Here is a 115,343-nt window from a genome sequence, read left to right on the forward strand (position 1 = left end):
GTGCGTGTACCGGCGGGCGTTGTCGACGGCGACCGCCGCCCTGGCGGCGATCTCCTGGGCGAGGAGCAGATCCTCGTCGTCGAAGAGGTCGGGGGTGCGGTGGCGGATGAACTGCGCGACGCCCAGGGTGCGGCCCCTGGCGCGCAGCGGCACCACCAGGGTCGAGTGGATCCGGTCGGTGTCGGCGGTGCGGCCCCCATTCGGGGGCGCAGCCGAACCGCCGTCGAAGTGGTGCCGGGAGGGCTGACCGGTGAGCAGTGCGAGAGCCGGCGGGGAACCGCCGGGAAAGGTGTGGAGCTGCTGCGGCCGGATCGCCGTTTCCGAGTCGTCGTCCACCGCTGACCGCCGGGCGGCCCGCCGAAGGACGAGAGGACCGTCCACCGAGGAGCCGTCGACCGCGGTGCCGTCCGCCTGGGCGCTGTCCAGCGGGGCGCCCTCTACCGAGGAGTCGTCGACGGGCGTGCCGTCCCCCGGGGCGCCCTCGCCGCGGAGCGCCGAGTCGAGCAGGTCGACGGTGACGAGGTCGGCGAAGTGCGCGGCGGCGAGGTCCGCCAGCTCCTGGGTGGTGCGGGCGATGTCCAGCGTGGTGCCGATGCGCATGCTCGCCTCGTTCACGATCGACAGCCGCCACTGCAGCCGCCGGTCCCGCTCCTTCTGGTAGGCCACCAAGCCGTGCTCCGACATGCTGTCGACGTACCCGGCAGCCGTCGCGGTCAGCTCGCGCGCGGCCACGCTGATCAGTTCGGCATCGCTGGTCAGCCGGGGCATCTCCTGGAGCACCCGGTCGACGATGACCCCCTGCGCGATCCGGAAGGCCCGCAGCATCACGCTGACGGGCGTCCCGTGCCGAGCGAGCCGACGCGCGCGCTCCAGGGCGGCGGCCGGCGTCTCGACCCGGCTCGGCTCGATGCCGCGTTCGAGTCCGGCCAGGGCGGCGAGCACATGCTCGGCGATGTTCTCCGCTGTCATGCGGGTGATGTCCGAGTCTTCCCCCACTGCGGGGACCCCACGCCGCAGGGACTGCTGCACGTCATGGATCAGCTGATCAGCTCGCAGGCTGACCTCACGCGCGGCACGGGACACCAGACTCTCCGCAGTGAAGTCCACAAGGACGACGTTACGCCGCGCCGGCGCGAGCGCATCGCCGGAACGCGCGCAGGCCGACGCACTGGGGACACCTCCTTCGGCGCGGATCCAGGGGCGGTCCCGGCCTCGTCAATCGAGGTCGGGCAGCGGGCGCCGGGCGACCTCGCGGGCATCGTCCGGTGGAACGCCCAGCATGCGCAGGACCATCTCGGCCAGGTTCGCCGCCGCCTCGTCGCCGTCCAGGTCGGGGCGGGCGAACCTCAGCTCCACCAAGGACAGCAGCGCCCCGCCGAGCGCCGACAGGGCCACGGTCCGGTCGATCGGAGCGAAGCGGCCGGAGGCGACGCCGACGTCCAGATCGCGCCGTGCCCGGGGAGCGAGGCCCCGGTCGGCGTGGATGTGGCCGAGTCCGCGGTGGCGCAGTACCTGCATGAGTTCCGGATGGGAGTCCGCCATCCGGGCGCTCAGCCGGAAGCCTGCCGCCAAGAGTTCCGCCGGGTCGTCGATCCCGCCGAGGAGCGTGTCGAAGGCCTGGCCGAACTCCTCCAGCGCGTCCGTCACCGCCGCGTCGAACAGCTCCGTCTTCGACTCGAAGTGGTTGTAGAAGGAGCCGAAGCCGACGTCCGCGCGCTCCGCGATGGCTTGGATGCTGGCGCTGGTGTCCCCCGTCTCGGCGAGGATCTGCCGGGCCGCGCGGACGAGCGCCTGGCGGGTCTCGGCGCGACGCCGCTCGAACCGGTTGCTGGGCGGGGCTGACGTAGGCATGCGAAGAGTCTAGACGCGGGGACGACGCGGATCGCAGTTCTGATGATTCCATCAATTAGCCCGGGGAGCCCTTGACCGTGCGGCCATCAAAGTTGATGATTTCGTCATTGACGGCACTGTCGCTCGGAGGGCACATGTCTGAAACCCGCGACGGTATCGCCGTCGCCACGCCTCACCAGGACCTTCACAGTGACCAGGGCGCCCTGCGCGGTGAGCACCCGGGCCGGTCGCGGAATCCCGTGATCAAGGTGGCGGACCTGGCCTGGCTGGAGTTCGAGAAACCAGATCTGGCCCGGGCCGAGGTCTTCGCCCGCGACTTCGGGTTCGGAATCGTCTCCCGCACCGAGCGGGAGCTGTGGCTGCGAGGCACCTTCGCCGGCTCGCCCTGCATGGTGATCCGCAGGGGGCGTACGTCCCGCTTCGTCGGCCCTGCGTTCCGCGCGGCCGAGCGGGCCGACCTCGACCGCCTGGCACGCTCCACCGGCACGTCCGTACGCGACGCCGACGTCCCCGGCGGGGGCCGTGTGATCGACCTGCTCGACCCCTCGGGCTTTCCGGTCCGGGTCGTGCACTGCGGTGAACCGCTGCCGGCGCTGCCGGAACAGCAGCCGCTGGTGCTGAACTCCGGCACGGATCACCGTCGTACGAACGCCGTGCAGCGCCCGCCGCGCGAGCCGTCCCGCATCCAGCGCCTGGGACATGTGGTGCTGGAGACCCGGGTCTTCGCCCGCGCCCTGGACTGGTACCTCGACACGCTCGGCATGATCGTGTCCGACTTCCTGTTCCTGGACGGGCAGCGCGAGCGCGGCCCGACGATGGCGTTCATCCGCTGCGACCAGGGCGCCTCGGCCGTCGACCACCACACCCTGGCCATGCACCTGGGGCCGGGCACCGGCTACGTCCACTCCGCCTACCAGGTCACCGATCTCGACGCGATCGCCGCCGGCGGCGCGTACCTGGGCGAGCGGGGCTACGAGCGCAGCTGGGGGATCGGCCGGCACCTCCAGGGCAGCCAGCTCTTCGACTACTGGCGTGACACGGACCGCTTCATGCTGGAGCACTTCGCGGACGGCGACCTCTTCTCCAGCGACGTCGAGCCGGGCTGGGCGCCGATGTCGGCGAGCGGCCTGGCCCAGTGGGGGCCGCCGGTCACCCGCGACTTCCTCGGCGCCCGTCCGTCCCCCGCCAAGGTCCGCGAGGTCGTGAAGGCCCTGCGCGGCGAGAACGAACTCGATCCCGCCCGACTGCTGGGCCTGATGAAAGCGATGAACTCATGAGCACCAATGTCCTGCGCACCGCGGACGGCTGGTGGGTGGTGCGCGAGGAGCGCGCCGTACCCGTCGACACCAAGGCCGTCACCACCGCCGGCCTTCTCACCGACCGGGGCGCCGTGCGGGAGGCCGCCGTCTCCACGCAGACGGGTACGCCCGTCGCCGATCTGGTCGCGCTCTCCCCGGTGACCACGCCCTGCCGGGTGGTGGCGCAGATGGTCAACTACCGTAGTCACGCCCGCGATTCCGGCTTCACCGGTGACATCCCGCCCGCCTTCTTCCGCAAGGCGTCCGGCTCGGTCACCGGAGCGGCCGACTTCCTCGTCCGTCCGCCCCACGTGAAGTTCCTGGACTACGAGATCGAACTCGGCCTGGTCATGGGCGCGTCGCTGCCCGTCGGCACCGTCGTCGGGGAGCAGGACCTGCCCTCGTACGTCGCCGGGCTCGTCATCACCAATGACGTCAGCGCCCGCGACATCCAGCTGACCAGGACGCAGTTCTACGAGAGCAAGTCCTACCCGACCTTCACGCCGACCGGGCCCTACCTGGCCCTGCTGGAGCCGGAGGACTTCGTCCATTTCCTCGACCTGCGGCTGACGTTGTCGGTCAACGGGGAGCTGCGCCAGGACCGCACGGTGGCCGACATGATCGTCCGACCGGCTCAGGCGCTGACCCTGCTCGCCCGGTTCCAGCGGCTCGACGCGGGTGACCTGCTGCTGACCGGCACCCCCGGCGGCACGGCCCTGAAGGCCCCGCCCAAGCCGGTCGAGAAGATCGCCGGACTGCTCCCGCCCGCCGTGAAGTGGAGGGCGTTCTTCAAGAGCCAGGCCAAGAACCCGCACTACCTCCACGAGGGCGATGTCGTGACCGCGACCATCGCCACGCCGGACGGACGGATCGACCTGGGCCGCCAGCGCACGCCCGTCTCCGGCCCCGAACCGATCCGAGAGGTGGGCCGCCCGTGACCACGGCACCACGGAACACTGCGTCCGAGTCCGCGCAGCGGGTACCCGTCGTGATCATCGGAGCCGGACCCGTCGGGGTCGCCGCCGCCCTCCTCCTCGCCCGCCGCGGAGTCCGTACCGTCGTCCTCGAACGCCACCGGGACGTGTACCCCCTGCCGCGTGCCGTCGCCATGGACGACGAGGCGCGCCGGATCCTCCAAGCCGCGGGAGTCCACGAGGAGTTCGCCGCGGTCACCCGAGCCGCCAAGGGCCTGCGGCTGCTCGACGCCCGGCATCGCGTGTTCGCCGAATTCCAGCGCTCCCCGCAGGGACACCACGGCTTCCCCGAGACCAGCATGTTCGACCAACCCGAGCTGGAGCGGCTGCTTCGCGCTGCTCTGGCCCGGCGTCCTGAGTGCGAGCTGCGGGGCGGGGTCGAAGTGACCGGCGTCGAGCAGGACGCCGGCGGCCCCGCCCGTGTGACCTACCGCGACGACGACGGTGAGCACGTGCTGTCGGCTGACGCGGTCCTCGGCTGCGACGGCGCGGGCAGCCGCACCCGCGATGCCATCGGCGCCATGTGGGAGGACCTGCGCTTCGAGGAGCACTGGACCGTCGTCGACGTGCGCACCAGCGCGCCGGTCCGTTGCTGGGAGGGCGTCGACCAGGTCTGCGATCCGTACCGGCCGGCCACCTTCATGCGCATCGGCGAGGACCGCTACCGCTGGGAGTTCCGGCTGCGGGAGACGGAGGAGCTCGATGACGAGCGACTGCGTGAACTGGTCGCCCCTTGGGTGGACACCTCACACGGCGACTTCCACGTGATCCGGCAGGCCAGGTACACGTTCCGGGCCCGTGTCGCCGACCGCTGGCGCCGGGGCCGGATCTTCCTGCTCGGCGACGCCGCGCACCTCACCCCGCCGTTCGTGGGGCAGGGGCTCTGCTCAGGTCTGCGCGACGCCTACAACCTGACCTGGAAGCTGGCCCGCGTCCTCCAACAGGGCGCCAATGAGGGCCTGTTGGACAACTACGAGAGCGAACGCAAGCCGCACGCACGTCAGGTGATCCGCCTCGCGGTCGCGACCGGCTGGGCCATGACCGGTGGCCAGGACGGCGCCGCCGCACTGCGCCGCACGGCCGTGGGCGCGGCCTGCCGGATACCCGGCGTGACGCGTCTGGCGGGCCGCGACCTCAGCCGTGCGCTGTCCCCCGGCCCACTGGTACGGCGCAGTCGCCTGGGAGGCACGCTCTGTCCGCAGCCCTGGGTCACAGCGGGCGGGAGACGGGTCCGTCTGGACGACATCCTCGGCGATTCCTTCGCCGTCCTGACCGCCGTACCCCTCACGCCTTCGCTGCGCGCGCTCGCAGCGGGACTCGGAGCCCGGGTGGTGGATGTGCGGGAGGTCGGCGACGACGGCACTCTCGCCGCCTGGTTGCGCCGAGGCCGTGCGGACGCGGCGCTGCTGCGCCCCGACCGCGTCGTCGTGGACGTCCTTCCCACGGGGGGCGGCGACTTCGAGGGCACCGCTGCCTGGGCGCCCCTGCTGTGCACGACCCGCCGTCCCGCGGCCGCCCCGCCGACGGGCCGGACCACGTCCCCCCGTTGACGAGGCCACACGAGCCCTCCCGGGGCCTCGGTTCCGGAGGGTGTTCCCCGCGGGGGGAGGCTGACCGCGGGGCAGTACTCCGATGCCCGCACGCGCTCGCGTCACGGCCCGATTCGCTCGACCTCGTTCGGATCGATGCGCAGGGCTGATCCGCTTTCGAAGGGCGTATCGGATGCCAGTAGGCCGACGACGACCTCCGCCACTCGGTCGGGCGAGGTGACCTGTCGGCTCGGACAGATCATCTCGGCGAGTGCTGTCTTGGGGGCGCCTGCCATCTGCGAGATACGGTCGATCATGGGGGTGTCGACAACGGCCGGACAGATGGCGAAGACCGAGATCCCCTGCTCGGCAAGTTCGGCGGCCGCCGAACGGGCGAGGCTCACCAGGGCAGCCTTGCTGGCCGCGTAGGGTGCGGCGCCAGGCATGGGAATCATCCCGAGCCAGGAGCTGCTGTTCACGATCACCGACCCGGACGCCATGCGTGGCGCGGCGTGTTTCATACACAGGAACGCGCCTTTGACGTTCACGTCCAGCACCGCATCGACGACGTCGGCGGACCAGGCGGCCATCGGCCCCGCAGTGCCCTCGATCCCGGCGTTGTTGAAGAGGAAGTCCAGACGCCCGAAGCGTTGGACGGTGGCCTCGACGACCGCCTCGACCGAGGGCTCCTCGGTCACGTCCATGTGGTGGAACGCGGCTCGCGCGCCGCCGAGACCGGCAACGACGTCCTCGCCCCGTTCCCGGTTTCTGGACGCCATCATGACGCTGCAGCCCTCGGCCAGCAGCCGCCGAACCGTGGCGAGCCCGATGCCGGTGGCGCCGCCGGTCACCAGGGCGACCTTCGATTGGAGCCTGTTGTCCATCTCAGCCCTCACAGTCCGGTGCCGGTGCCGGTGCCGGTGCCGGCAGGAGTGACGCTCGGCCGCACCGTCCGCTCGTCGGCTCAGGTCCGTTAGCGGGCCCCATCCGGGCTCGGATCGGCGGAGCGCACGCCGCAGGCTGCTCACGACTCACTATTGAGCCGCGCCACGGCTCCCGCGACCCGGGAGCCCGCGCCCGGCAGCCATCCGGAGTAGGCAGGTCAACAGACCGTGCGGTACGGGTCCGGCTGGATGGTGAGGAGCATCCGAGTCGAACGGTCGTCCACCGCGCTCCTGCGTGCGCCTCCGGCGGCCGGTGCGGCCGCCGGATCTCGTTACTGGCCCACCCGTCCGTCGATGCACTCGCGCAACAGGTCGGCGTGCCCGCAGTGACGGGCGTACTCCTCGATCCTGTGCACCATCAACTCCCGCACCGCGATCCCCTCCTTGCCCAGGCGCTCGCTCAGATCCGGGTGCTCGGCCAGCGCGGCGTCGGTCGCGGCCTGCTCGCGCGCCAGAGCGGAGTACGCGGCGTCGACCACGGCCTGGTCGGCGACAGCTCCTTCGAAGTCCCCGTCATTCTCGCCGTACAGCTTCGGTAGCGGATCACCGTCACTGATCCAGTTCTGCCAGTCCCGCTCCACTTCGACGAGGTGCCGAAGCAGGCCGAGCAGCGACATCGTCGACGGCGGAACCGACCGACGGGCCAGTTGCTCCGCGTCCAGGCCCTCGCACTTCATCCGCAGGGTCATGCGGTAGTCCGTCAGGAAGTCCAGCAGCGTCGCCAGCTCGCCGTCCGGACTGTTTCCTCCGCTGTTGCGGGGGTCGTCGTCCGGGTCGGCCCACATGTCGGGGTAGACGCTTGCCTGGGTCCATCGTGCGGGTTGGTCGCTCATGGGTCGCATGGTCGTCCGTGAGGGCCCGAACCTGCCAGCGATTTTCCATCCGTTGAGCAGGTCAGGCGCGATTACTCGTCCTGGTGAACCAGCTCGTGCAACTGCCTACCGGTCGCCACATCCCATACCCGAGCCCTTCCGTCGTCCCCCGCGCTCGCGGCGGTCTTCCCGTCGGGGCTGAACGCCACGGCTTGGACATCGTCCGTGTGACGACCGAGTACGCGCAGCTGTTTGCCGGATCGGGGATCCCACAGCCGCACCGTGTGGTCGTGGCCGCCGCTGAGCAGAAGGCCGTCCTTGCTGAAACCTACGGTGTTCACCCAGGTGGTGTGCCCCACCAGTTTGCGGTACGGCTTGAGGGTGCCCGTTTCCCACAGCCGAATCTCGTTGCCAATGCTGGCGATGGCGAGAAGCTTCCCATCCGGACTGAAAGTCACCTGGAGCGGAAACATGACCTTCAGGTTGTAGGCCGCTCTTCCCGTGGTCAGGTCGGAGACCTGGACGATGTCCTTCTCGTCCCCTCCCGCGCTCGCGAACAGCTTTCCGTTCGGACTGAACGCCACGCTCATGACCTCGCCGACATGGCCCTTGAGGTTGGTCAGGTGCTGCCGGGTTTCCGCGTTCCACAGCTGCACTGTGCCGTTGTCGCCACCTGTGGCGAGCCTCTTGGAATCAAGGCTCAGCGCCGCGGCGTTGACGTTCTCGTCGCTGATGTGCGGAAGATCGCTGCCCATAGTGCCTTTCAGCACGTCTCCGAATTGCACGCCGGAGTCGTCGAGTCCGATGACGGCCCTTCCACCGGGGCCGAACGCCAGGCACTCAGAGGGACATTCCGAGCTGGACTCGGGCTTGGTGTTCGAGCCCGCGCGGGAAAGGTTCCATCGCCATACTTTGCCGTATGTGCTGGTGAACAGGGTCTTCCCATCGGCGCTGAAGGCCACGAGCCTCACCGAGGGGTACTCGGGTTCGGACGCCGGCTCGACCTTTGCCGCGCCCACCGGGGGGCCACTTCCCGCCGCGGTCAGGAGTAAGGGCAGGAGCACGGCGGCAAGCCGGGCGCGGGGACCCCGGCGCAGGCGCCTTCGGAGAGACACCAGGTGCCGGAGCTGAGGCCGGCGCAGACGCCGACGCGCGGGCACGGGGGCAGGAGCGGGGGCGGTAGCCAGGTCCGTGCCGGGACCGCTGTCACTCCCGTCGGGACCGCCGTCACCCCCGTCGGGATGGGCCAGGAGGAGGGCACGCGCGGCCTGGGCCACCGCGGGGGTGTCCTCATCGGCGACTTGCGCGAGCGTCTTCCGGGCGGTGACGGCGCGGGACGGATCTCCGCCCGCCAGCCACTCACCCAGGGCAGCCACCGCGCCCTTCCGGATGGCCGGGTACGGGCTGTCCAGGCCGATGCGCACCGATTCCGGCAGGGGTGCCGGGACGACGGGCGCCGGCGTGAAGGCGGCGTTGCGTGCGAAGGCCATCCGGCCCACGCGATTGCGGTCCAGGGACTGCGGCTCGGGCCGCCCCCGGCTCATCAGCAGACCGTGCAGGCGCTGGTAGACGGTGTCCAGATCCAGCAGCTCGGCCGCGTCGGCGACACCCGTGCGCAGGACGTCCGTGAGTGCCGTGGTGAAGGCGGTGAGCGGATCCCCCGGAGGGGCGAGGGCCACCGCGGTCTCGGCGGCGGCAGCGATGACGAATGTGCCGTCGACTTCCGCGAGATCGACGACCTTGCCCGACTGAGGGCCGAAGGCGCGGGCGCTGTAGCAGCAGTCGAGGATCACGATCCTTCGGCCGGCCGGGCTGTCCCGCACCGCACGCCTGATCCACTCGTACGGGACGGCCGTGTCGTACACGGATGCCGGATCGCTGTCCGGTACCGCCACGTAGAGGCTTCCACGGGGACCGAGCAGCCCGTGTCCGGCGTAGTACACCAGCAGGGTGTCGGTGGCGGCCGCCGCGGACTCGCGCACCAGCTTGGAAGCGGCTCCTGGGGTGGCGGGGTTCAGTAGCTCCTTGCAGTTCTCCCGCGGCATGCCCCATTGGGACGCGAGCAGTCCGGCGAGGGCGCTCATGTTGCCGTTCACGGCGGGGAGATCTTCGAGGGAGGTGAACCGACTGGCGCCGATGAGTACGGCGCGGGAACGTGACGGGTCCGGAAGCCTGTCCAGGGCCATAGGCGACTTCTTCAGGACTCGGGGTCGATCAGCCGCCGCAGCAGCCGCTGTGCCTGTTCCGGATCGGTTCCGGAGATGGTCACCTTCGTACCGTCGGGGCGTTCGACGGTGACGGCCGGCCGCCGCGGGCCCGTCGCCCGCCAGGTGGCCAGGCTCACTCCGAGGGACGCCGTGCTGAAGCCGCTGCTCAGCACGAGGGAGACGATGTCGACGACCGCGGACTGCTGGCCGGCGGCCGGGGTCTTCCTCGAGGCGAGTTGCGGGAGCGCCGTCCGCCGGATCGACCTGTCGGCGGTCAACCAGGCGTGCAGGGAGCGGAGTTCTTCCTCGTCCGGCTCGTCTCCCACACTCATTGTCAAGCGCATGCGTCCCCCTGGGTGTTCGTGGTGACTGGCACCAAGAAGTCCCCCAGCGTAGAGGCTTGGCCATGGCCGAAGGTAGCGGTTCGTCGCAACGGGTAGTGGCGAACTGGTGTGTCGCCGCGGCCCGTTCGGGGTGTGACGGCCGTCCGCCCGTCATGGGGCCGCCGCCTTGGTTCTCGCCGGCCGCGTCGGCCGTGGATGCTGTGGTCGGAGCCCGTCCCGGGCGGGACGGGGCTCCGACCGAAGAGCCGCGAGGGCTCGTCCCGTGACCCGCTACGCGGGCTTCCGGCGTCGCGCGCCGAGGAACCGCCGACGGCGCCCTGGCTGGTCGGGGAGCCAGCCGAAGGCCAGCGAGCTGCCCACGAGCCCGAGGAGCATCCCGACGAAGAACCCGCCGAGGTTCGAGGTGACCCAGCTCGCGAGTGAGGCCAGTACGGCGATGATCGAGTAGAACAGCCGCTGGCGTGGGTTGAGGACGATGAGTCCCCCGCACACGATCATGACCACCGGCAGGACATAGCCCACCAGACTGTCGGCCCCCGCCGTCAGGATCACGGAGACGCTCGCCCGCTGTGTGAGGAGGATCTCCGCGCCGCCGAGGATGATTACGAGACCGGCACCGAACGGGCGGCGGTGACGCCATCGGCGGAACGCTCTCCCGGAGCGCCGGCCGCCGGAGGGTGACTGGACGGCTTCCGCCCGTTCGGCAGGCCCGTCGGGTCGGCTCGTCCGGCCTTCCGCCCCGCCCGCGCCGACCGCCTCGCCCGTCCCGGAGGCCATGGTCAGCAGCCCTCGGAGCTGAAGCTCATGTGCAGGTCGGGCAGCGTGAACCGGGTGGCGGTGGTGGCGTAGTTGGTCTGACGTACGTTCTTGATGGTGACGGTGTCGGCCTGCTGGCCGAAGACGCCGAGCGGACCCTTGACGGGAGGTTTCTCGAAGGTACTGGCGTCTCCGCCGATCTCGATGTTGTCGAACGCGGCCAGCTTGCCGGAGATCTCGGTGGAGTCGGTGGTCAGGCCCGACGCCTTGACCGATGTGCCCTTGTTGCCCGCGGTGATGTGCAGGAAGGTGCCGCCGAGCTCCACGCTCTGGCACAGGTTGGTCAGCTTCGCCTCTCGGATCGCGGTGACGATGACCAGGACCTGCCCGCCGGTGTCACCGGCGTTCGGGCTGCCCTCGGCCATGTTGTCGAGCGCTCCGAACTGGCCGAAGCCCCGCCCCTCCAGGGTGTCGGCGGTCACGGTGAACGGCATTCCGGAGATGGCGAACTGGGCGGCGAGAGCCCCCTGGGCGGTGAGGACGACGAGTGTCGCGGCGAGGGCGAAGGCGGGCGCGCCCATCAGGGCGGCGCGACGGTAGCGGACTCGTCCTCTGCGCCCGGCATCGTCGTCCGCGGCTGAGGAAGAGGTGGTGCCTGCGGGTCCTTCGGACAGGGCCATGAGGTGCTCCTGACATAAGTGAGGAAACAGACCTGTGGCGGCGATGTCCTGGCGCGGACGGTTCCCCAAGCTGCCTGGGTCTTCCTCGACTCACGCCGAGGCGGCCGTGCCGCAGGGAACTCCCTGGAACGTACGCCCGTCGTTACTGCCCGGTCAACTACCGTGCGGTAGAAGGATGTTGCGGCACGGTAAGCACTGGTCACGGCCGTGAGAACGGCGATACCACGATGTGCACCAGGACACCCAGCAGCTGAGGAAGCTCCCGAGTTCGGCCTTCGTCGACCGCGCGGTGCACCGCCGCGTGTACGGCCCCGACGACGGTGTCCACCAGTTCCCCCTTCGGCACCCCGGGCGGTGCGGGCGGGGCATCGGCGAAGAAGCGGCGGAATCTGGCCAGAAGTGCGGCGCGGGCCCGGCGCCCGGCGGGACCCATCGACTCGATCTCGACGACCAGGGTCGCGAACGCGGGAGTCTCCGACAGCAGCGCGAGCATCACCCGCAGCCCTGCCCGCACGGCCGCCGGCCAGGCCGTGGCGCCGCCGGCCGTGTCGTACGCCTGCTGCATGGCCCGGACGACCACCTGGGTGCCGCCGTGATAGGCGGCCAGTACCGCGTCCTCCTTGCCGGTGAACAGCGTGTAGAACACCGGCCGGGTCACCCCCGCGGCACGGCAGATGTCGCTGATCCGGGCTCCGCCGTAGCCATTGGCCGCGACGGTGCGGGCCACGCCGTCCAGCAGCCGGTCCCGCTGCCGGGATGCCACCTGTTCGGGCGTCAGCCGACGCGGCCCCGGACGCAGTGAGCGTTCCGGCTCGCGGCCCGTGCGGGCGCCCGGCAGGATCTGCCTCTCCTCGGCCGGGTGAGCACCCTTCATCGGCCACATCCTCCCAGGGCTGTTGACGTCACATACTCGACAGGTTTACAACCCTGATGGGTTTTCCTCTCACGTGTTCGATGGTGCGGCTCCCAGGGACGGGGCCCGAACCACCGCGCACGGCACCGAGTATCACGCTCATCAGTGTCCCGCGACACCGCTACCGCTGATCCGTGGCGCCGGATCGGCCCCTCGGCGGTTGCGCACTGCCTCGACCCTCGCGCGAGCCGTTCCCCGTTGTCATCACCCCACGCCCGTCGGCCTCCAGCGGCGGACGTCGCTGGGCGCTGCCCGGGCGATGCGTCCCACATCACCCGGGCCGAGTCGACTTCTCCCCACCCTCACCGCCGGACGAAAGGAACCCCCACCATGAACAAGCGTGCCCTCTTAGCCACTGCCGGTGCCGCGCTCGCCGCCGTACTGGCGACCACGTCCTCGGCCACTGCCGCCGGCAGCGTCCTCACCACCGGCAGCGCGGGTGGCACGGCCGTCGGTGTCGGCGACGTGCTGACCGCCTCCCTGACCTCGGGCAGTACGGCCAAGATCGCCACCACCTCCGGTGGAAGCACCGGCATCACCTGCAACTCCTCGGCGTTCTCGGCCACCGTCACCGCCAACCCGGCGGCGCCCGGCACCGCCACGGAGACGCTCACGTCCCACACGCTGACCAACTGCACCACCAACATCTTCGGGGCGACCGGGGTGCAGAGCATCACGGTCAACAACCTCCCGTACGCCACGGCCGTCAGCTCCGGAGGCAGCCTCACGGTGACGGCTGGCAGCGCCGGACCCATCCAGACCACGCTGAAGATCAACACCATCCTGGGCGTGACGACCTGCGTGTACCGGGCCGGCAGCCTGACCGCTTCCGCGTCCAACGCGGACAACTCGGTCGCCTTCGCCAACCAGCTGTTCACCAAGGCCAGCGGCCCGGGCACCTGTCCGGCCAACGGCTACTTCACGGCGAAGTACGCCCCCGTGAAGGACTCGACGCAGGCCGGCCGGCCGGTCTTCGTCAACTGAGCGAACTCCACGGCACGCGCTTCCCGGACCGGTCCCGGCACCGAGGAGCGCGTGCGGTGGATGCTTCCACCTCGACGCTCCTCGCGCCATCGGACTTACTCGCCTCGACGCTCCATCCCGGCGCGGCGTCGCTCACTCGCCGGACCCCTCGGAAGGGCGCCCTCCGGAACCCCCGCCCCGTGTCAGGAACCGATCTCGCACGTTGGCACTCATGATCCATGGGTCCGGGGGACGGCACGCAAGGGCGGCCGAGCCTTCCGGGGAGTCCTCACGGCTCAGCACAGACCGTGCGCCGTGTCGAACCACTCGAGGAAGAAGTCGAGGAATCAACGTGTCCCTGTCGTCACACCGACGCCTGGCCGTGAGCGCGCTGTTGGTCGCCGCACTCGCCAGCGGTGTCGCCCCCGCCACCAGCGCGTTCGCCGCAACGGCCGGCCCCTCCGCCCCCTCCGCTCCTGTCGCCGCTTCCGCTCCCGCCCCGGACATGGAGGGCGTGACCGCCGCGCTGAACGCCGCCATGGCCAACGGCGCACCGGGCGCCATGGCCCGGTACTACGGCCCCGGTGGCGTGCGGACGCGGGCCGTCGGAGTCCGCGACCGCGTCTCGGGAGCGGCGATGGACACCCGGGCGCGCTTCCGGATCGGCAGCGTCAGCAAGACCTTCTCCACCGTGGTGCTCCTTCAGCTCGTGCAGGAGGGCAAGGTGGAGCTCGACGCTCCGGTGAACCGCTACCTGCCCGGTCTGCTGCCCGACGAGCGCATCACGGTGCGCCATCTGCTCACCCACCGCAGCGGGTTGGCGGACTACACCGACGCCATGTTCGCCCAGACGGTGCCCGGCTTCGAGGCCGTACGGAACCGCGTGTTCAGCTATCAGGAGCTGGTGAAGCTCTCCCTGAGCGAGCCGCGTACGACCGAGCCCGGCGTGGCCTACAAGTACTCGAACGCCAACTTCGTGGTGGTCGGGATGCTCATCGAGAAGACCACCGGCAGGCCGGTGGCCAAGGAGTACCAGCGCCGCATCTTCAAGCCGCTGGGGCTGCGGAACACGTCGTACGTGCATCCCGACACCCGGATCAAGGGACTGCACGTACGCGGCTATCTGCACCCCGACGAGGAGGGCGCGCCGCTCGTGGACTCCACCGAGCAGACCGTGTCCTGGGCGCAGTCCGCCGGGGCCGTCATCTCCAGTCAGGCCGATCTGAACAAGTTCATGACCGCGTTGATGAAGGGGAAGCTGCTGTCGCCGGCGATGCTCGACGCCATGACCACGGTCACCCCGACGGACGCCACCAACACCCGCTTCTACGGGCTCGGCCTGCGCCGCTACAACTTGTCCTGCGGCACGCAGGTATACGGTCACACCGGCACCGTGCAGGGGTTCTACACCTACGCCTTCTCGACCCGGGACGGCCGGCGTAGCCTCTCCGCGATGGCGAACACCTCGAACCACGGTGCCGCCAACACGGCGCTCGGCGGAACGCTGGAGGCCGCGTTCTGCGGCAAGAAGCCCGCCGTGGCACCGTCGTCGCCCGCGGCGCGCGGGTTCTCGGCTCTGCCGGCGGAGGCCGACCTGCCCGAGCGCCGCTGACGAGTCCCGCGTAACGAGACCTGGGTGGGGCTCGCCGCCACGAGCCTCACCCCCTCCCACGCGGTCCAACTGACCGTGCCCTCAGCGGGTACACGGGCGCCATGAGTGGGACTGGCGCGATGGGCGAGATTCGGATCGGTACGTGTTCCTGGACCGACAAGGCACTTGTGGGCAGCGGGTGGTACCCGCCGGAGCGGCGCGACGCCGAGGGACGCCTGCGGTACTACGCCGAGCGGTTCTCCGTCGTGGAGGTCGACGCGACCTACTACGCGCTCCCCAGCCTGCGGAACAGCTCGCTGTGGGTGGAACGCACCCCGCCCGGCTTCCGCTTCGACGTCAAGGCGTTCTCCGCGCTGACGGGCCACCCCACGCGGGCGGCCGCCCTGCCCGCCGACCTCCGGGGTCACGGCAGCGGCGATCCGGGCTTCCTCGACGAGGTCTGGCACCGTTTCAGCGGCGCCCTGCGGCCGTTGCGGGAGGGGGACCGGTTGGGCACCCTGCTGTTCCAGTTCCCTCCGTGGTTCGCCCCCGGCGCCCGGGCGGAAACTTTCCTCCACCGCACCAGGAAACGCGCCGCAGAGTGGCCCGTGGCCGTGGAGTTCAGGCACCCGGACTGGTGGCGGGCGGACCAGCGGGACCGTACGACCGCCCTGGTGAAGGACCTGGACGCCACCGCCGTGGCCGTTGACATGACCCAGACGCTGCCGACCTCCATACCCCCGGTCACGCCGGTCGCCTCCGAAGAGCTCGCGGTGGTGCGCTTCCACGGCCGCAGCATCGCCTGGGGGACCGGAAGCAAGGAGGACCGCTTCCGTCACACGTACACCGAGGAGGAGTTGAAGGAATGGCTGCCTCGTCTGGGCTCCCTGGCGGAACAGGTCGACCAGCTGCACGTCCTGTTCAACAACTGCTGTGCCGATGCCGCCGTACGCGCCGCCGGGACCCTGCGGCACCTGATGGCTCCTGACGGGCATCGGCGGGGCGTGGCGTGAGCGGGCCCGCAGGCTGATCGGCCGCCCGCGCGGGCGCCGGTGGAGGTGCCGGAAGCCGTGCCACGCCGGGGAAGGGACTCACACGCCGGATCGAGCCGCTCGCCAGCGTGTGTAGGCGGGGCTTGCGGCGCATGTGTCCCGGTGTCCCTCCGCGACGCGGCGCAGGATCTCGCGACTGTGGGCCGCCAGAGGCCCGTCCCGGTGCCAGGCCAGGATGTGGCGGTACCACAGGGGGTTTCCGGCCAGCGGGCGGACCGCGACGCCGGGGACCTCGATGAAGGTGGCCTGGCAGAGGCTGACCGCCAGGCCGGCCCGCACGATTTCGATCAGGGGGCGCCCCTCCGCTTCGTAGGGAGCGCACGGGCGGCGGTCCGCCAGGCTGTCACAGGCGGATGACCAGTATTCGCGGGTGCGGTCGGTGTCGGGCCGGGGGACCGCCCAGTCCTCGTCCAGGAGTTGCGCCAGGGACACCTCCTCCTGGGCGGCGAGCGGGTGCGTGGCGGGCAGCAGGGCGAACACCGGTTCCGTGGCGACCGGGTGAAGCACCAGCCCCTTGGGTGGCGGCAGTTCCTGGTCCGGGTGGTCGCCCAGCACCGCCGCCTCCAGCCGGCCGGCCGCGAGGTCCTCGAGCAGGGTGGCGGGGGAGTACTGGCAGCGTGAGGTCACTTCGGCACCGGCCAGCGACTCCTTCACGGCCAGGAGGAGATGACCGAGCAGAGGGGCGCCGACCGAGCCGATCCGGATGTGGTCGGCGGCCGATGTCCGGCGGGCGGCCCGGGCAGTGTCGGCGAGCAGCTCGTCGATGCCCGGCAGGATCGCGCGGGCCCGGGCGAGGACCAGCTCACCGAAGGGAGTGGGCAGGGCGCCGGCCTGCCTGCGGTCGAACAGGACCCCGCCCAGCATGGTCTCGATGCGGCGCAGTTGCGTGCTGAGCCCCGGTTGGGTCATGCCGAGCGAGGCGGCGGCGCGCGTGAGGCTGCCCGTCTCGGCGACCGCGCACACCACCCGCAGATGCCGTACCTCCAGGTCCATGCGCGGATGTTATGGACCGGTGACAGCTTTCGGCCAGAGCCCGGTGTCCCCGATCTTATGTGAAATGTCACACGCCACACAGAGAGAGGACATACGTCCGTGCTACCGCATCCCCCTTCGCGGCCCATCCGTCGCACGCTCCTGGTGCCACCCCTGCTCACCGCCCTGCTCCTGCTCCTGCTCGGCGCGCCGGCCGCCCGGGCGGCGGACGCCCCCTCCGCCTGCGCCCTGCGCGGCACCACCGGCTGGACGGACGAGGGACACGACACGGACTACTCCGTGTTCAAACGGCCCCTCGGAACCGTCAAGGTCGGCATGATCTTCGTGGACTTCCCCGACGCGCCCGCCACGGAGACCCCGGCCGCCGACGCCGCGCAGATCACGCCCGGCGCGGACTGGCTCTGGCACGCCTCGTACGGCAAGACCTGGCTCGCCATCAGCCAGCACCAGCAGTGGGTGCGCATGCCCCACCGGTCCACGGACTACGGCTTCGCCCGGGGCCTGACGCACGAGACGCACGAGGCGTACCTCGAGGACGCCGTCGCGGCGGCCGATCCGTACGTGGACTTCTCGCGGTACGACATGGTGTACGTCGTCGCGACAAGGAACGCGCCGGCGATCTCCTTCACACCCACCTATGTGTACGAGCCCGGAACGGCGGGCGTCGTCGCCGACGGCAGCCGGGTCAAGTGGGCCGTGACCTTCGGCCAGGACATGTGGCACTGGGGGCCCAAGCTGGTGGCCCATGAGACCGGGCACACCTTCGGTCTGCCCGACCTCTACGCGTTCGACACGGGAACCGACACCCACCGCTTCGTCGGCGGCTGGGACGTGATGGGCCTGATCGGCGGCGCCGGACCGCAGTACTTCGCCTGGCAGTCCTGGAAGCTCGGCTGGACGAGCGACAGCCAGGTCGTCTGCCGGGCCTCGAAGGGCAGCGACACCGTGTACCTGACCGCCGTCGAGTACGGCAGCGGCACCAAGATGGCGGTGGTACGCACCGGACCCACGACCGCCTACGTGGTCGAATCGAGACGGGCGGTCCAGGGGGACACGGGTCTCTGCTCGACCGGAGCGCTGATCTACCGGATCGACACGTCCGTGGCGACCGGCCAGGGACCCGTGCGGGTGATGGACGCCAAGCCCTCCGCCGCACCGGCCGGCGGATGCCGCCCGCTGGACGACGCTCCGTACTGGGCCGGTGAGTCGTTCACCGACCCGGCGGCCGGTGTGCGGATCGACGTGCTCCGGGCCGACGGATACGGAGAGACCGTGCGGATCACCAAGTCATGACCCCGGCCGACGGTTGCGCCCCGGATCCCGCCGCGGATCCGGGGCGCGACCCCGTTCAGTCGCCCTCGGGAAAGTGGCAGGCCACCTGCCGCGTCTCGCCCGGGGCGGCGATCCGCAGCAGTGGCGCCTCGGTGCGGCAGACCAGCTGTGCCTTGGGGCAGCGCGGGTGGAAGGTGCAGCCGGACGGCGGAGCCGCCGGGCTCGGCGGCTCGCCGAGCAGGGTGATCCGCTCCCGGGCTCGTTCCGCGGCCGGGTCGGGCAGCGGGACGGCCGACAGGAGCGCCCGTGTGTAGGGGTGGGCGGGCGCCGCGTAGACCCGTTCCTTGGGGCCCATCTCGACGATCCGGCCCAGGTACATCACGGCGACGCGGTCGCACACCCGCTTGACCACCGACAGGTCGTGGGCGATGAAGAGGTAGGCGAGGCCGAGTTCCCTCTGGAGACGCTCCATCAGATTGACGATCTGGGCCTGTACGGAGACGTCGAGCGCGGAGACCGGTTCGTCGGCGACGACGAGACGCGGGCCGGTGGCCAGCGAGCGGGCGATGCCGATGCGCTGGGCCTGTCCGCCGGAGAACTCGTGCGGGTAGCGGTCGATGTGCTCCGGGATCAGCCCGACCAGATCCATGAGTTCGGCCGCCCGCTCGCGCGCCTCGGCCGCGGAACTCCCGCGCACCATCAGCGGGTCGGAGATGATCCGCGCCACCGTCTGGCGGGGGTTGAGGGAGGAGTGCGGATCCTGGAAGACCATGTGCAGGTCCTTGCGCAGCGGCTTCAGCTCCCGCTGCGACAGATGGCTGATGTCACGCCCGTCGAAGGTGACGGAACCGCCGGTGGGTTCCAGCAGGCGGACGATCGTGCGGCCGGTGGTGGACTTGCCGCAACCGGACTCTCCGACGAGACCCAGGGTCTCGCCCGCCGCCACGTCGAAGCTGATGCCGTCGACGGCCCGCACGGGTGGCGCGGCGCGGCGTCGCCCGGGAAAGGTCATGGTCAGGTCGCGTACGGACAGCAAAGGTGCGGTGGTCGTCATGAGGCGAGGCCTTCGCGCGCGGGGAAGTGGCAGGCGGCCGGGTGCCCGGCAGGCCCGCTGAGCAGGGGACGCTCCGTCCGGCAGCGGGACCGCTCCTGGGCCGCCGGACCGGTGGACAGCATGGGGCAGCGTGGTGCGAACGCGCAGCCGGGAGCGGGCGTGAGCAGGGACGGAGGGCTGCCGGGAATCACCCGCAGCGGTTCGTCGTCACAGTCGTCGAGCCGGGGCAGGGAGTCGAGCAGGGCCCGGGTGTAGGGGTGCGCCGGGGACGCGAACAAGGCGTCCACCGGCGCCTGTTCGGCGGCTCGGCCGCCGTACATCACCAGGACGTCGTGGGCGACGCGGGCGACCACTCCCAGATCATGCGTGATCATGATGACGGCGAGGCCGCGCTCCTGCTGGAGACGGGCGATCAGCTCCAGGATCTGGGCCTGGACGGTGACGTCCAGGGCCGTGGTCGGCTCGTCCGCGATGAGCAGGTCGGGTTCACAGGCCAGCGCCATGGCGATCATGACGCGCTGGCGCATGCCGCCGGAGAACTGGTGCGGGTACTCGCCCGCCCGGCGGCGGGGCTCGGGGATGCCGACCTCGCCGAGCGCCTCGACGGCCCGTTCCCGGGCGGCCCTTCGGCCGCTGCCGATGTGGACCCGGTGGTGCTCGGCTATCTGCTCACCGACGGTGTAGTAGGGGTGGAGGCTGGAGAGCGGGTCCTGGAAGATCATCGCCATCTTCCGGCCGCGCAGCCCGTTCAGCTCGCGCTCGGGCATCGCGACCAGTTCCCGTCCGTCGAGGGCGATTGATCCGGTGACCTCGGCGCTCGTGTGCAGACCCATCACGGCCATGGAGGTGACGGACTTGCCGGAGCCCGACTCGCCCACGATGCCGAGGGTCCGCCCCTGCCGCACCTCGAAGGCAAGGGAGTCCACGGCCCGCACGGGACCGTGCCGGGTCGGGAAGGTCACGGTCAGATCCCGTACGGACAGCAGGGGCTGGGGGCCGGCCATCAGTACCTCACCCTCGGGTCGACGACGGCGTACAGAAGGTCGACCACCAGGTTGGCGACGACGATGAAGGCGGCGGCGAGCAGGGTGACACCGAGGATGACCGGCTGGTCGCCGGTGGCGAGGGCACCGTAGAAGAGCCGTCCGACGCCCGGGAGCCCGAAGATGGACTCGGTGATCACCGCGCCCGCGAGCAGTCCGCCCAGGTCCATCCCGAAGATCGTGAGGATCGGTGTCATGCCCGCGCGCAGCCCGTGTTTGACGACGACCGTGCGACGGGGCAGGCCCTTCGCGCGGGCGGTGCGGATGTACGGCTCCGCCATGGTCTCGATCATCGAACTCCGGCTCTGCCGGGCGTACATGGCGGCGTACAGAACGGCCAGGGCGAGCCAGGGCAGCAACAGGTTCGAGGCCCACTCGACGGGGTTCGTCCCGAACGCCACGTACTGCGGATACGGCAGCAGACCGGTCACCCGGATCAGACCGTAGATCAGCATCACCGAGGTGAAGTAGACGGGCAGGGACGCGCCGGCGACCGCGCCGACCATCAGGGCCCGGTCGGTGAGGGTGTCCTTGCGCAGCGCGGCCGCGACTCCCGTGGAGAGCCCGAGCGCCAGCCAGATCACCGCGGCGCCCAGCGCCAGGGAGGCGGAGACGGGCAATCGGTCCAGCAGCAGGTCCCAGACGGCGTTGCTGTTCTCGTAGGAGTACCCAAGGCACGGGAAGTCGCAGTGCAGCGCGTACGGGCCGCTGCCCATGGTGCGGCCGGTGAAGACGCCGGTGACGAAGTCCGCGAACTGCCGCCACACCGGCTGGTCCAGGCCCATGTGCGCGCGGATCGCCTCCAGCCGTTCGGCGCTGCACGACTTGCCGCAGGCCGCGGCGGCCGGGTCGGAGGGAAGGACGTAGAAGATGGTGAAGGTGACGGCGGCGATGGCGAGGAGGACGCCGGCGACGCCGAGCAGCCGGCGGCCGAGGTGGAGCATCATGTGCGGCTGCCTCTCGGGTCGAGGACGTCGCGGAGGGCGTCGCCGAGAAGGGTGAAGGCGAGCACCGTGAGAAAGAGACAGAGGCTCGGGATGAGGAAGTACATGGGGTCCGTGTCGTAGAAGGCGACGCTCTCGGCGATCATCTGGCCCCAGGACGGGGTGGGCGGGCGGACGCCGACGCCCAGATAGCTGAGTGCCGCCTCGGTGGCGATCATCCCGGGGATGATCAGGGTGGTGTACGCGATGACGGGGCCGGCGACGCCCGGGAGGATGTCGCGGGTGAGGATGCGCCAGGGCCCGGCGCCGCCCACCCGCGCGGCCTCGACGTACTCGCGGTGTTTGAGCGAGAGGGTCTGGCCGCGCACGACGCGGGCGATGCCGGGCCAGCCGAACAGCCCGATGACGGCCGTCATCAACACGATCCGGTTGACGTCCCGGGCCACCGACATCATCGCGATCATGAAGATGAGCGAGGGGAAGGACATGGTGAGGTCCATCAGGCGGGAGAGCACCGTGTCGGTTCGGCCGCCGAAGTAACCGGCCGCGACGCCCGCCGCCGTCCCGGCGGCGACGACGATCGCCGTCGCGGCGAAGGCGATGAGCAGGGACACCTGGGCGCCGTGCACGACCCGGGCGAACAGGTCCCGGCCCGTGACGGGTTCGACGCCGAGCCAGTGGTCCGCGCCGACGCCGCCGAGCGGGCCGATGGGCAGTCCGCCCAGGTAGGGGTCGACGGCGGACTTGTCGAACTCGTCGGGTCCCCAGCCGCCCAGGGCGCCGAGCAGCGGAGCGGCCGCCGCCATGACCGCGAAGAGCGCGACGACGACGAGGGAGATCCTCACGGACGGACGACGGCGAAGTTCCGCGCGGGCGAGCTGCCACGGGCCGCTGCCGGAGGGACCGGGTGTGGTGGTGGACATGAGGTGACGTTCCCTCAGCTTCCGCTCTTCGCAGGGTCCTTGAGGCCGATGGTCGCGTAGTCGATCTGTCCGCCGAAGGACGTGTGCCCGAAGGCGCCCGCGATGTTGCCACCGAGCAGCAACGGCATGCGCTCGACGACGGCGGGGGCCGTCGGGGCCTTGGCGAGGATCTGGCCGTCCAGCTCCCGCCATGCCGTGTTCGCCCGGCCTGCGTCGGTCATCGCCGCGATCTCGTCCATCCGCTTCATGGTCGCCTCGTCGCGGAAGAGCGAGTGGTTGCCCGAGTTGCCCTTCTCCTTGATGTAACGGCCGTCGAAGACGAACGGCAGGAAGGTGGAACCGGAGGGATAGTCCGGGCACCAGCCGGTGTAGACGAGATCCGTACGGTTCTTGGTGTCGCCGATGGTGTCGTAGAAGGCCGACGGGTCGACGGTCTCGATGGTGACCTTGATCCCGGCCCGGCCGAGGGACTGCTGGACGGCCTCGCCGACTCCCTTGTCACCGTTGGAAACGGTGATGCTGGTGGAGAAGCCGGCCGCCTTCCCGGCCTCCTTGAGCAGCTGCTTCGCCTTCTCCACATCACCCGTGGCCGGGATCCTCAGCGTGTCGGGCTGCTTGCCGCCGAAGAGCGGACCGGGCATGAGGGCCGTGGCCACGTCGTTGAGGGCGGGACCGCCGGAGGCGGTCAGGATCGCCTCCCGGTCGAGCGCGTACTGCACGGCCTGGCGGACCTTGACGTTGTCGAACGGAGCACGGCCCGTGTGCATCTGCACCATCTCCGTGCAGTTGGAGGACTCGGCGAGCAGTCGGGACTTCACGTCGGTCCTGGTGAGCACCTTGGGAGTGCTCTCCGGGCGCAGCTTGCCCCAGGACACCGACGACGCGTCCCGGCCGGACCCGGCGATGAGCCGGTCGTCGATCTGGTTGGCCTTGAGGCCCATCGTCACGACCACCTTGTCGGGGTACGCCTTGCGGACACTGTCGGTCCGCGCGTCCCAGTGGCTGTTGCGGACCAGCACCAGCTGCTTGTCCCGGGCGTAGGACTCGATCTTGTACGGCCCCGAGGAGAACGGCCGGTTGTCGTACTGGGGCCCTTTGTCCCGGGCCTTGGGAACCGGGGCGAAGGTGGGCAGGACGGTCGCGTAGGGGAACTCCGCGAAGGGCTTGCGGAGTTCGAAGACGATCGTGCGGGCGTCGGGTGTCCTGACGGAGTCGAGGTGCTTGCCATGGGCCGGGCCCTGGTAGCCCTCGGCGCCGGCCAGATAGCGGGCCGCGTAGTCGGGGCCGCCCGGCAGGTCGGGCGAGAAGGACCGCTCGACGTTGTACTTGACGTCCTGGGCGGTGATGGGCGAGCCGTCCTCGAACTTCAGCCCCTTCTTGAGCGTGAAGGTCCAGGTCCGGGCTCCGTTGGAGGAGGTGCCGAGGTTCTCGGCGAGGTCGGGGACCAGCTCCCCGCCCTTGGTGCCGGGTTCCGCCCGGTAGGTCACAAGGGTGCGGTAGAGCAGTCGCGTCCCGAAGTCCATGTCGCCCATCACCCAGTTGCGGGCGGGGTCGAGGTGGGTGAAGTCCTGGTTGGACAGGACGGTGAGGGTGCCGCCCCGCTGCGGCGTGCCGCCGACCACCGTTCCGTTGGTGGCCGCCACCGGGTTCTTCCCTCCCCGGTCGTTGCTCGCCTGCTTCCCGCCGGAACAGCCGGTCACGCCAAGGGTCAGGGCGGCCGCGAGGGTGGCGGCGAGGGCGAGGGTGGTGCGCTTGTTCATCAGGGGTCACTCCGAGAGCGTCGGGCAGCCGGTGAGCTGACTGGAATGTGACCCGTAACATAGTAATGTGAAATTGCACTGACAAGAAGTCACCAGGTCCGTTATCCAGCTGTGTCCGAGGGGCGCCTCGAGGGGGAGGGCGCCGACCCCTCTTGGCAGCTGGTGTGCAATGTGAAATATTACTGTGGTGCTCACGGGGTTGCTGCCCACGAGCCCTACGCCCAGCGAGATGTCACATCACAGAGAGGCTCCGTCGAGATGACCGCCACCACCTGGAACAGTGCCCGCCCCTGGCGCGGGGTCATGGTCGCGACCACCCTGCCCCTGCGTGACGATCTGTCCGTCGACTACGACGCCTACGCCGAGCACGTCCGCCGGCTGATCGACAACGGCTGCGACGGTGTCGTGCCCAACGGCTCACTCGGCGAGTACCAGACCCTCACCGACGAGGAGCGGGCCCGTGTGGTGCGTACCGCCGTCGAGGCGGCGGGCGACGGGGCCCGGGTCATGCCCGGGGTCGCCGCCTACGGCAGCGCGGAGTCCCGCCGCTGGGCGGAGCAGGCCGCCGAGGCGGGCTGCGGCTCGGTGCTGCTCCTGCCGCCCAACGCCTACCGGGCCGACGAGCCGGCCGTGCGCGCCCACTACGCCGAGGTGGCCGGGGCCGGGATTCCGGTCGTGGCGTACAACAACCCCATCGACACCAAGGTCGACCTCACCCCCTCTCTGCTCGCCGCTCTGCACCGCAGCGGAAGCATCGTCGCCGTCAAGGAGTTCACCGGCGACGTACGCCGCGCCTACGAGATCGCCGAACTCGCGCCGGACCTCGACCTCCTGATCGGCGCGGACGACGTTCTGCTCGAGCTGGCCCTCGCCGGTGCCGTCGGCTGGATCGCCGGATACCCCAACGCCTTCCCGGCGACCTGCGCGGAGCTGTACCACGCGGCGGTCGCGGGCGATCTGGCCACAGCCCTGCCGCTCTACCGGTCCCTTCACTCGCTGCTGCGCTGGGACTCGAAGACCGAGTTCGTCCAGTCCATCAAGCTGTCCATGGACATCGTGGGCCACCGCGGCGGACCCACCCGGCCGCCGCGTCTGCCGCTCGGTGGGGAGATCGAGGCCGGGGTGCGGACGGCCACCGAGAAGGCCGTCGCAGACGGACACCACTGACCACGTCCCGACCACCCGGCCGGCCCGTTCACTGCGTCCCGCTGTGCCCGGCCGTCGAGTTCACCGCCCGGCCGGCTCCCGCCGCGCCCGCGCCCCGTCGGCCGCCCCGGGCCCCCGCCGGCCGTGCCAGGACCCCCGCACCTCCCCGAACCGTACTTCCCGAACCGGCCGACCCCTTCCCGGAGGCTTCCTCCCATGACCACCGCCGTCGCGTCCGTCATCTCCCGAAATCCGGCCGCCCCGGACGACGTCCTCCTGCGCGTCCCCGCACCCGGGGCCTTCGCGGCGGCCGACGCCGTGGAGCGGGCCCGGGCCGGACAGCCGGACTGGCTGCTCCGCGGGGCGGCCGCCCGCTCCGCCGCGCTCGACGCGGTCGCCACCGCCATCGACGCGGCCGCGGCCGAACTGGCCGCACTCGCCGTACGCGAGGTCGGCAAGCCTCTGGCCGAGGCCAACGCCGAAGTCGCGCGCACCGCCGCGATCTGGCGCTACTACGCCCAGGCCCCCTACGAGCCCACGGGCGCGGTCCATGAGACCGCCTCGGGGCCGGGACTGCTTCTGACCCGCCGCCGCCCGCATGGCGTGGCGGGGCTGATCACACCGTGGAACTTCCCCTTCGCCATTCCGAGTTGGAAGGCCGCCCCCGCCCTCGCCGTCGGCAACACGGTCGTCCTCAAGCCGGCCCCCGAGGCGACCGCCTGCGCCCAGCGCCTCGCCGAGATCGTGCGGCAGACCCTGCCCGCCGGGGTGTTCACCGTCCTGCCCGGTGGTGCGACCGAGGGCAACGCCGTGGTCTCCGCCGCCGATGTCGTCTCCTTCACCGGTTCCACCGTCGTCGGCCAGGCCGTCGTCCGCACCGCCACGACCCGGGGCATCCCGGTCCAGGCCGAGATGGGCGGCCTGAACGCGGCGATCGTTCTGCCGGACGCCGGCATCGAGCAGGCGGCGGCGCACATCGCCGCCGCCATCGCCGGATACGCCGGCCAGAAGTGCACCGCCACCAGTCGCGTGATCGCGGTCGGGTCCGCCTTCGGGCCCCTGCGCGAGGCGCTCTCCGAGGCGCTTCGTGCCGTGCCGGTCGGCGACCCGGCCGACGCGGCCACCGTGTGCGGACCGCTCATCGACGAGCGGGCCCGCGACCGGGTGGGCGACGCCTGGCAGGGGCTGCCCACACTGGCGGGCGGCACCGTGCCCGGAGGTCCCGGCTGGTACGCGGCCCCGACCCTGGTCGAGAAGGTCGCCCCGGAACACCGGCTGCTGCGGGAGGAGGTCTTCGGACCCGTCGCCGCCCTGCTGCCCGCCGACGACCTCGCCCACGCGATCCGGCTCACCAATTCCGTGCCGTACGGTCTTGTCACGTCGGTCCACACGGCCGATCTCGACACGGCCCTGCGCGGACTGGACGGACTCGACACCGGAATGGTCCGGATCAACGCTCCGTCCACCGGCGTCGACTTCCATCTGCCGTTCGGTGGCGCCAAGATGTCCAGCCACGGACCGCGCGAACAGGGCCGGGCGGCTCTGGACTTCTATACCTCCGGGCGCACCTACACCCTGTCACCGGCTGAAACAACGTGACATTGTACGGTGGTGATCGAAACTGGAACGAAGGGATCACCACCGTCATGGGGCATCTGACCCGCCGCGACCTCAACGCCTCCCGGGAGCGGCTGCGCGACCAGGTCCTCCATGCCCTGCGGGCGGCCCTGATCTCCGGCGAGCTGCGGCCGGGCATGGTGTACTCCGCGCCCACGCTGGCCGAGGACTTCGGCATCTCCGCCACCCCGGTCCGCGAGGCGATGCTCGACCTGGTCCGGGAGGGTCTGGTCGAGCCCGTCCGCAACAAGGGGTTCCGCGTCACCGAGGTCGACGAGCGCGACCTCGACCAGTACAGCGAGATCCGCGCGCTCATCGAGATCCCCATGGTCGGCCGGATCACCCGCAGTGCCTCCCGCGAGGAACTGGAGGCGCTGCGTCCCATCGCCGAGGACATCGTGCGCGCGGCCCGTGAGCACGATCTCATCGGGTATCTGGAAGCCGATCGCAAGTTCCATCTGACGCTGCTAGGTCTCGGTGGGAACGACCGTCTCGTCGAGACCGTCGGTGAGCTGCGCAAGCGGTCCCGCCTCTACGGGCTCACCGCGCTGGACGAGCGTGGCGAACTGCTTCCGTCGGCCGAGGAGCACCTGGAGCTCCTCGACCTCATGCTCGCGGGGGATCGAAAAGGCGCGGAGAAGTGCATGACCAAGCACTTGGGCCATGTCCGCTCCCTGTGGGCCAAGAACGAGGGCTCCCGTGTCGCCGAGGGCGGCCGCGCGGCCCGGTCATAACGCGGCCTTATACCGACGCGAGGGCTCCCGGAGATCCGGGAACCCCAGCAGACTGACCTTGCCATGTCACACCGCGCCTGCGGTGTCCCGCCCGACACCGCGCCCGACGGCCGGACAGCCCGACGGCCGCACGGCCCGCCGGGCGCGAGGTGACCGGCGGCAGCCGCCCGGACGTGAAAGGGACCCATGAACCCGGCGTACGCGACGGTCGACCACGTCTTCAGCGTTCCCCTCGATCACCGGGCCCCCGACGGCCCCGCCATCGAGGTCTTCGCCCGCGAGGTCGCCGACCCCGCTCGCCGCGGCGAGCAACTGCCCTGGCTGCTCTATCTCCAGGGCGGCCCGGGCGGCAAGTCGCCGCGCCCGTCCGCCGGATCCCCCGGCTGGCTGCCCCAGGCGCTCAAGACCCACCGGGTACTCCTGCTCGACCAGCGCGGCACCGGTCGCTCCACGCCGGTGACCGCACGGTCCGTCTCCGGTTTCTCCTCGGCAGCCCAACTGGCCGATCACCTCGGTCACTTCCGTGCCGACGCCATCGTGCGAGACGCGGAACTGATCCGCCGCAGGCTGTGCGGTGACACCCCCTGGGAGACCCTCGGCCAGAGCTATGGCGGCTTCATCACCCTCACCTACCTCTCCCTGGCCCCCGAGGGCCTTCGCTCCTGTTATGTGACCGGCGGCCTGCCCGGCCTCACCGCCACCGCCGACGACGTGTACGCCCGCACCTACCCCCGGGTCCGCGACCGGGTCCTCGACTTCTACGCCCGCTACCCCGAGGACGCCCCCCGTCTCCGCAAGATCGCCGACATCCTCGCGGCCGGTGACGTCCGACTGCCCAACGGTGACCGCCTCACCACCCGCCGGCTGCGCACCCTCGGACTGGCCCTCGGCATGGGCGACGGGTTCGAGCGGCTCCACTGGCTGCTGGACGAGGCCATCGGCGCCGACGGGCAGCCGACCGACACCTTCCTCCACCAGGTGACGGCGCTCACCGGGTTCATCGACAATCCGCTCTTCGCCGGGATGCAGGAGACGCTCTACGGCCAGGGCGCCGGGCCGTCCGACTGGGCGGCCGCACGCGCCCTCGCCCACTTCCCCGAGTTCGCCGACGACGCGGACCCGCTCCTCCTCACCGGTGAAATGATCTATCCCTGGATGTTCCAGGAGATCGCGGGCCTGCGCCCCTTCGCGGACGCCGCGGACCTGTTGGCCCGGCGCGCCGACTGGCCCCCGCTGTACGACCTGGACCGCCTCGCCTCCAACGAGGTTCCGCTCGCCGCGATCGTCTACCACGACGACATGTATGTGGACGCCGGACTCTCGCTGCGTACCGCACGCGCCATCGGCGCCACCCGCACATGGGTCACCAACGAGTGGGAGCACGACGGCGTCAGCGCCTCGGGCGGCCGCGTACTCGAACGTCTGATGGCACTGGCCGCAGGGCGCGCGTAGTCCCTCCCGCCGGGCCCGACGTGTCGACGCCACGATCCGGACCGGCCATGGGCCGGTCCGGATCGTGGACGCCGATTCTTCGGTGCCGCACTCCTGACCTCGCGTCAGGAGGAGGGTGACGAGGAGGCCGGCGGGCCGGTCGGCCGGGCGGGGGTGACCGGCAGGTTGTACACGTGCTTCGGAGTCACGATCTCGGTGATCGCCTGGCCGAACCGGGTACTCGGCTCGATCTCGTCCTGCAGGATGTCCGTGTTGAGCATGACGACCAGCGTCGCCTTCGACTCCGGCAGGTACATCGTCAGGGTCTCGTACCCGGGCAGCGAGCCGTTGTGGCCGGTCCACCCCTGCACGTCGAAGATGCCCAGGCCGTAGTTGGCGCCCGGAATGCCCGTCGGGAGGGTCTTGAGCCGCTGCGCCTGGGTTTCGGGGGTCAGCAGCGAGCCGGTGGCGAGCACGCGGGCCCACGTGCGCAGGTCCTGGAGGTTGGAGATCATCGCGCCGGCGGCCCAGCCCCAGGAGGGGTTCCAGTTCGTCGAGTCCTCGACCTTCCCGCTGATCGTCTGGTTGGTGTAGCCGTGCGGGTGCGGGTTCGGGAACGCGGCGTCGGTGGGGAAGATCGTGTTCCGCAGCCCGGCGGGCTTCGTGACGTTCTGCTCGATGAACTCGGGGAGCGGCATTCCGCCGATCTTCTCCACGACCAGCCCCAGCAGGATCAGGTTGGTGTTGCAGTAGAAGAACTTCTCGCCCGGCTGGGACAGCACCGGGTGCTTGAACGCGTAGTCCAGCAACTGCTGTGGAGTGAACGGCCGATCGGGGTCGGTGAGCAGCGCCTTGACGAAGCCGTCGTCCATCGAGTAACTGAACAGCCCGCTGCGCATCTCCGCGAGGTTCCGCAGCGTGATCCGATCCCCGTTGGGGACCCCGTCGATGTACTTCCCGATCGGGTCGTCCAGGCCCACCTTGCCCTGATCGACCAGTTCGAGCAGCGCGGTCACGGTGAAGGTCTTGGTCTCGCTGCCGATCCGAATGTTCATGTCGGGGGCCATCTTGGCGCCGGTGGCCTTGTCGGCGACGCCGAACGACCGGATGTACGTTCCCTTGCCCGGCGCCGAGAGCGCGACGACCACGCCCGGTACCCCGGCGTCGCGCAGGACCTTCTGGATCGCGGTGTCCAGGCGCGCGGTGACGGCGGGGCTGAGTTGGGTGAAGTCGTCGTCCGAGGAAGGCGACGACGTGAGGGTCGGTTCCGGGGAGGGAGCGCCGTAGGCGCCTCCCGCGGTCACCGGTACCACCAGCAGAGTTCCCGCTGCCAGACCGACGCACGCCTTGCGCCAGGGGATCGAGTACCTCATGGCAGTCCTCCTGCCGGACGAGGGAAAAACTCCCGTCTCAGGCTAGGCCCGCACAAGTGATCCCGCATGACGGCGCGGAGGGACCGCGGTGGACGGCGGCCGTCACGGGAGTGACCATGGAGGTCGTTCGGGGGTGTCCCGGGGGGCTTCCCACCAGGAGAGACGCCCATGGCGCACAGTGAATCGCCGGATGTGCTGGTGACGGGCGCGGGGCCGGTCGGGCTGACGGCGGCCGCGGAGTTGCGGCGCCGCGGGATCGCCTGCCGGATCATCGACCGGCTCCCGGCCAGGCTTCCGTTCGCCAAGGCGGTGGGCATCCAGCCGCGCACGCTGGAGGTCTGGGACCGGATGGGTCTCGTACGGGCGGCGCTGGACGCGGCTGTGCCGCTGCGCGGCCAGTTGACGTATGTCAACGGCGCCGAGCAGCCCAGGACGGACCTCGTACTGCCCCGGGTCGTTCCGTACGGCTTCGCCGCGCTGCCCCAGTACGAGACCGAGCGCATCCTGGAGGAGTTCCTCGCCCGCTTCGGAACCCGGATCGAGCGCGGCACCGAGCTCATGGGCTTCACCCAGGACGTTCAGGGCGTGACCGCCCGGCTCGTCCACGCTTCCGGTGAACAGGAGGAGGTCCGCTCGCGGTTCCTGGTGGGGTGCGACGGCGCGCACAGCACGGTACGCAAGGCACTCGGGCTCACCTTCGAGGGGGGCGCCTTCCCGGAGGAGTACATGCTGGCCGATGTGGAGGTCGACTGGGACCTTCCGCGCGGTTACGGCGTGCGCGCCACGCACCGGGACGCCGACGGCGCCGTCGACGACGTGCTGGTGTGCATCCCGCTGCCCGGCTCGGGCCGCTACCGGATGTCCATGCTGGTGCCGCCGGAACTCTCCACCACCCGGCAGGCCGAGAGCGCCGGCAGGGGAGCGGAAGGGGTGGCGCACGGCCTGGAGGGGGGACGCGCCCCCGCGCTCGAGCACATCCAGGCGGTCCTGGACCGGCTCTCGCCGCGACCGACCACCGCGTCCGCCATGCGCTGGTCGTCGGTCTTCCGGATCAGCCACCGGCTCGTCGACCGGTACGGAGAGGGCCGGGTGTTCGTCGCCGGGGACGCGGCGCACATCCACCCGCCGACGGGAGCGCAGGGCATGAACACCGGTATCCAGGACGCCTTCAACCTGGCGTGGAAGATCGCCCTCACCGTCGAAGGCGCCGCGCAGCCGAGCCTGCTCGCGAGTTACGACGCCGAGCGGCGGCCGGTGGGGGAGGAGGTCGTGGGCCGTACGGTCCGGCACGCCACCGAGGGCGTCCAGGCCGATCCGGCGGACCCGGAGACCCTGATGCTGCGCGAGGCACAACTGTTGGTCGCCTATCCCGACAGCCCCATCGTGGGCCGCCCGGACCACGCGGGCGACGGATCCGGCCCCCAGCCGGGGGAGCGGGCACCGGACTGCGGTCGTCTCACCGACGACATCGCCGCCTACCCCCTGCGGCTGTACGACCTGTTGCGCGACCGTGGACATGTGCTGCTGCTGTACGGAAGCGGCACGGCGGGCGAGGAGTTCGACGCCGGATTCGACGACGGGTTCGACGACATCGCCACCGTTGCACGGGAGCTGTCGGGGAACGCGGTGGAGGTCTGTGCCGTCCTCGCCGACGGAACACCGGCCGGCACGAGGGCGTATGGAGGCCCGCTGCCCGTGTACCGCGACAGCGGGGGCGAGTTCGCCCGGATGTACGGCGTCGACAGTGCCACCGCGCTCCTGATACGCCCCGACGGCTATCTGAGCGCCCGGCTCCGCCCTCCGTCCGCCCGGGATCTGGCCACCCACCTCGAGCGCGTCTTCCGGACACCCGAGGCCGCTCCGGCGACCCCCCGCGCCTGAGGACGCACACCGTCACTGGCACCGACGACCGGTCGCACGCCCGGCAGGCGTGCGACCGGCCCGACCGCGTCAGCGCCCGAGCAGCTTCTTCAGGCGCTTGCCCTCGGGGGACTCGGCGAGCGTGCTCCACAGCTTGGCGGAGCTGGTCGAGGCGTAGACGCCGGGCGCGCCCTGCTCGGCGCAGCCCTCGCCGTACGACACGATGCCGATCTGGTACGTCCGGCCGGACACCTTGCGGAAGAGCGGGCCACCGCTGTCACCCTGGCAGGAGTCCTTGCCCTCGACGCCCGCGCAGACGTTGACGGCCTTGTTGTAGCCCGGGTAGGTCGCCTTGCACTCGGTGTGCGACACGATCGGCACCTGCACGCCGCGCAGCCGGTCGGCGTAGTGAGGCAGCTCGGTGTCGGTGTTGCCCCAGCCGATGACCGTGGCCTTGGCGCCGGGGCGGAGCAGGGCATCGGTGCCCACGGTCGGCAGCTTGACCGGGACGATGTCGGTGACCGGCTTGGCCAGCTCCAGCAGGGCCAGGTCGTACGCCGCGTCACCGTTGAGGTAACGGGGGTGCGTCACGATGCCGCGCACCGAACGAAGCTGACCCTGCTTCTTGTTGGACAGGACGGTCCGGCCGACGGTGACCTCCAGCTGCTTCGCCTTGGCGCCCTCCACGCAGTGAGCGGCCGTCATGACGACATCGCTGCTGACCAGGCTGGCGCCGCAGAACTGGCGGTCCGTCGCGCTGCCCGTGCCCTTGGCCAGCAGGGCGGCCATCCACGGGTAGGCGGAGTCGGGCTGTTCCACGCCGCCGATGATGTTGACGACGGGCTTGCCCCGCTCATCGGGCGCGGCGGCGTGAGCGGTGGCGGCGGTGGCCGCCGACGCGACGAGCGCGAGAGCGGCACTCGAGGCCAGGCCGACGGAGGTTATCCGGCGCGCACGGCCGCGAAGGGTGAATCGCATGGGGGGTTGATCTCCACTTCATCGAGGGAGTGCCAAAGGTCCCGACCTCTCGGATCGTTGGTCCTTCGGCGCATGACGTGATACGAGACCGGAGATCAGCGCCGGAGGTTCACTCCTGGCCGGAAATGTGGCGTGGTTCTGCCGTCCGCCCACCCCTCGTGAGCCGAGGAGGACCGGCGCCCGTGCTGTCCCCGTGAGGCGCAGGAGGCCGACGCGGGCGCGTGACGCCCGAGGGCACCCGGAGTTCACCTCCGCCGCCCTCCGCGTCCGTCTGGTGATCGGACGCGGGTCGCCCGGATCAGCGGTAATGGCCGTCGTGCCCGTGAGGTGAGAGGCCGACGGGACCGCGCGCGTCCGCGCGCCGTGCGACACACCCCGGAGGACGCGTGCCCCCTGCCGTCGACGCCGAGCCCGGACAGGGCGGGCGGCCCCCGATCGCGGCCGTGCGCGCCGCCACCATGAGCGCCGCCCTGCTGACCTGCGCGGTCTTCTGTCTCGGCGGACTGTTGGCCGGCAGCCACCCCTACGGGCCCACGACCCGCAACATCGTCGACCTGGGAAACCAGTACCTGCCGTACCACGCCTACTGGCGCAGGCTGCTCCTCGGCGAGGCGGACGGGGACATGTTCCTGAACTGGACCTCGGGCTTCGGCTCCAATTTCCTCGGTGACTTCGGGACGTATCTGAGCAGCCCGTTCGACGTGATGGTCCTGCTCTTCCCGGCGGACCGGATCGAGCTGGCCCTCTACGTCATCACCGCGACGAAGATCACCGCCGCCGGCGCCGCGATGGCGGCTCTGCTGCTGAAGCTGCGTCGGGGTCCCTGGCCGGTGGCCGCCGTGCTGGGCGCGGCGTACGCACTGTCGGGCTGGACGTTCAACTACGGGGCCTACGTGCCGATGTGGCTGGACGGCCTGCTCGCCCTTCCGCTGCTGTGCCTGGTCGGCGAGTGGGCGCGGGCCGGCCGGCGACCGGTGCTGGGCCCGCTGATCGTGGCGCTGGCATGGGTCGCGAACTTCTACACCGCGTACATGGCGACCCTGGGCGCCGCCGTCGTGCTCGTGGTCCGGCTGCTCACGGCCGAGGACGCCGACTGTGGTCGGACGGCGGGCCTGCTCCGGGCCGTCCGAGCCGTCGCCGTGGGCGTCGGCCTCGCCGCACCGGTCGTCGTGGTCGTCTACGCCGCCACCCGGGTCGCCGACCCGACACCCGAGGTGTCCTTCACCGCCGTCGCCTGGTCCGAGGTGTTCGCCCGGCTCCTGCCGGCCACGTCGAGCGTGGCGACGCCCGCCCTCTTCATCGGCACACCGGCACTCGCCCTGGCCCTGACGCTTCCCTTCAACACCGCCGTCGCCCCCCGGGTCCGGGTCGCCTGGACGGCCGCCGTCTGCCTGGTGGCGCTCTCCACCCAGTGGGAGCCCACCCATCTGCTCTGGCACGCGGGCGCCTCACCCAACGGCATTCCCTACCGCCAGTCCTTCGTCCTCTGCGCCCTGCTGCTCATCGCCGCCTGGCTGTCCACGGCCGGGGGGCTGCCACGGTGGCCCGCCTTGCTCGGCGGCGGCACGCTGCTCGCCGCCATGGCGTTCGCGGCCCGCGACACGACCGTCATCGACCGGTGGACCTACCCCGCCTTCGCCGTCGCGTCGCTGCTCGCCGTCCTGTCCGTCGCGGCCCTCCTGCTCGCCGGGAAGTACGCCGTCGGCGCCCGGGCTCTCCCCGTGGTCGCCGTCGCCCTTCTCGTCGTCGCCCAAGCCGGGGAGACGGCCCTGTCCGGGGCGCGCGTCGAGCGGGAGCAGCTGCGGCAGGTCTCCTGGTCACCCCGGCTCGGCCCCTGGCACGAGGAAATGGCACGAGCCACCGGGCGCAAGGACGCCTGGCCGCGCCGCCGCACGGATCCGGGGGAGGTTCCGGGCGGCAATGACGTCATGGTCGTCGGCGGGCAGGGCGCCGACTACTACAGCAGCCTGACCGCGGAGGTTTACTCCGCGACCCTCTCCTCCCTGGGTTTCGGCTTCTTCGCCAAGGGACGGCATCCGGTCTCCCTGGACCATCCGGTGACCGACGCGATCTTCTCGATCGGAAGCCGGATGCGCTCGTCGTCCACGTCGCCGCCACGCGTCGACCGCCTCCCCACCGCCACGGTCACCAGCACCGACACGGCCGTGCCTCCGCTGGTGACCGTCCGCCCCGGCCTGCGGCTTCCCGCGCCCGGCGCCCGCTTCGGCGACTCCGCCTTCGCCAACCAGGAGTTGCTGCTCGGCGCCACGGTGTACGACATGCCGGGTGACCTCGCTCGTGGCGGTCGGTCGGGGGACACGGTCACGCTGACCGCCACGTGCCCCGCGGGATCACAGGTCTACTTCTGGGCACCCGGGTACCGGGGCACCGCGGCGCTGCGGGGCCACCAGCCCGTCGCCCTCCTCGGGAAGCCACCCGCCGTGCGGGCCCCCATGCAGGCGCTGGGCACCGTGCCCGCCTCCCGCTCCGTACGGATCGAGCTGCGCTCCCCGGCCGCGCCGGTCCTGCCCCGGCAGCCGGTCGGCTGTCTGGTCCGCGACCGGCTGGACGCGGCTGTGCGGCAGCTGAGGGAAACCGGCGCGACCCGCGTCACCGTCTCCGGGCACGCGCTGTCCGCCGAGCTTCCGGCCGGCAGCACCGGAACGGCCGTCATCGCAGCCCCCCGGATCTCCGGGTGGACCTGCGCCGCGGGCGACGCGGCCCCCGCGCCCGCCCAGCGGTACCTCGGGCTCCTCGCCGTCCCGCTGGACGGCCGGGCCACGTCGGTCAGTTGTACGTTCCGGCCGCCGGGCCTTCGGCTGGGCGGAGCGGTCGGAGTCGTCGCCCTGCTGGCCCTGGCGGCCCTCGCACTGCGGCACCGACGCCCATGGCGACGGCCCCTGCCGACGGGCGACCGCTGAAGCCGCCCCCGGTTCGCCCGCACGACGGAAAGTCTTCACCTGGAGTGCAATCAGGGCTCGTTGGGACGGTCAACAGGATCGTTATTCTGCCGAACAGACTGGCGTTCGAGGGTTGGGAATACGTGTGCCGAAATTGTCCGTCGTCGTGCCGTTCCACAATGTCGGGACCTACGCTCCCGACACTCTGCGCAGCCTTGCCGAAAACGCGGACCCGGATTATGAGTTCCTGCTCGTCGACGACTGCTCGACGGACGCGACACCACACATTCTCGACCACTGGCAGACCAGGATTCCGAACGCCACGGTGATCCGACACGAGACGAACCAGGGCGTGGCGCGGGCGCGCAACACCGGTCTGGACACGGCGGCCGGCGACTATGTCACCTTCCTCGACGGCGACGACTGGTACGCCCCCGGCAACCTGCGCGCCCTGGTGCGCGGCATCGAGACGCTGGGCTGCGACTTCGCCCGTACCGACCATGTGCAGGCGACCGGCACGTCCCGCCACATCCGCTACGCGCCGGCCAGGCTGCGCGACACCGTGATGGACCCGCGGGACGGCATCGCCCCGGCGAGCATGGTCACGATGGTGGACTATCCCTTCGTCCCCTTCGGGGTCTACAGCGGCCGTCTCTTCGCCGACGGCGCCTCGCGGTTCGAGACGAACCTGCGCACCGCGGAGGACCGGCTCTGGATCTGGCGCCTGCACCTGAAGGCCAGGTCGTACGCGGCTCTCGCCCTGCACGGAGTCTTCTACCGGCGTGGCGTGACCACGTCCCTCACGCAGATCAAGGACAACCGCCAGCTGGACTTCATCCCCTCCTACGACCTCCTGCTCCACGAAGTGGCCCAGGACCCGGAGGCGGACAGGTTCCTCCCCAAAGCGGTACGCACCTACTGCGCCATGATCGCCTTCCATGTCGGCAAGGCGGACCAGTACCAGACGGCCGTGGCCAGGCGACTGGGGCGCGAGGTGACCGACGCGCTGCGGCGGATGCCCCAGCGGGTACTGGACGAGACCCTGGCCACGATGGACACCGAGCGCGCCACCCTGCTCCGCCGGCTGCGCGACACCCGAAGGGCCGCCTGACCGATGGAACCGACAGCCCCCATGGACACGCACCGGCGGACCCAGATCTTCCAGGTGTCGACGCTCTACGGCGCGGCCACCGTCGCCGCGGCGCTCGATGCCGGACAGTTCGGCGCGCCCGAGAACGTCCGGCGGCTCCTGCTGGTCTCGAACAACGCCGAAATCCCGGAAATGGCGCTACGGCTCGACGAGATGATCGGCTACGACCGGATAGCCGCCCGGTTCGACGACGTGATCGACTGGAACGACGCCATCCGTCCTCACCACCCCGGCTCCTGGGGCCCCCGCCCCGAGGAGGTCCCGCTGTGGCAGCGGGCGTTCAGGACGGCGTGGGGACTGGGCACCGGCCCGGTCGAGATGATCCTCGAGTCCATCCAGGTCAACCCCGCCCGGGCGCTCGCGGCCTTCTTCGCCGAGAGCCCTGTCCATGTGTACGCCGACGGCCTCATGAGCTACGGGCCCACTCGTGACGTACTGCCACAGCAGATCGGGTGCCGCGTGCGGCGGCTCCTCCACCTCGACCTCGTCCCGGGACTGAGGCCCCTGTTGCTGTCCGAGTACGGCGTTCCGGCCGAACTCGTACCGGACGGCGCCTTCCGGGGAGTACTGGCGGAGATCGCGGAAGCGGCCGAGGGGGATCCTCGGGTGACGGCGGCCGTCGCCGCCGCTCCCGGCGCCCTGCTGCTGGGCCAGTACCTCGCCGCCCTCGGCATCCTCACCGCCGACGAGGAGGAGGACCTGCACGTCCGGATGGTGCGCGGGGCCGTGGCCGCCGGACACCGGTCCGTGCTCTTCAAGCCGCACCCGACCGCGCCCGACCGCTACTCACGGGCCCTGGACCGGGCGGCGGCGGAAGCCGGCGCGGAGCTGACCGTGCTGGACGGGCCGCTGCTCGCCGAGACCCTCTACGAACACTGCCGTCCGCGCCTCGTGATCGGATGCTTCTCCACGGCCCTGCTCACCGCCGCCGTGTACTACGACGTCCCCGTCGCGCGCGTGGGCACCGAGCGGGTCCTCGAGCGGCTCACTCCGTACGAGAACAGCAACCGGATACCGCTGGTCGTGGTCGACCATCTGGTGCCCGACCTGGAAGGGGGAGCGCCCCCCGTCGTACCCGGCGCCGCCCCGGCCACGCTGGAGCCACTGGTCCGGGCCGTGGGCCACTGCATGCAGCCGAAGATCCATCCCGGCCTGCGGGACGAGACGGCCCGGCTGCTGGACCAGGACGACAGCGCCAGGCGTCATGTCACGGCCGGGCGGCTGACCGAACTCGGTCTGCCCGGCGGCGCGGCCCCGGGCCCGGCGTTCCGGCCGCGCCGAAATCCGGTGCGGCGCCTGGGCCGACGCCTGGGCCGACAGAAATATCTCCCACGGCCGACGGAGAAATAGCGGTCGCGGTGGCAAAGAATTATCCGGCCGCGCTCTTCCGGAGTGCGGCCGGAGCGACAGGAATCCTGTACACCGCCCACCAGCGCGTGCTACCTTCAATATCAGTTGCAGTTGTGGTTCCCAAAGACTTCAAGTGCCCCTCCCGGCCTCCAGTGCCAGTAGGAGCACTTTTTTATTTCCGGTGTATTTCCGGACGGGGTAATCATCGCGGCGACGCCGGGTCCGCACAGTGCGGACCCAGGGCACTGCCCCGTCAAAGGAGATATGACATGGCTACTGGCACCGTGAAGTGGTTCAACGCGGAAAAGGGCTTCGGCTTCATCGAGCAGGACGGCGGCGGCGCCGACGTCTTCGCCCACTACTCGAACATCGCCACCTCCGGCTTCCGTGAGCTCCAGGAAGGCCAGAAGGTGAGCTTCGACGTCACGCAGGGCCAGAAGGGCCCGCAGGCGGAGAACATCGTTCCCGCCTAAGGCTGACGCCGACGCGTTCCACGTAGCTGGGGCCCGCACCATGGGTGCGGGCCCCAGCTCGTTCTGTTTCCGGCTCGTTCTTGCGAAGCTCCGTGCGGCCCCCCGCTGCCGGAATCCTCGATACGCGCCGCATCGAGGAGGTTCCGCATGAACCGCGCCACCCGCACGACCCGCACGGCCCCGAGTCGCACCGCTCGGACGAATGACCGCTACTCCCGCACCCGCTCCGGCGGCAACGGCGGCAACGGCGGCTACGGGCGCCGCTCCGCCGCGCCGAAGGGCGAGTTCGCCCTGCCGGTGACCCACACGCCCGCCCTGCCCCCCGCCGCGGCCTTCGCGGACCTCGACATGCCCGCTCCGCTGCTGGCCGCCCTGGTCGCCGAAGGCATGAGCGTGCCGTTCCCGATCCAGGCGGCGACGCTGCCGAACTCCCTCGCCGGCCGTGACGTGCTGGGCCGGGGCCGTACCGGCTCCGGAAAGACCCTCGCCTTCGGCCTCGCGCTGCTGGCACGCACCACCGGACAGCGCGCGGAACCCCGACAGCCGCTGGCCCTGGTCCTCGTCCCCACCCGGGAACTGGCCCAGCAGGTCACCGACGCGCTCACCCCCTACGCCCGGTCGCTGAGGTTGCGCCTGGCCACGGTGGTCGGCGGGATGTCGATCGGCCGCCAGGCGAGCGCGCTGCGCGGCGGCGCCGAAGTCGTCGTCGCCACGCCGGGACGGCTCAAGGACCTCATCGACCGAGGCGACTGCCGTCTGAACCAGGTCGCCATCACGGTGCTGGACGAGGCCGACCAGATGGCCGACATGGGCTTCATGCCGCAGGTCACGGCCCTACTCGACCAGGTGCGCCCCGAGGGCCAGCGGATGCTGTTCTCCGCGACCCTGGACCGCAATGTCGACCTCCTCGTCCGCCGCTATCTGACCGATCCGGTGGTCCACTCGGTCGACCCCTCGGCGGGCGCGGTCACCACCATGGAGCACCACGTGCTCCACGTCCACGGCACGGACAAGCACGCGACGACCAAGGAGATCGCGGCGCGCGACGGCCGGGTGATCATGTTCCTGGACACCAAGCACGCGGTCGACCGGCTGACCGAGGATCTCCTCGCCGTCGGTGTACGCGCCTCGGCGCTGCACGGCGGCAAGTCCCAGCCGCAGCGGACCCGTACGCTCGCGCAGTTCAAGACCGGGCACGTGACCGTACTGGTCGCCACCAACGTCGCGGCGCGTGGCATCCACGTCGACAACCTCGACCTCGTCGTGAACGTCGACCCGCCGAGCGACCACAAGGACTATCTGCACCGGGGCGGACGCACCGCCCGGGCCGGGGAGTCCGGCAGCGTCGTCACCCTGGTCACCCCCAACCAGCGCCGTGACATGGCCCGCCTCATGATGGACGCCGGAATCACGCCGCAGATCACCCAGGTCCGCTCCGGCGAGGCCGAGCTGAGCCGGATCACCGGCGCCCAGGCCCCCTCGGGCGTGCCCGTCACCATCACCGCGCCGGTGACCGACCGCCCCAAGCGCAGTGGGTCCTCGTCCCGTGGCCGCCGCAGCCGTCCCGCCCAGGCGCGGCGCTCCGGCGGCTCGGCGCGGACGGGGACCGCCGCCTCGGACCGACGGGGTCTCGACACCGTCGCGTAACCCCACGGGGTGTACGCCAGTACCCACGCAGTGATCAGGGCCCGACCGGTATCCGGTCGGGCCCTTGGTGTTGTCCCCGCGCGGTACGGGGCTACGGAACGGGGTCGCGGTCAGCGGTCGGAGTAGCTGACGTCTCCGACCGTCCAGGCGCTGACGTCCCTGAGGGCGATGCGGTACATGCCGCCGGTCTCGGGGATGCCCAGACTGCCCTGGAGGATCCGCGCGACATGGAAGTGCAGATGTGTGGGTGGCTCGTGGTGCCGGCGCGCCCGGCTCTCCGCTTCGGTGGGCACGAAGACGGTGGCGAAGGCCCCCAGCCGGTCGGAGTCCTTGAGGACCTCCGCCACGCGCTGTCTCCAGAGGGCCTCGGGGGCCAGCCGTCCTGTGATGACGGCACCGGGCACGACCACGGTGAGGGACATCTGATTGCTGTGCTCCGACTCCACCCGTGCGGCGATGTCGACGAGCAGTTCATCAGGGTTCGACATGAGCGCTGAGTCTACTGCCGGGGCGGCCCTGGTGGGACCCGGGGAGGGCACGCGCGAGCAGGCCGGGCAGCCCGTCGAACCCCTCGCGTGCGCCGCCGAATATCTACCCTGGCGGAGGTAGACATTCGCCTCCTCGATTACTAGAGTTCCTCACGTAACCAAGAAGTCCGCACGACGGCACGGCAGCGGAGTCCTGGGGCCGGGAAGTGTGTGAAGGTCCCACGGCTGGTTGCCGGGCCGGGTCGCCCGACGGGGCGGCCGCGCAGTATCGAAGAATGCAGTACACCCGAGAAGTTGAGTGAATGAGAGGAGTGCACGCCATCAGGATCGCCCGAGCGAGGTCAGCTCCGCTCGGGTACCGCAGACCCCGGATTGGAAGGTGGTCCCCGGTCAAGCATCCACGAACCCCGCACCCCCGTCCCTCGGGGCGGCCGTGCGGAAGACGAAGCCCGGCGCGCGGCGCCGGTAGATGGTGTTGAAACCCCTCGGGGCCCCGGTGCCGTACGGCACCGGGGCCCCTCGACGCGTCCCAGAAGAGGTGCAAATGCCCCAAGAATCCACCCAGTCCGCCACCGACCGGTTCGACGATGACGATTACCCCGCCTACACCATGGGCCGAGCCGCCGAGATGATCGGCGCCACGCCCGGCTTCCTCCGGGCGATCGGCGAAGCCCGCCTCATCACCCCCCTGCGGTCCGAGGGCGGCCATCGCCGCTACTCCCGCTACCAGCTGCGCATCGCCGCCCGGGCGCGCGAACTCGTCGACCAGGGCACGCCGGTCGACGCGGCCTGCCGGATCGTCATCCTGGAGGACCAGCTCGAAGAGGCCCTCGGCCTCAATGAGCAGCTGCGCCGTTCGGCGGCCGAGTCGAGCGGAGCCGCCGACTCCTGACCGCCCCCTCCGGTTCCGGCCCGGATGGTGTGACTGTACGTGCCTGATCGATTGCACCGTGCTACGGTTCGTCACAGTTGCAGTGTGGTTCCCAAAGACTTCATTCTTGTCGGCTTTTCTGCCGGGAAGTGCGTGTTTCTATCTCCGGTGCTTTTTCCGGACGGGGTAATCATCGCGGCGACGCGCGGTCCGCACGGTGCGGGCCCAGGGCACTGCCCCGTTCAAGGAGACAAGACATGGCTACTGGCACCGTGAAGTGGTTCAACGCCGAAAAGGGCTTCGGCTTCATCGAGCAGGAGGGCGGCGGCGCGGACGTCTTCGCCCACTACTCCAACATCGCGACCTCCGGCTTCCGTGAGCTCCAGGAGGGCCAGAAGGTCACCTTCGACGTCACGCAGGGCCAGAAGGGCCCGCAGGCGGAGAACATCGTCCCCGCCTAGGGCCGACGACGACGCCCGCGCTCCATGTGCTGGGGCCCGCACCTCCGGGTGCGGGCCCCAGCGCGTTGCGTCGTACGGGGGACGTTGCCCCCCGAAGTCGTGTCCTCTCCCCGCCCATCGGGCGTTGAGGGGGACGTGAGTACCTCAAACACAAGCCCGATACTGCCCCGCACCCCCGAGCACGACAGGGGCGCCGCCGCGGCGCCCGGCGACATAGTGGTCCACTCCTGCGTCCATCGTGGCGAGCACACGGTGGAAGTCCATCTGACCGGCGAGATCGACCACTTCAGCGCCCGTCCGCTGCGGTCCCTGCTCACCTCCGCGGCGGCAGCCGGCTGCACGGAGCTCGTTCTGGACGCCTCCCGGGTCTCCTTCTGCGACTCCGGATTCCTCCATGTCCTGGAGTGGTGGTCACGCCGGGGCCGCCGACTCCATCTGGGACGCCGCTCGCCCTCGGTCGAGCGGCTCCTGCACGCGGCGGCCGCCGCCGCGCGTCCGAAGGGCGCGGTGTAGGGACGCGGCCGGCGCTCCGGCTCCGGAGGGCCGGAGCGGGAACGCTTCCGCCCGGGCAGCGGGGGGCTGCCCGGGCGGATATGCCGGTGGACGAGGAATGCCCGACGATCAGACGTTGGTCGTCGCCCCGGCCGACTTCGTGCGTTGAGCCACGGCCGCGACCGCCAGGACGGCGACGACCACGGCGCTGATGACCACCACCGGCTTCGCCGCGCCGAACGAGTCGCCGAGACTGCTGCTGAGCAGATCGACCCCACGCGCGCTCGCGACCGCGTGGACCGCGATGAGCGCGATGGCGAGTCCCGCGGCGGCCGCCCAGGCGAGCACGGTGTCGCGCACGGCGAGCCATGCGCCGCACACCAGGCAGAGCACGGTGACGGCGACGGACAGCGCCTCGGGGAAGCCCCCCGAGCGCAGGCTCGCTGTCGGCAGGTGGAGGAGACCGCAGACGAAGAGCAGGATCGTGGCGGGGAAACGCAGCGTCGACCCCAGCGCCGCGGAGACGGTGTGACTGCCGGGCCCGGCGGCCAATGCGCCGTCCAGGGCCGACATGGGCCACGTCGCGGACCACTTCGAGCGCTTCGAGGTGGCGGTGTCCTCCTCTTTCTTCTCGAGGCGGTTACCGAGGAGGCGGTCCTCGTCGCCGGGCACCGGCCTGGGCTCCCGCGGTTCGATGGGGGGCGGACGCCAGTCGCTGCTGTCGGTGCCGAGGATGCTCACGAGTGCCACGACGTCGTCGATCGGTCGGCCCACGGCCGCGGCACGCAGCGTGGTCTCGGCCTGGTGGAGGTCGTAACCGGACTCGTTGAGCAGCGCGACCAGCTGCCGGACCTCGTCCAGCGGACGGGAGACGGCGGCGGCGCGCAGCGCCACGTCGGCGGGGCTGGACAGCTGGCCCGTCTGCTGGAGCCGGGCGACCAGGGCGGCCACCTCGGGCACCGGGCGCTCGGTGGCTGCCGTCCAGAGGAGGGTGTGTATCGGCTCCTCTCCGTTGTCCGCCACGGATGCGGCGATGAGAGCCGCCGTGACACCGGCCTCGTCCTTCGGCGTGGCCGGGGTGTCGCTCGCCTCTTCGCGCACCTCGGCCTTCTCGCGCTCCTCCTTCTCGCGCTTCTCCTGCTTCTCGTGCTCCTCGTGCTCAGAGACGCTTTCCCGGTCCGACTCCTTCGCCAGTTCCCTCTCCAGCTCCTGGTCCAGCTCCTGGTCCAGCTCCGACCTGGTGTCCGCCTGCGTGTCCGGCTCCAGCTGGGTGACCTGGCCGGCGTCCGGGGCGCTGTAGGGGGTGGAGTACGGCGACGGGCCCTGGGAGTACGGCGACGGGTCCGCGGCGGGCTCCTGTCGCGCCGGGGTGTCGTTCCAGCTCTGCGGCGTCCACGCGGGGTACGTCTCGGCGGGCCGGTCGCGGACCAGCTCGTCCGGGTGGTCGGGTCCGGCCGGGGCGGCCGCCACGAGCGGGATACGCGGCACGCTGGGAGGCGCGGCCGGCGGCGGAGGGGTGTACGGCGCGGGCGCGGGCGCGGCCGCCGTCGGGTCGGCCGGAACGCCGTACGCCGGGTCCGGCGGGGGCACCGGGGGCGCCGCCGCCGGGTAGGCGGGTACCGCGTGGGCCGGGTCCGGCGGCGGGACGGCGGGTGCCGACGCCGCGTACGGGTTGTACGCCGGGTCCGGTGGCGGGACGGGGGGCGCCGCCGCCGGGTAGCCGGGTACGGCGAACGCCGGGTCCTGCGGAGGGGCGGGCCTGGCGGGGTGCTCTGGGTCGTATTCGGCCGGGTCGGCCTTGAAGGGATCGGGGGTCATGGCGCGGGCTCCGTTCGTGGAACATCCGGTAGGCGTTCACCATGTGTCTGCCTTGTGCTGCGCCGGAAAGCGCACACTTGGGTACAACTAGTGCGCAGTTCGGAGCAGTGCGCACTCCGGAGACGTTCCCGATGGGCCGACGGGGCGACAAGGACGGTCCGAGCGCAGTAGTACGGGCCCCCGCGGCGCGTCCCGCCCCTTCCGCCGCATACGCGTCGGACATATGAGGCGGCCTTGGTGACCGAGGTGCTTTCGGGGGCGGCGCGGTGGGCGTCGGAGCACTCCATGCCGTACAGTCCGCGCGCGCCTCGGCGGCGAACAGCGCGCCGTCCCCGGTGTTCACATGGCCGCCGACCTCCTGTCCGCTCGCCGTGAGCGCCCCGAGCGGCGGCCGGCCCGCCGCCGCCTCGAGGGCGTCCGTGGTGAGCGAGAGCGCGTTCAGACGGTCCGTCCTCCGGTATCGGCGGGCTGGGCGAACCGGTTGGCGGGCCGGGGCAGGCCGTAGTGGTCGCGCAGAGTGCGCCCGCTGTACTCCGTACGGAAGAGACCCCGGCGCCGCAGTTCCGGCACCACGTGGTCGACGAAGTCCTCCAGGCCGCCCGGCAGATGCGGCGGCATGATGTTGAAGCCGTCCGCCGCCCCCTGGGTGAACCACTGCTCCAGCTGGTCCGCGATCTGCTCGGGTGTGCCCGCGAACACGCGATGGCCACGGCCGCCGCCGAGCCGGGCGATCAGCTGCCGCAGGGTGAGGCCGTCGCGCCGGGCGAGCTCGGCGACCAGGGTGAAGCGGCTCTTGTTGCCGTTGATGTCCCGCTCCTCGGGCAGTTCCGGCAGCGGGCCGTCCAGCGGCAGCCCGCTCAGGTCCACGCCGACCATGCCGGACAGCTGAGCCAGCCCGTACTCGGTGACCTGAAGCGCCGTCAGCTGTTCTTCCAGGGCGCGGGCCTCCGCCTCGGTGGAGCCGATGACGGGGCAGATCCCGGGGAGGACCTTCAGTGCCTCCTCGGTCCTGCCGTACCCGGCCAGCCGGGACTTGAGGTCCTTGTAGAAGGCCTGTCCGTCGGCGAGGGTCTGCTGTGCGGTGAACACGGCCTCCGCGTACTGCGCGGCGAACTCCTTGCCGTCCTCCGAGGAGCCGGCCTGGACGAGCAGCGGGTGGCCCTGCGGGGTGCGCGGCACATTGAGCGGCCCCTGGACGCCGAAGTGCTCGCCGCGGTGGTCGATCCGGCGCACCTTGTCGGTGTCGGCGTAGATCCCGCTCTCGCGGTCGAGGACGATGGCGTCGTCCTCCCAGCTGTCCCACAGCTTGGTCGCCACGTCGACGAACTCCCTTGCCCGCTCGTAGCGCAGGGCGTGTTCCACGTGCTCCTCCAGGCCGAAGTTACGGGCCTCGTCGACGCTGCCGGAGGTGACGATGTTCCAGCCGGCCCTGCCGCCGCTCAGATGGTCGAGGGAAGCGAACTTCCGGGCGGTGTGGAACGGTTCGTTGAAGGTGGTGGAGACGGTGGCGATCAGGCCGACGCGCTCGGTCACCGCCGCCAGCGCGGACAGCAGCGTGAGCGGCTCGAAGCCGCCGAGCGCGTTGTGCCGGACCTTGCCCCACAGGGCCAGACCGTCGGCGAAGAAGATCGAGTCGAGCTTGCCGCGCTCGGCGGTCTGCGCCAGCTGCTGGAAGTAGCGCAGATCGGTGACGCGCTCCGGCTGGGTGCGGGGATGGCGCCAGGCAGCGTCATGGTGGCCGGCGCCCATCAGGAAGGCGTTGAGGTGGAGCTGGCGGGGGTGCGACGTCATGGCAGTCCTCAGGAGGAGCAGGAGGGGAGGCAGGAGAGGGTGGGACACGGGATCAGTCCGCGGTCGGCACCCGCCAGGAGCTCAGTCGCCGCTCGACGGAGACCAGCACCTGGTTGAAGATCACGCCGATGGCGGAGATCGTGACGATGCCCGCGTACATCTGGGGGATCGCGAAGTTGTACTGCGAGTTGTTGATCAGATATCCGAGCCCCGCCTTGGCGCCGATCATCTCGGCGGCCACCAGCACCAGGATCGACACGGCGCCGGCCAGCCGGATGCCGGTGAAGATGGCCGGTACCGACGACGGCAGGATCACCTTCTGGAACAACCGGGGTGCGGACAGGTCCATGGACCTCGCCAGCTTCACCAGGGTCGGATCGGCGTTGCGGACCGCGCTGATCGTGTTGAGGAGAATCGGCCAGGCGCAGGCGTACACCACGATGGAGATCTTGGAGGTCTCGCCGATCCCCAGCAGCAGGACGAAGACCGGAAGCAGAGCGAGCGCCGCGGTGTTGCGGAACACCTCCAGCAGCGGTCCGAGCAGGTCCGCGACCGGCCTGTACCAGCCGATCAGCAACCCGAGCGGGACGGCGGCGACGACGGCCAGACCGAATCCGCTGAACGAGCGCACCAGGCTCGCGGCGGTGTTGTCGGCGAGCTGTCCGTCGAGCGCCAACTCCCACCAGGCGGTGGCCACGTCACTGAACGGCGGTAGGAAGATCGGGTCGACCAGGCCCAGCCGGGGCGCCGCTTCCCACACGACCAGCAGCGCCACGATCGCGGCGGACCTGGTGGCCGCGGTCAGCAGGAACCGGGCCGTCCGGCGCAGCGCCCCTCGCACCCGGTGCGCGGCCGCCCGCGCGACCGGATGCCCGGCGCCGGGCGTCAACTGGGAGTCCCTCCCCGGTCCCGGCGCGGCGCCCGCGCCCGTTGTCCCCGGATCGACGTCCTTCCCCGGAGCGCCCGCAACCTCCTGAGCGACGGACTCTCGCGGGGCCGTGCTCTCCGGCCGGTCGGGACCCTTCTCCAGGGCCCGGACGGCCGCGGTGGCGCGGCCGGTCGTCGTCCTCGCATCCGTTCCGGTACTCACGCGGCAACGCCTTCCTTCTCCAACTGCTGGGCTCGTGCCACCTCGTCGTGCAGAAGGCCCCAGATCCGGTGGCGGTACCGCGCGAATTCGGGGCTCGACCGCAGATCGTCCGTCGCCGCGCGGGAGGCGAACGTGATGGGCACGACCTCCTTGACACGGCCCGGGCGGGACGTCATGACCGCCACCCGCTGCCCCAGGTAGACCGCCTCCTCGATGCCGTGGGTGATGAAGACGATCGTCTTGCCGGTGCGCTGCCAGATCCGCAGGAGTTCGTCCTGCAGGGACTCCCGGGTCTGCGCGTCGAGCGCCGCGAAGGGCTCGTCCATCAGCAGCACGTCCGGGTCGTAGGCGAGGCTGCGGGCGATGGCGACCCGCTGCCGCATACCGCCGGACAGCTCGTGCGGATGCCGGTCCTCGAAGCCGGACAGTCCGACCAGCTCCAGATGGGCTCTGGCCCGCTCCGAGCGTTCCCGGCGCGGCACGCCGATCGCCTCGAGACCGAACTCGACGTTGCCCTGCGCCGTACGCCAGGGAAGCAGCGCGTACTGCTGGAAGACGATGCCCCGGTCGACGCCGGGCCCGGTGACCGGTTCGCCGTCCAGCAGGATCCGTCCCGACGTGACCCGGGTGAGGCCGCCCAGCAGGTCGAGGAGCGTCGACTTGCCGCATCCGCTGGGGCCGACGACGACCACGAACTCGCCCGCGGTGATCGTGAGATCGATCCCGTCGAGCGCGGTGAAGTCACCTCCCGACCGGGCGGCTCCGCGCTCCCTGACCGGGAACGTCTTGCGGACCCGGTCGAAAACGATCTTCGGTGTGGAGGACTCGGTCATGGTTCAGCTCCCGCTTCCCGTGCCGTACCCGTTGAATGCGTTGGTGTAGAGGTCGGACGCCTTGATCCGGTCCTTCTTGATGTCACCGCGCTCGTCCAGCCAGTCGATCCACAGCTGGAACTCCTTGTCCGTGATGCGGCCGGCCGTCTCGGCGACGCCGAAGGAACGCCAGTACGCGAGAGTCGCCGTGTCCTCGTTGCGCCCACGTTTGTGGACGATGTCGGTCATCCGGGCCACGACGTCCTTCCGCGGAGTCGTGCGGGCCCACTCGATCGCCTTGGCGACACCCGTGACGAAGGTGCGGGCCGTGTCCGGGTTGCGCTTGAGAAACCGATCGGTCATGAGATAGGTCCCCGCGCTGAACGTGCCGAGCAGCTGGTGATCGGTGAACAGGGGCCGGATGCCGCCGGTCGCGAGCGCCTTGTCGCGCAGGATGCCGCTGAGCACCGCCACGTCGATCTGCTCGCGGCGCAGCGACTGCTCCGTGTTGACCGGGGGCACGACCAGTGACTGGACCTTGTCGATCTCGCTCCGGGACAGACCGTTGCGCTGGAGGTAGAGCGTGAGCATCGCCTCGGCGTGGGCGCCCAGGGTGTTCATCCCGACCTTCTTGCCGACGAGGTCGCGGGCCGTGCGGATCGGGCTGTCCTCCCGTACGTAGTAGCCGCTGAAGGCGTACTGGTCCGAGCCGTAGTAGCTGATGACGGCCTTGACGGGCGCCTTGCCGGCGGCCAGTTTGACCACCGCGCCGTTGAACGCGCCGCCGAAGTCCGTCTGGCCGGTGGCGGCGGCCTGGATGTCCTGCGGCCCGCTGATCGTGTTGCCGATCCACTCCAGCCTTACGTCCCCGAAGTACCCGAGGTTCTCGGCCAGTTCGGGAAGGGTGACCTGCCCCGCCCAGCCCTGGTACTTGAGGGTCTTCGTCTGTGCCGAAGGGGATGCGCCTCCCCCCGCGGCGGCCCGGCCGCAGCTCACCGCGGCCGCCGAGACTCCGAGCAGGGTGAGGAAATGGCGTCGGGACGTGCCGGTCAACGTGGGCATGGTGGTGGTTCCTTCTCGGGAGGGGCAGGGGTGCGGAGGTACAGGGGACGCGTGGGAGGTGGGGGAGCGGGGCGCCGGGGTGCCACCCGGCGGGGACACCCCGGGCGAGCCGGGCTCAGGCGCGGGTAGAGGCCCCCGAGGCGATACCGAAGGCGGGTTCCGGCACGGTCTCCGGCGACAGCAGCTGAGAGGCGTGGCCGTCCACCCCGACCGGTACGTCGCCGTCGATGGTCACGCGGCGCAGCTTGCGCTCGTGGTCGTCGGAGTCGTCCACGCCGTAGTGCTGGGTGGCGCGGTTGTCCCAGATCGCGACGTCACCGGTCTGCCACTGCCAGCGCACGGTGTTCTCCGGACGCTCGATGTGCGACTGGAAGAGAGCCACCAGCGCGCGGGAGTCGGCGCCGGACAGTCCGCTGACGCGCTGGACGAAGTTGCCGAGCAGCAGAGCGCGTTCGCCGGTCTCCGGGTGTACGCGCACCACCGGGTGCTCGGTACGGAACGCGGTGGAGGTGAAGACCTCGCGGTAGTGGGCGAGTGCCTCCGGCAGGGCGTCGGGGCGCAGCGCCACATAGTCGTACGCGTTGGAGTGCACGGCGCGCAGGGCATCGGCCAGGGTCCGCAGCGGCCGTGGAAGGTGTTCGTAGGCCGCGGCGGTGTTGGCCCACAGGGTGTCGCCGCCGTGGGGCGGGATGGTCACGGCGCGCAGCACGGAGAACGCCGGATAGGCGGGCACGAAGGTGACGTCCGTGTGCCACTCGTTGGCCCGCACGCCGTGCTCGGAATCGATGCCGAGCGAGTAACGTCCGTCCGCCGAAGGGACGGTGGGGTGGGCGACGGGGGTCCCCAGCAGCCGGGCGAACGCCTCGTGGCTGTCTTCGTCCAGGTGGTCCTGGGCCCGGAAGAAGACGACCTTGTGCTCCAGCAGCGCGGCCCGCACGGTGGCCACGGTGTCGGCGGGAAGGTCGCCGCCGAGCCGGACGCCGGAGATCACGGCGCCGATCCGCCCCCCGATCCGCCGCACCGCCGGACCGGCGACGGATGCATCGGTCGGGGTGCGGTCGGACGTCACCTGGTCGGTGGGAACGTGGCCGGTGGTCGAGAGCGTCGATGTCATGATGCTTGTCCTTTCGGCCGCCCTCCCGGCGGCCCGGCGCGTGTGGGCAGCGGGCGGCGAGGAGGCGGCGCTCGTGAGCACGGCGGGATGTCTTTTCGCGGCGGACGCATGGGGTCCGAGGTCGTTCCAGGGGGCCGGAGCGGTGACGGGCCCGGACGGGCCCGGTCCGGAGAGGCCCCCGAGCAGGGGTGCGGAGCGCGTGTCAGGCGTACGGCAGCGCTGTACAGCGGCTCGTACACGCCTCCGGCGCGAGAGGCCGGTACCGGTCGTGGAGCCGCGCGGCGGAAACGCTCGTCACGGACATGGCCCGGAGAGTGGCAGTGTCCTGCCACCACGGTCAAGGCAGGTCGAGCGCCTGGCGAGCGGGGGGCACCGGGGTGGATCGGGGGTGGGGAGGCGCACCTCGGAACACTGCGGCGGGCCCTGGAGACCGCCTGCGAACTGCGGTTTTCCACGGCCGTACGGACATGCGCACCGATCGATTCCGGCCACCGGCGGCTCGCAGCTCCGACCCCGGCGATTTCATGGCACCGCAACGTCCCTGCCACGACACGTCATGGAGAGGAAGGAAGCCCGTGACACTCGCCCTTCCGGCCCCCGCGCGACGGGCGACAGGGCGCGCCGGCGCGGCCCGTGTCATCCGCACGGTCTCCCGCACGGTCCTCGAACGCGACCGGGCCGGCTGTTCTGCCGGTGGCCGCGGGGACGGTTCTGTTGAACGCGTGTTCAGGGACCCGGCGCGGATGGCGGAGGCGCTCCGGACGAGGAACCGGCTCCGACTCCTGGCCGCGCGCCGCCGCCGCCGGTGGCGTGCCGCAGCCACGCCCTTGTCGCTTCGGGAAGTTCGCCGGACAGTACCGGCATGGCGAACGTTGTGCTGGTGGGCACCCTGGACACCAAAGGGCTGGAGTACGGATGGCTGCGGGAGCGGTTGCTGCGGCGTGGTGTCTCCGTCCTGGTCGTCGACGCGGGGGTGATCGGCGTCCCGCGGATACCCGCCGACGTGACGCGGGCCGAGGTGGCCCGCGCCGCCGGAGCCGACCTGGAGCGCTTACGGGCCGAAGGCGACCGGGGCGCGGCCGTGACGGCGATGGCCCGGGGTGCGGCCGAGACCGTGCTGCGCCTGCACCGGGAGGGCCGGGTGCACGGCGTTCCGGCCCTGGGCGGCAGTGGCGGCACGTCCATCGCGACGCGGGCCATGCGGGAACTGCCGCTCGGAGTACCGAAGGTGATGGTCTCCTCCATGGCCTCCGGTGATGTCTCGGCCTACGTCGGCTCCAGCGACATCACCATGATGTACAGCGTGGTCGACATCGCCGGAATCAATCGGCTGTCGGCGCCGGTCCTCGCCAACGCCGTCCATGCCGTCGCGGGGATGGCGAGAGGGTTCGCCGCCGCGGCCCGCGTCTCACGCCCGGTCCAACCGGGCTGCCCCGAACGGCCGTTGATCGCCGCCAGCATGGCGGGAGTGACGACACCGGGAGTCGACGCGGCCCGCGAGCGAATGACGGACCACGGTTACGAGGTCCTCGTCTTCCACGCCAGCGGCGCCGGAGGCCGCACCCTCGAAGCGCTCGCCGGACAGGGGCTGTTCGCGGGCGTACTGGACCTGACCCTCAGCGAGCTCGCCGACGACCTCTGCGGCGGCGTCCTCAGCGCCGGACCGGACCGGCTCCTCGCCGCCGGGCGCCGGGGGCTCCCGCAGGTGGTGAGCCCCGGGGCGCTGGACATGGTGAAGTTCGGGCCCGCCGACACCGTGCCCGCCCGGGTCCGTGACCGTCAGCCGCGCGTGCACAACCCCTCCATCACGGTCGTCCGCACCACGGCGAAGGAGTGCGCGGAGCTCGGCAGGCGCGTCGCGGCGAAACTCCTGGCCGCCACCGGACCGGCCGCCGTGTGCCTGCCCCTGCGCGGGCTGTCCACGCTGGGCGCGCCCGGGGGCCCGTACCACGACCCGGTGGCGGACGAGGCACTGTTCACCGCCGTACGGGAGGGCCTGCGGGGCAGCGACGTCGCGGTGGTCGAGATCGACACGCACATCAACGACCCCTCGTTCGGCCGCGCGGCTTCGGATCTGCTGCATCGGATGATCGCCTGTCGATCACCGGTGGCGGACCCCGGCAGGGGACAGCCGAGAGGCCATGAGTGACTCGCTCCCGGGCGGGTACCCGCTTTCCGAGGCGCCGCCCGCGGAGTGACCCGGGGAACGCGGCCCCGTACGCGGCATGAACCGAGGAGATGTCGGCCGTGGACACGGTGACACACACAGAGCCGATGGAACGTCAGATACCGGAGCGGGAGCGTGTACGCACCTGCCGTCCCGCGATCGTGAGGAAGGGCGAGGGGCCCGGTGGCCCCCACACCGAGGCGAACACCGAGGGGAACATCGTCCGCAGCGACGACTAGAAGTACCGCGGCGTGGAGGGGAACCCCAGCCACGACCGGTGCGGCACCGGGGCGTCGCGCAGGACGCCCCCGCCGTACGCTCGCGGCCCGGCGAGGCCCGGCAGGGAGCCCTGCCGGGCCGCGAGGCTCTCAGTACGCGGCAACGAGGGGGTGATCGGCCCCCGCACGGGCGCGGGCGCCCGCCGCCGGGGCCCGGGGCCGGCGGATGACGGTCATGACCGGCCCACATCCGGACCCTCAGTCCCCGAGGGCCCGCGTGTAACGGATCCCCGGCCGACCGTCCACCACGATCTCGCCGACGGGCACGAACCCGGTCCGGGCCAGCACCGTCTGCGAACCGGGGTTGTCGGTCGTCGTCTCGGCCGTCAGCGTGCGCAGGCCGTAGTCGGCGGCGGCCACCGTGCACACCTGGCGCACGGCGCGCGTGGCCAGCCCCCGGCCCGCGGCGCGCTTGGCGATCCGGTACCCCAGCTCCGCCGAACCGGCTTCGACGTCGACCAGGTTGACCCGCCCGAGGATCTCGCCCTCGCTGTCCACCAGCACGTGGAAGTGACACACCCCGGCCTCCTGCTCCGCGAGCAGCGCGGCGTGCCGCGCGTCGAACGACGCGAAGTAGTCGTCCCCGCGGTCCGGAACCGACTCGGCGAAGTAGGCGCGGTTCTCCTGCTCGAAGGCGAGAAGAGCCGGGGCGTGCTCGGGACGAAGACGCTGAAGTTCAGGCATGGGGCCAACCCTATGTACTGGATGCCGCGCGGGGCCGGTCACTGAGGAAGATCGGCCAGCCGCCGGCGGTCGAGAGGGGAGGCGCGGCGGTCGAGGCGTTCCTCCAGGAGGTGGCGGGCGGTGTCGCTGTGACCCGCCTCCACCAGTGCGTACAGCAGGGTCTCCTCGACGATCTCGCGCTGGGCCGCGCTTCCGCCGACCCGCCGCAGCGTGGGCAGCAGCGCGCGCAACACCTGGACGGCGGTGGCCCACTGTTCTTCCAGTACGGCTTCGAGGGCATGGCAGAGGGGGACGACGACGTCCTGTTGCACGGCGTCGGCCCGGGCCGCGTGGGCGCGCAGGCGGCGCAGCGCCGGAAGGTCACCGGCGGCGGTGAGGGCGACGGCGCTGTGCAGGGCGGTGAACGCCGTCGCGGGCCGCTCGACCAGATCGCGGGCCACCGCGTCGAGTACGTCCTCCACGGGCATCCGGCCCGTCCAGTTCTGGCAGATCCGCGCCCGCCAGAGCAGCGAACCCGAGTCCACCAGTGCCCGTACACCGTTGACCTGGCGCGGGGCGAGCTGCGCGAACCAGCGCCGGCGTACCGCCGCGGGATCGTCGAGGGCGAGTTCGTGGAGGGCGACGTGCCAGGAGAAGTGGGCGCGGTGGACCGCGCCGCGGCCCTGACCGGTGATCCAGCCGTCGAGCCAGTCCCGGCCCACGTGGTGCCGGCCCGATTCGTAGTGGACATGGGCGAGCGCGTGGACGGCGTGACCGGAGGCGGGTTCGCGGGCCAGCGCCTGCTGTGCGAGCGCGCCCGCCTCGTCGACGCGGCCCTGCTCCTGGCGCAGGAAGGCCAGCAGGGAGGTGTGGAACCAGTGGCCCTCGTACACGGGCGCCGTGCGCTCGACCAGCCGCTGCGCGAGCCGCCCGTCGAGATCGCCGACACCCGAGAAGGCGATGGTGGGCACCGCGGTACTGAGCGCGAGCGCGTCACCGGGGAAGCGGTCGAGGTGGCCGATGAGCGCCTTGTCCCCGTCTCCGCCGTTGCCGCCCGGGGCGTGGATCCGGCGGGTGATGACGTCCACGAAGGAGCGTTCCCGCTCGTCGCCGCGTTCGGCCGCGCTGCGCTGGGCCTCGGCGAGCGCCCGGGGCACGTCGACGTCCGCGCCGCACTCGTGGCCCAGCAGGGCGAGCGCGGCGTGCCCGAGGGCGAAGCCGGGGTCGAGTTCGGTGGCCCGCGTGAACGCGTCGGCCGCCTTCGCCCGTACGGTGACGACCCGGGCGAGGCCGGTGCGGAACGCGCCGGCGGCCGCCGCGTGCGTGGACAGCGGCAGCCCGAACTGGTCCGTGGGACGGCGGCGGGCGGTCCGGGGAGCGCCGGCGAGCGGGGCGAGGACCGCTTCGGCGACAGCCCTGGCCTGTGACCGGATCTCCGGGATCGCGGTGGTCTCCCACAGCTCGCCCCGGCGGGGCGAGCCCAGGGTGAACAGCTGCCGCTCGGCGCGCCCGCGGGCGTCGAGGAGCCGGCCGCCGTCGGTGGCGACGCCGAGGCCCAGCGGGCCCGGCACGGCGAGACCGTCGGCGAGCAGCCCGCTCCACAGTGGATCACCGCCGGCGTCGGCGCGGAGCCCGGGCCCGGTGCAGTCCACCACCCAGCCGACGCGCAGTTCCCGGCCGTCGGCGAGCAGCACGGCGAGTCCGCCGTCGTCGAGGGGCCGGGCCGACGCGACGCGGCCGGCGTGCACCCGCAGCCGGCGCGCGGAGCGTGCCCGGCCCACGGCCTCGGCGGTGGCCGGCGCCATCCGGTGCCGGTGCACGTTCCACAGCGTGGCGTCCCGGCCCAGGAACTCGGTGCGTTCGTCGTCGCTGAGGCCCTGCCACAGCCCGGCGATGTGGGGCCGCAGCCCGTCGAGCGCGGGGCGCCAGTCGCCGTGGTCGCGCACGGCGGCGGCCAGGTGCCGCCGCAGGACCGTACGGAGACGGGGGAGCGGCAGGTCCGCCAGGCCCGGCGGCGGGGGGACGGCCGGCAGAGGGGCGACCGCGTGGGGCCGCGGTACGAGCCCACTGCGGGAGAGCGCGTGCACCGTACGGCCGGGGCGGTCGAGGACGAGTGCCAGGTCGACGGCGGTCAGTCCGGTGCCGACCAGCAGGACGTCGTCGGTGTCCGGTACTCCGTCGAGCGCGCCCGGTGCCCAGGGCCGGGCGATGAACCGGTCGCTCGTACGCAGCTCCGCCGGTGCCCAGGCGGCGGTGCCGGCCGCCGGACCGGTGGCCAGCACCACGCTGTCCGCCGTGACCTGCCCGCCGTCGGCGAGGCCCAGGGCCGTCCGCCCGTCGGCCGTGGGCGCGCAGCTCGTCGCCGTGGTGCGCAGCCGCCGCACGACGACGGTGCCGTGGGCCGTGATGATGGCGCGCCCGAGGGTGTCGGCGAGGTAGGAGCCGAAGCGGTAACGGGAGGCGAAATCGGCCGCGGTGACCGTGGATTCGCCGTGGCGGCAGAGCCAGCGCTGGAAGTGACCGGGGTCGTCCGGGTAGCAACTCATCCCGCCCACCGGCACATTGAGCCGGTGCGCCGGGACCTCGGTGGAGTACGCCGTCCCGCGTCCGGCCTCCGCCGCCGGGTCGATCAGTACGAGATCGAACGGGGTGCGGCGTCGTGCCGCGGTCTCGCAGAGCTGAACGGCGACCAGGGCGCCGGCCGCCCCCGCCCCGACGACTGCGACGGTTGTGCGGGGCTGAGGGGGCACCACGGCTACCTCCGGTTCGAGAGCGGGCGTTGCGGGGGGAAGTTCACTATGTCGATGAACAATGTGAACGGACAATGCCGTTCTCGGACACCCCGATTCGGCCAACCCGCCTCGGCCACCCGTCCCGTCTGATCGTCCCCGCCCCGACCGTCCACCCCTCGGACCCGTCCCCCGCCGACCGGTCGTCCTCCCGCCACCCGTGAGACATTGAGGCCGTGAGGATCTCAGCGAGAACGGACTACGCCGTCCGGGCCATGGCCGAGCTGGCCTGTTCTTCGGACCGGCCGCTCAAGGCGGAGGACATCGCGGGGCGCCAGGACATCCCGGTCCGCTTTCTCTTCGTCGTCCTCAGTGAGTTGCGCCAGGCGCGGCTCGTGAGGAGCGTGCGCGGCCCCGACGGCGGCTACACCCTGACCCGGCCGCCGGCGGAGATCACCCTCGCCGATGTCATCCGGGCGATGGACGGCCCTCTGGTCAGCGTGCGCGACCTGAAGCTGACGGGTCTGGAGTACCAGGGAGCGGCGGCGCCGATGCCGGATGTGTGGCGCGCCGTGCGGGCGAGTCTGCGTCATGTTCTCGAAGGCACCACATTGGCGGATCTGGCGTCGGGACATCTTCCCGATCTGGTCAGGGAACGGGCCCGCGAGTACAACGACGACGTCCGGACCTATCCCTCGCATCCGCCCCAGCAGTGAAACACCTTCGCCATGCGGTCATGTTTCCCTCTCGGGGCATCGGGTTTCTTTCCCTCGGAGAACCGGGCGAATGCGACGTCCCGCTACCGGCGCCCAATCTGCACACCGAATGCGCAGGCGGCACACCGTCTCCCAAGGGCAGGGCCGGTGATGGCCGTTCCCCGGGCAGGGCCATGGCCCCTCTGCGCCGGAATGTCTCATTCCAGATCAGGGGCGTGCCCGCGCCGCGGAGTCGAGTCGGGTGATCGTGTGAAGAAGATGGCACCCTCCTATGAACGCGTGTGCACACGACGGTAATTCGAGGGCCGGGATGTGCCCGTACAAGGAGTTGTCCGACTGGCTGCGCAATGCGCTGACGTGCTTTGATCCAGCGCACCGCGGAAATCCCGGCAAGGACGGGCAACGCCTGTCCGGCAAGGGAGTTCGCGGCTATTTCGGCATATCCATGTGAAGGGAAACTCACATCATGAACTTCATCCCCCAGGTTGAGACCCAGGAAATCTCCGACAGCGACCTGGACAACGTGTCCGGCGGTCTCCTCGGTGGCGTCGTCGGCAACGCGACCGCCGCGGCCGACGGCATCGTCCCGCTGGCCGGCCCGCTGGCCGCCACCGCCATCGGCACCGTCGAGGGCGTCACCGGCCTCAACACCGCGCCGATCGCGGGCCTCGCCACCGCCACGGTCGCCGGCGTCTGAGTCGCTCGTGTGCCGCGCCGCGGCACATCTCGAGTGGTGATCGCGGCCCGTCGGCGACCCCTCCTTGCCGACAAGGCAGCCGTGTCGTGTGCCCCGGAACCGTCCTGGTCCGGGGCACACGCCCCACCGCCTCCCTCGTGGAGGCCCAAGAGATCCATCTTTCATGGCAGTTGAGGGAAGAGTGTCGTGCAGTTCCGCCAACAGGCCCTTTCCAAACTGCAGTCCCCGGAGGACCTCGATCTTCCGGTGCGCTTCGCCCGCCCCCAGGGCTGGCTCGTTCTCACCGTCACGGTCCTCGTCATGATCGCCGCTTCCGCGTGGGCGGTCACCGGAACCGTGGCGTCCACCCTCTCCGCACCCGGCGTCCTCACGCACGCGCAGGGCAGTTACGTCCTGCAGAGCCCGGTCGCCGGGCAGGTCGTCGAGGTACTCGCCGAGGAGGGCGCGCGGGTGTCCGCCGGCATGCCGCTGCTGAAAGTCCGTACGGACAGGGGCAGCGCCGTCGTCCGCACCATCGCCGCGGGCCGTCTGACGGCTCTGGTCGCCGGGATCGGCACCGTGGTCACCACGGGTGCGGAAGTCGCGGCCGTGGAAAGGATCGACGACGCCGACGACCCCCTGATGGCCGTGCTGTACGTGCCGGGCGACAGCGGGGCGACCGTGCCCGTGGGCGCGGCGGTCGACCTCACCGTGCAGTCGGTGGCGTCCAGGCAGTACGGAGTGCTGCGCGGCCGGGTCAAGGCCGTCGGCCGCGCCGCCGAGTCCCGCCGCCGCATCACGGACTTCCTGGGCAGCGGCGAGCTCGGCGAACAGTTCTCACGGCAGGGCCGGCCCGTCGCGGTCCTCGTCCGGCTGGAGGCCTCGCCGCGCACGAAGTCCGGGTACGTGTGGTCGTCCGTCGACGGGCCGCCGTACACCGTCGACTCCATGACTCCGGTCAGCGGCGCCGTGCGCCTCGCCGAGCAGCACCCGATCGATTGGCTGCTTCCATGACCACACCGCAGCGCCAACTGCCCCCGGCCACCCGGGGACGGCACCGCCCGGAGAACGCCCCCAGCACCCGCCGGGCGGCCCGCGGGCGGCCCGCCCGTACCCCGGCCGCCAAGAGGCCCAGGGCCGTGCGCACCCCCACGACCCTCCAGATGGAGGCCGTGGAGTGCGGCGCCGCCGCCCTCGCCATGGTGCTCGCCCACTACGGCAGGCACGTACCGCTGGAGGAGCTGCGGATCGCCTGCGGTGTCTCGCGCGACGGGTCGCGCGCGAGCAATGTCCTGAAGGCGGCGCGCGCCTACGGCCTGCAGGCCAAGGGAATGCAGATGGAACCGGCGGCGCTCGCCGAGGTGCGGCCGCCGGCCATCCTCTTCTGGGAGTTCAACCACTACGTCGTCTACGACGGCACGGGGCGCAAGCTCGGGCGCCGCGGTGTGTACATCAACGACCCCGACAAGGGCCGCCGCTTCGTGACCGCGGAGGATTTCGACACCAGCTTCACGGGTGTCGCTCTGGTCTTCGAGCCCACCGCGTCCTTCCGGCCGGGCGGCCGCAAGCCGGGAGTGCTGCGCGCGATCCCCGCGCGCCTGCGGGGGACCACCGGGACCTTGCTCGCCACGCTCCTCGCCAGCCTCCTGCTGGTCGCCGTCGGCGCCGCGCTGCCCGCGCTCAGCCGCACGTACATCGACCTGTTCCTGATCGGCCGACAGACGTCGCTGCTCGGCCCGCTCTTCGCCTCGATGGCCGCGCTCCTGGCCCTCACCGCCGTGCTGACCGGGCTCCAGCAGGCGAACCTGCTGCGCGGACGCATCATCTCGTCCACCCTCAGCAGCGCCCGGTTCCTGCGCCATCTGATGAGGCTGCCCGTCACCTTCTTCGCCCAGCGCAGCCCGGCCGACCTGGTGCAGCGCCTCCAGTCGAACGACACCGTGGCCGAGACACTGGCACGCGACCTGGCCGCCGCGGGTGTGGACGGGGTGGTGGTGCTCCTCTACGCCGCGCTGCTGTGGACGTACGATCCCCAGCTGACCGTCGTCGGCGTGCTGATCGCCCTGCTCAACGTGGTGGCGATGCGCGTCGTGATCAGGCTGCGTGCCACCGGCACCCAGAAGCTGCGGGCGGACAGCGCCCGGCTGACCAACACGTCGTACACCGGCCTGTTGCTGATCGAGACGATGAAGGCCACCGGCGGTGAGAACGGCTTCTTCCGGCGCTGGGCCGGGCAGCACGCCACGACGCTGGAGGAGCAGCAGCGGCTGGGCGTGCCGAGCGCCGTCCTGGCCGTGGTCGCCCCCACTCTCGCCACGGTCAACAGCGCCCTGATCCTGTGGATCGGCGGTCTGCGGGCCGTCGAGGGGCACATCTCCATCGGTCTGCTCGTCGCCTTCCAGGCCCTGGTGACCCGCTTCACCGCTCCGATCACCCGGCTCAACGGCGTCGCGGGCAGGATCCAGGACTTCGCCGCGGACGTGGCCCGTCTCAAGGACGTCGAGAGCTTCCCCGTCGACACGCTGTACGGGCGCCCCGAACCTGACGCGGGCACCCGCAGGCTCAAGGGCCATGTGACCCTCGACAACATCACCTTCGGCTACAGCCCCCTGGACAAGCCGCTGCTCACCGGGTTCTCCCTGACGGTCGGGCCGGGCCGGCAGATCGCGCTCGTCGGCGGGTCCGGCAGCGGCAAGTCCACCGTGTCACGGCTGATCTCCGGGCTCTACAGCCCGTGGGAAGGGACGATCCGCATCGATGGGCAGCGGCTCGAGGACATTCCCCGCAGCGCGCTGGCCGCCTCCGTCTCCTTCGTCGACCAGGACGTCTTCCTCTTCGAGGGCACGGTCCGCGACAACGTGGCGCTGTGGGACCCGTCCATCCCGGACGAGGCCGTCGTCGCCGCCCTCCAGGACGCCGCCCTCCTCGACGTGATCGAGCGACGGCCCGAGGGCATCCACAGCCGGGTCGAGCAGGACGGCCGCAACTTCTCCGGCGGGCAGCGTCAGCGACTCGAGATCGCGCGGGCGCTGGTGCGGTGGCCCAGCATTCTGGTCCTCGACGAGGTCACCAGCGCCCTGGACGCCGAGACGGAGCGCCTCATCATCGACAATCTGCGGCGGCGCGGCTGCGCGTGCGTCGTCATCGCCCACCGGCTGACCACGGTCCGTGACAGCGACGAGATCCTGGTCCTCGACCACGGCACGGTCGTCGAACGCGGCCGGCACGAGGAACTGCTCGCCGCGGCCGGGCCGTACGCCGAGCTGGTCAAGGAGCATTGACGTGTCCTCCGTACACCCTTCCGCGGTCGTCGCGCAGGGCGGAACCGACGTGGTGATCGAGGCCCTCGGCGGTCTCGGCACGCCCGTCGACTGCGGGGGGCTGCGCAGCCTGTCGTTGGAGGGGCCGCATGTGCTGTGGCTCGTGACGGGCGGGACCCTGGACCTCTTCGCCGTGGACGCGGCGCAGCAGGGCGCGTGGCACTTCCTGGGCCGCCTGGAGACGGGCGCACTGCTCCTCGGACCGGTCGAGGGCCCTCAGCACACGCTGGTGGCCAGACCCTCGCAGGACTGCCTGCTGCGGCGGATCGCGCTGCGGGAGCTGTACCGGCCCGAGTACGACGAGTACTCCGCGTACGGCGGCGTGTACCAGGACCCCTACGCCGGCCAGTACACGGGGCAGTACGCCGGCCCGTACGGGGGCGGGCACGAGGCTGCCTACGCCGTCCCGCCGACCCCGCTGGAGCACGCCTTCGCGCTCGGCGTCGGACGGGGGCTCGGGGTCCTGTTCGAGGCGCCGATGGACGGCAGGCCCGCCGGTGAGGAGTTCGTCGCCGACGACGACGTCCTCTGGATGGACGTGCCGTCGGGCAGTGTCCAGTACGGCGCGTCCATCAGCGCCGAGGCGGCCGCGGACCTCCTGGTCGACGGCGCGATGTGGCAGGGGATGGTGAACCGGCAGCACCGGCTGCTGTCCGCCGTGGACCGCTGGATCGAGCGCCTGGAACGCGCCCACGAGGACCGTACGGCCCAGGGCCTCAAGGCCGGCGCGGACGTCCGGGCCCGCGCGGACGCCGCCCTGCTCGCTTCCATCGGCGGCCCCGACCGGGCCCGCCGGGGCAGCGGGGAGAGGGACCGGGACGCCGACGACGCGACCTACGCCGTCTGCCGCCACGTGGCCGCGGCAGCCGGCATCACGCTCTGCGAGCCCCCGAGGAGCGCCGCCGTGGACGACCGGGTGAGCCCGGTCGAGCGCATCGCGCTCAGCTCACGGATCCGCACCCGGGACGTCAGGCTCGACGGGCGCTGGTGGCGCACCGACTCCGGGCCGCTGGTGGGGCACCGGGCCGCCTCCGGAGCGCCGGTCGCCCTGCTGTGGCGGCGTGGCCGGTACGAAGCGGTGAACCCGTCCACCGGCCGGCGGACGCGCGTCGGCAAGGACAACGCGCAGGAGTTCGAGCCGCGAGCGGTGATGTTCTACCGGCCGCTGCCCGAGGGCCCCATGACGGCCCGGCGGCTGTTCCGCTTCAGCCTCCGCGGCACCGGCGCCGACCTGCGCAACCTTCTCCTCGGCACGCTGGTGACGGTCGGTCTCGGCGGGCTGGTGCCGATCGCCACCGGGCAGATCCTGGGCGTCTACGTACCGAACGCCGAGAGCGGTCTCATCGTCCAGGTCTCCCTCGCCGTCATGATCACCAGCGTGGTCACCGCCGCGTTCAGCCTGCTGCAGAACCTCACCATCCTGCGGATGGAGGGCCGCGTCGAGAGCGCGCTTCAACCCGCCGTGTGGGACCGGCTGCTGCGGCTGCCCACGGCGTTCTTCGCCGAGCGGTCCACCGGCGAGCTGGCGAGCGCGGCGCTCGGGATCGGTGCCGTCCGCCGGGTGCTGTCGGGGCTCGGCCCCGTGGTCGTCCAGGCGTGCACGGTCGGAGCGATGAACGTCGTCCTGCTGTTCTGGTACAGCGTGCCGCTGGCCCTCGTGGCGATCGGCCTGCTGCTCGCCTTCGGGGCGGTGTTCCTCGGGATGGGCCTGTGGCAGCTGCGCTGGCAGCGACGGCTGGTGGAGCTCGCCAACAAGCTCAACAACCAGGCCTTCCAGACCCTGCGCGGGCTGCCCAAACTGCGGGTCGCCGCGGCGGAGAGCTTCGCGTACGCCGCCTGGGCCCGCGAGTTCGCCCGCTCACGCGAACTGCAGCAGCGGGCCGGCCGGATCAGGAACCTGACGACGGTCCTCGACGCGCTCTGTCTGCCGCTCTGCTCGCTCCTGATGTTCATGCTGCTGGCGGGTCCGGCCAACGGCTCGATGTCCGCGGGCGCGTTCCTGACCTTCAGCACGGCCATGACCATGGTGCTGACCTCCGTCACCCAGCTCACAGGGGCGTTGGTCTCCGCCGCCGCCGTCATGCCCATGTTCGAGCAGATCAGGCCGGTCCTCGACGAGGCGCCGGAGGTCCGCGGCTCCGGCGCTCAGCCCGGAGCGCTGTCCGGCTCCGTCGAGGCCCGGAAAGTCTCCTTCCGGTACAGCGAGGAGGGCCCGCTGGTCCTCGACGACGTGTCGCTCCAGGTGCGGCCGGGGGAGTTCGTGGCCGTCGTCGGCCCCAGCGGCTGCGGCAAGTCGACGCTGCTGCGGTTGCTCATCGGGTTCGACCGGCCGGTCTCGGGCAGCGTGCTGTACGACGGCCAGGACCTCTCCGCGCTCGACCAGGCGGCCGTGCGCCGCCAGTGCGGGGTCGTCCTGCAGAACGCGCAGCCGCTGACCGGATCGATCCTGGACTGTATCTGCGGGGACGGGACCTTCACCCAGGACGAGGTGTGGGCGGCGGCCGAGATGGCCGGTCTGGCCGACGACATCAGACGGATGCCGATGGGGCTGCACACCATGATCGCGGGAGGTGGCGCCATCTCGGGCGGCCAGCGCCAGCGCCTGATGATCGCCCAGGCCCTCGTCCGGCGCCCCCGCGTCCTCTTCTTCGACGAGGCGACCAGCGCACTGGACAACGAGACCCAGCGGGTCGTGATCGACAGCACGCGCGGGCTGAACGCGACCCGGGTGGTGATCGCGCACCGGCTGTCCACGGTCATGGACGCCGACCGGGTCCTGGTCATGGCGGACGGCCGGATCGTCGAGCAGGGCCCGCCGGCCGCCCTGCTCTCCGACTCCGCGGGCCGTCTGCACGAACTGATGCGACGACAGATGGAAGGCTGAGTCGCCCGCAGTTGGTCCAGACCTATTGACGGATGGTCTGGACCACAAGACGCTGAACTCCTCGGAAAGAGACGGGAGTTCACCATGGCCGTTCCAGGATGGGTCCGGACGTTACGGCGGCTCGGGGTGGGCGTGGCGGTCGCCTGCGTCGTCGCGCCGCTGACCGCCGCGCTGCCCGGCGCCCCCCACGCCACCGCCGCCGCCAAGGAACCCAGGGCCGACGTCTGCGCCGTCAAGTCGCGGCCCTCGGGCAAGGTGCTGCAGGGCTACTGGGAGAACTGGGACGGTGCCTCGAACGGCGTCCACCCGCCGTTCGGCTGGACCCCGATCACCGACAGCCGTATCCGGGAACACGGCTACAACGTCCTCAACGCCGCCTTCCCGGTCATCCGCTCGGACGGCACCGTCCTGTGGGAGGACGGCATGGACTCCACGGTGAAGGTGCCGACCCCGGCAGAGATGTGCCAGGCCAAGGCCTCCGGGCTGACGCTGCTGATGTCCATCGGTGGCGCCGCGGCGGGCATCGACCTCAGCTCCCGCGCCGTCGCCGACCGCTTCGTCGCGACCGTCGTGCCCCTCCTCAAGAAGTACAACTTCGACGGCATCGACATCGACATCGAGACCGGCCTCGTCGGCAGCGGCTCCATCGCGCAGCTCTCCACCTCGCAGGCCAACCTGGTGCGCGTCATCGACGGCGTCCTCGCCCAGATGCCCGCCAACTTCGGCCTGACGATGGCTCCTGAGACGGCCTATGTCACCGGCGGCAGCGTGGCCTACGGCTCGATCTGGGGCGCGTACCTGCCCATCGTCAAGAAGTACGCGGACAACGGCCGGCTCTGGTGGCTCAACATGCAGTACTACAACGGCAGCATGTACGGCTGCTCCGGCGACTCGTACGCTGCCGGCACGGTCGCCGGGTTCACCGCACAGACGGACTGCCTCAACCGGGGACTCGTGGTCCAGGGGACCACGATCAAGGTGCCCTACGACAAGCAGGTCCCCGGCCTTCCGGCGCAACCGGGCGCCGGGGGCGGCCACATGGCCCCGAGCCTCGTCGCGCAGGCGTGGAACACCTATCGCAACGGCCTCAAGGGCCTCATGACCTGGTCCCTCAACTGGGACGGATCCAGGAACTGGACCTTCGGCGACAACGTCAAGGCGCTCCAGGGCCGCTGAGAACGCGGACGCGGCCCGCCGCCCTCGCGTGCCTATGATCAACTCGACGGCACGCGAGGGTGAAGGACCAACAGCCATGAAGGATCAGCGAGTTCTCCTTGTCACGGGCGGGGGAACGGGCATCGGAGCGGCCACCGCCCGGCTCCTGCGGAAGACCGGACACCAGGTCGTCGTCTCGGGGCGCCGGGAGGAACCGCTGCGGCGCCTCGCCGAGGAGACCGGGGCGCTGGCCCACACCTCCGACATCGGCGACCCCGACGCCGTGCGCGACCTGGTGGACACGGCCGTGACCGCGTACGGCCGGCTGGACGGTGTCGTCCTCAACGCCGGCGTGGGGCGCGGCGGAGGCGTGGGGGAGATGGCGCTCGAGGACTGGGAGCTGGTGATGCGGACCAATCTCACCGGCCCCTTCCATCTCCTTCGTGCCGCGCTCCCGCACCTCCTGGAGGCCCGAGGGTCCGTCGTCGCCGTCGCCTCCGTGTCCGCCCTGCGCAATGGCGTCGGCAACGCCGCCTACGCGACGTCGAAGGCCGCTCTGCTCCAGCTGTGCCGCTCCCTCGCCGTCGACTACGGCGGCCGGGGCCTGCGCGCGAACACCGTGTGTCCCAGCTGGATCCGTACAGAGATGGCCGATCGGCGCATGGCGCGCTTCGCCGAGGAGGCGGGACTCGGGGACGCCGGCGTGGAGCGCGGCGGCCTCGACGCCGCGTACCAGGAGGCGACGCGGCTGATTCCGCAGGGCCGGCCGGGCGAGCCGCACGAAGTGGCCGAGGCCATCGCCTGGCTGCTGTCGCCCGCCGCGTCCTTCGTCAACGGCGCGGTGCTCACGGTCGACGGGGGCGTGACGGCACTGGATCCCGGGACGGTCGCGTTCGACTTCCAGCTGGAACCGCGGAGCGCCCCCTCCTGAACTCCCCCGGTGAAAAAGGCCACGGGACGCACCGTTGCGGTCCGATAAGATCACCGCAATGCCCGGACGTAGCGCAGAGGCAGGCGCACCGCCATGGCATGGCGGGGGACGCCGGTTCGAATCCGGCCGTCCGGGCAGTTCGGGGGGCGAGGTCCCGTAGCGCAGAGGCAGGCGCGCCGCCTTCTCAGGGCGGGTACGCCGGTTCGAATCCGGCCGGGACCACGGCGCGGAGCGACGGGACGGGGCAGTGGAGCACATCAGCGAGGAAGAGCTCGCGGCCTTCGACCGCACGGTCGGCAAGCTGCGCGCGCTGCCCGTCGACGACCCGAGACGGCTGCGCGCCGAGCGCGTCGCCGGATCCTTCGCCCGCGACGGGCGGCTGCGGCGGCGCAGGACCCGCAACGACACCCGCGCCAGGGCGGACGCGGCCGTGGTGGCGGCCACCGCCACCGGGGCGCTCACCCGGCGCGAGGACGCGCCGCTGGCCGAGGCCGGCCGCGGCGGGGTCTACGAACGTCCCAGACGCTGCTATGTCTGCAAGACGTTCTATCGACAGGCCGACCCCTTCTACCACCTGCTCTGCCCCGCCTGCGCCGCCGACAACACCGCGCGGCGGAGCATGACCACAGACCTCTCGGGCCGTCGCGCGCTCCTCACCGGTGGCCGGGTGAAGATCGGCTTCCAGCTGGCGCTGATGATGCTCAGGGACGGCGTGGAACTCCTCGTCACGAGCCGTTTCCCGCACGACACCCTCAACCGCTTCCGGGCCCAGCCCGGCAGCGAGAAGTGGATCGACCGGCTGACCGTCGTCGCCGTGGACCTGCGTGACCCGAGGCAGGTACTGGGGCTGTGCGAACGGCTCCGCGAGGAGGGCGAGCCGCTGGACATCCTCGTCAACAACGCCGCCCAGACGGTCCGCCGCCCGCCCGAGTCCTACGCCCTGCTCGCCGCCGCTGAGCGTGCCGCGCTCCCCGCACAGGCCTGGAGCGCCCCCGGCTACGCACCGATGCGGGCCCTGGCCGGCTCCGCCGCCGGGGGAGCCCTCGCACTCGTGCTGACCGGTCCCGGAGCGGGGGCAGGAGCCGAGGTCGCGCCCGGCGTCGACGAGGCGGGACTGCTGCCCGACACCGCGCCCGTCAACTCCTGGTCGGCGCGGATCGGCGAGCTGGACCCGGCCGAGCTCCTGGAGACCCAACTCGTCAACGCGCTCGCCCCGGCCCTCCTCGTCGACCGGCTCCTGCCGCTGCTGCTCGCCTCACCCCGAGCCCACCGGTACATCGTGAACGTGACCGCGGTGGAGGGCCGGTTCGAGGTACGGCACAAGATGGCGGGCCACCCCCACACCAACATGGCGAAGGCCGCCCTCAACATGCTCACCCGCACCAGCGGTCCCGAACTGGCCGCCCACGGTGTGCACATGTGCAGCGTCGACACCGGCTGGATCACCGACGAGAACCCGCTGCCCAAGAAGGAACGGATCGCCGAGCAGGGGTTCCGTACCCCGTTGGACATCATTGACGGCGCGGCCCGGGTGTACGACCCCATCGTCCGGGGCGAGGCCGGAGACCCCCTGGCGGGCGTCTTCCTCAAGGATTACAGGGAAGCGGCATGGTGAGGGAACCGCACGCCGCGGCGGGCTCCGAACGGGCGTCCGCCGAGGGCCCGGGCGACGCCCCCGACGCGCCGTTCGCGGGAGTACCGCCCGTCCTGCCGCGCTCGATCGCCGAACTCGCGCCCCTCATCGCCTGGTTGCGAGACGGCCGGGAAGCGCGTCGGCGGCTGGACTTCCCCTCCGGGACCGCGATGCCCGACGGGCGGCTCGATCTGTGCAAGCAGGCGCTCGGCCCCGAGGGCGCCACGCTGATCGCCGACGCCCTGCGGGACAGCGCCGCGCGCGGCGAGGGCGCGCGGGGCGGCGCCTCTCCCGTACGGCATCTTCTGCTCGGCACCGACGGACTGGGCGACGAGGGCGCCGCCGCCGTCGCCCGCAGGACGGTGGACGCCGGCGTGGAGACGCTCTACCTGGGCTGCAACGGCATCACCGCCGGCGGTGCCTGCAGGATCGCCGACAATCTGCGGGCCTCCCAGCACGTCGTCACCGGAGTGTGGCTCAAGCGCAATCCGCTCGGGACGGGCGCCGGCCGGGCCGCCGCCGATCTCATCGGGGCCGCCTCCTCCCTGCGCACCCTCGATCTCGTCCAGACCGGGCTCGACCCGGCCGGACTCGTCGTTCTCGCCGAAGCGCTGCTGACCGCGGCCGCCGCCGGCCGCCGCATGGAGCGGGTCTTCGTCGGAGGCAACCCGCTCGGCCCCGCAGGTGCCGCTCCGCTGGCCGCGCTGCTCGCCGCCGGCGCCGTCGGCGAGCTGTACGCGCCGGCCGCCGGGCTCGGGGACAGGGGAGCTCTGCTGCTGGCCGACGCCCTGGAGCGGGCGCCGCACGGCGGTACGGCCCGGCTCTCCGTGGCCAGCAACGGCATCGGGCCCCGGGCCGCCGCCCGGCTGGTGGCCGCCGCGGCGGGCGCGGGCGTGGAACTGCTGGACCTGGGCCGGGTCCGGGCCGCCCGTACCCTCGGCGCCGACGACAACCGCCTGGACCTCGACGCGACCGGGGCCATCGGGGCGGCACTCGCGGAGCACGACCACCGGCTCACCCATCTGGTGCTCGCCCACACGGGGATGGGCAGCCGTGAGGCCCACCTCCTTCTGGACGCGGCGCCACGCGCCACCACCCCCACCCGTTTCATCCTCGGCAAGGGGATCGCGACGAGCGTCCGCCGCAGGCTGGACGCTTTCAGCGCGCGGCTGCCGATGCCCGCGGTGGCCGCCGACGTCGCCGCCGTACACAGTGTCCACCGCACGGCCCCGCCGGAGAACCGGCGGCATTAGGATCACGGCAAGGGCGGGGTCGTAGCGCAGAGGCAGACGCGCCGGTCTCCAAAACCGGAACACGCTGGTTCGATTCCAGCCGCCCCGCCCCCTTCTGCCCGCGCCACTCTCATCGGCGCCTCCCTTCTTTCCGTCCCCTCCTGGCGGCTCCTCCTCACGGCCCCCCTCGTGTCGGCAGACCACCCGTCGGCGCCGGCTCGGCGTGCGACCCGCCCGGCCAGGACGGACGATGAACTCGACGAGGACGAGTGGAGCCGCAGAGATCCAGGAAGGTGCCATGCCGGGCACGGACGACGCACTGGTCGTGCTGAAGAACGTCGACAAACACTTCGGCGCGCTCCATGTGCTGCAGGCCATCGATCTGACCATCGGCCGGGGCGAGGTCGTCGTCGTCATCGGCCCCTCGGGCTCGGGCAAGTCGACGTTGTGCCGCGCCATCAACCGCCTGGAGTCCATCGACTCGGGCGAGATCGTCATCGACGGCAAGCCGCTCCCGGCCGAGGGCAGGGAGCTGGCCGGCCTGCGGGCCGACGTCGGCATGGTCTTCCAGTCCTTCAACCTGTTCGCCCACAAGACCGTGCTGCAGAACGTGACGCTGGGACAGATCAAGGTCCGTAAGAAGGACAAGAAGGCCGCCGAGGAACGGGCCCGCGCACTTCTGGAGCGGGTGGGTGTCGCCTCCCAGGCGGACAAGTACCCCGCGCAGCTCTCCGGCGGCCAGCAGCAGCGCGTGGCGATCGCCCGGGCCCTGGCCATGGAACCGAAGGTGATGCTGTTCGACGAGCCGACCTCGGCACTCGACCCCGAGATGATCAACGAGGTCCTGGAGGTCATGCAGCAGCTCGCCCGCGACGGCATGACGATGGTCGTCGTCACGCACGAGATGGGCTTCGCCCGTTCGGCCGCGAACCGGGTGGTGTTCATGGCGGACGGCAGGATCGTGGAGGAGACCACACCCGACGAGTTCTTCAGCAACCCGCGCAGCGACCGGGCCAAGGACTTCCTGTCGAAGATCCTTCACCACTGAGCCCCCTCGGCCCACTGTGCCCCCCTCGGCCCAACGAGCCCCACTGAGTACAGCTGAGTCCCACGACGAGAAGCACCGCCCGACGAGACACCCCCCACTCCCCCCACGGAAATCCTCAGGGATGATCACCATGAACCCACGCAAGGCAGCCGCCGCGGCCGCCACCCTGCTCGCGCTGTCCCTGGCCGCCACCGCCTGCGGGTCCGACGACAGCGGTGGCTCGGCAAGTGATACCGACAAGGTCACCATCGGTATCAAGTTCGATCAGCCCGGCATCGGTCTGAAGACGCCGGACGGCAAGTACACGGGCTTCGACGTCGACGTGGCGACCTACATCGCCAAGGAACTCGGCCACAAGCCCGGCGACATCGTCTGGAAGGAAGCCAAGAGCGCTGACCGCGAGACGCTGCTCCAGCGCGGCGACGTCGACTTCATCGCGGCGTCCTACTCGATCAACCCGGAGCGGCAGAAGAAGGTCGACTTCGCCGGCCCCTACCTCCTGGCACACCAGGACGTACTGATCCGCGCGGACGACAACTCCATCACCAAGCCCTCCGACCTGAACAACAAGAAGCTGTGCTCGGTCACCGGGTCCACCTCCGCGCAGAACGTCAAGACGAAGCTCGCCCCCAAGGCGCAGCTGCAGGAGTACGGCGGCTACTCCGAGTGCCTGACCGGTCTGGAGAACAAGGTCATCGACGCCGTGACCACCGACGACTCGATCCTCGCGGGGTACGCCGCGCAGGAGCAGTTCAAGGGGAAGTTCAAGCTCGGCGGCTTCAAGATGAGCAACGAGAACTACGGCATCGGAGTCCAGAAGGGCAGCGACCTCAAGGGCAAGATCAACACCGCCCTGACGAAGATGGTCGACGACGGCTCCTGGGACGCGTACGTGAAGAAGAACTTCGGCCCGGCCAACTACAAGAACGAGCCCGCGCCCAAGATCGGCGTCATCGTCAGCTGACACGGGTGTCCGAGCGGCGCGCCGCCCACTCGGGGCGGCGCCCCGCCCTGTCGCCCACCCGCGGAAATGAGGGAGATCGTGTTCGACTTCCTTGAGGGGTACGACCTGCTGGGGGCCTTCTGGGTGACGGTGCAGCTCACCGTCTTCTCCGCCATCGGGGCCCTCATCTGGGGGACCCTTCTGGCCGCGATGCGTGTCAGCCCCGTCCCCCTGATGCGCGGCTTCGGCACGGCGTACGTGAACGTGGTCCGCAACATCCCCCTGACGGTGATCATCGTCTTCACCTCCCTGGGACTGTTCCAGACGCTCGGCGTGAGCCTCGGTGCCAAGAACTTCACCACCGTCAACTTCCGGCTCGCCGTGCTCGGCATGATCGCCTACACGGCGGCGTTCGTCTGCGAGGCCCTGCGCTCGGGCATCAACACCGTCCCGGTCGGCCAGACGGAGGCCGCGCGCGCCATCGGCCTGAGCTTCCCCCAGGTGCTGGCCCTCATCGTCCTGCCCCAGGCCTTCCGTTCCGTGGTGGGACCGTTGGCGAACGTGCTCATCGCGCTCACCAAGAACACCACGGTGGCCGCGGCGATCGGCGTCGCCGAGGCGGCGGCCCTCATGCGCGAGATGATCGAGAACGAAGCACAGCTGATCCTCATCTCCGCCATCTTCGCGGTCGGCTTCATCTGCCTCACCCTGCCCACCGGCCTGATCCTCGGCTGGGTGAGCAAGAAGGTGGCGGTGAAGCGATGAGCACGGTCCTCTACGACGTCCCCGGCCCCCGTGCCCGGCGGCGCAACGTCCTGTTCACCGTAGTCTTCCTGGTCGCGCTCGCCGCCCTGATCTGGTGGGTCGCGGTGAGCCTCGCCGACAAGAACCAGCTCGAATGGTCCAAGTGGGCGCCGTTCTTCACCGACACACGCACCTGGACCACCTACATCCTCCCGGCGCTGAAGAACACCCTCATCGGCGCAGCCCTCGCCATGGTCATCGCCCTGCCCCTGGGCGCGCTGTTCGGTATCGCCCGGCTGTCCGACCACTGGTGGGTGCGGGGCGTGGCCGGCGTCGTCGTGGAGTTCTTCCGCGCCATCCCCGTACTGATCCTGATGCTCTTCGCCAACGCGGCCTACTCCGAGTTCACCGATGTCAGCCCCGACAACCGGCCGCTCTACGCGGTGGTCACCGGTCTCGTCCTCTACAACGCCTCCGTCCTGGCCGAGGTGGTGCGCGCCGGAATCCTGTCCCTGCCGCGGGGCCAGACCGACGCGGCCAAGGCGATCGGCATGCGCAAGGGCCAGACCATGTCCTATGTGCTGCTGCCGCAGTCGGTCACCGCCATGCTGCCGGCGCTGGTCAGCCAGCTGGTCGTCATCGTGAAGGACACCGCGCTCGGCGGCGCGATGCTCGGATTCTCCGAACTCCTCGCGTCCGTACGTCCCATGAGCGCGAACTACGGCGCCAACACCATCGCCAGCTTCACCGTCGTCGCCGTGATCTTCGTGGTGCTGAACTTCGCGCTCACCACCTTCGCGAGTTGGCTGGAGCGCAGACTGCGGCGCGGCAAGAAGTCGACCGGCGCCGTGGTCGGGGTCGACGCGGTGGAGGAGCTCGCCACGCCGGGCGAGCACGTCGGACCGGCGGACGGAAAGAAGTAGCCCCGGCGCCCGCGCGGGCTCAGGAGCGCCGCGTCAGGCGTGGATGCGTGCCGTTCAGATAGTGCGCGCCGATGTCCCGCAGCCGGTGGGCCGCCGAGCTACGGGCCGTCAGCACCCGCGCGTTGCGCCAGAAACGGTCGAAGCCCGCGCCGCCGACATGGGCGGCGTCCGTCCCGTCGGTGAGCTCGAGGATCCGGGTCGTGATCCGTACGGCGGACCAGCTGGTGACCGCCTCGGCGGCGGCGACCAGGACGGCGATGTCGGACCGCTCGTCGACGCCCAGGGTGTCCGCCGCGAGCAGCCCCCGCGCCAGGGCATCCGTCGCCCGGCCGACCACGGCCGCCGCCGTGTGCGCGGCCGTCGCCAGCTCCCCGTAGGCGAGCAGGAGATAGGGGTCCGCGCTCGGCCGCTCGCCGTACTCGCCGTTCCTTCCGTCCTCGCGCAGCTGTGCCGCCTGCGCGGCGCGGCTGGTGTCCCGGGCCTCGGCCAGGGCTCCTTCGGCGATTCCGAGAGCGACATGGACCAGGATGAGGCGGAGCGCGAGCGGGGCCAGTGCGCTGAACGGCGCGATCGCGTGCTCGTCGCGGGGCACCGTGCCGAGTATGTCGTCCCTGCCGACCGGGACGCTGTCGAATACGACCACGCCCGCCCCGGTCAGCCGCTGGCCGACGCGGTCGTCCAGCGGACAGGCGGTCACGCCGGGATGCGCCGGATCCACCAGCGCGATCAGCACGTCACCGGTGTCCACGCAGCGCGCGCCCACGACCAGGCGGTCGGCGACGGTCACCCCGGCGGCGAAGGAGCGGCTCCCGGTGAGCACATGGCCCCCGCCCTCGGTGGCGAGCGTGAGATCGGGCTCCACGTCGGACTCGGGGGGCTCGATCCCTCCCGCCAGCAGCCACTGCTCCTCGGCGGCCCGCCGCTCGAACCGCGCGGCGTCCCCGGCCGCTCCGAAGAGGCGGGCGCTCCAGGACAGTACGTGGTGGCGGCCGAGGAGTTCGCCGACGGAGCCGTCGGCTTCGGCGATCTCCTTCACCACGGCGCACGCGGTGCGCCAGTCGGTGCCGTCGCGGTCCGCGAAGGGCGGGGTCAGCAACGCCGGCAGGCCCGCCTCCCGGAGCCGGGCGACCTCGTCGAACGGGGGCTTGCCCGCCCGGTCGCGGGCCGTCGCGTCGACCGCGAGGTCGTCCGCGAGTTCGCGGGTGACGCGGGACCAGATCTCGGCGTCGGCGGTGCGCTCGGCATCGACTGATGTGGCGGACGTCGCGGAACGCCGCGGCATGGTGTCGGTCACCGTCCAGTCGCCTCCTTTGAATCCTAGTTTCCCCACTGAATTAGTAGGAATACTGTCAGGCCGGAGTCCCTTGCTCCAAGGGGGTGTTCACCAGGTGGACGCCGGCGTGGACAGGAGAGCGTCCGCGGCCAGGTGCCGTGCGGCCGCCGGAGCCCGCTCAGGGGTTCGTCCACGCCTCCGAGTCCTCGGCAAGCGCCGTGACTCCTTCGGGCAGCGAGGCCGAGGCGACGTCGGCCAGCGTGACGCCTTCCAGGACCTGCCGGACATTGGCCCGCAGCGCGATCCACAGCGGCAGCAGCGACTCGGCGGGCCCCGTGTACGACAACTCCGGAGGGCGGACCCCCCGTACGGACACGAGCGGACCGTCCACGACCCGGACGACATCGGCAATGGTGATCTCGTCCGCGGGCTTCGCCAGCCAGTAGCCGCCGTTGCCGCCGCGCTGACTGCGCACCAGCCGGCCGCGGCGCAGGTCGTTGAGGATCCCTTCGAGTAACTTGTGGGAGATCCCCTCGGACTCAGCGATGGCCTCAGCCTTGACCGGACCGGCGCCCTGGGCGGCCGCGAGTCGCAGCGCGGCACGCACCGCGTAATCGGCCCTGGCTGAAATGCGCATGGGAGGCAGTATCGCGCACCGGGCACGCACCCCTGGCCCCGCCGCTTCCGGCGTCACGCCTTTCTCCGCACCCCGCCGCCCCGCCCCTGCGTGCCCCGGCGCCGCCTGCCCGCACCGCCGCCGTGTGCCCGCACCCAGCACCCCTGGGAGAAGCCCTCGCCGGCTCGCCGCGCACCCCGCCTTCGGCCCCCTCCTCGACGCCAAGGGCATCGCCCGCCGGCACCACCCCGGGCTGCCGGGGAGTCGAGGCGGCCGGGGCGGCGCTGCCGCTCGTCGACTGGGACGCCTGCCGCCCCGACCGCCGATGATGCCTTCGGATCAAAGGGACGTTGACACTTACACCAACTGAACATCTGTTAATGTGCCCGCTCCTGGATGTTCATCCACCAATCCGTCTCCCTCGGGCGCTGTGCGGCCGAGGGGTGCTGCGAGGTGTCTTGTACGTGTACAGCACTCCGTTCTCCCCGGCAGAAGCCAGGTCAGCGCGAGCCCGCATGGGCTTGAGCACGGCCCAGGTCGCCCACTCCATGGCGGCGTGCGGCGCACCGGTCCACCCCGACCTGGTCGCCGCCTGGGAGCAGGGCTCCCATGTGCCGACGGAGCAGCAACTCTTCTCCCTCGCCGATGTCCTGTGGTGCGACGCGACCACCCTGATGGGCGTCGAGCCGCGCACGCTGGCCGAGTACCGGCTGGCACGTCAGCTCAGCGTGGAGCGGCTCGCGTACCGCATCGGCATGGACGCGGGCGAGTACCGCGCGGCCGAAGCCGCGCAGACCTGGCACGGCGACTCGTGGCAGACCAGGGCGCTGGTGGAGGCCCTGGGGCTGTCCCTGCGCAAGCTCATCGGAATCATGGGGCGTGTCGACGAGTTGGCCGGCCATCTGCGCGCGGCCATCGACGGGCGCTGGAAGACGCACGTCGAACCGGTCGCGGAGATCGTCGTCGTCGACGAGACCAGCGTGAGCGACGCGCTGCGCACCATGCACGCGGAGTTCCAGGAGTTCTCCGAGCGGTACATGGGGCACCTGGTCGCCCGCAACGACGACGCGCGGCTCAAGGAGGTCACGGCGGAGCGGGCCGCCTATCTGCGCCGCCTCGTCGACCACTTCTGGGAGCTGATCGGCGAGGTCGGCGAAGCGCCGCCCTCCCACACCGCCCACCCCTGACGCCGTAGGCGAGGGCCGGGAAGGCGCTGAGCCCTTCCCGGCCCTCGGCCATTCCGGTCAGCGGGCGGCGGCACCCGCCTCGGAAGCCGCGGAGCCGTCCTCCTCCAGGTCGTCCCAGTCGATCTCCACCGCGGCTCGCCGGGTGAAGACGTTGAACAGCAGATTCAGCGTGATGGCGGTGAGACCGCCGAGGGTGATCCCGCTGTCCAGCACCGCCCGCACGTCGTCCGGCATCCGGTCGAAGAACGGCTCGACGGCCGTCGGCAGCATCGCGGCGCCGAGACTGACCGCGAGGATCAGCGCGTTGCGCTCCTCGCGCAGATCCACCTTGCCCAGGATCTGGATGCCCACCGCGGCGACCATGCCGAACATCGAGATCGCCGCACCGCCGAGCACCGGATGAGGGATGGCGGCCACCAGGCTGCCCGCCTTCGGCAGCAGCCCCAGCAGGATCATGAAGACACCCGCGGCGACGACCACGAACCGGCTCATCACCCTCGACATCCGCACCAGGCCGATGTTCTCGGCGAAGGCCACATAAGGGAATGAGTTGAGTATTCCGCCCAGAACCGTCGCCGCGCCGTCCGCGCGCAGCGCCCGCGCCACCGTGTCGCTGTCGACTCTCCTGCGGGTGATCTCGCCGATGGCGTACACATCACCGGTGGTCTCGACCATGGTGATCAGCATGACGACGAGCATGGCGATGATGGGAAGCAGCTCGAACTTCGGCATGCCGTAGTGGAACGGCGTGCTGATCCCGAACCAGTCGGCGTCCTTCACCGCGTCGAACCGCGCGTCCCCGAAGAGCCAGGCGACCGCCGTGCCGACGACAAGGCCGAGGAGGACGGCGAGGCTGCTGAGGAAGGGCTTGCCGATCCGCACGACGACCAGGATGAAGAGCAGCGTGCCTCCCGCGTAGGCGAGGTTCTTCGGATCGCCGTACGAGGGACTGCCCATCAGGTGCGCACCACCGGCCGCGTCCTGCAGGGCCACGGGTATCAGCGTCATCCCGATGATGGTGAGCATCGTGCCGATGACGATCGGTGGGAAGTACTTCACGAGCTTGCTGAAGAAGGGCGCCAGCAGGAAGGTGGCGATACCGGCGGTGATCACCGCGCCGTAGACCACGAGCAGACCGGCGGTGCCTCCGCCCGCTCCCAGACCGATGGCGACCATGGGGGAGACGGCGGTGAAGGTGACGCCCTGCACCAGCGGGAGCCTGGCGCCGACCTTCCAGATGCCGAGAGCCTGGATGATCGAGGCGATACCGCAGGTCAGGAGGTCCGCGTTGATGAGATGGACCAGATCCTGATCGGAGAGCCCCAGGGCGTTTCCGAGCAGGATCGGGACGATGACCGCGGCCGCGTAGAACGCGAGGATGTGCTGGAAACCGAAGAGGGCGAGCTGGGGGAGCGGCAGCAGCTCGTCGACCGGGTGGCGCTTGGAGCGTGAGGGCTGCCGGGAGGCTTGCGGGGACGGCTGCTGAGGGTGCTGCCAGGAGGGCTGTCGGGGGACCCGAGTCATCTCTGCCTTGCCTTCGCGAGGTAGGTGAATGAGAGAACGCCGCCGTCCTCGAGTCCCGGATGACAGGACGAGGCTGATCGGCTCATGCGGAGCCGACGTCGGGCGGTGTTGCCGTCACCACGTCGCTCTGTGCTACGGATTGCGCCCCGGATTGACAGGGCGTCCTTCGATCGATACAGCGAAGCCCTGATTGTTCATGGGATCCGAAGGGGGAGTCGATCGGGAGCGCTCACCATAGCCAAACGCCGTGTTTCCTCGCGAGTAACCGGACGGCCGGAAGCCGGAGGGTGGGAAGCCGGGCGGTCAGAAGATGGACAGGCCCGTGAGCGTCGTGAACCGGTCCAGTGCCTCCACCCCGGCCACCGAATTGCCCCGGGCGTCGAGCCCCGGACTCCAGACGCACAGGGTGCACCGGCCGGGCACCACGGCGATGATGCCCCCGCCGACACCGCTCTTGCCGGGCAGACCCACGCGGTACGCGAAGTCCCCCGCGGCGTCGTAGGTGCCGCAGGTCAGCATCACCGCGTTGATCTGCTTCGCCTGGCTGCGGGTGAGCAGCCGCGACCCGTCGGCACGCAGCCCGTGCCGGGCAAGGAAGCCGGTGGCCCGGGCCAGATCGGCGCAGGACGCCTCGATCGAGCACTGGCGGAAGTACTGGGCCAGCAGCACGGGCACCGGGTTGGTGATGTTGCCGTACGAGGCCATGAAGTGCGCCAGCGCCGCGTTGCGGTCACCGTGCGCGGACTCCGAGTGGGCCACCTCCTCGTCGAAGCCGAGCAGGGGGTTGCCCGACTCGGCGCGCAGGAACTCCCGCAGGGCGTCGGCGGCGTTGCCGGTGAGCGCCTGAAGGCGGTCGGTGACGACGAGAGCGCCCGCGTTGATGAAGGGATTGCGTGGAATGCCCCGTTCGTACTCCAGCTGGACCAGGGAGTTGAACGGATTGCCGGAGGGCTCGCGGCCGAGGTGCTCCCACAGGGTCTCGCCCTCCTGGGCGAGCGCGAGGGCGAGCGTGAAGACCTTGGTGATGGACTGCGCGGAGAACGGCCGCTGCCAGTCGCCGATCCCGTAGACCGTGCCGTCGAGCTCCGCCACGGCCATCCCGAAGCGGTGCGGGTCGGCCGAGGCGAGCGCCGGAATGTAGTCGGCAGGCCGCCCCCGGCCCAGCGAGCCGCGGATCTCGTCCTCGATGCGGTCCAGGACCGGTTGGAAGTGATGCATGGCGCAAGCCTGACTCAGGCGGGCAGTGGAGTGTCGCCGCGGGTGCCCGCGACACGTTCCGGTGTGAGCAGCGCGGCGAGCCGGTCGGCCGGCAGAAGGCCCTTCTCCAGGACCAGTTCGGCGACACCGCGGCCGGTGGTGAGGGCCTCCTGGGCGATGGCGGTGGCGGCCGTGTAGCCGATGTGCGGGTTCAGCGCGGTGACGAGGCCGATGGAGTTCTCCACGCTCGCGCGCAGCTCCTCGGTGTTGGCGGTGATGCCGGTGACGCAGCGCTCGGCGAGCGTCAGGCAGGCGGCGCGCAGCGAGGTGATGCTCTTCGCGAGCGAGTGCAGGATGACCGGTTCGAAGGCGTTGAGCTGGAGCTGCCCCGCCTCGGCGGCCATGGTGATGGTGACGTCGTTGCCGATCACCTCGAAGGCGACCTGGTTGACGACTTCCGGGATGACCGGGTTGACCTTGCCCGGCATGATGCTCGAACCGGCCTGTACGGGCGGCAGGTTGATCTCGTTGAACCCGGCGCGCGGCCCCGAGGACAGCAGCCGGAGGTCGTTGCAGCTCTTGGAGAGCTTGACGGCGATGCGCTTCAGCACGCCCGACAGATGGACGAACGCACCGCAGTCCTGGGTGGCCTCCACCAGGTTCGCGGCGGTCACCAGTGGCAGTCCGGTGATCCCGGCGAGATGACGCCGGGCCGTCTCGGCGTAGCGGGGAGGCGCGTTGAGGCCGGTGCCGATGGCGGTCGCGCCCAGATTGATCTCATGGACCAGCTCGACGGCCTCCGCGAGCCGGCTGCGGTCCTCGTCCAGCATCACGGCGTACGCGGAGAACTCCTGGCCCAGCGTCATCGGCACCGCGTCCTGCAACTGCGTACGGCCCATCTTCAGGACGTCCCGGAACTCGACGGCCTTGTCGGCGAACGCCTTCTGCAGCACGGCCATCGCGTCCAGCAGGCCCCGCACGGCGGTGATCGTCGCCAGCTTCACGGCGGTCGGGTAGACGTCATTGGTGGACTGGCTGAGATTGACGTCCTCATTGGGGTGCAGATGCTGGTACTCACCCCTGGCGCGGCCGAGGAGCTCCAGTGCGCGGTTGGCTACCACCTCGTTGGCGTTCATGTTGGTCGACGTTCCGGCGCCGCCCTGGATGACGTCGACGACGAACTGGTCGTGCAGGCGCCCCGCACGGATCTCCTGGCAGGCCGCGACGATGGCCGCAGCCTTGGTGGCGGGCAGCAGCCCCAGTTCCTCGTTGGCCCGGGCCGCGGCCTCCTTGACCGCGGCGAGCGCGTCGATCAGCTGCGGGTAGATGGAGATGGGCGTCCCCGTGATGGGGAAGTTCTCGCGGGCGCGCAGGGAGTGAATGCCCCAGTACGCCTCGGCGGGGACGTCTCGGTCCCCCAGCAGATCGTGTTCGCGGCGCACTGCGGCGGCATTCATGGAGCGGGGTCCTTCAGGCAGGGGGATCGCGTGGTGAAAGGAGGAGAAAGGGGGAGGCGGAGGTGGCGTCGGTCAGGCGGACATGGCGGCGAGCGCGTCGGCGGCGACGCGCTCGGCGCGCTGCCCGAGCAGCCGGCGAAGCACCTCGGTGCGCTCCTGGGGGCCGGAGCCGGTGAGCAGGGCGGCGAGGACGGCGATCCGAGCCTGGCCCGCACGCAGAGTGCCGGTCAGGACCGCACCGGCGGAGACGAGGTCCACGGCCCCGCCGTGGGTGTAGATCTCGGCAACGGGCCCGGCCGGTACGCGGGTGGTGAGCGCGACGAGGACACCCCGGTCGACGGCGGCGGCGACCGCTTCGACGAACTGGGGGGTCGCGTTGCCCGCGCCGGTGGCGACCAGCACGATGCCCTGGGCGCCCGCCTCGACCGCCGCGTTCAGGAGCAGCGGGTCGGCGTCGACGTGGTGCATGACCATGTCGATCCGCGGCAGCCGGGCGGCCTCGGCCGGCGTGGGCAGGTCCAGGGCGGCGGGGCGCTCGGGCCGACGGCGTATGGCGACCTTGCCGAACCCGACCTCGCCGACACGCGGCCCGGAGGGGTCGGCGAAGGCGTCCGCGTCCAGCGTCTGCGTCTTGATCGTGCCGCGCGCAGCGTGCACCTTGCCGTCGAAGACCACCAGGACGCCGAGGTCCCGTACGGTCGCGGCGGTGAGGAGGGCGTCATAGAGGTTGCCCGGCCCGTCGCCGTCCGTCGTGCCGAGCGGGCGCTGGGCGCCGGTGAGGACGACCGGGCGGGTGTCGCGGTGGTAGAGGTCGAGCAGGAAGGCGGATTCCTCGAGGGTGTCCGTGCCGTGCGCGACGACGACGCCGTCGACGGAGGGGTCGGAGAGGACCTCGTGGACGGTCCGGAGCAGCGTCAGCTGCTGGGCGGAGGTCAGCCGCGGGCTGTTGACGCTGAAGAGGTCGACCACGTCCACGGTGATGTCGGCGGGGAGGTCGGCCGTGGCCATGACGTCCCGGCCCGAGGCGTCTGCGGCGAAACCCGTGCCCTGCCAGCGGCTGGCGATCGTCCCGCCCGTGCTGATGACGACGATCCGCCGGGCGTGCCGCTCCGATGCCTGTATCCGCTCCACGTGTCCCTCACAAGAAAAATCGTTCTGTTCAGCGGGTACGCGGTCCGGTGTCGCTCTTGGCCCTGCCGGCCCGCGTTCCCCGACGGCCGCGGATGGCGTCCCGTCTCACACGCAACGATAGGATGATCCACGCGCAATTTGGTTGCCACTATCCGGCGACTTTGTTTCAGGTGTGGTGGATAATTGCGTCATGGATGGCATTGACCGCAGCATCTTGCGCGAGCTTCAGAACGACGGTCGGCTGACCAACCAGGAACTCGCCTTCCGGGTCGGCCTGAGCCCCTCGCCCTGTATGCGCAGGGTGAGGCAGTTGGAACAGGACGGAGTCATCCAGGGGTACCGCGCAGTCGTCGACCCCGACTCCGTGGGACGCGGCTTCGAGGTGCTCGTCTCGATCGAGGTGAAGCGGGACAGGGAGACGGTCGAGGCCTTCGAATCGGCGCTCCAGGACATCCCCGACGTCATCGAGGCGTACCGGCTCTTCGGCAGCCCCGGCTGCCTGCTGCGCATCGCGGTGGCGGACCTCGCCGCGTACGAACGGCTCTGGATCGAACGGCTCACCACACTGCCCGGCGTCTCGGAGGTCAACTCGCAGATCATCATGAAGCGGATCAAGGAACCGGGCGGCCTGCCCGTTGACCGGTGATCGACCGGGCCTTGGGGCTTCCTCCATCCGTCCCCGCAGTTGCTGGCACCATCCGACGAACTTGATTGCACATGAGAGCCTGACGGCCCTAACGTGTCGCATATGCAGTCCTACACCATCGGGCAGGCGGCCCGTCTGCTGGGAGTCAGTCCCGACACGGCGCGCCGCTGGGCGGACGCCGGCCGGGTCGCGACCCATCGCGAGGAAGGCGGCCGCCGTCTGATCGACGGCCGGGATCTGGCCGCCTTCTCGATCGAGGTCGCCCAGAGCGGCGGCCAGGGCGAGGAGGAGTCCTCGTACACCTCCGCCCGCAACGCCTTCCCCGGCATCGTCACCGGCATCAAGCTCGGCGATGTCGCGGCGCAGATCGAGATCCAGGCAGGACCGCACCGGCTCGTCTCCCTCCTCACCCGTGAGGCCGTGGAGGAGCTGGGACTGGAGGTCGGCATGCGGGCCACCGCCCGTGTGAAGTCGACCAGCGTGCACATCGACCGCACTTGACCGCTCCCGCGCACCATCACAGCGGCGTCGCCCGTCACCGGCGCGGCTCTTCACCATCCGCTCGGACCGGCACCCGCAGTCGGCCCACCTTGCCCAAGGAGCACCACCCCGATGTCCCACATGAGACGCCGCACCGCAGCCGCCGTCCTGACGGCCGCGCTCCTCGTCCCCCTCGCCGCCTGCGGCGCGGACAGCGCCGGGAAGACGGAGGACACCCAGAAGAACGACGGCGCCGGGGCGTCGGCCGGCAGCTCCGCGCCTCCGGCGAAGCTGACCGTGCTCGCGGCCTCTTCCCTCACCGACGTCTTCAAGACCGCCGGCGCGGCCTACGAGAAGTCCCACCCGGGCACCACGCTGACGTTCTCCTTCGCCGGCTCGCAGGAGCTGGCCGCCCAGGTCGAGCAGGGTGCCCCCGCCGACGCCCTGGTCACCGCGGACACCAAGACGATGGACGGGCTGAGCGCCGACGTCGGCGCGCCGACGGTCATCGCCAAGAACCGGCTGGTCATCGCCACCGGCAAGGGCAACCCCTTCAAGGTGGACGAGCTCAAGGACCTCGCCGACACCAAGCTGAAGGTGGTCCTGGCCGCACCCGAGGTACCGGTCGGCCGTTACAGCAAGAAGATCCTCGACGCGCAGAAGATCGTCGTGAAGCCGGTCTCCGAGGAGCCGAACGTCCGCGCCGTCCTGAGCAAGGTCGAGCTGGGCGAGGCCGACGCCGGCCTCGTCTACAAGACGGACACCACCAAGGCGGCCGGCAAGGTCGCGGCTGTCGAGATCCCCGACGCCCAGAACGCGGTGGCGTCCTACCCGGCGGCCACGCTCAAGACGTCCAAGAACGCCGACGCCGCGGCAGCGTTCGTCGCCTGGCTCTCCACGCCGGAGGCACAGAAGATCCTCCAGGAGGCCGGCTTCCAGAAGCCGTGACCGCGCGCGTCGCGCAGAGGGGTTGCCCGGCCGGGGGGACCGGGCAGCCCCTCACCCGCAGGACCGCAGGGCCGACCGGCGAATACCCCCGACCCGCGGGGCTTCCGGCCCGGGGACCCGCAGGACCGCCGGCCCGACCGGCGAATACCCCCGACCCGCCGCCCGACTTCCCCAGGCGAACAACCAGGACCATCCGATGAGACGACTCCGCACCCGCGCCCCGGGTCCCCGCACCCCCCTCGCGCTCGCGATCCCCGCCCTGCTCGCCATCGCGTTCCTGCTGCTGCCGCTGATCGGCGTCCTCGTCCGCACCTCCTGGGGCGAGCTGGGCGACCACCTCACGAGTCCCGGCGTCACGGAGGCCCTGCGGCTCTCCCTCGTCGTCTCCTTCTGGGCTCTCGGGCTGTCGCTTCTCCTCGGGGTGCCGCTCGCCTGGCTGCTGGCCCGGGTCGACTTCCCCGGCAAGGCGTTCGTGCGGTCCCTGGTCCTGCTCCCGATGGTGCTGCCACCCACGGTCGGCGGCGTGGCCCTGCTGCTGGGCTTCGGCCGCCGGGGTCTGCTCGGCCCGTTTCTGGAGAGCACCTTCGGCGTCACCCTGCCCTTCCACACATCGGGGGCCGTGGTCGCCGCCACCTTCGTGTCGATGCCGTTCCTCGTGATCAGCCTCGAAGGGGCGCTCGGGGGGCTGCGGCCGCGCTACGAGGAGACCGCCGCCTCGCTCGGGGCCTCTCCGGTACGGGTGTTCCTCACCGTCACCCTGCCGATGGTCGCACCCGGCCTGATCGCCGGAGCGGCCCTCACCTGGGCGCGGGCACTCGGCGAGTTCGGCGCCACCATCACCTTCGCGGGCAACCTCCCCGGCACCACCCAGACCCTTCCTCTCCAGGTGTACCTGCTCCTCCAGGACGAGCCGCAGGCCGCGACCTCCGTCTCCCTGCTGCTGCTCGCCATCGCCATGCTGGTCCTCGTCGCCCTGCGCGGCCGCTGGACCGGGACGCCGGCCGGCCGCTCCCACGCGCCCAAGGCCACGGCGGGCGACCCGGACCCGGCCGAGAACGACGCGAGGGACGCGAAGGACCGGGCGGGCGAGGTGGACGAGGGGGGCGGCCCGGACCCGGCCGAGCGCTGGGGCCTGCACGCCGAGGTCACGGGTTTCAACCGGCTCACCCTGGACGCCGAGCCGGGCACCACCATCGCCGTCGTGGGCCCCAACGGCGCGGGAAAGACCACCCTGTTGCGCGCCCTGCTCGGCCTCACCCCGCGCGCCCACGCCGACCTGCGGCTCGGCGACACCGACGTCGGCGACCTGCCGCCGCACCGCCGCGGCGTCGCCTGGGTGCCGCAGGACGGCGCCCTCTTCCCGCACATGACCGCCCTCGCCAACACCGCGTACGGGTTGCGCGCCCACGGTGTGCCCCGCGCGCGGGCCCGCCGCAGCGCCCAGGACTGGCTCGACCGGCTCGGCGTCGGACCTCTCGCCCACCGCCGTCCGAGCCAGCTCTCCGGCGGTCAGGCCCAGCGCGTCGCGCTCGCCCGGGCCCTCGCGGCCCGTCCCCGGCTGCTGTTGCTCGACGAGCCGCTCGCCGCGCTCGACCAGACCACCCGCGCCCATGTACGGCACACCCTGCGCACGCACCTCGACGGCTTCGGCGGCGTCTGCCTGATCGTCACCCACGACCCGGTCGAGGCGGTCTCGCTGGCGGACCGGGTCCTCGTACTGGACGACGGCCGCGCCCTCCAGGACGCTCCGCCCGCCGAGGTGACCCGCCACCCCCGCTCACCCTGGGTCGCGCGGATGCTCGGCCGCAACGCCTGGCCGGGCACGGCCACCGCCGACGGCCTCCAACTCTCCGGGGGCGGGCTGCTGGTGGCCGCCGATCCGCTGTCGGCCGGCACCGACGCCCTCGCGATCATCGCGCCCGAGGCCGTCTCCGTGCACCGCGACAAGCCCGGGGGGAGTCCTCGTAACGTCTGGCCGGGAACCGTACGGGAGATCACCGTTAGCGGCAGCCGGCTGAGGGTCCTGGTCACTTCCGACCGGGCGCCCGACCTCGTCGCCGAGATCACCCCGCAGGCCGCCGCCGAACTGGGCCTGGTCGACGGCGCCGCCGTCTGGACCAGCGTGAAGGCGACCGAGGTGACGGTCGTGAAGCTCTGACACCGGACTCCTCAACACCGGCCCCACAGGCCCCGCGTCGGCCGGACGAGCCGGTGCACAGTGCCGCCACCGGGGCCGCGTCCGGCGCCCGTCGCACCGGCCGCCGCCGCACCGAAGCGACGGCGCCGCGCCCTGCCGGCGATCGCGGCGGCGGTGGCGCTGGTCGGCGCGGCCTCCCGCTTCCCACGCATAGGGACCGCCCGCCCGGGTACGCGCCAGGCGGAGCAGCCGGGTCGTGCGCCGCCTCGTCGCATGAGTCGCGTCTCCACATGAGCCGTATGACCGTATGAGCCGTACGGCCCGCGTGTGGCAGGCACGCGGCCGCCGACACGGCACGCCAGAAGAGGGAACGGAGGCCGTCACTCGTGAGGTGGCGGCCGAGGACGCGACAGGGGAGCCATGACCGAGCCGGAAGCCACGACCGTGCAGCCGACCGCAGTCCGCCCGCTATGGGAGTCCACCATGGGCACGCCTCCGAACGATCCCGTCCCGCCGAGTCCCACGCCCGCGCCCGGCCCCGGCCCCGGTCCGCAGCCGGGTCCCGTCCCGGGACCTGTGCCCGCGCCGGGCGGGCCCGACCCCGTCCCGCCGGCGCCGCCCCAGCCCGAGCCCGACCCGCCGCCGCCCGCCCCCCGCCCGGATCCGCAGCCCAAGCCCGGCCCCCTGCCGGGACCCCTTCCCGCGCCGGAACCGGCCACCTGAGCGGCGCCGATGACGACCACGAAGGACGTCCTCGCGATCCGGGCGGGGCGGCGCACCGTCGAGATCAAGCGCCCGGACAAGGTGCTCTTTCCCGACGACGGGATCACCAAGGCGGACCTCGCCGACTACTACCGGAGGATCGCCCCGCGGATGCTCCCTCATCTGCGGCAGCGTCCGCTGATGTTGGAACGGCACCCCGACGGCATCGACGGCCCCGCTTTCATGCAGAAGGACGTGTCCGACCACTTTCCCGACTGGATCCACCGCGCCGAACTCCCCAAGGAAGGCGGGACGGTGACCCATGTCCTGTGCGACGACACGGCCACCCTCGTCTACCTGGCCGGTCAGGGGTGCGTGACACCGCACCGCTGGCTCTCGAAGGCGGACCGCCCCGACCACCCCGACCGGCTGGTCTTCGACCTCGACCCGCCCGGCGACAGCCCCGACAAGGACGTTGCCGAGGTGCTGGCGGCCGCCCGGTGGCTCCGTGAACTCCTGGACGAGCTGGACCTGCCGTCGACGGTGATGACCACGGGTTCACGCGGGCTGCACGTCCTTGTGCCGCTGGACCGGCACGCCCCCTTCGACCAGGTCCGCGCCTTCGCCCGGCGCGCCGCGGACGTCCTCGCCGACCGCCACCCCGAGCGGCTCACCACCGAGGCGAGGAAGCAGGCCCGCCGGGGGCGTCTCTACCTCGACGTCCAGCGCAACGGCTATGCCCAGACCGCCGTCGTGCCGTACGCGGTCCGCGCCCGCCCCGGGGCGCCTGTGGCGACCCCGCTGTCCTGGGACGCCCTCGACCACGCGGCAGCGGGCGCGATGAGTGCCGGCATCGGGGACGTCGACCGGCTCCTCGCAGAGGGCCCCTGGAGTGACGCGGTGTCCCGGGGCCGCTCGCTCGCGCCGGCCGTCCGCCGTCTGGAGGCACTGGAAACCCCGCCGAACGGCGGGGATGACGGTCGGTGACGGTTCGAGATGCGAGCGTGACGGAGCCCTGCTTCGCTGAAGAAGTCCCGCTCTTCCCTCGTCACAAGGAGTGACTATGAGCGTCGCAGGTGAGTCCGGCAGCCGTGCCCAGCAGATGCGCGACAAGGCCCAGCAACTGAACGAGGCGGCCGAACGCGCGTCCGACCCCCAGGAGCGTCAGCGACTCCAGGAAAAGGCCCGCAAGCTGCAGGAGCAGAGCGAGCAGAGCGAGAAGGGCGGCCGAAGCGACGAACGCTTCATGTAGCCCCCCGCGCGACGCGTCGCGCGCGTTCGACCGGTGGCCTCCCACGCGACGGCGTGGGAGGCCACCGGCCTGTGTGTCACGCAGCGTGTTCCTACAGCTCGCGGAGGAGCCCGACGCCGGGCAAGATGGGCTGGCTGGCCACATGTGCAGGGAGGACATGATGTTGCTGCCCGACAAGGCCACCGTCGACCGACTGCTCTCCCACTACCGGGCGCAGGAGCGTGCGGTGCTGTCGAACCCCCATGACCCCGCCGTCCGCCGTCGCTTCGAGGACACCGCGTACACGCTGTGCGTACTGATGGGGGAGCGCACGGCGCGCGAGGCGGTGTGGGCGGCCGAACGCTATCTCGGCCGCGGACGCCCGGTCGGGCGGCGGACCTCGCCGTTCGCGCCGGCCAGTCCGCCGTCTTCGCGATAGAACGCTCCGCGTGGGGTACGCGCCCCGCATGAGCATCACTCGGGCGCGTGCCGCGCATCCGGAGGACTGTCACCACGAGCGCACGCATCCCATGAAGGCGGGTGGACCCATGACGTCGGACAGGACCGGGGAGTCGGAGGAACGGGCGACCGCCGGAAGTAGAAGATTCGCGGTCGCGACCCGCCAGGCGTCGAACGTCGCCGTGGTGGCCCTCACCGGCGAGCTGGACCATGACACGGCCGAACCGCTGCGCACTGCCCTGGAGGAGCAGATCGGGACCGCGCCGGAACGGATCGTCGTCGACTGCGCGAACCTGAGCTTCTGCGACTCCACCGGCCTCAACGTCCTGCTCCGGGCGCGCCTGGCGGTCCAGGAGACGGGGGGCCGGCTCGAGCTGGCCGCACTGCGGCCGCCAGTGGCCCGGATGTTCGACATCACAGGCGCGCACGCGGTGTTCCGTGTCCACGCCGATCTTGACGAGGCGCTGGCAGACCAGGCCCCGGGATAGCGGAGAGGCCCCATGGGCGAGAGCGTGACCGGGCGGAGCCAGATTCGTCGGCTGGAACTGTTCGGGACCAGAGGAGTAGTGACCCGCTGCCGGGACTTCACCGCCCAGGCCCTGGCCGACTGGGGGTGGACACCGCCGGTGGACGAGGAGGACGAGCAGCGCGTCGGGGACGTCCTGCTGTTGGTGTCGGAAGTCGTGACCAATGCCTGTCTGCACGCGGGCGGGCCCAGCGAGCTGGTCCTCAGACACGTCGACGGCCACCTGCGCGTCGAGGTCGCCGACGGGAGTTCCGATGCCCCCGTGCCCCGGGCGCCCAGAAATCCGGCGCTGCCGGGCGGCCACGGCTTGATGGTCATGGAGCGGCTCGCCGGGAGTTGGGGCGCGGTGTCACGGGACGAGGGCAAGGTGGTGTGGCTGGAGGTGACGCTGCCCTCGCGCACGGAACGCACGGACGCACCCCGGCCCGCGTGAGAGAGCACCCCACCGCAGTGCTCTCAGGGGTTGCCGGGGGTTGTCGGGTCGGTCGGTGCGGGGCACGGCCCTGATGCCGTACGTGTCGGGCCGCGGGCTCAGGCCGTACGTCCGGTCCGTGTGCCCTCGCTCCGTACGTGTCGGGCCGCGGGCTCTCAGGCCGGGGGTTCGTCCTCCAGCAGGCCGTTCCGCAGCCGTCCCAGGATGTCCGCGAGAAGCCGGGAGATGTGCATCTGCGACAGGCCCAGCCGGGCGCCGATCTCGGACTGGGTCAGCTCCTCGCCGAAGCGCAGCGTCAGGATCATCCGGTCCCGCTCGCTCAGGCGCGCGATCAGCGGCTTGAGCGATTCCAGGGACTCGATGACGTCGAAGGAGTGCTCCTCGGCGCCGAGCCGCCGGGCGAAGCCGGTGTCGCCCGTCTCGTCGTCGAGGGGGGCGTCGAGAGAGCGCGCCACGTATCCGTTGGCGGCCTGCTCGCCCTCGACGATCTCGGCCTCGGTGACGTGCAGATGTGCGGCGAGCTCGGCGGTCGTGGGTCGCCGGCCCAGCTGCTGCTCCAGTACGTCCAGGGCCTTCGCGAGGCCGATCCGTAGCTCCTGGAGCCGGCGGGGCACCTGAACGGCCCAGCTGGTGTCCCGGAAGAAGCGCTTCATCTCGCCGACGATGGTCGGCAGCGCGAACGACGCGAACTCGACCTCGCGCTCCACGTCGAACCGGTTGATCGCCTTGATCAGGCCGATCGTCCCGACCTGAATGATGTCCTCCAGCGGTTCGGCGCGGTTACGGAACCGCCGCGCCGCGAACTTCACCAGGCTGAGGTTCAGCTCGACCAGGGTGTTGCGGACGTAGGCGTGCTCGGGCGTGCCCTCCTCCAGCGCGGCGAGCCGGCGGAAGAGGGCCACCGAGAGCTTCTGGGCCTCGCTGGTCGTGACGTCCTGGGGCTGTGAGATCTCCGGAAGACCGCCCAGGGCGCTGCGCCGTACCGCGGGCCTCGCGGGGGACCGTGTGGCGCGGACGGCTTCGTTGCGGGTACTGGACATGCGGCTCCTTCGACGGGGCGGGGCCTGCGCTGCCACATGGCAGCGGGGGTCCGTCGTGAGCGTCTGTCACGAAACATGCCCTTTTGATGGTATTAATAACCTTTCTGCTGGGAAGTCGCCTCCCATGGATCGTGTGAGTGCGGAGGGTCACCTGGCGCACAGCCGCCGGTTCCCGCTGCGGGCGGGGCCCGGCGTGGTGGGGCAGTGCCGGGACCTGACGCGCCAGGTCCTGGACGAATGGCTCACCGCGCGCGGGCCGGGGGAGAGGACCGCCGTACAGGACGTCCTGCTGCTGGTCTCCGAAGTCGTCACCAACGCCTGCGTTCACGGCGGCGCCCCGTACGAACTGCGCTTCGACCTGGCCGACGGGCGTCTGTGGGTCCAGGTCAGTGACAACAGCCCGGCACGCCCCCGGTCGCGCCCCCCGCACCGGCCGGCGCAGGCCTCCGGGCACGGTCTCTATCTGCTCCAGCGCCTCTCCGCGGGCTGGGGCTGGGCGCGCCGGGAGCGCGGCAAGGCCGTCTGGTTCGAGGTGCGCCTGCCCAGGGTCCCGCCGGCGCGACCGTGAGCCGAGCGCCCTCGTGCCCGGGCGTCCCCTCCCCGAGAGGCGTGCGGCGCCCGGCAGATCCGTGCGCGTGAGGATGTCGGCGCCGTCCCCCCGTGCCAGAGTGGAAAACGCCGTACGAGCCCGCCAAGGCGGCGTGCCGTCACGGCGCCGTGCGTCACGACAGCGCGAGGTTGCGATGGATGTGTCTCCCCGCACGCCCGGCCCCGATCCGTCGCGGCCCACCCCGGAGCTCGGGGAGGAAGGGCTCCGCAAACTGCTGGCCGGACTCACCGCCGTACGGGACGGTGACCTCTCCCAGCGGCTCCCCGACGACGCCGGAGGGCTCCTCGGAGAGATCGCGACGATCTACAACGGCATGGTCGAACAGCTTTCCCTGGTCACCTCGGAGGTCACCCGTGTCGCCCGCGAGGTCGGCGGGCAGGGCCTTCTGGGCGGTCACGCCAGGGAGCCGAGGGTGCGGGGCGTCTGGCTGGAGCTGACCTCGGGCGTCAACACCATGGCCGACAACCTCACGTCTCAGGTCAGGTCCATCGCGCAGGTCGCCACCGCCGTGGCGCGCGGCGACCTGACCCAGAAGATCAGAGTGGACGCGCGCGGCGAGATCCTGGAGCTCAAGGAGACCATCAACACCATGGTCGACCGGCTCTCCTCCTTCGCGGAGGAGGTCACCCGGGTCGCCCGCGAGGTGGGCACCGAGGGCAAGCTCGGCGGCCAGGCCACCGTGCGCGGCGTGTCGGGCACCTGGAAGGACCTCACCGACAACGTCAACTCCATGGCGAACAACCTGACCAACCAGGTCCGCAACATCGCGCAGGTCACCACGTCGGTCGCCAACGGTGACCTCACCCGCAAGATCGACGTGGACGCGCGCGGCGAGATCCTGGAACTGAAGACCACCATCAACACGATGGTGGACCAGCTGTCGTCCTTCGCTGCCGAAGTCACCAGAGTCGCCCGCGAGGTCGGCAGCGAAGGGCGGCTCGGGGCCCAGGCCGAGGTGGAAGGCGTCTCCGGCACCTGGAAGCGGCTCACGGAGAACGTCAACGAACTGGCGGGCAACCTGACCCGGCAGGTCCGCGCCATCGCCGAGGTGACCAGCGCCGTCGCCGAAGGCGATCTGACCCGCTCCATCACGGTCGACGCCACCGGTGAGGTCGGCGACCTCAAGGACAACATCAACGCGATGGTCGAGTCCCTGCGCGCCACCATCCATGCCAACGAGGCCCAGGACTGGCTCAAGACGAACCTCGCGCGCGTCTCGGGCCTCATGCAGGGCACCGGCAGCCTCCCCGCCCTGGCCGAACTGATCATGGCCGAGGTGCCGCCGCTCGTCTCCGCGCAGTACGGCGCCTTCTTCCTCGTCCAGGAGGGCGAACACGGCACCGAACTCGTCATGACCGCCGCCTACGCGTCCCCCGACGACCCGTCCTCCGGGCCCCGCCGCTTCCGCCTCGGCCAGTCCCTCGTCGGACAGGCCGCCCGCGACCGGCGCACGATCGTCGTGGACCGGCTCCCGCACGGCTACGCCACCATCGCCTCCGCCGCCGGGTCGGCCGAACCCGGCCAGCTGATCATCCTTCCGGTCGTCGTCGAGGGGCAGGTGCTGGGCGCCGTGGAACTGGCGGCGCTCCGCCCCTTCACCGACATCCACCGCGACTTCCTCGACCAGTTCATCGAAACCGTCGGTGTCAACGTCAGCTCGCTGATCGCCAGTGTCCGCACCGACGAACTGCTCGGGCAGTCCCAGCGCCTCACCTCCGAACTGCGCGCCCGATCGAAGGAGTTGCAGGCCCGGCAGCGGGAACTGCAGCGCTCCAACGCCGAACTCAAGGAGAAGGCGGCCCTCCTCGCCGAACGCAACCGGGACATCGAGAGCAAGAACCTGGAGATCGAGCAGGCCCGGCAGGAGCTGGAGGCCCGCGCCCAGCAGCTCTCCCGGACCTCGATGTACAAGTCCGAGTTCCTGGCCAACATGAGCCATGAACTGCGCACTCCGCTCAACAGCCTGCTCATCCTCGCCCGGCTGCTCGCCCAGAACCCCGAAGGAAACCTGACGGACAAACAGGTCGATTACGCGGAGGTCATCCACTCCGCGGGATCCGACCTGCTCCAGCTCATCAACGACATCCTCGACCTCTCCAAGGTCGAGGCCGGAAAGATGGACATCCACGCCGAGCCGTTCCCGCTGCGCCAGCTGCTGGACCATCTGGAAGCGACCTTCCGCCCCGTGGCGGGCGAACGCGAACTGGACTTCCATGTCGTCACGGCACCCGACATCCCGGACGAACTCACCACCGACGAGGGGCGGCTGCGCCAGGTCCTGCGCAATCTGCTCTCCAACGCGCTGAAGTTCACCGACCGGGGCAGCGTCGAGCTCGGCGTCCGCAACGCCACCACCGAGGAACTCCCGCACGCCCTGCGGGACTCGGGGCCCATCCTCGCCTTCCAGGTCGCCGACACGGGCGTCGGTATCCCCGCCGATCGCCTGGAGAGCGTGTTCGGCGCCTTCCAGCAGGGCGACGGCACCACCGCCCGGCGCTACGGAGGCACCGGGCTCGGCCTCTCCATCAGCCGCGAGGTCGCCCGGCTGCTGGGCGGTGTGATCGTCGCGGAGAGCTCGGTGGGCCGCGGAAGCCGGTTCACGCTCTACCTTCCCCTGCGTGAGCGGGCCGACCTGCACCCCTCGACGGAGGAGGACACCCGGCACGGGTCGGAGGCCGGCGACCGGGACGTACGCCCGTCCGGGGCCACGGTCCTCGTCGTCGACGACGACGCCCGCAACGTCTTCGCCCTGACGCAAGTGCTGCAACGCGAAGGACTGCACGTGCTCACCGCCGACAGCGGCCAGGCCGGAATCGATCTGCTCGCCGCCCACGACGAGGTCGACCTCGTCGTGATGGACGTGATGATGGCAGGCATGGACGGCTACGCCACCACGGCGGCGATCAGGGAAATGCCCCGCTTCGCCAAGCTGCCCATCATCGCCGTCACGGCCAAGGCGATGCCGGGCGACCGCGCCAAGGCCCTGGCCGCCGGGGTCAGCGACTACGTCGCCAAACCGGTCGACGCGGACCATCTGATGGGCATGATCCTCGGCTGGCTGACCGAAGAACGCTGAACCGGCGGACGGTGAACGCCGCACCAGCGGAAGACCGGCCCCCCCGCCCCCGGGGACGGCGCGGGCCCAGGCGGGCGGCGCGGATCCCGGGGGCGGCGCGAGGTGTCACTCCCGGATGCGGATCGCGATGATGCTCGTGTCGTCGTCCGTGTCCCCGGTGGCCGCCTCCAGCAGGCGCTCCACCTGCTCCTCCACCGCGCAGTCGCTCAGCCGCTCCGCGACCGCGAGCAGACTCTTCAACCCCTCGTCCAGGCCGTCGTGCCGCCGCTCGACCAGCCCGTCCGTGTAGAGCAGAAGCGTGTCGCCCGGCCGCAGCGGAGTCCGTATCTCCCGGTACGTCACCGAGGCCACCGCGCCCAACAGCAGGTCACGCGGCGGGTCGAGCAACTGGGCCCGCCCGTCGCGCAGCAACAGCAGGGGCAGATGCCCGGCGCTCGACCACCACAGCGAGCGGTCGTCCGGGTCGTAGAGCGCGCACACCGCGGTCGCCGTGGGGTGGCCGCTCGTCTGGAGGGTCACCTCGTTGAGCCACTCCATCAGCCGCCCGGGCGTGTGACCGGTGAAGGCGAGGCCGCGCAGCGCGTTGCGCAGGGCCACCATCCCGGTGGCCGACTCGATGCCGTGGCCCGCGATGTCGCCGACCGCGACCAGGACCCGGCCGCTGGGCAGCGGCAGTACGTCGTACCAGTCACCACCCACCCGGTACTCCTCGACCGCCGGCCGGTAGCGGGCCGCGACGAGCAGTCCGGGCAGCTGCCGCAGATCGGGGGTCTCGGGCACGATCGCCTGCTGGAGCCGCAGCGCCAGCTCGTGCCGCACCGCGGCCTGCTTCTGTACGGCGGTGAGCTGGTCGAACGTCGCGGTCAGCGCCGCCTCCGTGTGCCGGTACGCCGAGACGTCCTGGTAGACGCCGGTGATACCGGTGACCACGCCCTCGTCCAGCAGGGGTTCGGCGGCGACGCGCACATGGCGCAGCGTGCCGTCGCCCCGCACGATCCGCAGCACCGACACGGCGCCACGCTGGCGTTCCGTGAGTGTCGTGATCAGCTCGGTCAGGGCCTGTCCGTCGTCGGGATGCACCCGTGAGCGCATCGCCAGCAGCGGCACCGGCGAGGCGTCCGGGTCGATGCCGAAGATCCGGTACGCCGTCTCGGACCACACCGAGCCGCCGCCCGACACGCTGTCCCGGAAGGGCGCCACTCCCTGGAGATGGCCCACCGCCCGGGTGGCGGACATGCCCCGGTTGCTGCTGGCGTGCCACAGCACCACGGTCCGTTCGGTGCCCGCCGGAAGCACCCGTACGTCGAGCAGGGGGGCGGGCGCCTCGGCCCGTGCCACCCGGGGCAGCCGCGGGGTGCTCTGGCGGCGCGCCGCGGCATGCGCACGCCTGGCCAGCCGCGTCAGTTCGGCATGAGCCAGCGGAAGGGCCAGCTCCAGCGGTTCGCCGATGGGCGGCGCCGTACCACCGAGCGCTTCGACGGCCGGCTCGTTGAGGTGCTCCACCGAGAGCGCCGAGGAGGCGGGCTCACCCCGCAGCATCATCGCCGGATGCGCGAGGGCGTCCAGTACGTCCACCAGCGCGGGCGCCCCCGACGGCAGGGAGTCGTCCGCGTCGAGCACGGTCCCCGCCACCTGGATCAGCCCGGTGAGCGCCCGGCGTACGGGTTCGTCGAACTCCGTCCGCGCGGGCCACGCGGTGAGCGCGAGACCGACCGTCGTGCCCCTGATCCGCAGCGGGAGCAGGGCGCGGCCGGCCTGGGGCCCCGGCCCGGGGAGGACCTCGTCCGGCGCCGGACCGGCCGACAGCCAGCGGGGGGTCCCGTCGGACACCACCGCGTGGAACAGCGCCGGAGCCCCCGGTGGGATCCACTGCCACACCGCTGCCTCCGCCGCGCTCACCCCCGCGTGCCCGGCGAGCCGCAGACAGCCGGAGTCCGTGCACCGCCACAGCCACAGGCTCTGTGCGCCCAGCGGGCGCAGACCGCCCTCCAGCAGCGCCTCGGCCGCCTCGCTCACGGTGTCGTGCGCCTCGGCCTCCGCGGCCACACGCCGGGCCCGCCGCGCCTCGACCGGGCTCGGCCCCCCGGGGTCGACCTGCGGAGCTGCGTCCGGTGCGCCGGCGACTCCGTTCACGATGTCCGCGGCGAGGTCCTCGGGGCTCAGACCGGTCACCTGGGAGAGGTTCCGCAAATGCTCACCCGCCTCCGCGGGCGGCGCGCCAAGTTGGGCCGCCAGGATGCCGGTGGCAAGGTCGAGCAGCCGCCGACGCCTGGACGCGTCACGAAGGCGGTTGATCTCGGCGGTCAGCCCCACGATCGTCGAAATCGTCTGGACGTTGTCCACGCCCGAGGGCCCCGGCGCGGATGTGATCACGGCACCTCCCGTCCCGGGCGGTCGAAGGAGTGAGCCAGCGTGTCCCTCAGGATTTTACCCGCGCGTAGCTCCACAGGGAGGGGCGGCGGGAGCCCGGCGTCGCGACATCGGGCAGCGACCCGGGGCGGCGTGGACGACCGGTGCGACGGCGGCGTCGAGGGCACGCGGCTCCAAGGATCGGGCACGCCCCGCCGGTCGGATCACCCGCTCCGGCGCACGGGTCCCCAGCCGACCCGCCGGGCGTCGGCGGCAACGCCGCCCCCCTGCCCGCCCGATCACCGCAGCGGTCCCCACGGCCCGCGCACCACGCTCCGGCGGCGGTGTCGCCACCACAGCGCCACCGCGCCGGCGCAGGCCGCTCCGAGGAGCGACAGGGGAAGGCCCGCGTCCGGCGGGGTCGCGGCCTCGGCGGCGACGTCGCGGTCGCGTCCGGGATCAGGCGGCCGCGGGGTGGCCGACTTCTGCGCCCGGGCCGGGACGGCGGCCCTGGCGGCTCCCGGCGCCGGGGACCTCCGCAGCGGAGACGGTGCGAGGGACCCCACGGGACGGACCCGCCCGGCCGCCCGGAACCCCCAGTCCAGGAGCGCCCGAGCCTCCTCGTACACCGCGTAACCACCGCCGGACTGCGGGTTCATCACCGTCACCACCAGCGTCCGCGGCCCACGCCGCGCCGCGGCGATGAGCGTGCTCCCCGCGCCGCTCGTGTAGCCGTTCTTGACGCCGATGACCCCCGGGTAGCGCAGGACGCCGTCGGCCCCGGTCAGCAGCCGGTTCGTGTTCGTGATGTCGTACGACCAGCGACCGGAGGGGAACCGCGCGTGCGCCGTCGACGCGTACCGGACGAAGTCCGGGTTCTGGAGGCCCACCCGGCCGAAGACGGCCAGGTCGTACGCGGACGAGACCTGACCGTTCGCGTCGTAGCCGTCGGGGGAGACCACCCTCGTGTCCCGGGCGCCCAACGCCCGCGCCTTCTCCTGCATCCGGCGGGCCATGCCCTCCCAGCCGCCGTTCATCGCGGCGAGCACATGCACGGCGTCGTTCCCGGAGCTGAGGAAGACGCCGTTCCACAGGTCCGACACCCGGTAGGTGTACCCGGCCTGGACGCCGACGAGGCTGGAGCCCGCGCCGATCCCCTCCAACTCGTCCTCACGGACCGTGTGCCGGAGCGAGGGGGTGAAACGGGGCAGTGCCGTGACCGCGAACAGCGTTTTCAGGGTGCTGGCCGGAGGCAGCCGTCGATGGGCGTCACGGGCGGCGAGCACATCGCCCGTCACGGCATCCGCCACCACCCAGGACAGGGCGGAGACGTCCTCCGGCGCTCCGGGACCGCCGGGCAGGGCGTCCACCTGCGTCCCGGGCCGGTGCAGCCGCCCTCGGTCGAAGGAGGAGGACCCCGCGGGCGGCGTCGGCTCGGTGACACAGGCCGCCGCGGCCGGGGCGGTAGCCAGGAGCAACAGCGCTGCCGTACCGGCCGCGGCATGACGGACAACTGACATGACGATCATTCAGCCACCGTAGGAAGAGCTGGACTCCCGCGCAGGTGGAGTGCGCCGTCCGGACTAGGTGACAGCCTCGCCCCTCGTGGCGCCGACCCGTGCCCGGCGGCCGGGGCGCGGCCGGAGCAGGGCATTCTTGGGGCGTGTCCTCACTTCCGCACCAGAGCCCATTAGCCGCCCCGAACCCCGAGGGCCCGCCCGGCAGGCAGCCCTCCTCCGAGCCGCCGGGGCACATGATCGTCTGCGGTGACGACGTCCTCGCCCACCGGCTGGCCGGGGAGCTGCGCGAGGTCTACGGGGAGCGGGTGACCCTCGTCGTACCCTCCCCGAACGAGTCACCGCGGCCACCCGCCCAGCGCGCCGGCCGGGCCATGGCCCTCTTCGGGAGGGTGTCCGCCCTCGGCCGGGTGTCGGCGGCGATGACCCGCTCGCCCGCTCCCGACCAGCGCACCTCGGGGGCCGTGCGGCCGGTGCGCGTGCTGGAGGCGCCCGAGCTGGACGACGGTGTACTCGCCGACGCCGGGGTGCAACGGGCCGCCGCCCTCGCGCTCGTCCACGACGACGACGAGACCAACATCCGTACGGCACTGATCGCCCGCCGCCTCAACCCCCGTCTGCGGCTGGTCATCCGGCTCTACAACCGCAAGCTCGGCCAGCATCTCGAGGAACTCCTCGACCAGGCCGCGGCCGTCGCCGAACCCGGGCTCGACCCCGCCGCCCTGGACGCCTCCACGACCGTCCTGTCCGACGCGGACACCGCCGCGCCCGCGCTGGCCGCCACCGCCGTCGCCGGCACCAGCAAGGTCGTCCAGGCGGACGGGCTGCTGCTGCGCGCGGTCGAGCGCACCCCGCCGGGGCGCGGCGAGGTCGCCGACCCCGGTCTGTGCACCCTGGCCCTGCTGTCCGCCACGACCAACGACCCGGCGGGCAGCGAGGGTTCGGAGCGCAGCGGCGACCAGGGCCCCCAACTGCTGCCGGACGACCGGGCCGTGGCCGCCGCCACCGGGCGCGGGATCGTGGCGCTCGAGGCGATCACCTACGCCGGGCCGACCCTCGCGTCCAACCGGCTCGGAGCCACCGCCCTCCCGGTCGGCTCCCTCTTCTCCCGCCGACTGCGCTGGTCGCTCGCCGGCGTGTTCGCCGCGGTCACCGGCATCACCGTGGCGACGTGGCTCTCCACCGGCGACCATCCCCTGCACGCCGCCTATCTGACGCTGCTGGACATCTTCGCGATCGGCGACCCGGCCGTCGACGCGTCCGTCGGCCGACAGGTCCTGCAGATACTCGCCGGCTTCACGGGCCTGCTCCTGCTGCCCGTCCTCATCGCGGGCCTCCTGGAGGCGATGGGCACCTTCCGCACCGCGACCTCCCTGCGCCGGCCCCCGCGCAGCCTCTCCGGACACGTGGTGCTGCTCGGCCTCGGCAAGGTCGGCACCAGGGTGCTCGCCCGGCTGCGCAGACTGAACATCCCCGTCGTCTGCGTGGAGTCCGACCCGGAGGCGCGCGGCGTCGCGCTCGCGCGCCGGCTGCGCGTGCCGACCGTGATCGGCGACGTCACCGAGGAAGGCGTCCTGGAGGCCGCCCGGGTCCACCGCGCGCACGCCCTGCTCGCGCTCACCAGCGTCGACATCACCAACCTCGAGGCGGCGCTGTACGCCCGCTCCCTCAAGCCCGGCCTCCGGGTGGCGCTGCGGCTGTACGACGACGACTTCGCGACGGCCGTCTACCGGACGCTCAGAGCCGCCCATCCCGACGCGCTCACCCGCAGCCGCAGCGTGTCCCACCTCGCCGCGCCCGCGTTCGCCGGTGCCATGATGGGGCGCCAGATCCTCGGTGCGATCCCGGTGGAACGCCGGGTCCTGCTGTTCGCCGTCGTCGACGTGGCGGGCCATCCGCTGCTCGAGGGCCGCTCGGTCGGGGAGGCCTTTCGCCCCGGCGCCTGGCGGCTGATCGCCCTCGACACGGCGGCCCCCACCGACCGCCGCCCGGACCTGGCGACCGCCCGCCCCCGCGCCGACGGCCGCGGCGAGCTCGTCTGGGACCTTCACCCCGGCTACGTACTGCGTCCCGACGACCGGGTCGTGGTCGCCGCCACCCGCCGGGGCCTTGCGGAGCTCCTCGGCCGCAGGCCGCTCCAGCCGGCTCCGCCGGAGTAGCGGTGCGCGTCCGCACCCCATGTCACGCCGCCAACGGCGCCGCGCCCGAGAGGCCCTCGGCGGTACGGTGATCCCCAAGGGGACGCCCCTCCTTGCCGGTTACTCGGCCACGGGACGCGACAAGGCGGCCCACGGCCCCGACGCGGACCGCTTCGACGTCACCCGCGCCCCGGCCGCCCCGCACCTGTCCCTGGGGCACGGCCCGCACTACTGCCTGGGTGCCCCGCCGGCCCGTACGGAGGCGGCGGTCGCCCTGGAGCGGCTCTTCACCCGCTTTCCGGATCTGGACCTCGCCGTCGCGGAAGCCGACCTGGTCCGGCACGCCGGATTCGTGGGCAACAGCGTGCGCGAGCTCCCCGTGCGGCTCCACGCGGCCCGAGACACCCCTGACTTCCCGTGAAACCGGCCAGGAGGCACGGGAATTCGGCCGAACCGCTGGTGCCCCGTGCGCCGTTGGTGGAGGCTGAGCGCGTCACTCGTTCTGCTCTCGGCGCACCGGCAGGACACTTGCGTGGCGGGGTCGAACAAGCGGGAGCGTAGCCCGAATGAGGCGCGCGTTCTCGCCCGAAGGAGTGGCAGCCAGGGGGCTGCCGACACTCCCTGTCGTCCGCGCCGTTGGAGGCTCCGGGGGAAGTTACGGCGTGCGGCGGGTCCGGCTTCGAGGTGCTTCATACCTCGGGCGCGAGGTCGGCCGCACGTGCGCGATCCGCCCGATTTGCCCGAAGTGCTGCACTATGGGTGTGGGCGGGGCGCACAGTGATGGCAGGTTCGCGCCTGTCATATATCACTCATAATCGAAAGGCACTCCATGGCTACCACTCTCGTCTCCGCGGCCGCCAGGCCAGAGACCGTGTCCCGCCGGCACTCCACTCCCCGTGTGCCGCTGGCGAACCGGATCGCCGTCCGGAGTGGAGGGGATCCGAGTGCCCCCCTGAGCCGCCTGTTGCCGATCGCCGGTGCTTCATCCGCCCAAGTGGACCGAGCTTTCCAGTCGGCGCTCTGAATTCACCGAGAGCTTCCCACCGTGGACCGGCCTCCTCCCTCCTTATCCCAGTTCGTCGTCAAAGTGCATAGCCGCTGCGATTTGGCATGCGATCACTGTTATGTCTACGAACATGCGGATACGAGCTGGCGAGGCCGGCCCAAGGCCATCAGCCGGGCCATCCTGGCCCGTACCGCCGACCGCATCGCCGACCATGCCCGCACGCACGGCCTGGACCAGGTCCATGTCGTCCTCCACGGGGGCGAACCGCTTCTCGCCGGCCCCGCGGGACTGCGGATGGCCGCCCTCGAACTCCAGCGGGCCCTACGCGGAGTGAGCTCCCTCGATCTGCGCGTCCACACGAACGGCGTCCTGCTCGGCGAACGATTTCTGGACCTCTTCGCCGAACTGGACATCAAGGTCAGCGTCTCCCTCGACGGCGACCAGGCGTCCAACGACCGTCACCGCCGCTACGCCGACGGACGCAGCAGCTACCGCCAGGTCCTGCGGGCCGTCGAGCTGCTCCAGCGCCCGGCCCACCGTCACCTCTTCGGCGGACTGCTGTGCACCATCGACATCGCGAACGATCCCGTCGCCGTGTACGACGCGCTGGTCGCCCTCGACCCTCCCCGGATCGACTTCCTGCTGCCGCACGCCACCTGGGACGATCCGCCACCGCGGCCGGAAGGATCCCCGACCCCGTACGCCGACTGGCTCGATGTCGTCTACGCCCGTTGGGACGCCGCGGGACGCCCGGTTCCCATCCGCATGTTCGAATCCGTTCAGCGCACCCTGCGCGGCGAGAACAGCCTCATCGAGTCCCTCGGCCTCACCCCGGCCGACCTCGTCGTGATCGAGACCGACGGCACCTTCGAGCAGGCCGACAGCCTCAAGACGGCCTACGACGGCGCCCCGGCCACCGGTATGGACGTCTTCACCCACTCCCTCGACGACGTCCTCGACCACCCCGGCATGGCGGCCCGCCGCCAGAGCGTCGACGCACTCAGTGCCCAGTGCCGCGCCTGCCCCGTCGTGACCTCCTGCGGAGGCGGCCTCTACGCCCACCGCTACCGCTCCGACAGCGGCGGCAGCGGATTCGACAACCCCTCCGTGTTCTGCCCCGACCTCATGGCGCTGGTCGTCCGGATCCAGGACCGAGAGGTGGCCGCCGCCCGGGCGGCGGACGTCTGGCCGTCAGCCACCGGCGAGGACCTCACCGCTTTCGACGAACTCTCCTCGGGCCACGGCTCCGAGGACACCGTCGCGGCCCTCGCCGCCGCCCGGCTCGAAGCCGACCGGGACCTGCTCGCGGCCGCACACCGGCTCAGTGGGCCCGCTGATCGTGTCGCCGCGGCCGCCTGGGAGCTGGTCATCACCCTGGACGCCGACGCTCCTGACGCGCTGGACACCGTACTGGCACATCCCTGGACCCGCCCCTGGGCCACGGGGGTCCTCGCCGGAGAGGCGTCCCCCACCACCGGGCTCGCGGAGATCGCCGCGGCCGCCGCTCTGCGCGCCCGCAGGGGCGACACCGTGACCGTCCCGCTGCGCGGCCGGATGCTGAGGCTGCCCGGACTGGGTTCCATGGAGCTCGACCAGACGGGTGGCCATGCCCAAGTCACGGCGGGAGACCGAGACTTCACCGTACGGGCGGGCAGTTGGGTACTCCGCGTCGGCCGAGACGAGGGCATCGACGGCTGCTCGCCGTTCTGGAGTCCCGTGCGCGTTGTGGAACTCAGCGGCTGGGCGCCGTCGTTGGAGGACACCGATCCCCTTCGCTCGCACGGCGGCTGGCCGGTGGCCGGGCGGCTCACCGAGCACGACACCAAGATCTGGGCCGAGGATCTCACCTCCGCCTGGGACCTGATTTCCAGTCAATTCCCTTGGCAGTCAGCAGGTATGGCGGCCGGATTGCGCACTCTGGTGCCACTCCTTCCGCCGGACGGGCTCGACGCTCCGGACGGCGGTCTCGTGGGCAGGGCCTCCTGGGAGGCCTCCGGGGCCGTGGGCGTCGCCCTTCCGTCCTCGCCCGAGCTGCTGGCCCTGCTGCTGCTGCGCGAGTTCCAGCGGGTCAAGCTCGGCCTGATCCTCGACCGCTGCCGGCTCTACGAGGGCGGGACCATGAGCTCCGGGGCCTACGGGCCCATCGCGGACGCATACGCCGCGATCGCCGTCACCGACTTCTGGCGTGTCCTGCGCCGGACGGACCGCACGGGGGTCGCGGAGGCCGAGTTCGACGCCTGGCGTGCGCGCACCGCCGAGGCGGTGGCGCAGCTCGCGACGGACGGCGGTCTGTCGCCGCTCGGGGCGCGGTTCGTGGCCGGAATGCGCGACGCGAGCACGGCGTGGCATCCGTAAACTGATCAACTCGTCGGTTTATTCGGTCCGTTCACGCTATTCCATCAGCGAATTGGCATTTCCTACACTGAGCTTCCATCTGCATGGACGGGGGGAGTCGTTCGTGTCCGGAAGCGTGGAGTCGGGCAGTGGTGGGCCCAAACCGTACTTTTTTCTCAGCTACGCGCATACACCAAAGAACCATCCCAAGGACCGCGACCCCAACATATGGGTGGAGCGCTTCTACCGTGACCTGTGTGATCACGTCCTTCAGATGACCTCGCTCCCGGCCGGAGTGCCCGCCGGGTTCATGGACCAGGAGATGCAGCCCGGCGAGGGATGGCAGGAGCGGCTCTCCGAAGCCCTCGCCTACTGCCGCGTCTTCGTGCCGCTGTACTCGCCGCGCTATTTCCTCAGCGAGCAGTGCGGCCGCGAATGGTTCGCGTTCTCCAAACGCGCTGTGCACCACCAGTCGCGCAGCAACAGCACCTCGGTGAGTGAGATCGTCCCGGCCCTGTGGGTGCCCGTACCACTCAAGCAGTTACCCCAGCCTGCCGAGAGGCTCCAGTTCAACCACGCCGGCTTCGGTGACGACTACGCCGACGAGGGCTTCTACGGACTGATCAAACTGAGATACCTGCGCGAGCAGTACGAGCGTGCCGTCTACCTCCTCGCCAAGCGCATCGTGAGCATCGCCGAGGAGACCCGGATAGCCGACGGGGACCCGCACCAGGACTATCTGTCCGTGCCCAGCGCCTTCGGGCCGCCGGGGCCCGTACGGGAAATGGACGTCTCGGTCCTCGCCTGCTCCCGCTCGGACCTGCCGAGCGACCGCGGCCCGGACTGCTACGGCACCCACGCCCGGGACTGGAACCCCTACCAGGGCGAGTCGTCCCGGCCGCTCGTGGAGCACGCCGCCGACCTCGTGCGCAACCTCGACTACCGGGTGCGCGTCGGGGAGTTCGACGCCGACGCGGCCCGGATGCTGGCCCCGGGACCGCCCCGCGCCCCGGGACTGCTGCTGCTCGACCGCTGGTCGCTCGCCACCCCGCACGGCCAGGAGCTCGTACGGCGGCTGAGCGCGGAGGACCGGCCCTGGATCAGTGTGATGGTGCCCTGGAACCGGGACGACCCCGAGTCCGGGCCGCGCGAGCACGAGTTACGGGCGGCCGTCGACGAGGTGCTGGCCCCCCGCCGGGAGGAGAGTTCCGGCCACCGCTCGCCCGGTGGCGGCCTCCACACCCTGGAGGCCTTCAGCCAGGAGCTCCCGGTCGCGGTGAAGGCCGCCGACAAGCACTACGCGGCCCACGCCCGCACCTACCCGCCCGAAGGACCGGGCGGCCCCATTCCACGGGTACTGCCTACGGGCATCGGCTACGGCGCCGATGTGCCCGTACTTCCCGTTCATGGCACGGACCACCCGAAGAGCAACGCTGAGAAGGCGGAGGGCTCATGACATGACCGAGAACCGTGAAGGAACCGTCGTCACCTTCTACTCCTACAAGGGCGGAACGGGGCGCACCATGGCCCTGGCCAACACCGCCTGGATCCTGGCGGCGAACGGCTACCGGGTCCTCGCCGTGGACTGGGACCTGGAGGCCCCCGGCCTGCACCGCTTCTTCCACCCCTTCCTCGATCTCGCCGACCTGGAAGCCACCCCCGGTCTGATCAACCTGATCACCGAATACCAGGAAGAGGCCCGCCGGCCCGCCGACCGCGAACCGGACTGGCATCGCGACTACGCCCGGGTGCGGCCGCACGCGACATCGCTCAACTGGGCCTTCCCGTACGGCGGGAGTCTCGACTTCCTGTCGGCCGGCCGACGCAATCGCGACTATTCGTCGACCGTCGGACGCATGGACTGGGACGATTTCTACGAGCGCTTCGGCGGCGGGCAGTTCTTCGACGCCATGCGCTCCGATATGCGACGCCACTACGACTACACACTCATCGACAGCCGCACCGGCCTCAGTGACATCGCCGACATCTGCACCGTACAGATGCCGCAGGTGCTGGTGGTCTGCTTCACGCTCAGCGATCAGAGCATCGACGGCGCGTCCGCCGTGGCCCGCGATATCGAAGAGCGATTCCATGACCGGAACATTCGCATTCTGCCCGTGCCGATGCGCATCGACGACGGAGAGAAGGAGAAGGCGGACGCCGGACGCGCCCTGGCCAGAAAGAGCTTCCCCGGACTGCCGAGCGGCATGAGCGGTGAGGAACTGGCGCATTACTGGGGGTCCGTGGAGATTCCCTACCGGCCCTTCTACGCCTATGAGGAGATCCTCGCCACCTTCGGTGACGCCCCCAATGTGTCGAGCTCCCTGCTCACCGCCTGCGAGCGGCTGACCTCCGTCCTCACCGACGGCACGGTCAACGCCCTGCCGCCGATCGACGAGGCGGAACGGCTGACCTATGTGGCCGCCTACACCCGGCGCCGCCCGGTCCCGCCGTCCAATGTCGTTCTGTCCTACGTCGCCGAGGACCAGATGTGGGCCGACTGGCTCGGATCGGTCCTCACCAGGGCCGGGTTCCATGTCGTCCCCGTCGACGTGCACACCACACCGCTGGCCGGGGTCGAGTCGGAGTTCGCGGCGGCCGGCGGCTACCGGGTCGTCTCCATCGTCTCCCAGGGCTATCTCAACTCCCACCGCGCCAGGGCCCTGTGGGAGTCCGTGGTCAGCCTCGACCCGTCCGGCGGCCGGCGCCAGCTCGTGCCCGTCAGGGTCGGTGACGTCCGGCTCGGTCTGCCGCTGACCAGCCGGGGCGTCGTCGACCTGGTGCGGCTCGACGCCGAGGACGCGGCCGCCGCGCTGCTGACCGCGCTCGACCGGGAGGAGGCCGTCGGCACGACCCAGGTCGCGGCGGGAAGCCCGCGCTTTCCCGGAGCCGTACCCCAGGTCTGGAACGTCCGCCCCCGGCACGCCTGGTTCACCGGCCGCACCTCCATGCTGGAGCGCCTGCGCGACCAGTTGCGCGGCGACGCCCGCGCCGGCCAGCGCTTCCCCCAGGTGCTGTACGGACTCGGGGGAGTGGGCAAGACCCAGGTGGCGCGCGAGTACGCGCACCGCTTCCGGGCCGACTACGACCTCGTCTGGTGGGTCGAGGCGGAACAGCCCGACCGGGTCGTCTCCTCCCTCGCCGAACTGGCCGTGGAACTGGGCCTCGCCGGCGGCGGCAATGTCGCCGAGGCGGCCACGGCGGCGCTGCAGGCGCTGCGCTCGGGAGAGCCGTACTCCCGCTGGCTGTTGATCTTCGACAACGTCGAGGACCTCGACCGGACCCTGGAGATGCTGCCCGACGAGACCGGGCCGATCTCCCACGGTCTTTACGGACACATCCTCGCCACCTGTCGCAACAAGCCCGTCTCCACCCGCGTCGAGGCCATCGAGGTGGATGTCTTCACCCGCGCCGAGAGCGTGGAGCACCTGTGCCGGCGGGTGAACAAGCTTCCGGCCCAGGACGCCGACCGGGTCGCCGAGGCCGTCGGAGACCTCCCGCTCGCCGTGGAGGTGGCCGCCGCCTGGCTGGCGGAGACCGCCACTCCCGTGGACGCCTATGTCGAGCAGCTCAGGGAACAGAGCACCAAGGTCCTCTCGCTGGGCAAGCCCGAGGACTACGCCCAGCAGATCGGCGCCACCTGGAACATCTCCATCGCCCGGCTCCGCAACGAGTCCAAGGCGGCCGTACGCCTCCTGGAACTGTGCGCGTTCTTCTCCGCCGAGCCGATCTCCATGAGTCTCATCGGCAGCGACTCGATGCTGGCGTCCTTACTTCCGTACGACCCCGATCTGCGCGAGCGGTACATGCTGGGCAAGGTCATCCAGGCCCTCAACCGGTTCGCGCTCGCCAAGGTCGACCCGGCCGACAGCAGCATCCAGGTCCACCGCCTCGTCCAGGCGGCCGTCCGCTCCGGGCTCACCCCGGAGGAGCGGGACAAGGCGATGCACGAGGTGCACCGCATCCTCGCCGAGGCACGCCCCTCGGACAGCATCGACAAGGACAACCCGGTCAACGACCCCAAGAGCTGGCCCAGTTTCGAACTGATCTGGCCGCACCTCGGGCCCTCCGGAATCGTCGACTGCTCGGAGGAGAAGGGCCGCCAGCTCCTGGTCGACCGCGTCCGCTACCTCCTCAAGCGCGGCGAGCTGGAGAGCGCCCGCGTGATGGGCGCCCAGCTCAACAAGACCTGGACCCGGGAGCTGGGCGAGAACGACCTGCAGACCCTCAACCTGCGCTTCGAACTCGCCAACGCGCTGCGCTCGCAGGGCAAGTACCAGGAAGCCCGGGCCATGGACGAGGACACCCTCGCCCGGCAGACCCAGGTCCTGCACACCGACCACCCGGACGACGACCACCCGAGCATCCTCATCACCTCCGGCAGTCTCGCGGCGGACCTGCGCGGCCTCGGCCGGTTCGACGAGGCACTCGCCCTGGACCAGCGGATCTACCAGGGCTTCCGGCAGATCTTCGGCGAGAACCACCCGAGGACCCTGATCGCCGCCAACAACCTCGCCATCGACTACCGCCTCACCGGCGACAGCGAGGAGGCGCGCCGGCTCGACGACGAGACGGTGGACCGGCGCAGCGCGCTGCTCGGCGACGACCATCCGTACACCCTCACCACCAAGGGGCACCTGGCGCGCGATCTGCGGGACTCGGGCGACTACCGCTCGTCGGTGCAGGTCCTGCGGGAGGTCACGGCCTCCTTCGAACGCGTGCTCAACGCGGACGTGCCCGAGGTGTTGAGGACCGCCAAGAGCCTGGCCGTCTCCCTGCGGAAGGCCGGCTTCCCGCACGAGGCGAAACGCATCACCGAGAACACCTACAGCCGCTACCGGGAGCGCTACGGCGCCAAAGTGCCCGACGCGCTCGCCTGCGGGCTCAACCTGGCCGCCGACTACTCGGCGGCGGGGGACAAGCAGGGGGCCCTGGATCTCGCCCTGACCATCCTCGACGGCTACCGCGGACAGCTGGGTGAGAACCATCCCTTCACCCTGGCCTGCCGCAACAACCTGGTCATCTACCGGCGCGGTGTGGGAGCCGCGTCCGAGGCCGCGGAGGAGGGCGAGGCGGTACGGGCGGAACTGGAGGAGGCCCTCGGGCGGCAGCACCCCTACACCCTCTGCGCCGCGATCAACCTCGCCAACGCCTATGGCGACATCGGCCGCGCGGACCTGGCCGAGCGCTGGGAACGCGCCGCCCTCGACGGTCTCCTGGAGCGGTACGGACCCACCCATCCGGACGTCCTGGTCTGCCAGTCCAACCTGGCCGTGACGCTCCGCTCGACCGGACGCGAGGAGGAGGCGCAGAAACTCCGCGCGAGGGCCCTGGAACTGGCCGCGAAGCAGCTGGGCGCGGACCATCCGATCACGGAGGCGTCCCGGGCCTGGCGCCGCATCAACCGGGACCTGGAACCGCAGCCCGTGTGAGGTCCGGGCGGGACGGGGCCGAGGGGCGGGGAACGAAGGGCCGGGGCGAGAGCCCCGGCCGGTGGACTCCCGCCCCTCACGTCATCGGCTGCCCTGTCCTCACCAGGATGTGCTCACCAGGACGCCCAGCTCAGAACCCGGGTCAGCACCCGCAGCGCCCCGAAGTGGGCAGCGCCGCGCTCCACCACCATCTCGGCGCGCGGGATCCGCTCGGCCAGCCACCGGGTGTGCTGGACCGGGGCGAACACGTCCTTCTCGCCGTGCCAGAGCAGGACCGGGCCGTCGATGTCCTCGGGCCGGAACCCCCAGTCCGTGCTGAAGGCCATCACGTCGTCGACCCAGCCGCCGGCCGAACTGCGCAGGCCCTCCGCGAAGTTCCGTACGAGCATCTCCCGGATGCCCGTGTCCGCGACGATCACCTTGTCGGACTCGGGAAGGCCCGCGCGCATGTCCGCGAGCAGCGCGGACGGGTCCGCCCGGATCGCCAGCGTCCTGAACTCCAGCGCCGCCGTGAGCTGATGGTGCCCCGCGGCCGCGTTCACGTACTCGCGGACATTGGACTCGGTCATGCCCTCGAACCAGTCGAGCCCCTTCGCGTCCCGTGGCGCGAGCCCGACCAGCGCCGCCGCGCGGACGGTCCGGTCCGGCAGCAGGGCCGCGCAGGCGAGCGCGTGCGGAGCGCCGCCCGACCGGCCCACCACGGCGAACTCGGAGAGCCCCAGCTCGTCGGCGATGGCCTCCACATCGGCCGCCGCGTCCGCCACCCGACGCCCCGGGAGGCGGTCCGAATCGCCGTATCCGGGGCGGTCGAAGGTGATCAGATGGACGCCGAGGCGGTAGAGCACGCCACTGCGCGGGGCGGGTCCGAGTCTGCTGCCGGGCGTTCCGTGCAGCAGGAAGACGGGTCTGCCCTGCGGATCGCCGTAGTGCTCGACGGCAAGAGACCGGCCATCCGCGGTGTGTATCAGCTGCCCCAACTGGTGCCTCCCCGCGCCTCCCCGTATGACGGACACGCGGCAAGTATGCGGGCCGGATCCGGCGCTGGAACATACGTACACAAGCCGAAATACCAGCCGTCAGGGCAGGCTACGCGTGGGTTTTCGGTGTGCTCCGCAGTGCGGACACAAGGCGGAGCAGATGGGCTTCGTTCCCGCAGAGACCGGCCGCGCGCAGCGCTTCGTCGGCCTCTGCCATGGGGTTCCTCAGCACCACCCCGGCCATGGGTGCGAGGCCGGGATCGGAGAGAACGGCCTGTGCGGTCTCCATCAGACGGATGTAGGCCTGGGCCGCGGCGCGCTCACGGGCGGTGATGGTCGTCATGTCGGGCTCCCTCTCGACAGGTTGGCGCCTTCCACCCTCTCGCACGGGTCTGACAATCAGCCGTCACCGGCCCCGGCGAGGTGTGCGGCGAGCCGTTCGAGGAACACCCGCTGCCCCGCGACGAGCAGCGGCGCGGCGGCCTCAGGAGGGAACCAGCCGACCCGGTCGACCTCCGGGAACTCCCGCAGTGTCCCGGAGCCGCGCGGCCACTCCATGGTGAACGTGCCCGGCACCACCGCGGTGGGATCGAGGTTCCCCTCGACCGCCCAGACCGAGACGGTCTTGCCGCCCGCCTGCCGGACCTCTCCCAGCGGCACGGCCTCCCCGTCGGGCGGCGCGAGCCCCAGCTCCTCCTGGAACTCACGGCGCGCGGCCGCCTCGGGCGTCTCGTCGGCCGCGTACTCACCCTTCGGGATCGACCAGGCGGCCGCGTCGCGCGACGACCAGAAGGGCCCGCCCATATGGGCGATGAGCACCTCGAAGCCGCCGTCCGCCTCGCGGTACAGAAGAAGACCCGCGCTTCGCTTGTCCGGCATGCCGTCAAGTCTCGGTGAGCACGGACGGGCGCGCCACCGGCCGGGGACCCTCCGCGCACGGACCGGGCGTCCCCGCCCCGGCGTACGGACACTCGGACACGGACGCTCAGACGACGTCGACCACGACGGGCCCGCCCGACAGGTCCACTCCGCTCGCCCATCCGGCCGCTACCCGGACGGACCGGGACGGCGAAGCAGGGCCCCGGAGCCGGGCGCGGTGCAGCACACGGCCGTCCTGGCTGAACGTCACCGTCCCGCTCGCCCCCGTACGGCCCGCGCGCACCAGAAACGCTCCGGCGGCCGGCCCGGTGATCCGGTTCGGCGCCACCCAGGCCAGCGGATCCCGTGCCACCAGCGCCACGCCCGGGGCGGGCCAGGGAGCACCCCCGAGGTGGCTCAGGACGGAGGCGGCGACCGCCCGTCCCCCGGCGGCCGCGGCGCCGGCCCGCTCGATGCCGTGGAGGGCGTTGCCGACCGCGAAGACGCCGGGGCCCGTCGTACGGAACGCCGTGTCGACGGACGGGCCTCGGGTGCCGGGGTCGAGGACGAGGCCGCCGTACCGGGCCAGTTCGTGGTCCGGGATCCAGTCGCCGGTGAAGACGACCGTGTCGCAGCCCAGCGTCCCGGTCCGGCCGTCACGGTGACGCACACGCACCCCCGACAGACGGCCCCGGCCCACGAGTTCGCTGACGGTGGCGCCGGTCAGCACGGGGAACGGGAGACGCCGGAGCAGGGGGGTGTCCGGGTGCTCGGTGACCATCGCCGCCACCCTGACACCCGCCCCGGCGAGCGTGCGAGCGGCCTGGTGCGCGACCGGCTCTCCGCCGACCACGACCGCCCGGTGGCCGACCGCCATGCCGTGGAGGTGGACGGTCCGCTGGAGCTCGCCGGTGGTGAGCACACCCGCCGGGCGTGAGCCCGGCACCAGACGGGCGCTGCGTGGCCGCTCCCGGGCGCCGGTGGCCAGGACGACCGCGCGGGCGGTGATCCGCTGCAGACCGGCCGGGCTCGTGGTGTCGAGGGTCAGGGGACCGGCCCACCCGGTGGCCGTGACACCGGTACGGACCGTGGCACCGGCCCGTACGGCCGCGTCCACGAGCCGACGGGCGTAGACCGGCCCCCGGACCGTCCCGCCCAGCTCCCGCAGCCCGAAGCGGCCGTGGTGACAGTGGTGGGGCACGCCCCCGGCGACGGAGTCGCGTTCCAGGACCTCCACCCTGCCCGCGCCCGCGGCTGCCAGGCGCGCCGCGGCCGAGAGCCCGGCCGGCCCCGCCCCGACGATGAGCACGTCGACGGTGACGGCACGGCTCATGGCGCACACTCCTCGAACAGCGCGCGGACCGCCGCCCCGCAGGAGAACCCCTGGCAGCGTCCACCGCGCGCCCGGGTACGGCGGCGCAGCCCGTCGAGGGAGCCGGGCGGGATCGTGCTGGTGAGCGCGTCGCGGATCTCGCCACGCGACACGCGCTCGCAGTGGCAGACCAGCGTGCCGTACTCCGGGTCCCCGGCGATCAGTTCGGCGCTGCGGTACGGGCGCGGGAACGCCTCGCCGAGGTTGGGCATCCGCACCGGGGCCAGTGCGCCCGGCCTACGCGCCTCCAGGCCGCCGTCGCGCAGCAGCTCCACCACGTGCGCGGCGATCGCCATCGACGCCGTCAGCCCCGTCGAACGGATCCCGCCCACCGTCACGTACCTCTGATCCGGGTGTCCGGCGATCCGGTAGTCCTCGTGCCCGGTGGCCGCCCGCAGTCCCGCGTACACCGCGGTGACCTCCTCGTCCAGCAGCTCGGGCACGATCCGTCCGCCCTTCTCCCGCAGGAGCGCGAGCCCTTCCGCGGTCGAGCCGGTGGCCGTCCTGTCGTCCAGGTCCTCCGCCGTCGGCCCGAGCAGCACCTTTCCGTACACCGTCGGCGCCACCAGGACCCCCTTGCCGAGCGCCCCGGGCACCGGCAGCAGGATGTGGTTCACCAGGGAGCGGGCGAACGCGTCGAAGACGATCAGCTGGCCGCGCCGGGGCGTCACGGTGAAGTCGTGATGGCCGAGCAGCCGGTCGAACACGTCCGCGTACAGCCCGGCCGCGTTGACGAGGTGACGGGTCCGCAGCTGCCCCCGGCCGGTGACGAGGGTGTGCGGCTCACCGGCCACCACGGACTCCACCCGGCAGTTCAGGTGGAGGTCGACGCCGCTGCGGACGGCTTGGGTCGCGTAGGCGAGCGTCGTCGTCCACGGACAGATGACGGCCTCGCCGGGCACGTCCAGCGCGCCGAGGACGCCGGGCCCGAGGTGCGGCTCGCGCGCCCGTACCTCCTTTGGGCCGATGATCCGCGCGTCCCGGTAACCGTTGCGTCCGGCCTTCCGCGCGAGGCCGTCGAGCGCGGCGAGCTGCTCCTGGTCCCAGGCGACGAGCAGGGCGCCGAGCGGCTCGACCGGGATGCCCGCCTCGGCGGCGTACGCGGACAGCCGCCGCTGTCCGTCCCGTACGAGACCGGCTTCGAGGGACCCGGGTACGGCGTCGAAACCGGTGTGCAGGATGGCGGTGTTGGCCTTGGACGTCCCGTCGCCGACGTCGTCGGACGCCTCGACGAGCGCTGTGCGCAGTGGATAGCGGGCCAGTTCACGGGCGATCGCCGAGCCCACCACTCCCGCGCCGACGACCGTGACGTCGTAGACCTCGCCGGGGAGCGCGCCGACCGTGGTGAGGGTCATGCCGGGCCGGGAAGGGCCGGGGCTTCGTCGGCGGGGCCGTCGACGAGGTTGGCGACCGCCGTCCTGAACCGAGCGAGCCGCTCCGCCGCCCGATCCGCCGGGACGCGTGGCTCGTAGACGGCCGACGGCTTCCACTCCGGTACGGCCTCGTCCACGGTGAGCGAGGGGTCCTGCCCCAGCCGGGCGACCGCCGCCACGCCGAGCGCGGTGACATCAGGCAGCGCCGACACCTCCACCGGGATCTGGAGGAGGTCGGCCTGGGTCTGCATCAGTAGGGCGGACCGGGTCAGTCCGCCATCGACCCGGAGCGTGGTGAGGGGCGCCCCGAGGTCGGCGGCGACCGCGTCGGCGAGTCCGACGACCTGCGCGGCGATTCCGTCGCACAGCGCCCGGACCAGATGTCCGGCGGTCGTGTCGAGCCCGAGACCCGTCATCGATCCCCGGACATCGCCCCGCCACCAGGGCGCGGCCAGACCGGCGAGCGCGGGTACGAAGGTGACACCGCCCGCGTCCGGCACGGCCCCGCCCACGGCGTCGATGTCCTCGGCGCCCGACAGCACCCCGAGATCGGTGAGCCAGCGGACGGCGGACGCGGCGGTGTACACCTGCCCGTCGAGGCAGTAGCGGGTCCCTCCCCGCAGCCGCCATGCCACACAGCCGACCAGCCCGGTGCCGCTGCGGCGGGGGAGCGGTCCGCTCTGGGCGAGCAGGAACGCCCCTGTCCCGTAGGTGCACTTGGCCGCTCCCGGCTCGGTGACGCTCTGCGCGAGCAGCGCGGCCTGCTGGTCCACGAGCAGTCCGGTCAGCGGGATCTCGGGGCCGAACGCGGTCGTGACACCGACCGGCGCGTCCGCGTCGACGACGCCCGGCAGCCGCTCATCCGACAGGCCGAAGACGTCCAGGGCAGCCCGCGACCAGGCGACGGTGTCCAGGTCGAGCAGCTGGGTGCGGCCGGCGGTGGCGGCGTCGGTGACGAACGCGCCGGTGAGGCGGTGGACGAGCCAGGCGTCGCTGGTCGTCACCACGCCCTCGGCGGTGAGATGGCGGCGGATCCAGGCCATCTTGGGTGCGGCGAAGTACGGGTCGAGGGGCAGGCCGGTGAGGTCGCGCAACGCGTCGGCGTGCGGGGCGAGTTCGGCGCAGAGCGATTCGGCCCGCCGGTCCTGCCAGACCAACGCGTCGGTCAGCGGCTCACCGGTGGCCGGGTCCCAGGCGAGCACGGTCTCGCCCTGATTGGCCAGACCGAGGGCCGTCACGGGTTCCCCCGCGGCGGCGAGCGCCTCGCGCCCTGCGTCGATGACCGACGCGAGCAGGTCGCGGGGGTCGACCTCGACCCGGCCTCCCGGCAGGTAGCGGGGTCGTACCGGCGCGGAGCCCGAGCCGATCACACCGCGCTCCGGACAGACGACCAGAGCCTTCGTCCCCGAGGTGCCCTGATCCACGGCCAGTACGGGACCCGTCATCGTCCACTCCTGTCCGGCCCCGGGAATCCGTCGAGGCCTTGATCGTCGACCGAAGCCTTCATCAGCCGAGTCGGCGGCGTCAAGGTTCCACCGGACTCTCCGAGACCGCTGACAGTCAGCCAAATTCCGGCCGTGGCCGAATAGTTGTGTTCGAACAGAAAAATGGATCGCCGGCGTCCGGCGGCCTCTATAGTGATCGCCGATCAACGGCACGTGACCAGGCCGGGGTCCAACGGCGGTTCTGCAGCGTCGCAGTCACCGCCGGGCCGCCCCACCCCAGTGATCGAGGACCCATGACCACGACCGTCGCAAGACCCGCGCCGCCGGGCCGCACGCCGACCTGGGCGGGGTGATGGCGGGCAACGACTTCCGGCCCGTCTACCACCCGGCAGGGCACGACAACGCGCTGCGCGTCGCCGTGCAGGACCTGCGGACCGGCCGCTGGGTGTCGATGGCACAGCTGCTCGCCGACACCACCGACTGGGCGCAGTGGACCCGGCGCACCCAGGTGCTGGCCGCCGTCGCCGCCGGCTCCGACGTCGTGCAGGCCTGGCAGGCCGAGGAACCCGACAGCGTCGCCGCGACCGTGATGCAGACCCGCGTCGCCGTCGAACGGGCCGTGCGCGCCCACCGCGCCGCGCACCCGCGCACCCGCGAGCTGTGGCAGGGGGCCTGGTCGGCCTGCCGCCTCGCCGCCCACACCTCGCCGTCCGACCCGGTCCCCTGGGTGTGTCTCCTCGCCCTCGCCGTGCTCGACGAACGCCAGCGCATGGAGGAGCACCGGCTGGCGCCTCCGGGGCCGATGCTGCCGCCGGGCCCCTGGGGCCTGCTCGCGGAGGCCGACAAGCGCGACCCGTACAACCGCGAGGCCTACCACCGGATGCTGCAGTTCGTGTACGGGCGCAGTGCCGGACCGCTCTCGGAAGCGGTCAACTTCGCCCAGTGGGCGGCTGGTTCGGCTCCGGCCGGTTCGGCCCTTCACGTCCTGCCGCTCTACGTCCGGGTCGAGCGCTACCGTCGTGAGGGCGGCCAGGAGAGGGCGCTCGATCTGCACTGGGTCGCGGAGGACGCCACCCGCGACGCCCAGCGGGCCCTCGACACGTGGTTCGCGTACACCGACCTGTCGGAGGCGTCCCTACTGGATCTGAACCATCTGGCACACGCCCTCTGGGGAGCGCTCCACTTCGACGAAGCGGCCCGGGTGTTCACGGCTCTCGGACCCTACTGGGCCACTCTTCCCTGGGCGTACCGCACCCGTGACCCGGC

At 71.5% G+C, this 115,343-nt stretch carries 94 protein-coding genes, 3 tRNA genes and 1 pseudogene (2 of these 98 cut by a window edge); 57 read left to right on the forward strand and 41 right to left on the reverse strand.

The window, feature by feature from the left end:
• Positions 1-1,107 carry the 5' end (the start) of an ATP-binding SpoIIE family protein phosphatase gene (locus ACZ7J0_RS09605; protein ID WP_470885615.1) on the reverse strand. 1,149 nt of this gene lie to the left of the window's left edge, so only the first 1,107 of its 2,256 coding nucleotides appear in the window; its start codon is at positions 1,105-1,107; the stop codon falls past the left edge of the window.
• A 108-nt stretch (positions 1,108-1,215) separates the two neighbouring features.
• Positions 1,216-1,851, reverse strand: coding sequence for a TetR/AcrR family transcriptional regulator (locus ACZ7J0_RS09610; RefSeq protein ID WP_470885617.1), 636 nt, complete (start codon positions 1,849-1,851; stop codon positions 1,216-1,218).
• Positions 1,852-1,985: 134 nt separating this feature from the next.
• Between ACZ7J0_RS09610 and ACZ7J0_RS09615 the strand changes: the two genes are divergently transcribed.
• The 3 genes from ACZ7J0_RS09615 to mhpA are packed head-to-tail and all read left to right on the forward strand — an operon-like array spanning position 1,986 to position 5,673.
• Positions 1,986-3,128 (forward strand): VOC family protein, encoded by a 1,143-nt coding sequence (locus tag ACZ7J0_RS09615; RefSeq protein ID WP_470885620.1) that lies wholly within the window; start codon positions 1,986-1,988, stop codon positions 3,126-3,128.
• Positions 3,125-4,087 (forward strand): fumarylacetoacetate hydrolase family protein, encoded by a 963-nt coding sequence (locus tag ACZ7J0_RS09620; protein WP_470885622.1) that lies wholly within the window; start codon positions 3,125-3,127, stop codon positions 4,085-4,087. The genes ACZ7J0_RS09615 and ACZ7J0_RS09620 overlap by 4 nt, the downstream gene beginning before the upstream one ends.
• A complete protein-coding gene (gene mhpA / locus ACZ7J0_RS09625; protein ID WP_470885624.1) occupies positions 4,084-5,673 on the forward strand; it encodes a bifunctional 3-(3-hydroxy-phenyl)propionate/3-hydroxycinnamic acid hydroxylase MhpA in 1,590 nt (529 codons plus the stop codon). The genes ACZ7J0_RS09620 and mhpA overlap by 4 nt, the downstream gene beginning before the upstream one ends.
• A gap of 101 nt (positions 5,674-5,774) precedes the next feature.
• On the opposite strand, the gene ACZ7J0_RS09630 is transcribed toward mhpA, so the two are convergent.
• The 7 genes from ACZ7J0_RS09630 to ACZ7J0_RS09660 all read right to left on the reverse strand — a co-directional run bounded on the left by ACZ7J0_RS09630 (position 5,775) and on the right by ACZ7J0_RS09660 (position 12,269).
• A complete protein-coding gene (locus tag ACZ7J0_RS09630; protein ID WP_470885626.1) occupies positions 5,775-6,536 on the reverse strand; it encodes an SDR family NAD(P)-dependent oxidoreductase in 762 nt (253 codons plus the stop codon).
• A 332-nt stretch (positions 6,537-6,868) separates the two neighbouring features.
• On the reverse strand, positions 6,869-7,438 hold the full coding sequence (locus tag ACZ7J0_RS09635; protein WP_470885628.1) for a DinB family protein: 570 nt from the start codon (positions 7,436-7,438) through the stop codon (positions 6,869-6,871).
• Positions 7,439-7,500: 62 nt separating this feature from the next.
• Positions 7,501-9,594 carry a caspase, EACC1-associated type gene (locus ACZ7J0_RS09640; RefSeq protein WP_470885630.1) on the reverse strand — a complete coding sequence of 698 codons (2,094 nt, stop codon included), beginning with the start codon at positions 9,592-9,594 and terminating at the stop codon, positions 7,501-7,503.
• 11 nt (positions 9,595-9,605) lie between these two features.
• The gene (locus tag ACZ7J0_RS09645; RefSeq protein ID WP_470885632.1) at positions 9,606-9,959 is read right to left on the reverse strand and encodes an effector-associated constant component EACC1; all 354 of its coding nucleotides are present in this window, start codon (positions 9,957-9,959) and stop codon (positions 9,606-9,608) included.
• 270 nt (positions 9,960-10,229) lie between these two features.
• Positions 10,230-10,736, reverse strand: coding sequence for a DUF6114 domain-containing protein (locus ACZ7J0_RS09650; protein WP_470885634.1), 507 nt, complete (start codon positions 10,734-10,736; stop codon positions 10,230-10,232).
• A 2-nt stretch (positions 10,737-10,738) separates the two neighbouring features.
• Positions 10,739-11,395 carry a DUF6230 family protein gene (locus ACZ7J0_RS09655; protein ID WP_470885636.1) on the reverse strand — a complete coding sequence of 219 codons (657 nt, stop codon included), beginning with the start codon at positions 11,393-11,395 and terminating at the stop codon, positions 10,739-10,741.
• Positions 11,396-11,594: 199 nt separating this feature from the next.
• On the reverse strand, positions 11,595-12,269 hold the full coding sequence (locus tag ACZ7J0_RS09660) for a TetR/AcrR family transcriptional regulator (RefSeq protein ID WP_470885638.1): 675 nt from the start codon (positions 12,267-12,269) through the stop codon (positions 11,595-11,597).
• Positions 12,270-12,638: 369 nt separating this feature from the next.
• On the opposite strand from ACZ7J0_RS09660, the gene ACZ7J0_RS09665 reads away from it, so the two are divergent.
• From ACZ7J0_RS09665 to ACZ7J0_RS09675, 3 genes are all read left to right on the forward strand, one after another.
• Complete coding sequence (locus ACZ7J0_RS09665) at positions 12,639-13,292, forward strand: Tat pathway signal sequence domain protein (RefSeq protein WP_470885640.1); 654 nt, start codon at positions 12,639-12,641, stop codon at positions 13,290-13,292.
• Positions 13,293-13,623: 331 nt separating this feature from the next.
• Complete coding sequence (locus ACZ7J0_RS09670; protein ID WP_470885642.1) at positions 13,624-14,883, forward strand: serine hydrolase domain-containing protein; 1,260 nt, start codon at positions 13,624-13,626, stop codon at positions 14,881-14,883.
• Positions 14,884-15,002: 119 nt separating this feature from the next.
• Positions 15,003-15,875 carry a DUF72 domain-containing protein gene (locus ACZ7J0_RS09675; protein WP_470886045.1) on the forward strand — a complete coding sequence of 291 codons (873 nt, stop codon included), beginning with the start codon at positions 15,003-15,005 and terminating at the stop codon, positions 15,873-15,875.
• A 78-nt stretch (positions 15,876-15,953) separates the two neighbouring features.
• Here the strand turns inward: ACZ7J0_RS09675 and ACZ7J0_RS09680 are convergent, their stop codons facing one another.
• Positions 15,954-16,907 (reverse strand): LysR family transcriptional regulator, encoded by a 954-nt coding sequence (locus ACZ7J0_RS09680; protein WP_470885644.1) that lies wholly within the window; start codon positions 16,905-16,907, stop codon positions 15,954-15,956.
• Between the two features lie 144 nt (positions 16,908-17,051).
• On the opposite strand from ACZ7J0_RS09680, the gene ACZ7J0_RS09685 reads away from it, so the two are divergent.
• Positions 17,052-18,200, forward strand: coding sequence for a M6 family metalloprotease domain-containing protein (locus tag ACZ7J0_RS09685; RefSeq protein ID WP_470885646.1), 1,149 nt, complete (start codon positions 17,052-17,054; stop codon positions 18,198-18,200).
• Positions 18,201-18,255: 55 nt separating this feature from the next.
• Here ACZ7J0_RS09685 and ACZ7J0_RS09690 read toward each other — a convergent pair whose 3' ends face one another.
• From ACZ7J0_RS09690 to ACZ7J0_RS09710, 5 genes are read right to left on the reverse strand one after another with little or no spacing between them, the layout of a single operon-like run.
• Positions 18,256-19,233 (reverse strand): ABC transporter ATP-binding protein, encoded by a 978-nt coding sequence (locus ACZ7J0_RS09690; protein WP_470885648.1) that lies wholly within the window; start codon positions 19,231-19,233, stop codon positions 18,256-18,258.
• On the reverse strand, positions 19,230-20,237 hold the full coding sequence (locus tag ACZ7J0_RS09695; RefSeq protein ID WP_470885650.1) for an ABC transporter ATP-binding protein: 1,008 nt from the start codon (positions 20,235-20,237) through the stop codon (positions 19,230-19,232). Before ACZ7J0_RS09695 ends, ACZ7J0_RS09690 begins: the two co-directional genes overlap by 4 nt.
• Complete coding sequence (locus ACZ7J0_RS09700; protein WP_470885652.1) at positions 20,237-21,223, reverse strand: ABC transporter permease; 987 nt, start codon at positions 21,221-21,223, stop codon at positions 20,237-20,239. Before ACZ7J0_RS09700 ends, ACZ7J0_RS09695 begins: the two co-directional genes overlap by 1 nt.
• Entirely contained in the window at positions 21,220-22,143 is a 924-nt protein-coding gene (locus ACZ7J0_RS09705) for an ABC transporter permease (RefSeq protein WP_470885654.1), read from the reverse strand. The genes ACZ7J0_RS09700 and ACZ7J0_RS09705 overlap by 4 nt, the downstream gene beginning before the upstream one ends.
• 14 nt (positions 22,144-22,157) lie before the next feature.
• Positions 22,158-23,903, reverse strand: a complete 1,746-nt coding sequence (locus tag ACZ7J0_RS09710) for an ABC transporter substrate-binding protein (protein WP_470885656.1) — start codon at positions 23,901-23,903, stop codon at positions 22,158-22,160.
• Between the two features lie 258 nt (positions 23,904-24,161).
• Here ACZ7J0_RS09710 and ACZ7J0_RS09715 point away from each other — a divergent pair, with 258 nt between their 5' ends.
• The 4 genes from ACZ7J0_RS09715 to ACZ7J0_RS09730 all read left to right on the forward strand — a co-directional run bounded on the left by ACZ7J0_RS09715 (position 24,162) and on the right by ACZ7J0_RS09730 (position 28,852).
• On the forward strand, positions 24,162-25,070 hold the full coding sequence (locus tag ACZ7J0_RS09715) for a dihydrodipicolinate synthase family protein (protein ID WP_470885659.1): 909 nt from the start codon (positions 24,162-24,164) through the stop codon (positions 25,068-25,070).
• A 195-nt stretch (positions 25,071-25,265) separates the two neighbouring features.
• The gene (locus tag ACZ7J0_RS09720; RefSeq protein ID WP_470885661.1) at positions 25,266-26,648 is read left to right on the forward strand and encodes an aldehyde dehydrogenase family protein; all 1,383 of its coding nucleotides are present in this window, start codon (positions 25,266-25,268) and stop codon (positions 26,646-26,648) included.
• Positions 26,649-26,695: 47 nt separating this feature from the next.
• Positions 26,696-27,400 carry a GntR family transcriptional regulator gene (locus tag ACZ7J0_RS09725; protein WP_470885663.1) on the forward strand — a complete coding sequence of 235 codons (705 nt, stop codon included), beginning with the start codon at positions 26,696-26,698 and terminating at the stop codon, positions 27,398-27,400.
• A 186-nt stretch (positions 27,401-27,586) separates the two neighbouring features.
• On the forward strand, positions 27,587-28,852 hold the full coding sequence (locus ACZ7J0_RS09730; RefSeq protein WP_470885664.1) for an alpha/beta fold hydrolase: 1,266 nt from the start codon (positions 27,587-27,589) through the stop codon (positions 28,850-28,852).
• A gap of 104 nt (positions 28,853-28,956) precedes the next feature.
• Here the strand turns inward: ACZ7J0_RS09730 and ACZ7J0_RS09735 are convergent, their stop codons facing one another.
• The gene (locus ACZ7J0_RS09735) at positions 28,957-30,204 is read right to left on the reverse strand and encodes a serine hydrolase domain-containing protein (protein ID WP_470885665.1); all 1,248 of its coding nucleotides are present in this window, start codon (positions 30,202-30,204) and stop codon (positions 28,957-28,959) included.
• Positions 30,205-30,372: 168 nt separating this feature from the next.
• On the opposite strand from ACZ7J0_RS09735, the gene ACZ7J0_RS09740 reads away from it, so the two are divergent.
• Positions 30,373-32,085, forward strand: a complete 1,713-nt coding sequence (locus tag ACZ7J0_RS09740) for an FAD-dependent monooxygenase (protein WP_470885667.1) — start codon at positions 30,373-30,375, stop codon at positions 32,083-32,085.
• A 69-nt stretch (positions 32,086-32,154) separates the two neighbouring features.
• Here ACZ7J0_RS09740 and ACZ7J0_RS09745 read toward each other — a convergent pair whose 3' ends face one another.
• Positions 32,155-33,042, reverse strand: a complete 888-nt coding sequence (locus ACZ7J0_RS09745; RefSeq protein ID WP_470885669.1) for a S1 family peptidase — start codon at positions 33,040-33,042, stop codon at positions 32,155-32,157.
• A 386-nt stretch (positions 33,043-33,428) separates the two neighbouring features.
• Between ACZ7J0_RS09745 and ACZ7J0_RS09750 the strand changes: the two genes are divergently transcribed.
• The 5 genes from ACZ7J0_RS09750 (at position 33,429) to ACZ7J0_RS09770 (ending at position 40,562) form a co-directional block, all read left to right on the forward strand.
• A complete protein-coding gene (locus ACZ7J0_RS09750) occupies positions 33,429-35,963 on the forward strand; it encodes a YfhO family protein (RefSeq protein WP_470885671.1) in 2,535 nt (844 codons plus the stop codon).
• Positions 35,964-36,087: 124 nt separating this feature from the next.
• Positions 36,088-37,053: a glycosyltransferase family 2 protein gene (locus tag ACZ7J0_RS09755; RefSeq protein ID WP_470885673.1), complete on the forward strand. Its 966-nt coding sequence runs from the start codon at positions 36,088-36,090 to the stop codon at positions 37,051-37,053.
• A 21-nt stretch (positions 37,054-37,074) separates the two neighbouring features.
• Positions 37,075-38,442: a polysialyltransferase family glycosyltransferase gene (locus tag ACZ7J0_RS09760; RefSeq protein WP_470885675.1), complete on the forward strand. Its 1,368-nt coding sequence runs from the start codon at positions 37,075-37,077 to the stop codon at positions 38,440-38,442.
• Positions 38,443-38,711: 269 nt separating this feature from the next.
• Positions 38,712-38,915 (forward strand): cold-shock protein, encoded by a 204-nt coding sequence (locus ACZ7J0_RS09765; protein ID WP_053661143.1) that lies wholly within the window; start codon positions 38,712-38,714, stop codon positions 38,913-38,915.
• A 147-nt stretch (positions 38,916-39,062) separates the two neighbouring features.
• Positions 39,063-40,562 carry a DEAD/DEAH box helicase gene (locus tag ACZ7J0_RS09770; RefSeq protein ID WP_470885677.1) on the forward strand — a complete coding sequence of 500 codons (1,500 nt, stop codon included), beginning with the start codon at positions 39,063-39,065 and terminating at the stop codon, positions 40,560-40,562.
• A 110-nt stretch (positions 40,563-40,672) separates the two neighbouring features.
• On the opposite strand, the gene ACZ7J0_RS09775 is transcribed toward ACZ7J0_RS09770, so the two are convergent.
• Positions 40,673-41,050 (reverse strand): hypothetical protein, encoded by a 378-nt coding sequence (locus ACZ7J0_RS09775; RefSeq protein WP_470885679.1) that lies wholly within the window; start codon positions 41,048-41,050, stop codon positions 40,673-40,675.
• Between the two features lie 544 nt (positions 41,051-41,594).
• Between ACZ7J0_RS09775 and ACZ7J0_RS09780 the strand changes: the two genes are divergently transcribed.
• The 3 genes from ACZ7J0_RS09780 to ACZ7J0_RS09790 all read left to right on the forward strand — a co-directional run bounded on the left by ACZ7J0_RS09780 (position 41,595) and on the right by ACZ7J0_RS09790 (position 42,895).
• Entirely contained in the window at positions 41,595-41,942 is a 348-nt protein-coding gene (locus ACZ7J0_RS09780) for a MerR family transcriptional regulator (protein WP_470885681.1), read from the forward strand.
• Positions 41,943-42,178: 236 nt separating this feature from the next.
• Positions 42,179-42,382, forward strand: a complete 204-nt coding sequence (locus ACZ7J0_RS09785) for a cold-shock protein (protein ID WP_468707720.1) — start codon at positions 42,179-42,181, stop codon at positions 42,380-42,382.
• Between the two features lie 135 nt (positions 42,383-42,517).
• Positions 42,518-42,895 (forward strand): STAS domain-containing protein, encoded by a 378-nt coding sequence (locus ACZ7J0_RS09790; protein ID WP_470885683.1) that lies wholly within the window; start codon positions 42,518-42,520, stop codon positions 42,893-42,895.
• A gap of 108 nt (positions 42,896-43,003) precedes the next feature.
• On the opposite strand, the gene ACZ7J0_RS09795 is transcribed toward ACZ7J0_RS09790, so the two are convergent.
• The 6 genes from ACZ7J0_RS09795 to ACZ7J0_RS09820 all read right to left on the reverse strand — a co-directional run bounded on the left by ACZ7J0_RS09795 (position 43,004) and on the right by ACZ7J0_RS09820 (position 50,561).
• Complete coding sequence (locus ACZ7J0_RS09795; RefSeq protein ID WP_470885685.1) at positions 43,004-44,692, reverse strand: hypothetical protein; 1,689 nt, start codon at positions 44,690-44,692, stop codon at positions 43,004-43,006.
• Between the two features lie 438 nt (positions 44,693-45,130).
• Positions 45,131-46,483, reverse strand: coding sequence for an LLM class flavin-dependent oxidoreductase (locus tag ACZ7J0_RS09800; protein WP_470885687.1), 1,353 nt, complete (start codon positions 46,481-46,483; stop codon positions 45,131-45,133).
• A gap of 52 nt (positions 46,484-46,535) precedes the next feature.
• Complete coding sequence (locus ACZ7J0_RS09805) at positions 46,536-47,573, reverse strand: ABC transporter permease (RefSeq protein WP_470885689.1); 1,038 nt, start codon at positions 47,571-47,573, stop codon at positions 46,536-46,538.
• The gene (locus tag ACZ7J0_RS09810; protein WP_470885691.1) at positions 47,570-48,406 is read right to left on the reverse strand and encodes an ABC transporter ATP-binding protein; all 837 of its coding nucleotides are present in this window, start codon (positions 48,404-48,406) and stop codon (positions 47,570-47,572) included. Before ACZ7J0_RS09810 ends, ACZ7J0_RS09805 begins: the two co-directional genes overlap by 4 nt.
• A 3-nt stretch (positions 48,407-48,409) precedes the next feature.
• On the reverse strand, positions 48,410-49,447 hold the full coding sequence (locus ACZ7J0_RS09815; RefSeq protein ID WP_470885693.1) for an ABC transporter substrate-binding protein: 1,038 nt from the start codon (positions 49,445-49,447) through the stop codon (positions 48,410-48,412).
• Between the two features lie 115 nt (positions 49,448-49,562).
• Positions 49,563-50,561, reverse strand: coding sequence for a TauD/TfdA dioxygenase family protein (locus ACZ7J0_RS09820; protein WP_470885695.1), 999 nt, complete (start codon positions 50,559-50,561; stop codon positions 49,563-49,565).
• 862 nt (positions 50,562-51,423) lie between these two features.
• Here ACZ7J0_RS09820 and ACZ7J0_RS09825 point away from each other — a divergent pair.
• Together ACZ7J0_RS09825 and ACZ7J0_RS09830 are read left to right on the forward strand one after the other, a co-directional pair.
• A complete protein-coding gene (locus ACZ7J0_RS09825) occupies positions 51,424-52,710 on the forward strand; it encodes a Tm-1-like ATP-binding domain-containing protein (protein WP_470885697.1) in 1,287 nt (428 codons plus the stop codon).
• Positions 52,711-52,835: 125 nt separating this feature from the next.
• The gene (locus ACZ7J0_RS09830) at positions 52,836-52,967 is read left to right on the forward strand and encodes a hypothetical protein (RefSeq protein WP_470885699.1); all 132 of its coding nucleotides are present in this window, start codon (positions 52,836-52,838) and stop codon (positions 52,965-52,967) included.
• Between the two features lie 237 nt (positions 52,968-53,204).
• Here the strand turns inward: ACZ7J0_RS09830 and ACZ7J0_RS09835 are convergent, their stop codons facing one another.
• Together ACZ7J0_RS09835 and ACZ7J0_RS09840 are read right to left on the reverse strand one after the other, a co-directional pair.
• Positions 53,205-53,690, reverse strand: a complete 486-nt coding sequence (locus tag ACZ7J0_RS09835; RefSeq protein WP_470885701.1) for a GNAT family N-acetyltransferase — start codon at positions 53,688-53,690, stop codon at positions 53,205-53,207.
• A gap of 38 nt (positions 53,691-53,728) precedes the next feature.
• Positions 53,729-56,422, reverse strand: a complete 2,694-nt coding sequence (locus ACZ7J0_RS09840) for an FAD/NAD(P)-binding protein (protein ID WP_470885703.1) — start codon at positions 56,420-56,422, stop codon at positions 53,729-53,731.
• A gap of 212 nt (positions 56,423-56,634) precedes the next feature.
• Between ACZ7J0_RS09840 and ACZ7J0_RS09845 the strand changes: the two genes are divergently transcribed.
• From ACZ7J0_RS09845 to ACZ7J0_RS09925, 17 genes are all read left to right on the forward strand, one after another.
• Positions 56,635-57,114: an RrF2 family transcriptional regulator gene (locus tag ACZ7J0_RS09845; protein ID WP_470885705.1), complete on the forward strand. Its 480-nt coding sequence runs from the start codon at positions 56,635-56,637 to the stop codon at positions 57,112-57,114.
• A gap of 328 nt (positions 57,115-57,442) precedes the next feature.
• Entirely contained in the window at positions 57,443-57,565 is a 123-nt protein-coding gene (locus ACZ7J0_RS09850; RefSeq protein ID WP_470885707.1) for a hypothetical protein, read from the forward strand.
• A gap of 15 nt (positions 57,566-57,580) precedes the next feature.
• A complete protein-coding gene (locus ACZ7J0_RS09855; protein WP_470885709.1) occupies positions 57,581-57,811 on the forward strand; it encodes a type A2 lantipeptide in 231 nt (76 codons plus the stop codon).
• Positions 57,812-57,997: 186 nt separating this feature from the next.
• Positions 57,998-58,804, forward strand: coding sequence for a biotin/lipoyl-containing protein (locus ACZ7J0_RS09860; RefSeq protein WP_470885711.1), 807 nt, complete (start codon positions 57,998-58,000; stop codon positions 58,802-58,804).
• A complete protein-coding gene (locus ACZ7J0_RS09865; protein WP_470885713.1) occupies positions 58,801-61,071 on the forward strand; it encodes an NHLP family bacteriocin export ABC transporter peptidase/permease/ATPase subunit in 2,271 nt (756 codons plus the stop codon). Before ACZ7J0_RS09860 ends, ACZ7J0_RS09865 begins: the two co-directional genes overlap by 4 nt.
• A 1-nt stretch (position 61,072) precedes the next feature.
• Positions 61,073-63,994, forward strand: a complete 2,922-nt coding sequence (locus ACZ7J0_RS09870; RefSeq protein WP_470885715.1) for an NHLP bacteriocin export ABC transporter permease/ATPase subunit — start codon at positions 61,073-61,075, stop codon at positions 63,992-63,994.
• Positions 63,995-64,078: 84 nt separating this feature from the next.
• Complete coding sequence (locus ACZ7J0_RS09875) at positions 64,079-65,170, forward strand: chitinase (protein WP_470885717.1); 1,092 nt, start codon at positions 64,079-64,081, stop codon at positions 65,168-65,170.
• A 76-nt stretch (positions 65,171-65,246) separates the two neighbouring features.
• Positions 65,247-66,080, forward strand: coding sequence for an SDR family NAD(P)-dependent oxidoreductase (locus tag ACZ7J0_RS09880; RefSeq protein ID WP_470885719.1), 834 nt, complete (start codon positions 65,247-65,249; stop codon positions 66,078-66,080).
• A 62-nt stretch (positions 66,081-66,142) separates the two neighbouring features.
• A tRNA-Ala gene (locus ACZ7J0_RS09885) sits at positions 66,143-66,215 on the forward strand.
• Positions 66,216-66,230: 15 nt separating this feature from the next.
• Positions 66,231-66,302, forward strand: a tRNA-Glu gene (locus ACZ7J0_RS09890).
• Between the two features lie 34 nt (positions 66,303-66,336).
• On the forward strand, positions 66,337-67,695 hold the full coding sequence (locus ACZ7J0_RS09895) for an SDR family NAD(P)-dependent oxidoreductase (protein ID WP_470886046.1): 1,359 nt from the start codon (positions 66,337-66,339) through the stop codon (positions 67,693-67,695).
• Positions 67,689-68,966, forward strand: a complete 1,278-nt coding sequence (locus ACZ7J0_RS09900; protein WP_470885721.1) for a leucine-rich repeat domain-containing protein — start codon at positions 67,689-67,691, stop codon at positions 68,964-68,966. Before ACZ7J0_RS09895 ends, ACZ7J0_RS09900 begins: the two co-directional genes overlap by 7 nt.
• A 13-nt stretch (positions 68,967-68,979) precedes the next feature.
• Positions 68,980-69,055, forward strand: a tRNA-Trp gene (locus ACZ7J0_RS09905).
• Between the two features lie 188 nt (positions 69,056-69,243).
• Positions 69,244-69,993, forward strand: a complete 750-nt coding sequence (locus tag ACZ7J0_RS09910) for an amino acid ABC transporter ATP-binding protein (protein ID WP_468707741.1) — start codon at positions 69,244-69,246, stop codon at positions 69,991-69,993.
• A 130-nt stretch (positions 69,994-70,123) separates the two neighbouring features.
• Positions 70,124-70,957 carry a glutamate ABC transporter substrate-binding protein gene (locus tag ACZ7J0_RS09915; protein ID WP_470885723.1) on the forward strand — a complete coding sequence of 278 codons (834 nt, stop codon included), beginning with the start codon at positions 70,124-70,126 and terminating at the stop codon, positions 70,955-70,957.
• Positions 70,958-71,035: 78 nt separating this feature from the next.
• Positions 71,036-71,701: an amino acid ABC transporter permease gene (locus tag ACZ7J0_RS09920; RefSeq protein WP_470885725.1), complete on the forward strand. Its 666-nt coding sequence runs from the start codon at positions 71,036-71,038 to the stop codon at positions 71,699-71,701.
• Complete coding sequence (locus tag ACZ7J0_RS09925) at positions 71,698-72,603, forward strand: amino acid ABC transporter permease (protein ID WP_470885727.1); 906 nt, start codon at positions 71,698-71,700, stop codon at positions 72,601-72,603. The genes ACZ7J0_RS09920 and ACZ7J0_RS09925 overlap by 4 nt, the downstream gene beginning before the upstream one ends.
• Positions 72,604-72,622: 19 nt before the next feature.
• Here ACZ7J0_RS09925 and ACZ7J0_RS09930 read toward each other — a convergent pair whose 3' ends face one another.
• Positions 72,623-73,897 (reverse strand): acyl-CoA dehydrogenase family protein, encoded by a 1,275-nt coding sequence (locus ACZ7J0_RS09930; protein WP_470885729.1) that lies wholly within the window; start codon positions 73,895-73,897, stop codon positions 72,623-72,625.
• Positions 73,898-74,054: 157 nt separating this feature from the next.
• The gene (locus tag ACZ7J0_RS09935; protein WP_470885731.1) at positions 74,055-74,513 is read right to left on the reverse strand and encodes an RrF2 family transcriptional regulator; all 459 of its coding nucleotides are present in this window, start codon (positions 74,511-74,513) and stop codon (positions 74,055-74,057) included.
• A gap of 494 nt (positions 74,514-75,007) precedes the next feature.
• On the opposite strand from ACZ7J0_RS09935, the gene ACZ7J0_RS09940 reads away from it, so the two are divergent.
• A complete protein-coding gene (locus ACZ7J0_RS09940) occupies positions 75,008-75,679 on the forward strand; it encodes a transcriptional regulator (RefSeq protein WP_470885733.1) in 672 nt (223 codons plus the stop codon).
• Between the two features lie 57 nt (positions 75,680-75,736).
• On the opposite strand, the gene ACZ7J0_RS09945 is transcribed toward ACZ7J0_RS09940, so the two are convergent.
• The 4 genes from ACZ7J0_RS09945 to ACZ7J0_RS09960 form a co-directional block, all read right to left on the reverse strand.
• Entirely contained in the window at positions 75,737-77,203 is a 1,467-nt protein-coding gene (locus tag ACZ7J0_RS09945; protein WP_470885735.1) for a nucleobase:cation symporter-2 family protein, read from the reverse strand.
• A 303-nt stretch (positions 77,204-77,506) separates the two neighbouring features.
• Positions 77,507-78,421, reverse strand: a complete 915-nt coding sequence (locus tag ACZ7J0_RS09950) for a glutaminase (protein ID WP_470885737.1) — start codon at positions 78,419-78,421, stop codon at positions 77,507-77,509.
• Positions 78,422-78,435: 14 nt separating this feature from the next.
• Positions 78,436-79,857 carry an aspartate ammonia-lyase gene (gene aspA / locus ACZ7J0_RS09955; protein WP_470885739.1) on the reverse strand — a complete coding sequence of 474 codons (1,422 nt, stop codon included), beginning with the start codon at positions 79,855-79,857 and terminating at the stop codon, positions 78,436-78,438.
• 72 nt (positions 79,858-79,929) lie between these two features.
• Entirely contained in the window at positions 79,930-80,988 is a 1,059-nt protein-coding gene (locus ACZ7J0_RS09960; protein ID WP_470885741.1) for an asparaginase, read from the reverse strand.
• 190 nt (positions 80,989-81,178) lie between these two features.
• Between ACZ7J0_RS09960 and ACZ7J0_RS09965 the strand changes: the two genes are divergently transcribed.
• From ACZ7J0_RS09965 to ACZ7J0_RS10005, 9 genes are all read left to right on the forward strand, one after another.
• Positions 81,179-81,634 carry an Lrp/AsnC family transcriptional regulator gene (locus ACZ7J0_RS09965; RefSeq protein ID WP_470885743.1) on the forward strand — a complete coding sequence of 152 codons (456 nt, stop codon included), beginning with the start codon at positions 81,179-81,181 and terminating at the stop codon, positions 81,632-81,634.
• Between the two features lie 102 nt (positions 81,635-81,736).
• Positions 81,737-82,135: a TOBE domain-containing protein gene (locus ACZ7J0_RS09970; RefSeq protein WP_470885745.1), complete on the forward strand. Its 399-nt coding sequence runs from the start codon at positions 81,737-81,739 to the stop codon at positions 82,133-82,135.
• 111 nt (positions 82,136-82,246) lie between these two features.
• Positions 82,247-83,062: a molybdate ABC transporter substrate-binding protein gene (gene modA, locus ACZ7J0_RS09975; RefSeq protein ID WP_470885747.1), complete on the forward strand. Its 816-nt coding sequence runs from the start codon at positions 82,247-82,249 to the stop codon at positions 83,060-83,062.
• A gap of 196 nt (positions 83,063-83,258) precedes the next feature.
• Positions 83,259-85,220, forward strand: coding sequence for an ABC transporter permease (locus ACZ7J0_RS09980; protein ID WP_470885749.1), 1,962 nt, complete (start codon positions 83,259-83,261; stop codon positions 85,218-85,220).
• 711 nt (positions 85,221-85,931) lie between these two features.
• The gene (ligD, locus tag ACZ7J0_RS09985) at positions 85,932-86,888 is read left to right on the forward strand and encodes a non-homologous end-joining DNA ligase (RefSeq protein WP_470885751.1); all 957 of its coding nucleotides are present in this window, start codon (positions 85,932-85,934) and stop codon (positions 86,886-86,888) included.
• A gap of 76 nt (positions 86,889-86,964) precedes the next feature.
• Positions 86,965-87,153 (forward strand): DUF6381 family protein, encoded by a 189-nt coding sequence (locus tag ACZ7J0_RS09990; protein WP_468707758.1) that lies wholly within the window; start codon positions 86,965-86,967, stop codon positions 87,151-87,153.
• A 160-nt stretch (positions 87,154-87,313) separates the two neighbouring features.
• Positions 87,314-87,571, forward strand: coding sequence for a DUF5133 domain-containing protein (locus ACZ7J0_RS09995; RefSeq protein ID WP_468707938.1), 258 nt, complete (start codon positions 87,314-87,316; stop codon positions 87,569-87,571).
• Positions 87,572-87,680: 109 nt separating this feature from the next.
• Positions 87,681-88,079 carry an STAS domain-containing protein gene (locus tag ACZ7J0_RS10000; RefSeq protein ID WP_470885753.1) on the forward strand — a complete coding sequence of 133 codons (399 nt, stop codon included), beginning with the start codon at positions 87,681-87,683 and terminating at the stop codon, positions 88,077-88,079.
• Positions 88,080-88,091: 12 nt separating this feature from the next.
• Positions 88,092-88,550, forward strand: coding sequence for an ATP-binding protein (locus tag ACZ7J0_RS10005; RefSeq protein ID WP_470885755.1), 459 nt, complete (start codon positions 88,092-88,094; stop codon positions 88,548-88,550).
• Between the two features lie 155 nt (positions 88,551-88,705).
• Here ACZ7J0_RS10005 and ACZ7J0_RS10010 read toward each other — a convergent pair whose 3' ends face one another.
• On the reverse strand, positions 88,706-89,590 hold the full coding sequence (locus ACZ7J0_RS10010; protein ID WP_470885757.1) for a SigB/SigF/SigG family RNA polymerase sigma factor: 885 nt from the start codon (positions 89,588-89,590) through the stop codon (positions 88,706-88,708).
• Between the two features lie 133 nt (positions 89,591-89,723).
• On the opposite strand from ACZ7J0_RS10010, the gene ACZ7J0_RS10015 reads away from it, so the two are divergent.
• Both ACZ7J0_RS10015 and ACZ7J0_RS10020 read left to right on the forward strand, forming a co-directional pair.
• Positions 89,724-90,158, forward strand: coding sequence for an ATP-binding protein (locus ACZ7J0_RS10015; protein WP_470885759.1), 435 nt, complete (start codon positions 89,724-89,726; stop codon positions 90,156-90,158).
• A 175-nt stretch (positions 90,159-90,333) separates the two neighbouring features.
• Positions 90,334-93,276, forward strand: a complete 2,943-nt coding sequence (locus tag ACZ7J0_RS10020) for a hybrid sensor histidine kinase/response regulator (RefSeq protein WP_470885760.1) — start codon at positions 90,334-90,336, stop codon at positions 93,274-93,276.
• Positions 93,277-93,381: 105 nt separating this feature from the next.
• Here ACZ7J0_RS10020 and ACZ7J0_RS10025 read toward each other — a convergent pair whose 3' ends face one another.
• Both ACZ7J0_RS10025 and ACZ7J0_RS10030 read right to left on the reverse strand, forming a co-directional pair.
• The gene (locus ACZ7J0_RS10025; protein ID WP_470885762.1) at positions 93,382-95,649 is read right to left on the reverse strand and encodes a SpoIIE family protein phosphatase; all 2,268 of its coding nucleotides are present in this window, start codon (positions 95,647-95,649) and stop codon (positions 93,382-93,384) included.
• Positions 95,650-95,924: 275 nt separating this feature from the next.
• The gene (locus ACZ7J0_RS10030; protein ID WP_470885764.1) at positions 95,925-97,154 is read right to left on the reverse strand and encodes a D-alanyl-D-alanine carboxypeptidase family protein; all 1,230 of its coding nucleotides are present in this window, start codon (positions 97,152-97,154) and stop codon (positions 95,925-95,927) included.
• A gap of 224 nt (positions 97,155-97,378) precedes the next feature.
• Between ACZ7J0_RS10030 and ACZ7J0_RS10035 the strand changes: the two genes are divergently transcribed.
• The 5 genes and pseudogenes from ACZ7J0_RS10035 (at position 97,379) to fxsT (ending at position 108,052) form a co-directional block, all read left to right on the forward strand.
• A complete protein-coding gene (locus ACZ7J0_RS10035; protein WP_470885766.1) occupies positions 97,379-99,301 on the forward strand; it encodes an NAD-binding protein in 1,923 nt (640 codons plus the stop codon).
• A 55-nt stretch (positions 99,302-99,356) separates the two neighbouring features.
• Positions 99,357-99,701, forward strand: a pseudogene (locus tag ACZ7J0_RS10040) (cytochrome P450); the annotation flags it as partial.
• 624 nt (positions 99,702-100,325) lie between these two features.
• Entirely contained in the window at positions 100,326-102,641 is a 2,316-nt protein-coding gene (locus tag ACZ7J0_RS10045; RefSeq protein ID WP_470885768.1) for an FxsB family cyclophane-forming radical SAM/SPASM peptide maturase, read from the forward strand.
• Positions 102,642-102,756: 115 nt separating this feature from the next.
• Positions 102,757-104,076 (forward strand): TIR-like protein FxsC, encoded by a 1,320-nt coding sequence (locus ACZ7J0_RS10050; protein ID WP_470886048.1) that lies wholly within the window; start codon positions 102,757-102,759, stop codon positions 104,074-104,076.
• A gap of 1 nt (position 104,077) precedes the next feature.
• Positions 104,078-108,052, forward strand: coding sequence for an FxSxx-COOH system tetratricopeptide repeat protein (gene fxsT / locus ACZ7J0_RS10055; protein WP_470885770.1), 3,975 nt, complete (start codon positions 104,078-104,080; stop codon positions 108,050-108,052).
• Positions 108,053-108,165: 113 nt separating this feature from the next.
• Here fxsT and ACZ7J0_RS10060 read toward each other — a convergent pair whose 3' ends face one another.
• From ACZ7J0_RS10060 to ACZ7J0_RS10085, 6 genes are all read right to left on the reverse strand, one after another.
• Positions 108,166-109,029 carry an alpha/beta fold hydrolase gene (locus ACZ7J0_RS10060; RefSeq protein ID WP_470886049.1) on the reverse strand — a complete coding sequence of 288 codons (864 nt, stop codon included), beginning with the start codon at positions 109,027-109,029 and terminating at the stop codon, positions 108,166-108,168.
• A gap of 109 nt (positions 109,030-109,138) precedes the next feature.
• Entirely contained in the window at positions 109,139-109,372 is a 234-nt protein-coding gene (locus ACZ7J0_RS10065; RefSeq protein ID WP_468707767.1) for a hypothetical protein, read from the reverse strand.
• A gap of 56 nt (positions 109,373-109,428) precedes the next feature.
• Positions 109,429-109,908, reverse strand: a complete 480-nt coding sequence (locus ACZ7J0_RS10070; RefSeq protein ID WP_470885772.1) for an NUDIX hydrolase — start codon at positions 109,906-109,908, stop codon at positions 109,429-109,431.
• Between the two features lie 106 nt (positions 109,909-110,014).
• Positions 110,015-111,220, reverse strand: a complete 1,206-nt coding sequence (locus tag ACZ7J0_RS10075) for an NAD(P)/FAD-dependent oxidoreductase (protein WP_470885774.1) — start codon at positions 111,218-111,220, stop codon at positions 110,015-110,017.
• On the reverse strand, positions 111,217-112,614 hold the full coding sequence (locus ACZ7J0_RS10080) for an FAD-dependent oxidoreductase (protein ID WP_470885776.1): 1,398 nt from the start codon (positions 112,612-112,614) through the stop codon (positions 111,217-111,219). The genes ACZ7J0_RS10075 and ACZ7J0_RS10080 overlap by 4 nt, the downstream gene beginning before the upstream one ends.
• Entirely contained in the window at positions 112,611-114,077 is a 1,467-nt protein-coding gene (locus tag ACZ7J0_RS10085; RefSeq protein ID WP_470885778.1) for an FGGY family carbohydrate kinase, read from the reverse strand. The genes ACZ7J0_RS10080 and ACZ7J0_RS10085 overlap by 4 nt, the downstream gene beginning before the upstream one ends.
• A gap of 352 nt (positions 114,078-114,429) precedes the next feature.
• On the opposite strand from ACZ7J0_RS10085, the gene ACZ7J0_RS10090 reads away from it, so the two are divergent.
• Positions 114,430-115,343: the 5' portion of a hypothetical protein gene (locus tag ACZ7J0_RS10090; protein ID WP_470885780.1), read on the forward strand. Its footprint extends 73 nt past the window's final position; 914 of the gene's 987 nt are visible here — the first part of the coding sequence; it begins with the start codon at positions 114,430-114,432; its stop codon lies beyond the right edge, outside the window.

The organism is Streptomyces sp. NPDC038280, assembly GCF_055600045.1.

Coding starts and splice junctions, on each gene's coding strand:
- ACZ7J0_RS09880 (WP_470885719.1), top strand. CDS start 65,247: ATGAAGGATCAGCGAGTTCTCCTTGTCACGGGCGGGGGAACGGGCATC.
- ACZ7J0_RS09915 (WP_470885723.1), top strand. CDS start 70,124: ATGAACCCACGCAAGGCAGCCGCCGCGGCCGCCACCCTGCTCGCGCTG.
- ACZ7J0_RS09705 (WP_470885654.1), bottom strand. CDS start 22,143: ATGTCCACCACCACACCCGGTCCCTCCGGCAGCGGCCCGTGGCAGCTC.
- ACZ7J0_RS09700 (WP_470885652.1), bottom strand. CDS start 21,223: ATGATGCTCCACCTCGGCCGCCGGCTGCTCGGCGTCGCCGGCGTCCTC.
- modA (WP_470885747.1), top strand. CDS start 82,247: ATGTCCCACATGAGACGCCGCACCGCAGCCGCCGTCCTGACGGCCGCG.
- ACZ7J0_RS10070 (WP_470885772.1), bottom strand. CDS start 109,908: ATGCCGGACAAGCGAAGCGCGGGTCTTCTTCTGTACCGCGAGGCGGAC.
- ACZ7J0_RS09800 (WP_470885687.1), bottom strand. CDS start 46,483: ATGACGTCGCACCCCCGCCAGCTCCACCTCAACGCCTTCCTGATGGGC.
- ACZ7J0_RS09610 (WP_470885617.1), bottom strand. CDS start 1,851: ATGCCTACGTCAGCCCCGCCCAGCAACCGGTTCGAGCGGCGTCGCGCC.
- ACZ7J0_RS09900 (WP_470885721.1), top strand. CDS start 67,689: ATGGTGAGGGAACCGCACGCCGCGGCGGGCTCCGAACGGGCGTCCGCC.
- ACZ7J0_RS09650 (WP_470885634.1), bottom strand. CDS start 10,736: ATGGCCTCCGGGACGGGCGAGGCGGTCGGCGCGGGCGGGGCGGAAGGC.
- ACZ7J0_RS09745 (WP_470885669.1), bottom strand. CDS start 33,042: ATGCGATTCACCCTTCGCGGCCGTGCGCGCCGGATAACCTCCGTCGGC.
- ACZ7J0_RS10075 (WP_470885774.1), bottom strand. CDS start 111,220: ATGAGCCGTGCCGTCACCGTCGACGTGCTCATCGTCGGGGCGGGGCCG.
- ACZ7J0_RS10030 (WP_470885764.1), bottom strand. CDS start 97,154: ATGATCGTCATGTCAGTTGTCCGTCATGCCGCGGCCGGTACGGCAGCG.
- ACZ7J0_RS09620 (WP_470885622.1), top strand. CDS start 3,125: ATGAGCACCAATGTCCTGCGCACCGCGGACGGCTGGTGGGTGGTGCGC.
- ACZ7J0_RS09855 (WP_470885709.1), top strand. CDS start 57,581: ATGAACTTCATCCCCCAGGTTGAGACCCAGGAAATCTCCGACAGCGAC.
- ACZ7J0_RS10065 (WP_468707767.1), bottom strand. CDS start 109,372: ATGACGACCATCACCGCCCGTGAGCGCGCCGCGGCCCAGGCCTACATC.
- ACZ7J0_RS09815 (WP_470885693.1), bottom strand. CDS start 49,447: ATGCCCACGTTGACCGGCACGTCCCGACGCCATTTCCTCACCCTGCTC.
- ACZ7J0_RS10035 (WP_470885766.1), top strand. CDS start 97,379: ATGATCGTCTGCGGTGACGACGTCCTCGCCCACCGGCTGGCCGGGGAG.
- ACZ7J0_RS09630 (WP_470885626.1), bottom strand. CDS start 6,536: ATGGACAACAGGCTCCAATCGAAGGTCGCCCTGGTGACCGGCGGCGCC.
- ACZ7J0_RS09720 (WP_470885661.1), top strand. CDS start 25,266: ATGACCACCGCCGTCGCGTCCGTCATCTCCCGAAATCCGGCCGCCCCG.
- aspA (WP_470885739.1), bottom strand. CDS start 79,857: ATGAATGCCGCCGCAGTGCGCCGCGAACACGATCTGCTGGGGGACCGA.
- ACZ7J0_RS10085 (WP_470885778.1), bottom strand. CDS start 114,077: ATGACGGGTCCCGTACTGGCCGTGGATCAGGGCACCTCGGGGACGAAG.
- ACZ7J0_RS09740 (WP_470885667.1), top strand. CDS start 30,373: ATGGCGCACAGTGAATCGCCGGATGTGCTGGTGACGGGCGCGGGGCCG.
- ACZ7J0_RS10010 (WP_470885757.1), bottom strand. CDS start 89,590: ATGTCCAGTACCCGCAACGAAGCCGTCCGCGCCACACGGTCCCCCGCG.
- ACZ7J0_RS09980 (WP_470885749.1), top strand. CDS start 83,259: ATGAGACGACTCCGCACCCGCGCCCCGGGTCCCCGCACCCCCCTCGCG.
- ACZ7J0_RS09995 (WP_468707938.1), top strand. CDS start 87,314: ATGTTGCTGCCCGACAAGGCCACCGTCGACCGACTGCTCTCCCACTAC.
- ACZ7J0_RS09945 (WP_470885735.1), bottom strand. CDS start 77,203: ATGACTCGGGTCCCCCGACAGCCCTCCTGGCAGCACCCTCAGCAGCCG.
- ACZ7J0_RS09710 (WP_470885656.1), bottom strand. CDS start 23,903: ATGAACAAGCGCACCACCCTCGCCCTCGCCGCCACCCTCGCGGCCGCC.
- ACZ7J0_RS09990 (WP_468707758.1), top strand. CDS start 86,965: ATGAGCGTCGCAGGTGAGTCCGGCAGCCGTGCCCAGCAGATGCGCGAC.
- ACZ7J0_RS09760 (WP_470885675.1), top strand. CDS start 37,075: ATGGACACGCACCGGCGGACCCAGATCTTCCAGGTGTCGACGCTCTAC.
- ACZ7J0_RS09910 (WP_468707741.1), top strand. CDS start 69,244: ATGCCGGGCACGGACGACGCACTGGTCGTGCTGAAGAACGTCGACAAA.
- ACZ7J0_RS09925 (WP_470885727.1), top strand. CDS start 71,698: ATGAGCACGGTCCTCTACGACGTCCCCGGCCCCCGTGCCCGGCGGCGC.
- ACZ7J0_RS09735 (WP_470885665.1), bottom strand. CDS start 30,204: ATGAGGTACTCGATCCCCTGGCGCAAGGCGTGCGTCGGTCTGGCAGCG.
- ACZ7J0_RS09765 (WP_053661143.1), top strand. CDS start 38,712: ATGGCTACTGGCACCGTGAAGTGGTTCAACGCGGAAAAGGGCTTCGGC.
- ACZ7J0_RS09785 (WP_468707720.1), top strand. CDS start 42,179: ATGGCTACTGGCACCGTGAAGTGGTTCAACGCCGAAAAGGGCTTCGGC.
- ACZ7J0_RS09970 (WP_470885745.1), top strand. CDS start 81,737: ATGCAGTCCTACACCATCGGGCAGGCGGCCCGTCTGCTGGGAGTCAGT.
- ligD (WP_470885751.1), top strand. CDS start 85,932: ATGACGACCACGAAGGACGTCCTCGCGATCCGGGCGGGGCGGCGCACC.
- ACZ7J0_RS09875 (WP_470885717.1), top strand. CDS start 64,079: ATGGCCGTTCCAGGATGGGTCCGGACGTTACGGCGGCTCGGGGTGGGC.
- ACZ7J0_RS09810 (WP_470885691.1), bottom strand. CDS start 48,406: ATGACCGAGTCCTCCACACCGAAGATCGTTTTCGACCGGGTCCGCAAG.
- ACZ7J0_RS09780 (WP_470885681.1), top strand. CDS start 41,595: ATGCCCCAAGAATCCACCCAGTCCGCCACCGACCGGTTCGACGATGAC.
- ACZ7J0_RS09640 (WP_470885630.1), bottom strand. CDS start 9,594: ATGGCCCTGGACAGGCTTCCGGACCCGTCACGTTCCCGCGCCGTACTC.
- ACZ7J0_RS10005 (WP_470885755.1), top strand. CDS start 88,092: ATGGGCGAGAGCGTGACCGGGCGGAGCCAGATTCGTCGGCTGGAACTG.
- ACZ7J0_RS09820 (WP_470885695.1), bottom strand. CDS start 50,561: ATGACATCGACGCTCTCGACCACCGGCCACGTTCCCACCGACCAGGTG.
- ACZ7J0_RS09680 (WP_470885644.1), bottom strand. CDS start 16,907: ATGGACCTGGAGGTACGGCATCTGCGGGTGGTGTGCGCGGTCGCCGAG.
- ACZ7J0_RS09615 (WP_470885620.1), top strand. CDS start 1,986: ATGTCTGAAACCCGCGACGGTATCGCCGTCGCCACGCCTCACCAGGAC.
- ACZ7J0_RS09690 (WP_470885648.1), bottom strand. CDS start 19,233: ATGACGACCACCGCACCTTTGCTGTCCGTACGCGACCTGACCATGACC.
- ACZ7J0_RS09825 (WP_470885697.1), top strand. CDS start 51,424: ATGGCGAACGTTGTGCTGGTGGGCACCCTGGACACCAAAGGGCTGGAG.
- ACZ7J0_RS09695 (WP_470885650.1), bottom strand. CDS start 20,237: ATGGCCGGCCCCCAGCCCCTGCTGTCCGTACGGGATCTGACCGTGACC.
- ACZ7J0_RS09675 (WP_470886045.1), top strand. CDS start 15,003: ATGGGCGAGATTCGGATCGGTACGTGTTCCTGGACCGACAAGGCACTT.
- ACZ7J0_RS10080 (WP_470885776.1), bottom strand. CDS start 112,614: ATGACCCTCACCACGGTCGGCGCGCTCCCCGGCGAGGTCTACGACGTC.
- ACZ7J0_RS09835 (WP_470885701.1), bottom strand. CDS start 53,690: ATGCCTGAACTTCAGCGTCTTCGTCCCGAGCACGCCCCGGCTCTTCTC.
- ACZ7J0_RS09655 (WP_470885636.1), bottom strand. CDS start 11,395: ATGGCCCTGTCCGAAGGACCCGCAGGCACCACCTCTTCCTCAGCCGCG.
- ACZ7J0_RS09830 (WP_470885699.1), top strand. CDS start 52,836: ATGGAACGTCAGATACCGGAGCGGGAGCGTGTACGCACCTGCCGTCCC.
- ACZ7J0_RS09645 (WP_470885632.1), bottom strand. CDS start 9,959: ATGCGCTTGACAATGAGTGTGGGAGACGAGCCGGACGAGGAAGAACTC.
- ACZ7J0_RS09725 (WP_470885663.1), top strand. CDS start 26,696: ATGGGGCATCTGACCCGCCGCGACCTCAACGCCTCCCGGGAGCGGCTG.
- ACZ7J0_RS09775 (WP_470885679.1), bottom strand. CDS start 41,050: ATGTCGAACCCTGATGAACTGCTCGTCGACATCGCCGCACGGGTGGAG.
- fxsT (WP_470885770.1), top strand. CDS start 104,078: ATGACCGAGAACCGTGAAGGAACCGTCGTCACCTTCTACTCCTACAAG.
- ACZ7J0_RS09635 (WP_470885628.1), bottom strand. CDS start 7,438: ATGCGACCCATGAGCGACCAACCCGCACGATGGACCCAGGCAAGCGTC.
- ACZ7J0_RS09965 (WP_470885743.1), top strand. CDS start 81,179: ATGGATGGCATTGACCGCAGCATCTTGCGCGAGCTTCAGAACGACGGT.
- ACZ7J0_RS10000 (WP_470885753.1), top strand. CDS start 87,681: ATGACGTCGGACAGGACCGGGGAGTCGGAGGAACGGGCGACCGCCGGA.
- ACZ7J0_RS09950 (WP_470885737.1), bottom strand. CDS start 78,421: ATGCATCACTTCCAACCGGTCCTGGACCGCATCGAGGACGAGATCCGC.
- ACZ7J0_RS09940 (WP_470885733.1), top strand. CDS start 75,008: ATGGGCTTGAGCACGGCCCAGGTCGCCCACTCCATGGCGGCGTGCGGC.
- ACZ7J0_RS10020 (WP_470885760.1), top strand. CDS start 90,334: ATGGATGTGTCTCCCCGCACGCCCGGCCCCGATCCGTCGCGGCCCACC.
- ACZ7J0_RS09665 (WP_470885640.1), top strand. CDS start 12,639: ATGAACAAGCGTGCCCTCTTAGCCACTGCCGGTGCCGCGCTCGCCGCC.
- ACZ7J0_RS09715 (WP_470885659.1), top strand. CDS start 24,162: ATGACCGCCACCACCTGGAACAGTGCCCGCCCCTGGCGCGGGGTCATG.
- ACZ7J0_RS09770 (WP_470885677.1), top strand. CDS start 39,063: ATGAACCGCGCCACCCGCACGACCCGCACGGCCCCGAGTCGCACCGCT.
- ACZ7J0_RS09660 (WP_470885638.1), bottom strand. CDS start 12,269: ATGAAGGGTGCTCACCCGGCCGAGGAGAGGCAGATCCTGCCGGGCGCC.
- ACZ7J0_RS09730 (WP_470885664.1), top strand. CDS start 27,587: ATGAACCCGGCGTACGCGACGGTCGACCACGTCTTCAGCGTTCCCCTC.
- ACZ7J0_RS09935 (WP_470885731.1), bottom strand. CDS start 74,513: ATGCGCATTTCAGCCAGGGCCGATTACGCGGTGCGTGCCGCGCTGCGA.
- ACZ7J0_RS09795 (WP_470885685.1), bottom strand. CDS start 44,692: ATGACCCCCGATCCCTTCAAGGCCGACCCGGCCGAATACGACCCAGAG.
- ACZ7J0_RS09865 (WP_470885713.1), top strand. CDS start 58,801: ATGACCACACCGCAGCGCCAACTGCCCCCGGCCACCCGGGGACGGCAC.